The following is a 115,343-nucleotide window of genomic DNA, read 5'->3' on the forward strand; positions in this document are numbered from 1 at the left end:
CCCGCGGACAAGAACCTCGCGTTCTACGACCCGCCGCCCGCCGGCGGGTCGGTCTATCCGCTGGGCGTGAACCTCGCATTTGGCGGCACCGGGCTCTTCACCCAGTGCGTCAACGGACCGACCGGGTGCGGCGGCGGCGCCAACGCCGGCTCGACGACCACCTGCGCGGGGATCGGCCAGCTCCTCGGGACGGGGTTCGACATCACGAGGCCTCCAGCCCAGCCTCCGAGCGAGCCGGGCTGGTGCGGCACGAGCGAGCGCGCCGGCGGCGGGACCGGCTGGCTGGTCATGAACGGCAACGTCAGCCCGGGAGAGATCCTGGAGCTGCGCTTCGTCCTCTGGGACACCGGGGACCCGTGGAACGACTCCGTCGCCCTCCTCGACAACTTCCGGTGGTCGGCCTTTGCCGCGACGCCGGGCACACGCGACTGAGGCGCCGAGCGCGGTCTGACCGGGGGAGAGCGGGGGCGTTGTGGGACATCGCCTCGCGCGGCGGCGCCTCGGGGATGGCCCCGAGGCCGGCGGCGCCAGGGAGCGCGCGAACGCAGCGGACGGACGGCGACCCGATTACACTGCGCGTCGAGCCGGGGACCGCGGCACGCATCCCTCGGTCGCGCTCGAAGGAGCGCCTCTGTTCATCACCCAAGGAGACTGCATGAGGAGAACGATCACGCCGCTCGCGCTGTTGCTCGCGAGCCTGTCTTTCGCCACGCTCGGCTGCGACAGCAAGGGGAGCGACGCGACGACCCCGGGGGCGGTGGCCGAGGGCAAGCCGACCGAGAGCGCAGCCCCGGCGGCGACGGCCGCGCCGGCGGCGACGACCGCCGCGCCGGCCGCTGCCACCGTCGAGCCGACGGCCGCCGCGCCGGCGGAGACGGCCGTCGCGGCCGCCGAGCCGGCGGAGACGGCCGCCGCGGCGGCGCCGAAGGCGACGGCCGCCGCGGCCGCAGCTGCGGCCGCTGTGCCGGCGGCGACCGGCGCCGCCCAGGCGGGCGAGAAGAAGGTCGAATGCGGCGCGAAGGGCCAGAAGCTCTGTCCGATGCAGGCTTGGATGAAGAGCACGATGGCCTCGGCGACCTCGAGCGGCGACGGCGCGAAGATCGCTGCGGCGCTCCAGTACGTGGCCGGCAAGCCGCCGCCCGGCATGGGCAGCTGGGGGGCCATCTCGAAGGCCGGCGCCGCCAAGGCGAAGGCCGGCGACATCGACGGCGCGAAGGCGAGCTGCAAGCAGTGCCATGACCTCTACAAGGAGCAGTACAAGAAGACGATGCGCGATCGCCCCTGGTGAGCCGTCCGCCGCGCGCGCGGGCGGCGATCGCCGCCCGGCCGGCGGAGCGCGGGACAAACATCTTGGATGGGAGGGGGTGATGCGATAGAGCGCTGAGCTGATGGCGCGCGCTGTTCGCACAGGCCCCGGGGGTGCCCCAGCGCCGGCCACCTCGCCCACTCGCGCGCGGGGTGCCGGCGGCTCGAGCGGGGCCGCGAGCGCGCCTCGCGCGCGTGTCGGCCAGGCGGCCGACCCGTTCGCCAGCAGCGCGCTGCCGCCCTCGAAGCCGCGTGCGGGCGTGACGCCGCGGCTCACGGGGGACGCGGCGCTCGACGTCAGGCCGAGCACGGCGGCCCCGCCTCCGCCGAGCGTGCGCCCCCCGGCGGCCCCTGCACGGGCGGACGCGAGCTCTCCTGCGACCGCCTCGAAGAGGCCGCCTGCGCCGGACTCGAAGAAGCCGCCTGCGCCGGAGGACGACGACGAGGACGACGAGGACGACGCCAAGGGCGGCGCGCAGCGCGGCCGGCCGCGCGGCCCGTTCACGCAGCACCGGCGGCTCGACTCGCTGCGCAGCTTGCTGCAGAAGCACCCTGCCGGCCTGACGATCTACGAGCTGGCGCGCGAGCTCAACGTCACGCCGCGCTCGCTCCGGCGCTACCTCGTCGAGGTCAAGCGCGAGCTCGACCTCGTGTCGGTCGCCACGCGCCCCGGCGGCCCTCGCCTCTGGCGGCTGTCCCCGAGCGAGGCGCCCCGGCGCGTCGAGGTGCGGCGGACGCAGGCGTACGCCCTGCTCGCCGCCCGCCGGCTCTTCGAGCCGATGCGCGGCTCGACCCTCTTCGAGGAGATCGACCTCGCCGCGCAGCGCCTGCTCGGCGTCGCGCGCAGGCCGGGGCGCGGCCCGAACGCCGGCGTCGCCGACGCGCGGCTGGAGGAGCGCTTCCTCTATCTCCCGTTCGCCCCGAAGGACTACGCCGCGCGGACCGAGGAGCTCGACGACCTGTTCCAGTCCGTCGCCGACCTGCGCCCGCTCCGGTGTCGCTACCGCCGCTCGCGGGACGGGCGCGAGGAGCGGGTGCTCATCCACCCGTACGCGCTCGTCCTCTACAAGGACGCGATCTACTGCGTGGGCCTCCACGTCAGCCGCGGCGAGGTGCGCACGTTCCTGCTCGATCGCATGCGCGACACGGAGTGCGCCGTCACCGAGCGGTTCGAGCTGCCCCCTGATTTCTCCATCGACGACTACTTCCAGGGCCAGTTCGGCATCTGGCGTGGGGGCGAGCCCCGGCGCGTCGTGATCGACTTCGACGAGCGCGTGACCGAGTTCGTGCGGACGCGCAAGGTGCATCCCTCTCAGGAGATCACGCCGCTTCCCGGCGGCGGCGTGCGGCTCACGATGCACATCGGCGACATGACGGAGCTCGCGACGTGGGTGCTCGGCTTTGGCGAGACCGCCCGCGTGGTCGAGCCGCCCGACCTCGTGGACCGCGTGAAGCGTGAGCTGGCCGGCGCGCTCGCCCGCTACGCAGAGGCGCCGCCGGCCGAGGCCTAGGGCCCCGCGCGAGCCCGCCTGCCGGTGCTGTGGCTGGCAGGCGGCTCGATCCGGATCGTCGATCGATGGAGCCCGCGCGCGAGCGCTCGCTGCGCGCGGCTCCTCCTCCGCCCGTGCTCGTGCGCCGCCTCAGCGCGGCGGTGCGCGGAGCGCCTCGTCGATCATCTTCTGGTGCTCCGCCGGGTCCGCCCAGCGGCCGCGCCCCTCCGGCGGGAGCTGATCGATCGGATCGAAGTACGTGTACCGCTGCCCCGGCTTGACGCTCGGCGCCTCGAACACCGAGATCCCGGTCGTGCGGTCGTAGTGCTCGAACGAGTGCGCGTCGCGCTTGCCACCGCCGCCGGGGGCGTCGACGACGAACGTCGGCGTGTTGAACCCGGCGGTCGAGCCGCGCACGTGCTTCTCGATCATGAGCCCGGTCGCGAGCGTGGTCCGGAGGTCCTCCACGCCGCGGACGAGGTCGTGGATGTAGACGTAATAGGGGTGCACATGCAGGTGCCCCAGGCGCTTCACCAGCAGCTTCATCGTCTCGGGCGTGTCGTTCACCCCGCGCTGCAGCACCGACTGGTTCCTGACCGTGATCCCGCGCTCGAACAGCTTGTTCATCGCGTCGCGGGTGACGCCCGTGATCTCGTTCGGGTGGTTGAAGTGCGTGTGGATCACGACCTCCTTGTGCAGCTTCCGTCCGAGCTCCACCGTGCGCGTGACCGCGTCGATCCACTCGTCGTCGGTGAGGATCTTCTGCGGCATCACGGCCGGGCCCTTTGTGGCGAGGCGGATGCGCTGGATGTTCGGCATCCCGAGGAGCGTCTCGCCGATCGCGCCGAGCTGCTCCGGCCGCAGGTTGTACGCGTCGCCGCCGGAGACGACGATGTCCTCCAGCTCCGGGCGCGAGGCGATGTACGCGTATGCGCGCTTCCACCGCTCCTCGTCGACCTTGAAGTGGGTCTTCTCGACCTCGTCCGTGTCGATGCCCACCGCGTAGCTGCGCGTGCAGAAGCGGCAGTACACGGGGCAGGTGTCGAGCGGGAGGAACAGCGCCTTGTCGGCGTACCGGTGCGTCAGCCCGGGGACGGGCGCGTCCGCGCGCTCGTGCAGCGAGTCGAGCCCGAGCTTCGGGTGATCCGGCAGGAAGCGCGAGGCCAGCGGGATGAACTGCGTCCGTAGCGGATCGTTGTACGGATCGCTCCAGTCGATCAGCGAGAGCATGTACGGCGAGACGCGGACGCTCATCGGCGCGTGCGCGAAGCCCTCGGTGGCGTCCCGGATGAAGTCGTCCGACACCATCCCGCGCAGCGTGTCGAGCAGCTTGTCCGGGCGGGTGATCGACTTCTTCGCCTGCCACCGGTGGTCCATGAACTGCTCGTCGGTCACCTCGGCGTACGCCGGGATCCTCCGGAAGTCGGGCACCTCGAGCAGGTTCGTGTGCTGGAGCGACGCCGGATCCACCGGCGGCTTGAGGGGCGCGATGTCGGGGCTTCGCTTTGTGAGTTCGATGAGGCTCGAGGTGGTCGTCATGTCGTGGACCCTTGCCCGCGCGGAGCAGAGAGAGCGTCAGGAGATTGGCCGCGTGCGCCTGTGCTTCCCGGGGCCTGCCCGGGGAGAGGCAGCGGCAGCGGTTCCTGGGATCGTAGCATCGCGGTATGCCTGTCGGGGGCGGTGTGCGCTGCGCTGTCGAGCGGCGCCTCCGGCTGGCGGGCGGAAGGGCTGTGCGGCGGGCGAGCCGGTCAGGGCTCGATGGAAGCTACCGTTGTATCCCGGGTGGTTCGGTAGCGCGCATAGTAGGTCCGCACGCGCGTCACGTAGGCCTGGGTTTCGGCGTAGGGAGGGATGCCGCCGTACCGCATCACCGCCCCTTCGCCGGCGTTGTATCCGGCGATGGTGAGATCGAGATCTCCGTTGAAGAGGTTGGCCAGGATGCGCAGGTACCGCGTTCCTCCGAAGATGTTCTCTCGCGCGTCGAACGCGTCGCGCACCTGCATGCGGAGGCCGGTCTCGGGCATCAGCTGCATCAGCCCCTGGGCGCCGACGGGCGAGACGGCCCGCGGATCGTAGTCGCTCTCGCACTTGATGATGGCGCGGACGAGCTCCTCGGGGATCTGGTAGAGCGTCGCGGCCTGCCGGATCCACGGGTCGTAGCGGCTGAAGCGCTCGAGGGATTTGTCGCTCGGGGCGACCGGGGTCACGCCGGGGCGCGTCGAGGAGCGGCGCCCGTCGCCCTTGATGTACAGCTTGAACCGCGCGTCGCCGGCGGAGCGGTTCGAGAAGTGCACCGTGCCGTCCGCGTCGGTGTACGTGAAGATATCGGCGAGCGCGCTGCCCGGGTGCAGCGCGAGGGCGCCGAGCCCGAGCGCGGCGGCGAGGGCCCGCAGGGGCACGCGAACGGAGGAGCCGGAGGTCGACGACTGGACGGGCATCTCTCGGCTCAGCATAGGTTGGGATCGCCTGCTCGCGCAAACCGCACCGTGGCGGCGGAAAGGAACGTCGCGGTGCGGCGTCGTGACGAATGTCGCGGGGGCGCGGCGTCGTGACGAACGCCGCGGGTACGCGGCGTCGCAGTGAACGCCTCGGTCCGCGGCGTCATTCCGGGGACGCCCGCGCGAGGCCGTCCGCCGCGCCGCGGCGTCTGCGTGGAAGCTCGCTCTGGTGAGCACGTTCCGGGCGCTGTACTAAGGCGGACGCCATGGAGATCGGCTGGCGACACGTGCTCGCGGGGGTTGCGGCCCTCTTCATCCTGTTTCTCATGGTCAAGATGCGCCCTGCCCGGCGGCGCCGGGACGCGCTGAGCGCCGAGGTGCAGGCCGCGCGGGAGCGCGCGCGGCGCGCCACGACCCCGCGCGAGCGGGCCGAGGCGCTGTGCGACGCGGGCGTGCAGGCGATGCGCAGCGGCCGCCGCGTCACCGCCGCCGTGGGCTTCTTCGTGCGCGCGATGCGCGCCGACCCCGCATCCGCCCGGGTCATCGAGCTCGCGAGCGGCGCGCTGGCCAGGCGCCGGCCCCGGCTCCTGGAGAAGATCCTCTGGCGGCGGCTCGCGGTGCTCCGCTGGGACGGCGAGCACCGCGACGCGGCGCGCGCGGTCGCCGTCGCGCTGGAGGCGCTGTACCGGCGCGAGATCCGGGACCGGAGCCGCGCCGAGATCATGCGCAAGCTGACCCGGACGCTCGGCTGAGCCGCCGCGCGAGGGCCGGCGGCGTCACCTCGCCGGCGTCACGTCCCCCAGAACGATTTTGGCAGCGCGCCGCGGTTCGAGAGCGCGACGAGGTCCATGAGCAGCGCGACGGTGACGTGGACCAGGAAGCCCGAGTAGATGCTCTTCGTGCGCATCGCGAGCGAGCCGAGCGCGATCCCGGCGACCACGGCGCCGGCCGCCTCCAGGTACGGCTTGCCGAAATGGATCATGCAGTAGGGGACGATCATCGCGAAGATCGCGCCGGAGCCCAGGGTGTGCCGGAGGCCGGCGAGCCAGAAGCCGCGGAAGAAGATCTCCAGCGCGAAGAACTGGGCGAAGTACATCGCTTCCCAGGCGATGAGGTCGAACCAGGAGCGGGAGGACTGCTTGTAAAAGGGGTAGTAGCTCCCGAAGTCGGGCGCGCTCGCGACGAGGAACACCGCCGGGACCACGACGGCGAGGCAGAGCCCATAGATCCACGCGTGCTTCGCGAGCCCCCGGACGCGCAGCCCCATGTCGAGCAGGCTGTCCTTGGGGAAGCAGAGCTTCCACGCGCCCATGGGGATGGCCACGTACCCGAAGACGCGGGTGAACGACCACCACACGTAGCTGTAGAGCTCGTCGTAACGGTGGAGCGAGATCGGCACGAACACCCCGGCCGGCGAGAGCGTCTGGGCGAGCTCGAGCTCGCGCAGCCACGGCCGGATGTGCACGTCGTAGACCGCCCTGCCGCCGTAGTACTGCTGCAGCATGAGCACGACCGCCGTGATCGTGAACAGGACGGCGGGGCGGCGGTCGTAGCCCCCGGCGGCGAGGGTGCGCCGCTGGTGCTCGTGGGCCTCGACGTCGAGCTCCCGCCAGGTGCGTCGGAAGAAGAGCCAGAGGACGGGCGCGAGCGCGATGAACGCGACGACCGGGAAGAGCGCCTTGAGGAGGGTGCTCGCCAGGGCGGAAGAGGGCTCGGCGAGGCGGGAGCCCACGCCCGAGGGCGGCCGGAGGGGCCGGAGCCGGTCGACGAGCGCCACGAGCCAGCTCCCCAGGTTGAGCATCGGCGCGCCCTGTACCATGATCCGTGGCCCAGCACAGCGGTGACGCGCTGGCCCCGCCGCCGGCGCGCCCTCCGCCGCCCGCGGGGGCCATCCGCGGCGCGCCCTTGCGGTGACCCAGGCCGCTCTGCTAGATCGCGCCCCCTCTTCAATGCCGTGCGAGTCATCTCGCGCATGTCCGGTGCAGGCCTCGCCTGCCCGTGGGAGTTTCAGCAATGGCCAGCAAAAATCCGCTTGCAATCGTGAAGGAGCGCTTCGGCGACAAGGCAAAGCTCGTCGAGGCCGTGAAAGGGTTCGCGACCGAGGATCTCTGGCTCGGGCGCGTGAGCTCCGATCGGGGCGGCTCCAAGGGGCTGGACCACGTGTCGAACACAAAGCTCCTCCGCCTCCACGCGACGTTCAGCGCGGTGAAGGAGCAGTTCGGGACGCGGGCGAAGCTCATCGACGAGACGCTGACGGTCCTGAACCGGTCGAAGGACCAGGGCTACAGGAAGCGCCTCGAGACGTACCCCGTCCCGCGCCTCTACGACCTCTACAAGTCGGCCTCGAAGCGGGCGAAGGCAGCCTCGGCGACCCCGAAGGCCCAGGCCTGAGCTACCCGCTCGTCGAGCGCACCGTCCATGCCGGATCGCATCGGGCTGCCTGCCCTTGAAGGTCCGGCGTTCCTATCGTAATTGAGCCGCGTCGCCAGCGCGCGGCGTCCAGCCGTCCAGCGTCGGACCGACGATCTGACGTCCCCCTGATGAGCCTGAAGCCCCTCTTGGGCCCTCCCAGAAAGGTGGGTGTCGCCCGCCGCGAGCCCCGCCAAGGAGAACGACTGTGAGCAGCGCGCACGAGATCGAGACCGGCGACTGGACCACGGAAGACGCCAAGTCGCTCTACATGATCGACCGCTGGGGTCGCGGTTATTTCGATGTGAGCCCGGACGGCAACCTCACGGTCGCGCCGCTCCAGGAGCGCGGCAGCAAGATCGCGATCCGCGACGTCGTGGACGCCGCGCTCGAGCAGGGGCTCCGCACGCCGCTCCTGATCCGCTTTCAGGACCTGCTCCACCACCGGGTGCGGTCGCTCAACGAGGCCTTCAACAAGGCGATCGCCGAGAGCAAGTTCCGCGGGACGTACCGCGGCGTGTTCCCGATCAAGGTGAACCAGCTCCGGGAGGTCGTGGAGGAGATCCTCGACGCGGGGAGGGCCTATCACTACGGCGTCGAGGTCGGCTCGAAGCCCGAGGTCTTCGCCGGCCTGTCGGTCCATACCGACCCCGAGTCGCTGATCGTCTGCAACGGCTACAAGGACGAGAACTTCATCCGGACGGCGCTGATCGGGCGCAAGCTCGGCAAGAAGGTGATCCTCATCGCGGAGAAGCTCTCCGAGGTGCGGATGATCACCCGCGTCGCCAAGGAGATGAACGTCGAGCCCATCATCGGGCTCCGGGTGCGGCTGATCACCGAGGGTGCGGGCAAGTGGAAGACCTCCGGCGGGGAGAACGCGAAGTTCGGGCTCTCCACCGCCGAGATCCTCGCGGCGATCCGGATCATGGACGAGGCGGGGATGAGCGCCGCGTTCAAGCTCCTCCATTTCCACATCGGCTCGCAGGTGCCCGACATCCTGATCATCAAGCGCGCCGTGCGCGAGGCGACGCGCTACTACGCGAAGCTCCGCAAGATGGGGCAGCGCATCGAGTACATCGACGTCGGCGGCGGGCTCGCCATCGACTACGACGGCTCGCGCTCGACCTTCCACTCCTCGATGAACTACTCGGTCGAGGAGTACGCGCGCGACATCGTGCACAACATCGCGGACATCTGCGACGACGAGCGGGTGCCTCACCCGAACATCGTCTCGGAGTCCGGCCGCGCGATCGTCGCGCACCACTCGGTGCTGGTCGTCCAGGCGTTCGGCTCGATCGAGAAGACGCCGATGTCGCCGATCGACATCCAGACCGAGGAGCACAAGCTCATCCAGAACCTCCTCTACATCAAGGACAACATCTCCGGGCCGAACCTCGGCGAGTCGTGGCACGACCTGCTCCAGATCAAGGAGGAGGCGCAGAAGATGTTCGAGCTCGGCCTGCTCAACCTCGACGTGAAGGCCCGGGTCGAGATCCTCTTCTGGGAGATCGCCGAGAGCATGCAGAAGATCGCGTCGGAGCTCGATCCGGAGGAGGTGCCGGACGATCTCGGCGAGCTCCGCAAGCAGCTCGCCGATCAGTACATCTGCAACTTCTCGGTGTTCCAGTCGCTGCTCGATCACTGGGCGCTCGGCGCGCTCTTCCCGATCGTGCCGATCCACCGGCTGAACGAGCGCCCCGCGGTGGACAGCACGCTCGTCGACATCACCTGTGACTCCGACGGCAAGGTGAGCAAGTTCATCGATCTCAACGACGTGAAGGACACGCTCCCGCTGCACCCGATCTTGGGCGACGAGCCGTACTACGTCGGCATCTTCCTGACCGGCGCGTACCAGGACATCATGGGCGACATCCACAACCTCTTCGGCCGGGTCAACGAGGTGCACGTCTTCCTCGATGAGGACGAGGACAGCGGGTACTACATCGAGGAGACGATCGCCGGGAACAAGATCCATGAGGTCCTGGCGCTGACCCAGTACGACAACCGCGATCTCGTGGGGAAGGTGAAGGCCCAGGTGGACGGCGCGATCAAGCAGGACCTCCTCAAGCCGACGGAGGGCATGCGGCTCCTCGCCGACTACGAGCGGGGGCTCAAGGACCAGACGTACCTGAGCCTCTGAGCCCGTCCGTGCTCTCCGACACCACGGCGCCCGCGGGCCCCGCGTCGCTCCTCCGGCGCCGGCCCGGGTGGGTGCGTCAGGCGATGCTCGTCGCGCGGAAGGACCTCGCGATCGAGCTCGCCACGGGCGAGATCGTCACCACGAGCGGGTTCTTCGCGGTGCTCGTCGCGGTGATCGCGTCGCTCGCGTTCTACGCCGGGCAGGACGCGGTCGAGCGGGTGGCGCCCGGCGTCATCTGGGTGAGCGTGGCGTTCGCGTCGGTGCTCGCGCTGAGCCGCACGTGGCAGCGGGAGCGCGAGGACGGCGCGCTCGCGGGCCTGCTCGTCCTGCCGATCGCGAGGAGCGCCCTCTTCGCCGGCAAGGCGCTCGGGCTCTGCGTGTTCGTGATCGCGGTCGAGGCGATCATCATCCCGGTCGCGGCGCTGCTCTTCGCGGTGGATCTCGCGGAGACGGGCGCGGGGCTCGCGCTCCTCTGCCTCGCCGCGACGCCGGGCATCGCCGCGAGCGGCACCCTCTTCGGGGCCATGACCGTGCGCACGCGCGCCCGTGACCTCGTGCTCGCGAGCGTGCTCTTCCCGCTGCTCGCGCCCACCCTGCTCGCCGCGGTCGCGGGGACGCGGGAGCTCTTCGGCGGCGCGACGATCGGCGAGCTCACCGATTACGTGGCGCTCATGGGCGTGTTCGACGTCGTGTTCATCGCGGGCGGGCTCGGCCTCTTCGATCTGATCATCGAGGGCTGACCTGCGGCGCGGCCGCGCCGGGCTGCTCGCGGCGCGCCGCGGATCGGAGGCTCAGGCGGCCGCGCTGCGCGCCGCGAGCACGTCGTCGGCGAGGGTCTTTGCCGCCAGCTCGATGCCGTCGAGATCGAGCGCGGCGCCGGTGCACTCGCCGAGCGCCCACACGCCGTCGCCGGCCCGGCCGCGCGCGTCGACCCTCACGGCGTACCCCGCGCGCGGGTCGACCTCGACGCGCGCGCCCGCCTGCGCGGCGACCTCGAACGAGGGCGCGGCGGGCACGTCCACCGCGAGCGCGACCACCTTGAGGTCGCTCGTCGGGCTGTCGGGGGCGAAGGGCGCGTCGCGCACCGTCACGCTCTTCACCTGCGAGATCCCGTTCACCGCGGCGAGCGCGGCGAGCGGGATCCGCGCCGCGACGCGGCCGACGAGGGCGCTCGCGAGCTCGTCGGCCCAGAAGCCCTCGCCCGCGATGGCGACGGGGCCGGTCGGCTCGACGCCGCAGGCGAGCAGCCGGCAGAGCGCGCGCGCCGAGAAGACCCCCGGCAGATCGTTGTTCGGGAACGCCGCGACGCCGTCGTGCGCCCCGGTGGCGAAGACCATGGCGGGCGCCCTGATCACGGTCGCGCCCGCGTCGCCGGCGACCAGGAGCTCGCCGAGGTAAACGCCGGCGGCAACGTGCTGGCAGAGCACGCGGACCCCGTCGAGCGGGTGTCGCGCGAGGAGCTCCGCCGCCCGGCGCGGTGCCCCGGCGAGCGACCCGGCAGGGGCGAGCGCGTCGTCGATCAGCGCGACGCGGAGGCCGCGCGCCGAGAGCGCCGAGGCCGCCGCCACGCCGGCGGGCCCGCCGCCGATCACCGCCGCGTCCAGGTCGAGCCGCGCGGCGGGCTCCGGCGGGAGCGCCGCGCTCGGCAGCCGGCCGAGCCCCGCCAGCTTGCGCGCGATCGACTGCATGACCCCGGACAGCCCCGGGACGCCGGCCATCAGGTGGTGGTGATCGATCCCCTGCGGGAAGAACCAGTCGGTCACCCGGAGCAGGTCCGCCTGCCGCGAGCCCACCACGTTCTGCACCTCGATGCGCTCGCCGCCGGCGGCCGGCCGCAGGCAGGTCATCACGTTGGGCACCCCGTCGACCCGCGCGAGGCAGCCGTCGCAGCCTCCGCGCAGGCAGGTCGGCGCCCGGGGGCGGTGCAGCTTCGGGCTCCGCGCGAGCGTGACGCGCCCCGAGGCGAGCAGCGCCACGGCCAGGGGCTCTCCCCGTTCCGCCGGGACGTCCGCTCCGTCGAGGGTGATGGTGACCGGATGCTGGAGCGCGCGACCTCGCCGAAACATGGGCGGACGCTAGCAGACGCGCGCCGGGGGGGCGCGCGCCATGGCCACGGAACCGCGGGGGAGGAACCGCGGCGCGACCGCGGCGCAGGAACCGCGGCGCAGGAGGCGCAGGAGAAGAGAGCAGGGGCGGTGGAGCCACCGGCGCGAGCGCGCGGCGCGGAGAAGGTGCCCTCCGCTTCGCGCGCTGATCTATGCTGTGACCGATGCGCCTCGGCGTCCTCGGCCCTGCACAGGGTGATCTGCCCGCGCTCGCTCGCGGCGCGCAGCACCTGCTCGACGAAGGCCACGCCGAGCGGGTCATCTACGTCGCCGAGGACGACGCCCTCGACAGGGTCGTCGAGGGCTGGGCGCAGAGCCTGGTCGGCGCGAACCCCACCGAGGGCGCCCTGTTCGATCGGGCCGCGCGCTGCGCGACCGCGACGCCGGAGCAGCTCGACGCGTTCGTGGCGTCCGAGCGGGCCCGGCTGCGCCTCAAGGTGCTGATGAGCCTCCCGCCGGGCCAGCGCACGATCGAGATCCTGGACGGGCGCGTCGCGCTCTTCGTGTTCGACAAGGCGGCGCTCGACGAGGAGGACATCGTCGCAGCGTCGCTCCTCGTCTTCGGCAAGAGCTCCGAGCCGCTCATCAAGAAGGTCGGCCCGCGGACGTTCTTCTCTCCCGGGCCGATCGGCTCGGAGGGCGGCCGGGCGCTCCTCGACGACGGGCAGGGCGGGGTGCGGATCGAGGTGATGAACGCGAGCGGCGCGGTGACCGCGCGCGAGATCGTGGGCCCGTCGGCGGCCGGCCCCAAGCTGAGGGTTCAAGGTGGCTCGCACGGCTGAGGCGCACGCGGTCGCGACGCCCGGGGTGGCGCCCGAGGCGCGCCGCGTCGCGATCTTCGGGGGCAGCTTCAACCCGCCTCACGTGGCGCACGTGCTCGCGGCCACCTACGCGATCTCCGTCGCGCCGGTCGACGAGGTGCTCGTCGTCCCCGTCTACCGCCACCCCTTCTCCAAGGAGCTCGTGCCGTTCGAGCATCGTCTGGCCATGTGCCACCTCGCCCTCGGCTGGCTCCCGTGCGTGTCGGTCTCGGCCGTCGAGCGCGATCTCGACGGCGAGAGCCTCACGCTGCGCACGCTGGAGCACCTCGCCGCGGCGCACCCCGACTGGGCGATGCGCCTGCTCGTCGGCGCCGACGTGCTCCTCGATCTCCCGCGGTGGCACCGCTTCGACCGCATCGAGCAGCTCGCGCCGCCGATCGTCCTCGGCCGCTCCGGCTTCGCCGCGACCGGCGCGGAGCGCCTCGACGCGGCGGCGGCCGCTCCTCGCCCGCACCTGCGCCCCGACCCCCTGCGCCCCGCGGACGTGCTGCTCCCGCAGATCTCGAGCAGCGAGATCCGCCGGGCGTTCGCCGCGGGGGATCTGGAGGCCGTCCGCCAGCGCGTGCCGCGCGCCGTGCTCGACTATGCGCTCGCGCACGGCCTCTACGGGAGCGGCCCGTGAGCGAGATGGACAGCACGCGCCCGTCGCCGGTTCACCGGGACGACGGTCACTGCGACGACAGCGCCGTTCCGGAGGTGTTCATCTACGGCGGCGGCAAGGTGGGCCGCGGGCTCGCGCGCGCGATCCGCGACGCGGGGCTGCCGGTCACGCTCCGGCCCGCGCGGGACGGGCTGCCGGCGGAGCGCATCGAGGCGGACCTCGTGATCCTCGCCGTGCGCGATCGGGACATCGCGCCCTGCGCCGAGGCGCTGCGCGACCGGCGGCTCGTCGGCCACAGGGACGCCGCGGTGGTGCACTGCGCCGGCGCGCTCGGCCCGGAGGCGCTCGCGGCGGTGCGGGGCCGCCGCGTCGCCGTCGCGCAGATGCACCCGATGATCTCGTTCGCCTCGCCGGCGTTCGCGCCGCTCCTCGAGCGCGGCCACCTCCACATCGACGGCGATCCCGCCGCCGTGCGCGCCGCGCGCTCGCTCGGGGTGCGCCTCGGGATGACGCCGCGCACGGTCTCCGGCCTCGACCGCGTCGCCTACCACGCCGCCGCGGGCCTCGTCGCCAACGGCGCCGCGGCGCTCGCCGCCGCCGGGGTCGACCTGCTCGAGCGCGCCGGCGTCGAGCGGAAGACCGCCGCCGAGATGCTCGGCCCGCTGCTCCGCACGGTCGCCGACAACGTCGAGGTGCTCGGCGTGCCCGACGCCCTCACAGGGCCCGTGCGTCGCGGCGACGCGGCCGGCGTCGCGCGGCACCTCGAGACGCTCCGCCGGCTCGCGCCGCGCCTCGTGCCCTTCTACGTCGCCGCCGCGGCGACGCAGCTCCCGCTGGCCCGCGCCCTGGGCGAAGCACCTCCGGACGCGTTCGACGCAATTCAGCAGATCCTGGACGGAACTTAGCAGCTTTATTGAAAAGTTCTTTTGACACGGCACGCGCTTATCGATGCGCTGACGGCGGGATCCATTGATGCGACGTCCAGCGGAGAGGTACGCTTCTGTTGCCTTGGGATCTGTTGCCGCAGCCTGTGCTCTCTCTGCCACGACGAGCGATGCCGGGGGGTTCCGGGCGCTCGACGAGCGCGTTCGTGAAGCCGCGTCGCGTGGGGTGCTCCACGTCCATGGACAGCGGCCGATCCTGGACGCGGTTTGCTCCCACCTCGCGCGTCGTGCTCGAGGTGTGGGGCGCTCGCTGATCTCGGCCGCGCATGCCGCGGATCGGGATCCCTGGCGCGACCTTGCGCTGCGCTGCGGGGTCGCCTCGGCGGACCCGGCCGCGGTCGCGCAGGGCATCAGCGCCGCCGCGCAGGGCGCGCTCCTGCTCGTCTCCGAGGGGGAGCCGACGAGCTGGGGGAGCCTCGTGCTGGAGGAGGTCTCCCGCCTCATCGCGGAAGGGTCGAGCTCCGCGCTGGTCATCGTGTGCAGCGACGCCGCGAGGCGGATGTGGACGAGCGCGATCACGATCGACGGCATCGCGTCGCCCGACGAGCTGCACCGCTTCTGGGAGGCGTTCGCGGCGGACGCGGAGCGCCGGGTCGTCGCGAAGCTCGACCGGCTCGACGCGCTCGAGGGCTGGTGCTCGGCCGTGCTGGCCGCGCCGGCCGAGCCGCGCCCCCTGCAACAGCAGCCGAGCCGCGATGCCAAGCGGCTGCTCGATCGGCTCGCGCTGAGCCAGCGGCCCTGGCCGACCGGGCAGCTCGGCCTGCTCGCGGCGCGACGCGCGGAGCAGGGGTCCGGGGCCGTCGTGCACCCCCTCGCCGGCGAGGAGCTCGCGGCCCTCGGGCTGATCGAGGCCGACGATCGCGGGTGGGTGGCGGCGCGGCGCGCGGCCGTCGACCCGGCCAGCGTCGACCCCGAGGACGTGCTCGCGGTCGCCGAGGCGCTCGAGGAGCTGTCGTCCGATCCGTGGAGCCTCTTGCGCGCGAGCGAGCTCTTCGCCTCGCTGGGCCGGGACGACCGCGCCGAGGCGGCGGCGACGCTCGCGATCTCCTCGGTCGGCGAGCCGTCGGCGCGCGCCGATTTCTGGCGGCGCTGGGCCCGATCGATGCGCTCGCTGTCCGGCTCGCCTCCCGGCGAGCGGCTGCTCCGGGCCGCGGAGCTCGCGCTCCGGCTCGGCGACGTCGAGTTCGCGATCGACTTCTCCTCGGCGGCGATGCTCGAGGGGGAGTCGTTCGCCGCGCTGCTCGTGCACGGCCGCGCGACGAGCGCGCGCGGCGACCTGACGACGGCCGCGATGGTGCTCTCGCGCGCGGTGGCCGCCGCGGCCACGCCCGCGGAGCGGTCGCGCGGCGCCGTGGAGGTGGCGGAGCTCTGCTGCAAGACGGGCGATCTCGAGGCCGCCGAGGCGCACGCGGAGGAGGGGCTCGCCGGCGCGGGCGAGACGATGACGCGCCTCCAGGCGCGCAACATCCTCGGCAAGCTGCTCCTCACGAAGCAGGCCTGGTCCGAGGCGGAGCGGCACTTCGCGGCCGACGCGTGGGAGGCCGCGCGCGCCGGTGAGCACGTGAGCGAGCTGCGCGCCCGGCTGAACCGCGCCATCGCGCTGCTCTCCAGGGGCCGGCTCGACGAGGCGCGCGCGATGCTCGCGGCGGTGCTCGACGACGGCGAGCGGCGCGGCGAGCGCGTGGCGACCGGCTACGCGCTCACGAACCTCGCGGTCATCGCCAACCTGAAGCACGAGTACCCGGAGGCCTTGCGCCTCTTCGAGCGCGCGATCGGCATCTTCCGCAAGATCGGCGACAAGGTCGCGCTCGTGAACCTCATCGCGAACCTCGCGGAGATCCGGCTCCAGCTCGGGCTCATCGAGGAGGCCGAGCAGGCGCTCGCGTTCGCGCGAAAGGTCTCCGGCCCTGGCATCCCCGGCGTGTGGATCACGCACGTGGCCTACGTCGCGGCGCAGATCCACCTCGAGCGCGGCCGCACCCACGACGCCGGGGAAGAGCTCCGCGCCGCCTTCACGTACGGCGCTGGCCCGAAGCTCGGCGAGTGCTACGCCGTCGCGGCGCGCATCGCGCTCGACGACGGCGACCTCCTGCTCGCCGCGCAGATGATCAAGGCGGCGCGCGCCGAGGCGAAGTCCGACCGCCACCTCGCCGAGGTCGCGCTGCTCGAGGCGCTGCGCGCGCGCGCCGCCGGCGAGCCGTTCGGGCAGCTCGCCGCCGAGGCGCTCGCGCTCTCACGGAAGGACCACGGCTGCGAGCGCGCCCTGGAGGCGCACGTGCTGCTCCACCACGCCTCCGCGTCCGGGGGTCGACCGCCGCGCGCGCCGGACGACGCCGCGGCCACGGGATCGCACCTCGCGGCGGCGACCCTGCTCCGCGATCGCATCGCCGCGTCGCTCCCTCCCGAGATCGCGCGCAGGTACCTCGCGCGCCGGACCTTCGCGGAGCTCGCCCGGCTGGAGGTGTGCGCGCGCATCGCCGCCGAGGCGGAGCCGAGGGGCTGCGAGCTGTGCGGATCGAGCGCGTGCACCGGGTGCGCGCGGGTCGCCGCGCGCGCGCACCGGCCGTCGGCCGTGGTCCCCGCGATCAAGCGGCTGGTGGGGACGGCGCCCGCGCTGCTCAGCCTGCTGCACCAGGTCGAGAAGGTCGGCGCGAGCGACGCGACCGTGCTGATCCACGGCGAGAGCGGCACCGGCAAGGAGCTCATCGCCGAGGCGATTCACGAGGCGAGCGGGCGGGGCGGGCCGCTGATCAAGGTGAACTGCGCCGCCCTGGTCGAGACGCTGCTGCTCTCGGAGCTGTTCGGACACGAGAAGGGGGCGTTCACCGGGGCGGCGTCGCGCCGTCGCGGGCGCTTCGAGATCGCCGAGGGAGGAACGCTGTTCCTCGACGAGATCGGCGATATCTCGCCGCGCACGCAGGTCGCGCTGCTCCGCGTCCTGCAGGACAGGACCTTCGAGCGGGTCGGGGGTGTCACCCCGCTGCGCGCCAACGTCCGGATCCTCTGCGCCACCCACCGCGATCTGCGTGCGATGGTCGCCCGGGGCGAGTTCCGGGAAGATCTCTACTATCGCCTCCAGCAGGTCGTCCTGGAGGTCCCGGCGCTCCGGCAGCGGCCGCGCGACGTGCCGGTGATCGCCGCGGCGATCCTGGAGCGGATCGCCGCCGAGCGCGGCACCGCGCCGAAGCGCCTCTCCGGCAGGTCCGTCTCAGCCCTCTCGCAGCACGCCTGGCCGGGCAACGTGCGCGAGCTCGAGAACGCCTTGCGCGCCGCGGCGATCTTCGCGGACGGCGAGGTGATCGATCTCGAGGACTTCACGGCGAACGTCGAGGGGCTGCGGGTCCTCGAGGCCCTGGAGCCGGCGAGCGCTCCGGCGACATCGAGGCATGGCATGCAGCCTGCTACTCCTGCCGCCGAGCCGTCGAGCGGTCCCCGCTCCTCGGCGCCGGAGCGGGCGGAGCCTGAGTCTCACCCCCCGTCGATGCCCATGGATCGCACGCCGCTGGAGCTCGCGTACGCGCATGTCCGAGGAGGGGTCAGCCTGAGCGACATGAAGCGCGAGATCGAGCGCGAGTGTATCGCCCGGGCGCTCGACGAAAGTCGCGGGAATATCACGCGCGCCGCGGTGCTCTTGGGTATGAAGAGACCACGTCTTTCCCAGCTTGTGAAACAGTATGGCTTTGGCGGGACGTCGGAGGATTGAAGTGATGCGACGTTGCAGGAGGGGTTGGCTGTCCGGGGGCCTCGCGCTTGCGCTGTCCGCCCCCGTGCTGCTCGCGGGGTGTGCGCTCGCGCCCGGGGAGCGCGACGAGCAGGCGGGCGACGCGTGGAGCGAGCTCGATTCGATGACCTCCGACGAGGCGCTTGGATGGGGCGCTGACGGGGAGAACGTCGAGCGCGACGCCGACGCTCCCGTCGTCGATCCGGCGAATCGGCCGCAGCTCCGGCTGCGCGAGGCGGCGCATCCGTCCGCCGGCGAGGGGAACTCGCGGACGCCCACGTACGCGCGGTCGAAGGACTCGCACATGCCGGAGCCGCTCCCCTGGCACGCCCAGGGGAGCACGGACGGCCGCGACAAGACCTCGTCCGAGAGCGACGGGACGCGCTGAGCCGCGGGCCGAGGCCGCGCCTTCGTCGCCGCGCCGCCGCACCCGGCGCCGCGGCTCCCCGGCGCGTTTCGGGGTTGCCGCGCGGCGCGCTGCGGTAGCCTTCGCGCGTGGCGCCGCTCGGGATCGATCTCCGCACACGGACGACCCTGGTCTGCGGGGCCCTGGCCCTCGCCATCGCGGCCTCGACGCTGCTGCGAGGCCGCGTCCGGCGCGTCCACCTCTTCTTCGCCGCCTTCGCCGCCGACGTCGGGCTCTGGTACCTCTCCCAGTCGCTCTTCGGCTTCTTCCAGGCCTCCATCTGGGAGCGCTTCACGGCGATCCTCGCCGTGCTGCTCCCGCAGTTCGCGCTGCAGCTCTTCGAGGCGATGATCCCCCACGACGGGGACCGGCGCTCGCGCCTGCTCCGGTTCGCGGGGGTGCTCGTCATCCCGCTGTTCATCCTCGCGCTGATGAGCCGGGAGCCGGGCTCGTGGCTCGACTGGCTCACGCGCGGCTGCATCTTCCTCTACGTCTTCGCGCTGCTCACCGCGGGGCTGTACACGCTCGGCCAGCGCGGCAAGCAGAGCTCCTCGCGCGCGACGCAGCGGCGCGTGCGGTTCCTCGTGGTGATCGGCGCGCTCGCCGCGCTCGCCAGCGTCGCCGACTTCGCCTGGTTCCTCGGCGCGGAGCCGCCGCCCGTCGGCGCGGCGCTCTCGATCGTGTTCCTGTTCGTCCTCGCCCAGGCCCTGCGGCACGAGCGCCTGCTCGACGCCTACGAGATGCTCGCGCGCCTGCTCGTCGCCACGGCGGTCGCGTTCCTGATCGCGCTGATCTTCTATCTCCTGCTCACGTTCATCGGCGGCTTCAACACGATGTACCTGAACGCGGTGCTCGCCGCGATCGTGATCCTGGTGCTCTTCGATCCGCTGCGGGAGCGGGTCGAGGAGCAGCTCCAGCGCCTCTTCTTGCGCGAGCGCTTCGATCTGGATCGATCGCTCGCGGAGGCGCGGCGTCGTCTCGTGCACACGCTCGAGGTCGAGGAGATGGGCTCGATCGTGATGAGCGCGCTCGAGCAGTCGCGCCGGGTCACGGCGGCGGCGCTCTACCTGCGCGATCAGGACGGGACGGGCTTCGACCGCCTCACCTCGCTCGGGCCGCGGGTCCCCGAGCGGATCGAGGTGGCGACGGCGCGGGCGCTGCTCGATCGCCTCGATCGCGGGCCGCTCGCGATGGAGGAGCTCGAGCGCGAGGCGCGCGAGCGGCGGGCGCGCCGCAGCCGCAGCGACGCGGACGACGACGGCAACTTCGCGAGGCGGACGGAGGTGCGGCCCCAGGTCCCCGAGGACGCGGTGCTCGCGGCGGCCGAGGTGCTCGGCAGCCTCTGCTCGGGCGTGGTGCTGTGCGCGCGCGATGAGCAGGGCGAGCCGATCGGGCTCCTCGTCGTGGCGGACACCCGCGTGCGCGACGCGTTCTCGCCCGAGGAGCTGACCCTGCTCGAGACGCTCGCCGCGCAGATCGGCGTCGTCCTGGAGAACTCGCGCCTCTACGCGCAGATGAAGGAGCGAGACCGGCTCGCGCTCCTCGGCCAGATGGCGGCCGGGCTCGCGCACGAGATCAGGAACCCGCTCGGCGCGATCAAGGGGGCGGCGCAGCTGCTCGCCGATCCCGTGCCGGAGACGCAGATCGATCCGGCGTCGCGCGAGTTCATCGGGATCATCCTCGAGGAGGTCGATCGGCTCGACCGCGTCGTGGGCTCGGTGCTCGATCTCGCGCGGCCGGCGCAGGGCTCGGTCGTCCCGACCGACGTGAACGCGATCGTGCGCCGCACCCTGCAGGTGCTCTCGATCGAGCGCAGGAACGACCAGCTCGAGGTCGAGGTCACGCTGGACCCCGATCTCCCCCGGGTCGCCATCGATCCCGAGCAGCTGCGGCAGGTGCTGATGAACCTGTTCCGCAACGCCGTCCAGGCCATGAAGGGCCGGGGCAAGGTGGTCATCTCCACGCGCGTCCGCTTCGGCCGCGGCACGCGGCCCGGCTCCGGCTCGGACGAGCCGTTCGTCGAGCTCAACGTCACCGACAACGGCCCGGGCATCTCCCAGAAGGTGCTCGCGAACATCTTCCTGCCGTTCTTCACCACGAAGGACAAGGGGACGGGGCTCGGGCTGTCGATCAGCCAGCGCATCGCGCAGAGCGCCGGCGGCCGCATCGAGGTCCGCTCGTATGAAGGGAAGGGGAGCACCTTCGCCGTGATCCTCCCGGCCGCCGTCGACAAGCTGGGCGCGCCGGCGCCGGCGCTCTCGGCGGTCGAGCCGACGGCTCAGAATCGGCCCGGCTGAAGCCGGCGCCGCGGTGTCTCCGGCGGCGCCGAGGCGCGCGCCCGCTCGCGCTGCGCCGCCGCGTGCGCTCAGCCGTAGCGCGACGACATGAGCCCCGCGAGCGCGGGGCGCTCGCGCACGAGCGCGAGCGTGTGATCGGCGTGCCCGTGCGCGTAGCCGTTGCCGATGTAGAGGTCCACGTCCTTGCCGATCCCCTCGGCGCCGAGGGCGGCGGCGGTGAAGCTCGTGCTCATCGCGAAGAAGTACGTCTTGCCGCGGTCGCGCGTGGCGACGATCGCGCTGAGCTCCACCCCGGGGACGTTCACGCAGGAGAGCGTGAGATCGGCGCCCGCGCCGCCCGTGAGCGGCAGCACGGCGTCGCGCACCGCGAGGGGGTCGCGCGCGTCGACGACCGCGACGTGGTCGCAGAGCGCGAGCGCGCGCAGGTCGGCGGCGAACTCCGGAGACGCCTCGATCCCGATCACGCGCCCGCCGCGGCCGACGCGGCGCCGCGCCTCGGCCGCGCACAGGAGACCCGACTTCCCGCCCGCGCCGAGCACCGCCACGGTGTCGCCTGGGCCGGCGAGGCGCGCCACCTGGGGCGCCGCGCCCGCGACGTCGAGCAGCGCGAGGGCGAGCCGCTCGGGCATGTCGGTCGGCATCCGCGCGAGCGGCGCCGACGCGAAGAGGATCGCGGTGCCCTCGACGTCGATCTGCGCGGACGCGGGCCGCACGGCGACGATCCGGCGGAGCGAGAGCGGCGTCAGCGACAGCGACGCGAGCGTCGCGATGCGGTCGCCGACGGCGACGCCGCGGTGCGCTGCCAGCGAGCCGACCCGGCGCACGACGCCGAGCAGCATGCCGCCCGAGCCGGTGACCGGGTTGTGCTGCTTGCCACGGCGCGCCACGGTCTCGAGGACGAGCCGCGCTACGCCGTCCGGGCTGCCGGAGGCATCCTCCATCTGACGGAAGCTCGCTGCGTCGATGTTCAGCGTCTCCACATCGACGACGAGCTCGGTCTCGAAGCTCCGCGAGGCGTCGGCGTCCAGCCGCTCTGCCGGCTGCGGCAGGGCCCCCGGTGGATCGAGCACGCGGTGCGTGCCGAGCGGATCACCTGCAGCAAGGGGGCGTTGCGTCGCTTCGTAGCTCACGCCGAGGCCGTTCAACATGCCGGGCCTGAAAGCAAGGGTAATAAGCCGAGCGGCCGCTGTCCCTGCGGCCGAGGCCGCCCGGCGCCCCGCCGAGAAAGACCCGGAAGCCGGCCGCCCGGGCGACGTGAAGCGGCCTGTTTCCCGCAGATTTGGATGCATTTGCGCCCCTTCGGGCGCCGCGCGGGCGGGCCTCCGAGGGGGCTCAGGGGAGGGGGGAGGGCCGGGGGCAGCGCGCTGCGTTAGGACGAACGAGCCAACTCATTTGAAAGAACCGCCCGGATCTCTTGACCATCTTTGCCGGGTGAAACTAGACTTTGCCCCCTGCTGGCGCTCGCGTAGCGCCCGAAGGTTTCTACTCCCCCTGCGATGGATAACCACGCTCCCAAGGTGTCGGCAACGCGGCAACTGGCGTTGCGCTTCATCTCCGGGAAGTACCAAGGCGGCGAATTCCCCCTCGGGGAGCAGCAGGAGATCGTCGTGGGTCGCTCCAGCGACCTCGACATGGTCCTCGTCGAGGACATGGTCTCCCGGCGCCATGCCCGGATTGCCTGTACCGAACAGCAGATCGTGATCGAGGATCTCGGCTCGACGAACGGCACGTTCGTCAACGGCGAGAAGATCAAGAAGACGACCCTGAAGGAGGGCGATCGGGTGCTCATCGGCACCAGCATCCTCAAGGTCGTCTCCACCGATCCGAGCGCGCCCCCGGCGCGCCGCCGGATGGACGAGCCCTCGCTCAGGAGCGGTCAGACCCGGTCGATGTCCGGGTCGATCGACGAGATCCCGCTCCCCGATCTGCTCCAGCTCTTCGGCACATCGAAGAAGAGCGGAGTCCTCGTCGTCCGTTCCGACGACGACGTCGGCAAGATCTACCTGCGCAAGGGCATCGTGACCTTTGCGACGATCAACGATCTGACCGACGTCCCGCCGCTCAAGAGCGTCTACCGGATCCTGACGTGGGTCGGCGGGACGTTCGATCTGGAGCCGGCCGAGGAGCGGGTCATGACCGGCGAGATCAGCGCGACGGTGCAGGAGCTCCTCATGGAGGGGCTCCGGCAGATCGACGAGCTGAACAACATCCGCCACCAGCTCCCGGATCTGTCGGCGCGTCTGGTCATTCCCCAGCCGCTCAAGCCGCTGCTCCGCGATCTCTCGCCCGTCGATCTGGACGTCCTCCAGGTCGTCTACAACCACGGGCACCTCGCGATGGTCCTCAACAAGAGCCCCGCGACGGATCTGGAGACCGCGCAGTCCGTGCTGAAGTTGATCAACGGGGGCTACCTCCGCGTCGAGTGAGCCCGCGCGCCCTGGGGGGCGGCGGGCGATCACGCGGCTGCCGCCGAGGGGAACGGGGCGCGCCGAGGCAGGCGCAGGAGCTAGCGCGTGCTCGAAGCGCGCACGCCGCCGTCCAGGCGCCGCGCTTCGGTGGGCGCGGCGCGCTCGACGGCAGCGCGAGGCGTCAGGATCGCGGCGCGCCGCGCTTCGCTGCCGGGCCTTCGGCCGCGATCGCGAGGCGGAGCGACACGGCGCGGGCGTGCGCCTGCAGGCCCTCGGTCTGCGCCAGCTTCTCGATGGTCGGGCCCTGCGCCTGCAGCGCCGCGCTCGAGTAACGGATGAGGCTGGCGCGCGTCACGAAATCGTAGACCCCGAGCGGCGATCCGAAGCGGGCCGAGCCCCCGGTGGGGAGCACGTGGGAGGGCCCCGCGAGGTAGTCGCCCGCGGCGACCGGGGTGAGGCTGCCGAGCAGCGCCGCGCCGAGCGTGCCGATCTCGGAGAACAGCCCCTCGGCGTCGGTGACGTGGAAGGCGACGTGCTCGACCGCGAGCTGATCCGCGACCTCGGCGAGGCGAGCGCGCGAGCCGACGACGAGCGCAGCGGCGTGCGTCGAGAGCGACGCCTGCACGATGGTGCGCCGTGTGAGCTCGGGGAGCGCTGCGTCGAGCTCGCGCGCGACCGCCTCCGCCAGCTGGACCGAGGTCGTCGCGAGGAGGGCGTAGGACGCCTCGTCGTGCTCGGCCTGCGAGAGCAGATCGGCCGCGACGAGCCGCGGATCGGCGGTCTCGTCGGCGAGCGCCAGGATCTCGCTCGGCCCGGTGATGCCATCGATCGACACGTCGCCGAAGACGAGCCGCTTCGCGCAGGCGACATAGGCGTTACCGGGCCCCACGATCTTGTCGACCGACGCGAGCTCCGGGAGCCCGTAGGCCATGGCCGCGATCGCCTGCGCTCCTCCCGAGTCGAGCAGCGTCGTCACGCCGGAGAGGTGCGCCGCGGCGAGCGTGGCGTCGTCGGCCGCCGGGCTCGCGAGGACGATCTCACGCACGCCGGCGATGCGCGCGGGGATGGCCGACATCAGCACGCTCGAGGGGTAGCGGGCCTTGCCGCCCGGCGCGTAGACGCCGACCCGACGCAGGGGGCGTACGCGCATGCCCAGGAGGACGCCCTCGTCCTCGTAGCTGAAGCCGGCTTGCAGCGGGGGCCCGTTCGCCGCGGCGTCCGCGGGCCCGAGGTCGCCCGCGTCGCGCTGTCGCTCATGGTAACGCGCGATCCTCGCAGCCGCGGTCTCGAGCGCGGCGCGGACGTCCGGCGGCAGCCGCGCGAGCGCTTCGGCCCCGCCGAAGCCGCCTTCCGCCTCGGGCCCCGCATGGCGGACGAGCGCCTTCGACGTCCTCCGCTCGAACGTCTCGATGTAGCGGAGGACGGCGGACGTGCCCCCGCGCCGCACGTTGTCGATGATCTCGGTCACCGCAGGCGTGACGTTCGCGAGATCGCCCGTGCCGCGGGTGCGCAGGGCAGACAGGGTGGAATCGAACTCAGGCGAACCTTCGATGTAGATGGGCAGCATGGCTTGATGTGGACCGGCGCAGCGGAATCTCCGCGCGGACGGCGACACCCCGTACCACACCACCCCGGCCGCCGGTACGTCGGCCGCGCCCCCCGGGCGCCGCGCGCACGGCCGCGCGTCGCTCCGTGAGTTTCCCGGCCCGAGCGGATCGGGTAGGGTCGCCCCATGCGGTCCGGCTCGTTCGGCCTCGCCCCCACCGCGCTCTCGATCGTGCTGCTCGCGCTCGCGCCGGCGGTCCTCATCGGGTGCCCGGAGAACTCCTGCTTCCTCAAGATCTGCCAGGGCAGCAGCTGCCGCTGCTCGATCTCGTCGTGCAGCGACGGAGCTGCCTTCGACACAAACCAGAACCGCTGCCGTTGCCTGAAGGGCTACCTCGCGATCGCGGGCCAGTGCCTCACGCCCCAGGCGGCGAACGCCTACTGCGGCGTGGGTCGCCACTACGAGGCCGGCGGGTGCGCCCCCGACCGCTGTCGGCCAGGCGACGAGATCGACCAGAGCACAGGCTTCTGCGTGTCGCGCGAGCAGGTGGCGACAAACGCCGGGGTCCCCATCGGCGCCGGGCAGAAGCTCGGCTGCCCGCCCGGCCAGGAGCTCATCGTCGACGGCCCGACCGCCGCGTGCGTCCCGCTCTCGCAGACCTGCGCGCGCGACGAGGTCTGGACCGGTCAGGCTTGCGCCAAGGTGGGGCGATGCCCGACGGGCGCGATCTGGGACCCCGCGCTCGCTCAGTGCGTCCAGTACGCGCAGGGCTCGGGCGACAGCGGGCTCACGGTCAACGTCGGGCAGTGGGCGTCGGCGAACTACGGCCCGAACGGCGGCATGGGCACGAGCGGCTTCTGCGGAGCCTTCGCGAAGAAGCCGCACAGCTTCGGGATCGTCGAGGGCGCGTCGGCCTACGTCCGCATCACGGTGATGATGTCCTTCCCGGAGAGCGAGATCGCCCGCGGCGTCGCGCAGGCCGTGACGGTGTTCGACGCGAGCGGGAACCCGGTTCCGCCGCGCGGCGCCGCGGAGGTCGATGCAGCGGCGCGCAACATCTTCGGCACGCTCGTCCTCGGGGGCGGGCGAGCGAGCGCGCCGACGTCGTCGACCACCGTCCGGTGCGCGGTCATCCACGCCGGAAAGCCGCAACCCGTGCCCGCCGTCGGCGGCCTCTGAGCCCCGTTCGGCGAAGGGGATGCCGGGAGAGGGCGCGCCCGGGGGGTCACGTCCTCGATAGCGTGCTCACGACGCGCGTGGCTGGGAGCGCGCTGAGGCCGACGCAGCTCACGACCCTGCCGCGCTCGATCACGAAGTTGCTCGTGGTTGGCTCGATCTTCGCGAACTCGACGCTCAGGCGCGTCCCGTCGAAGCTCGCGCGCAGGGGACGGCCCTCCACGTCGCTGCGGACGTCCTGGCAGGTGCCGCGCGAGCGGGCCGGATCGAACTGGCGTGACTCGGGCGCGATGAAGCGGAGCCGGTCCTCCACGGCGAACACCCCGCTCTCGCCGGGGATCTCGCGCAGCGAGAAGCGGGCCTCGCCCTCCGTATAGTCCTGCGGGGTGAACTGCTCCGGGCGGCGGACCCGGAACTCGAGCGCCTCGCCGGCCAGCACGGCCTCGAGCTCGCGCCCGTTGCCGACCCACAGGCCCGTCAGGCCGGCGAGCGGCGACGGCTGCGGCTGCTCCGCGCTCGCCTCCGCGGCGGCGCTGCTCGCGCTGGCTGCCGGGCGCGATTGCTGCGAGGCACCCCTCCGGCGGCCGTCGCGCGGCCTGTCGAGCACGCCCAGCGCGAGCAGCGCTGCCGCCCCGCCGAACATCACGAGCGCCCCGGCGCCGATCGCGAGCCGCGAGCCCCGCGCCCGCTGCGACCCGGCCGGCCTGCTCGCCAGCGCCGCGCCCGACGGCGATCGCGCCACGTCGCGGACCTCGTCGACTGTCGTGGCGGCGGGCGGCGGCGGGCGGCTCGACACGCCGAGCGGCGCCGAGGTCACGGGCGACGCAGGGCGGGCGGTCGCGTCGAGCGCCGCGAGCATCTCCTCGCAGCTGACGAAGCGATCCGCCCTGTCCTTGGCGCACGCCTTCTGCAGGAACACGTCGAGCTCCGGAGGGACGTCGTGACGCACGGCGCTGACGCTGGGGAGCGGCACCTCCGCGTGCAGCCGCATGATCTCGATGTCGCTCTCGGCGTCGAACGGCACCCGCCCGACCAGCATCTCGTAGAGCACGACGCCGAGCGCGTAGATGTCCACCCGCTTGTCGAGATCGCGGCGCCCGAGGACCTGCTCCGGCGACATGTAATAGAGCGATCCGATGATCCCCTTGGTCATCCCGCGCCCCGCGAGCGCGTCCGCCTCGGCCTTGGCGATGCCGAAGTCGGTGACCTTCGCGACGCCGTCCTTGCCGCGGAGGAGCACATTCGCCGGCTTGAGGTCGCGGTGGATCACCCCCTCGCGGTGCGCGGCCGCGATGCCGGAGGCGATCTGCCGGAAGATCGAGAGCGCCTCGGGCAGCGGCATCGGCCGGCGCTCGTCGGCATACCTGGCGAGCGCCTGCTCGAGGCTCTCCCCGTCGATGTACTGCATGACGAGCCAGAGGTCGTCCCGCTCCGCGACCACGGCCTTCAGGTGGACGACGTTCGGATGATCGATCTGCGCCAGCGCGCGACCCTCGGCGAGCGTCCGCGCGCGCACGTCGGGCCGGTGCCCGAGCTCTTGCCGCACCGCCTTCAGGACGACGTGCAGCCCGGTGTGGACGTCCCGGGCGAGATAGACGACCCCCATGCCGCCCTCGCCGAGCACCCGCTCGACCACGTACTTCTGATCGACGAGCGTCCCCGCCGGCAGGTGACCCCCCGGTAGGCGCCGCGGGAGCGAGCCCGCCAGCGGCGCTGGGACGACGTGCGGCGCCGCCGCGGGCCCGCTCGCACCGCCGGCCCCGAAGGCCGGTAGGCTGACCCGGCGCGCCGGGTCCTCGGGCAGCAGCGCCTCCAGCAGCGGCTGCCCAGGGACGGTCGCCCGCGCGCCGGGCGCAGGGAGCGCCGAGGGGGCCGCGCCGGGGTGCTTCGCGGCGATCGGCGCGCCGCACGCCACACAGAACCGGGCAGTGTCCGGGTTCTCCGCGCTGCAAACCGGGCACCTGGCCATGGCACGGTCAGCTCGATCCACGGCGCCCGCGAGCAGCGCGCCGTGGACGCCACGTCATGTCCAGTGACCCGCGCGGAGGGCCGCGGAGTCGATCGTCTTGATCTTCGGCGCGAGCGTCTCGCGGAAGATGGCCTCGTCGTCGTCGTCGAGGCCGCTCTCTCCGAAGCCGGAGGCGACCTCCATCGAGGTCGCGAGGATGCGAAGGAATTGCTGGAAGCTCGACGCGCAGAGCTCCGGCTTGAGCGCGTCGATCCCGGTCATGCAGGTGAACACGGGGCAGTCTCCCTCGGCGTCGAGCTTCGAGATGTCGAGGAAGTAAGGGTCTCCCAGGAGGGCGCTGCGCGCGATGAGGATCCAGCTCTTGCGCCAGCCCGCGAGGGAGCTGTCGCCGCCGCTCGCTTGCTGCTCGGCCGTGAGCTTCTCCGAGGGGATGAGGCGTACGCGCTCGACCGGAGTCACCGTCTCGACATCGAGCGGGTCGGCCTCCTGCAGGAAAGCGCGGTACCTGGCAGGCACGCGCAGCGTCCTGCGCAGCTCTTCCACCACCGCCGGAGCCGCCTTTCCGAACCTCGCTGGGATACCTCTTCGGACAAAGGCATCCTTGAGCGCCGTAACCGACTCGGCAAGGTCGCTATCCACCGAACATCCCTTCCTTTGCAAGTCCACCGGACAGCCCGCTGGGCGGGCGCCCTCATCGCTTCGAAAACCGCTTCGCTCCCGGGGAGAGCACCGGTGCGCACCCGGAGGAATAACCCGCGCCGGGTCAGGTAGTGTAACAGAAAAACGATGGTCGACGTTGCGTACGCTGAGAGTCGATTCCGGCCCCCGGAAATTGCGCACCGATACGGTCCTGGCGTGCACCTTCTCGATGATCCGCTCGCGTGGACTCTGCTGGCTCGCGCTTGCTCCCCGGAAACGGTTCAGCCCGATGTCGGGCGTCTCGTCGGCTTTCTCTACCAGAACCTGGCGCGCGCCGTCCTCGCCACCGAGCTGGAGCGCACCCGCGTCGACGTCCCGACCCGGATGATCTCGTCCCATCCGGAGGCCATCTATCGCGGCGCCGCGCTGTCCCGCGCGACAAAGGTCGTCACCGTGGGCATCGCGCGCGCCGGGACGATGCCCTCCCAGGTCGTCTACGAGCTCCTGAACGAGGTCCTCGACCCCGCGCTGGTGCGGCAGGATCACCTGTTCATGAGCCGGCAGACGAACGAGCAGGGCGAGGTCGTCGGCGCGACCTGGCACGACGCCAAGATCGGGCGCGACGTCGAGGGGCGCCACGTGCTCTTCCCCGATCCGATGGGCGCCACCGGCTCGTCGATGGTCAGCGCCCTGACGTATTACAAGACCGCGCTCGAGGGGCGGCCGGCCAAGTGCGTGGCCATGCACCTCATCGTGACGCCCGAGTACATCCGCCGCGTCACCGAGGCCCACCCGGACGCCATCATCTACGCGCTCCGGCTCGATCGCGGCCTCTCGCCGGCGCGCGTGCTCAAGACCGAGCCAGGCACGCACTGGGACGAGGAGCGCGGCCTGAACGCCATCCAGTACATCGTCCCGGGCGCCGGCGGCGTCGGCGAGATCCTCAACAACGCCTGGCTGTGAGCGAGCGGCCATCGCCGCCCCCGGCGCGCGCCGTCAGCGACCGCGCTTCGAGCGGCGGTTGTGACCGGCGGCGAGCGCGCGGTAGTCGATGGCGGCGTGCGGCCGGCTCATGGCGGGGCGCAGATCGCTGCAGAGCCGCGTGAGCTCCGCGACCATCGCGCCGAGGTCGCTCGCGCCGGCGGCCCTGCGCTGCGCGAGCTCGCCGTAGGCGGCCTCGAGGGACGCGATGCCCTTGCCCGAGACGTGCCCGCGGCGGGACAGGTCGACGTAGCTCCGCGCGAGCGCGACGCTGTCGAAGTTGTGAGCGACGACAAGAGCCTGCGCGACGCGGAGCACGGCGTGCGCGGCGATCCGGTCGTCCTCGTGGAGCACGAAGGCCGCCTGCAGGTAGTTGTAGAAGGGGACGACCCGGTCGCCGAAGATCCGGAAATCCGAGGGGGATGACTGCCGATCGAGGTGGATCAGGATGCGCTCGACGACGGGGCCCTTCTCGACGTAGCTCGCGAACCGGGTCGCATCGAGGATTGTGTCGTCGTAGGCGTGCCCGAGCCGCATCACCTCGCCGAGCTCCAGCGGGGTGACCCTCCCCTCGCAGACGTCGGCGTACAGCGAGTAGACGAACGCGTCGGCCTCGGCGTCGTCGCCGAGGAGCACCTCGCGGATGAGCGCGCCGTCCGGGGCGCGCTGGCTCGGGAGCTGGCAGCGGCGCTGGAGCAGCGCGGGCAGCTTGTAGCCGAGCTGCCCGCGCAGCGCGCGGAAGCGCAGCCGGAGGATGTTCTGCAGGTTGGGCTTCAGCGTGAGCGACGCCCAGCGCGCGCCGTCGAGCCGCAGCTTCTGCTCGATGCGGGAGCGGAGCTGCTCCGGGCTGCCCGAGAGGATGTGGGTCTCGACGCCCGCGCGGCCGAGCTCGCGCAGGAGCGACCCGGCGCCCGGCACGGTGCGCTTCTGATCGGGCCGCTCGATCGCGGTCCGCACGAGGTCGCGCAGCGTCTCGAAGTCCGTCCTGAGGTAAGTCTTGTCGAGGTCCCACCGCGCGATGAACGGCGCGCGCTCCGCGGGCGCCGCGGCGTTCGCCGGAGATCGGGACCCTTGCGCTCGCTCCTCGCTGTTCACCGGTTCTCGCTCAGCGCGTCATCCACTCGCGCCGCATCTTGTCGAGCGACTGCACCACGTCGCTGTCGGCGCTCTGCCGGGCGAGGTCCATCGCCTCCCGGAGATACATCGACGCCTCGCTCGTGCGCTCGCGCTGGTGCGCCACGTGCGCGAGCGCGCCCAGGACGAGCGCGCGGTCGGGGCCGCCGGGGCCGGCGAGATCGAGCGCCTCGCGCAGCACGCCGTCGGCGTCGGTGAGATCGTCGGCGCGCGCGAGCGCCTCGCCCAGCTTCCGGCTGAAGATGAGGACGGCGCGCACCGGATCGTCGAGCTCGCCCCGGAAGATCTCCCGCCGCGCCAGATCGAGGCCGCGGCGCAGCGCGAGCACGCTGCCGGCGGTGTCCCCGCGCGCGGCCGCGCGATCCGCCGCCTGCTCGAGCAGCATCAGCGCGACGAACGCGTTCTGCGAGTGGTAGGCGTGGATCGCCTGCACCTCGATCGGCAGCGCGAGCGGGTCGCCCGCGCCGTCGAAGGTCGCCTTGGCGTGCAGATCGCGCCGGACGCCGGCCGGGATCGTCGCGAGCGTCACGTCGCGGAGCAGCGGGTGAGCGGTGCGGATGCCGCTCGCCTGCTCCTCGATCATGCCCGCCGCGACGAGCTTGCCGAGCAGATCGTCGAAGGCGCGGATGTCCGGGAGCAGGCGCTGCAGCGTGGCCCGATCCGCCGCGTCCCCGATGACCGTGAGCGCCTGCAGCGTGCGGCGCGCGTCCTGCGGCAGCCGCTCGATCCGCGCGGCGACGAGATCGGCCATCCGCGCGGGCGGATCGCTGCCCCCCTCGAGGGTGTAGCGGACCAGCTGGTCGATGTAGAGCGGCGGCACCGTCGCGGCCTCGCCGCCGAGGCCGGCCGGGGTCGCCGCGCTCGGCGGCAGGCCCAGCGCGGCCTGATCGGCCGCGCCGTCCGCGGGCTCGCGCCGCGGCGACGGCCGCGCCCCGCCCGCGCTCTGCGGCGTCTTGCGGGCGGCGCGGTGATCGAGGCTCATGCTGCTCCGGAGGAGCGAGAGCGCGATGTCCTTCGGCAGGCCGCCGAGCGCGCGCACGGCCCCGCCCCACTCCGGCTCGAAGCCGGGCGTGTGGCTGGCGACGATGAGCAGCGCCGCGAGCGGCGGCTCCGCGATCACATCGGCGAAGGCGTTCCGGCTCGCGCCGTCGACGGCGTGCAGATCGTCGACCGCGAGCAGGACCCGGTGCGGGAAGGCGGACTGCTGCGCGCGTGAGAGCGCCCAGCGCAGCGCCTCCGCGGCGATGAAGCGGCGATCGTCGGGCGACAGGCCGCCCACGGCCGGCTTGTTCCAGGCGTTCCTGCGCACGTCGGTCGCGCGGTCACCCTTGCCGAAGATCTCGAGCAGCCCGCGCCGCGCCTCCGGCGTCGCGCCGTTCCAGTTCGACGCGTTGCCGCCGTCGGGCGGGAGCTCGGCGAGGCCGGCGATCGCCCAGCGGAGCGCGTAGTAGCCGACCTCGGCGCCCCACGGGTCCGGGCCGGTCTGGATGACGACGTCGCCCCGGCTCGCGGCGACGTCGAGGAACTCGCGGAGCAGCCGGGTCTTGCCGACGCCGTGATCGCCGACGATGCGCGCGGCGACGACCGAGCCCTCGACGTCGGCGAGGCAGGCGTCGAGCCACGCGAGATCGTCCTCGCGCGCGGCGAACGGCAGCGGGAGCGGGGGGGCCGAAGGCGCGCGATCGCGCCGCGCGGTCGGGGGCGCCGCGCCCGCCGCGGCGCGCGGCGCCGGAGCCGGCGAGTGCGGCTGCGCGATCCTGGCGCCGCACTCGCCGCAGAACTTCTGTCCGCGCGGCACGATGGCGCGGCAGGCGGCGCAGATGACGGTCGCCTCGGCGAACGAGAAGCGGCCGGAGGGCGTGTCGAACGTCCCGACCGCCGCGCGCAGCGCGGCCGAGAACTCGTCCGCGGTCTGGTAGCGCCGCGCGGCGTCCTTCTCGAGCGCCCGCAGGGTGAGCTCGACGAGCGGCTCCGGGATCTCGCGCTCCGGCGCGATCAGGGCGGGGTCGGGCGGGGGCAAAGAGAGGTGCATCAGCACGACCTGCGTCGGCGACTCCGCCTCGAAGGGGAGCCGGCCCGTGAGCAGCTGGAACAGGATGACGCCGCACGCGTAGAGGTCGCTCCGCGCGTCGATCGGGTCGCCGCGGCCCTGCTCCGGGGCCATGTAGTCCGGGGTCCCGCAGACGATGCCGGGGCTCGTGATGTTCGTCGGCGTGACCTCTGCCTTCATCTTCGCGAGGCCGAAGTCGACGACCTTCACGAAGTCGCCGCCCGAGCGCATCTTCTCGAGCACGATGTTCTCGGGCTTGAGATCGCGATGGATGATGCCGAGGTGGTGCGCCTCGGCCAGCGCCGCGAGCACCTGGCAGAGGATGTCGATGATGCGGCGGAAGGGGAGCGGGCCGTCCTCGTAGACCACGCGGGCGAGGTCGCGCCCGCGCAGGAACTCCATGACGAGGTAGAGCTGCCCGCCGTTCTTGCCGAAGTCGATGACCCCGACCGAGTTCGGGTGGTTGAGGCGGCTCGCAGCGCGCGCCTCGGTGATGAACCGGACCGACGCGCTCTCGTCCCCGAGCAGGTGGGGGTGGATGATCTTGACGGCCACCGTGCGCCCCAGGGCCTTCTGCTCGGCCCTGTACACGCGGCCCATGCCGCCCACCCCGACGAGCTCCAGGATCACGTAGTTGCCTGGGAGCGTCGTCCCGATGAGCGGATCGTCGGACGTCCGGTTGAACTCCGAGATGGGGAAGCCGCAGACCGGGCAGAATTTGTGCGCCTGCTCGCACGGATTCGCGCATTGCGGGCAGACCACTGTGGACACGCGCGGGACCTTACCACGTTCGGGATAGCGATTGGAGTCGAGGTCTCCCCCGGCCCCTGCGGGCTCGCCGGGAGGGGGGCGGAGGGGCTCGTCCAGTCGTCTGTTAGGTCCTGGATCCCACTTGGGGTAACCTCGGGCGCGATGGTTACGCCTCGCCTACGTCTCGGTCAGCTCCTGGTCGACGCGCGGATGATCACCCAGGACGCCCTAGAGAGGACCCTGGAGCAGCAGCGCACGGACGGCCGGCGGTTGGGGACGCTCCTCGTCGAGCAAGGTCTCATCAACGAAACCCAGCTGACGCAGATCCTGTCCCACCAGCTCGCTGTCCCCTGGGTCTCCCTGCTGCACATCGAGTTCTCGAGGCAGCTGCTCAACCTCGTGCCGCACGACGTGGCCGAGCGTTACTGCCTCGTCCCGATCTACGTGCGCCACGTCCGCAACCAGGGCGAGACGCTCTACGTCGCGATGGACGATCCGACCAACGAGGACGGCATGAAGGAGTGCATGGCGTTCTCCGGCCTGCCCGTGCGCGCGATGATCGCTCCGCCGAGCGACATCCGGAACGCGATCCGGGTCTATTACGGGGCGCGCGCCCGCTCGGTGCCGCCGCCAGCGGCCGCGCCGCCGGCCCAGGCGAACGAGCCTCCGTCGCGGGCGCGCCCGGTCGACCCGCCGCCTTCCTCCGAGCTCTCCGGAGCGCCGGAGAGCGCCAGGCACTCGGAGGAGGTCTCGTCGACGCCGGAGCCCTTGCTGCTGACGCGGCCCGCGCTCCGCTCCGAGGCGCGGCCGGTCGATGACGCGGTGCCGGCGATCGAGACCTCCGACATCGACGCCGCCGAGATGGGCGTCATGGAGGACGAGCTGGCGTGGGAGCCGGCTCGCCCCGCGACGCGGCCCGAGGAGCGGGAGCTCCCTGGGCAGCCGGAGGAGCAGGAGATCCGCGGGCGGCCGGAGGAGCGGCTGATCCGCGGGCGGCCGGAGGAGCGGCTGATCCGCGGCCGTCCCGACGAGCGCTCGCGGCCGACGCTGAAGGTCGCGCCGTCGCCCGAGCTGCTCGCGGCGGCGCAGGCGGCGCAATCCGCGCAGGCGGCACAATCCGCGCAGGCGGCGCAGCCGGCGCAGGCCGTGCAGTCGGAGCGCCGGAAGACGCTGCGCCCCAGCTCCGCGCCGGGGCCGCTGACGCCGCCCGCCAGCGAGTCCGCGCGGAGCACGGACGCGGCGCCGACGTCGAGCTCGCCGGCCGCGGCGCTCCTGGGCGCCGTGCTCGGGCGCGCCAGCGCCGCGGCGCGCACCGTCCCGGAGAGCGCCCCGGACCACGGCGAGGAACCCCCGAGCGAGCGCGAGGTGCGCAACATCCCCGCGCCGCAAGGCCGAGGCCGCCGGCGGATGGTCTCGCTCACCCTCCTCGACGGGACGACGATCACGCTCCCCGCGCGCGGGACCAAGCCCCAGCAGCAGCAGCAGCAGCAGCCGCCGCGGCAAGCAGCCCCGGCCCCGCGGGCCGCCGCCCAGTCCGAGCCACCGCCCCCGCTCACCACGGACGATCCGGGCCTCACCGCGCGCGACCTCGTCTCCGCGCTCCGCGCCGTCTCGCACGGCGCCGACGCGAGCGAGATCCTCGGCAACAACGTGCGCTGGGAGGCGATGTTCGCCGCGCTCCTGTCGCTGTTGCTCAAGAAGCACCTCATCGCCGACTGGGAGTTCGTGGACGAGCTGAAGAAGATCTGACGCGAAAGGATGTGCGCCGGGCGCCTCTGCGAGCGCTCGGTGCGTGCGTCCTCGGCGTGCGGAGCGATCTTCTTCGCGACGGGCGAGGCGCCTGATCCTCAGCGCGCCTCGCGCGCCGCGCCGGCGCGGATCAGCGCGTCGATCTCGTCGTCCGAGAAGCCCGCGTCGCGCAGGACGGCGCGCGTGTGCTCTCCGGCGCGGGGCGCCGGCGCGAACGCGACGCCTGCCGGCGTGACGGGCGTCCTGAGCTGAGGGATCGGGCCGCGCGGCGAGGCGATCTCGAACAGGAGATCGCGCGACGCGAGGTGGGGATCGGCCGGAGCGCTCCGCGGATCGAGCACCGGCTCGAGGCAGCAGTCGCGCTCGGCGGCGAACGCCTCCCACTCGGCGCGCGTCCTTCCCCCGAAGACCGCGGCGACCTTGCGCTTGAGCCCGGCCTGGTGCGGGCCGGGGACGAGCGCGCTCAGGTCGGGCTCGATCCCGGCGCCGTCGCAGAACGCGACCCAGAACTTCGGCTCCAGCGCGGCGAGGGCCATCGCGTGCCCGTCCTTCGAAAGGTAGGTGTTGTACGGCGCGAGCCCGCCGGTGAGCGGCTCGTCGCCCGCTCCGCGCGCCCCCGCCGCTGCCCCTTCCCCGTCGCGCGCGGGGTCGCCGCCCGCGAGCGCCGCGGCGAGCGTGGGAAGCGCGAAGCCGAGCGCGCCGTCGGTCATGGCGATGTCCAGCACCGCGCCTCGCCCGGTCCGCTCGCGCTCGCGCAGCGCCGCGAGGATCGCGATCGCGCACCACATCCCGCCGCTCACGTCGGCGACCTGGAAGCCAGGCACCTGCGGTGGGCCCTCGGCGGGCCCCTGCGCGCCGAGGACTCCCGCGCGGGCGAGGTAGTTCAGATCGTGCCCCGCGCGCGTGGCGAGGCTGCCCGTCTGACCGTAGCCGGTCAGCGCGCAGACGATGAGCCGCGGGTTGTCCGCGCAGAGCGCCGCGTGGCCGATCCCGAGCCGATCGAGCACCCCCGGGCGGAACTGCTCGAGGAGCACATCGTACGTCGCGACGAGCCGGCGGAAGGCGTCGCGCCCCTCGGGCTTCTTCAGATCGAGCAGGGCGCTGCGCTTGCCGCGGTTCACGAGCTGGAACGCCGCGGATTCACCGGCGATCTGCGGGGGGAGCTGCCGGAGGAGGTCGCCGCCGGCGACGTCCTCGATCTTGTCCACCGTCGCGCCGAGATCCGCGAGCACGAGGGTCGCGAAGGGGCCCGGCAAGAGCCTCGAGAGATCGAGGATGCGCGTATCGGTGAGCGGGCGCATGGCGGCCTCCCTGTCGTTCTCGTGGTGCGCGGGAGAGGGGTCGAGGAGGAGCACCGAAGGACGCCGGTCGCGTCCGAGCCCACGGCGTGAGGCGGGCACCTCGAGGTCGGGGAGGTGAATGCAGGGGCTGCGACTCACCAGCAGCCCGTCGCCGGCGCCGGGCGCGACGCCGGAAGGGGACGGCGGGGCCCCGCCGACGCCGGGATCAGCCCGCGTTGAGCTGGAACAGCTTCGGGAGCTTCATCGCGAGCATCTGGTTGCCCGCGACCTTCAGCTTGCCCGCGAAGAAGAGCGGCATCGAGTTGGCCTGCGGGTTCTCGTGCAGCTTCTGGAAATCCTCGGTGCTGAGCGAGATCGTGACGTCCGCGCTGCCCGGGCTGCCCGAAGCGATCTTGGGCCCGGTGTCGGACAGGTCGATCAGCCACTCGCCGCCACCCTCGCCCGTCACGTTGATCTGGTACTTCCCGCCGATCTGCTTGGCCGCGTCGGAATTCTTCGCCAGGGCAGCAGGTAGCTCCTCGTTGAACAGTCTCTGGATATCGACGGCCATGGATCGCCTCCGGATCTCGTAGGGGACGTGGTGACTCAACCTCTGGGTACCAGCGCGGTTTACCCGTGCCCGCGCGCGGGCGTCAAGCGAAGCCCGACGCTGGAGCGCGCGCGCATCGTACCGCCAGGGACGTCTATCGCTACCGCCTTGTCGCGCCGTCAGGACGGGCCTGGTAAGCGTTTTCATGCACGCGCGCGCGGCGCTTGCGCGGCGGGTCGGGGCGCCTTGTCCAGCGCGGATCGGATCGGGACCATCAGCAGGCGATCGATGGCGACGCGCTCATCGGAGGGCGGCGGGCTCTCCGGGATGCCCTGCATCAGCCGGAGGTCGCGGAGCGCGCTGCGATCGAGCGGGCCGAGCGACTTCCCCAGCCCGTCGAGCGCGGGCGTCATCGCAGGGAGCAGGCAGACGAGGAAGATCTCGCTCGTGCCCTGACGCACCCACGTCCCCTGGTACACGGCGACCGCCTGCCCGAGCGCCTCCTGGAAGACGAACGCGCGCCACTCGAGCGGCGCGGTCAGATCGAAGACGCGCCCGCCGGCGCGGAGCTCCCCGCTGTCGAGGATGAGCGTCGCGCCGCGCGCGTCGGTCAGCAGAAAGCGATCGAGGCACCCCGGCGAGCGCAGCGTGAGCTCCTCGAGGAGCGCGGCGAGCACCGGCGGGCCGAGCGAGATCGGCTCGCCGTCCGGGCCGATCGCCTCGAGCCCGACCTCGTCGGAGCCCACGACGGACGCGCGGTCGAGCAGCGCGGCGAAGGTGCGGCGCGCGGGGCCATCGAAGCTGGCCCCGACGCAGGACATCCCGGCGCTGGAGCTGAGCAGGGCGACGATGCGATCGCGGCGCGGCGTCGCGAGGAGCGTCACGCCGAACCGCTCGCGGGTCGTGAGCAGCATGTGCTCCCCGACGCCGCCCTTGCCCCGGAGCTGCAGCTGATCGCCGTCGAGGCTCAGCCCGCGTCGGCTCGCCTGCGCGGCCGGCAGGAGGGGCCGCCGCCCCCGCGCGAGCAGCGCCACCGCCGCCGCGACGAGGGCGACCGGCAAGAGCGCGCGGAGCATCACGCTGCGCGCGGTCGCGACCACCACGAGCGCGGCCACGAGGAGCGGGATCGACCAGAGCCGTCGAGCGCCCGTCCCCCGCGTCGGCGCCGGGTCGGGAGCGGTCGCGTCGAACCATCGCGTCTCCGGGGAAGGCATCACGACGTCGTCGCTCGCCGGCTCGCCCGGGCGCTGCACGGCCGGCCAGCCTGTCGCAGGCGGAGGCTCGTGCGCGCGTGCCTCGATCGGTGGGAGCGTGGCGACGGACCCAAGAGGGTCCTTCTGGCCCTTCGCCTCGCGTCCCATCGCACCTCCACCCCAGCCGAAAGTTCGGCGTAGAATAGCATTGAGCGGGGCCGGAGCGAGAGGAGACTTTGGGGCGACGCGCTGCGTAGGCAGCGCGCTGACCGGGAACGTCCGGGCGCGCCGGGCTTTGGATGTCGTCGCGCCACGCTCAGCGGCGCGTCGCGATGTGTCGCGCCACGCTCAGCGGCGCGTCGCGATGTGTCGCGCCGCGCTCAGCGGCGCGTCGCGATGTGTCGCGCCGCGCTCTGCGGCGCGTCGCGATGTGTCGCGCCGCGCTCAGCGGCGCGACAATGCGCCAGACCGCGCGCCGTGGCCGACGGCGGGCGGCGGCGAGCGACGCGTCATTCCGCGGGAGTCGCGGTGGGGACGCAGCGCTCCGCCGAGGCTCGGCGATGGAGCCCGCGTCGCGGCGACCGGCCTGGAACTCAGGGCACAAAAGGAGATTCCCGTGAAAGGGGAGGCTCGTCCTGATGCCCGCGACGGCGTGCCCGGCGACGGCGCGCCGTATGCGCGCGATGACATCGCGCGCGTACGGACGCCGGTCGTCCACTCGGTGATGGGGTGGGCCACCTGGAGCCTCGTGTTCATCCTCGAGGCCTGGCGCGGGATCGGGCCAGCGAGAGTCTTTCCCCAGGCCGAGCAAAAGGGTAGGTCTGCCCTGTGCAGCGCCGCGATATCACGCCCGAGCTCTCGTTTGCGGCCCTTCCCGCAGCCGAGCCGCGCGAGCTCACGAGCCCGCCGACCTCGCGCCGCCCGAGGGGCGCCGAGCCGGAGGTGGTCTCGGTCGCGGAGCTGGATCGCCGGCTGAAGCGGATCCTCGAGGGGTCGACGGCGGACGTTCGCGTCGAGGGCGAGATCTCGGGCCTGCGCGTCGTGGGCAGCGGTCACGCCTACTTCACGCTCAAGGACGAGAACGAAGAGGCGGCGATCGACTGCGTGATGTACCGGACCGCCGCGCCGCGCGCGCGCAAGCTGCTCGCCGACGGCGCCCGCGTCGTGCTCACGGGCCGCGCCACGGTCTACGTGCCGCGCGGCCGGCTCCAGTTCTGCGCGGACGACGCGCGCCTCGCCGGCCGCGGCGCGCTGCTCGAGGCGCTCTTCCGCCTCAAGGAGAAGCTCGCCGACGAGGGGCTCTTCGCGCCGGAGCGCAAGCGCAAGCTGCCGGTCGATCCTCAGATCATCGGCGTCGTCACGAGCGGCGACGGCGCGGCGATCCACGACATCGTGACCGTCGCGTTCCGCCGCGGCGCCGCCCGGCTGATCCTCGCGCGCACGCCGGTGCAGGGCGCCGGCGCGGGGCAGCGGATCGTGCGCGCGATCGCGCTGCTCGAGGAATTTCCGGGCATCGAGGTGATCATCGTGGGGCGCGGGGGCGGCTCCGCCGACGACCTCAGCGCGTTCAACGAGGAGATCGTCGTCCGGAAGGTCGCGGCCGCGCGCGTGCCGATCGTGAGCGCGGTCGGGCACGAGATCGACGTCGCGCTGACCGACCTCGCCGCCGACGCGCGCGCCGCCACCCCCTCGCAGGCGGCGGAGATGCTCGTCGCGGACGCGGCCGCGCGCCGCGCGGCGCTGGAGCACCTCGAGGCCCGCATGCGCCGCGCGATGGCCCACCGGCTCCGGGCCGCGCGGGCCGACCTCGACCGGCAGCGCGCCCGGCTCGGCTCGCCCGCGCAGATCCTGGCGGAGCCGCAGCAGCGGATCGACGACGCCATGGCGAGGCTCCGGCGCCGGATGGAGCGCATCGTCGTCGAGGACCGCGCCGGGCTCCAGCGCCTCGAGCGGCGGCTCGCCGCGCGCCACCCGCGCGCGGTGCTCGCCGGCGCCCGCGGGGCGCTCAGGCCGCTGTCGGTGCGCCTCGCCGCGGCCACCCGCCGCCACGTCGCCCTCCTGCGGGAGGGCTTCGCGAGCGACGTCGCCCGGCTCGAGGCGATGTCGCCGCTCCGCGTGCTCGCGCGGGGCTACGCCATCGCGACGGACGCGTCGGGGCGCGCGGTCCGCGATCACCGCGAGGTCGCCCCGGGCGATCCGATCGCGGTGCGCGTGCACCACGGCGCGCTGCTCGCGCGGGTCGTGGCCACGGCAGGGCCGGACGAGCCGCTCGTCGAGCGCAGCGCGCCCGCGGCGCCCGCGCCAGCCGCCGCCGCGGCCGCGGCGCCCGCCCCGCCGGCGCGCCAGAGCGGCGGACCGCGCGCTCCGGCGACCGGCCGCGCGACGAGGCGCGGCAGGGCGCAGCCCGGCGCGCCCGCGTGCGAGCAGCTCGGGCTCGGCTTCGCGGCCGACGAGCGCGCCCCGACCTTCGGTCGCGCGGGCGCCTCCGGCCAGGTCTCGGCGGGGCAGGGCGGAGCAGAGGCCGGCCCGGAGGAAAGGCATCATGTCGAACCCTGAGCGGCGAATGTTCGGTCTGGTCGGGCACCCGGTGGGCCACTCTGTCTCGCCGGCCATGCACTCGGCCGCGTTTCGGGCCCACCACCTGCCCCACATCTACAGCGCGTTCGACGTGCCCACCGGCGCGGAGCTCGCGCGCTTCGTCAGCGACATCCGGAGCGGCCTCATCGCGGGCGCGAACGTCACCATCCCGCACAAGCGCGCGATCATGTCGATGGTCGACGACGTGGACTCGAGCGCGGCCGACGTCGGCGTCGCCAACGTCCTCTGCGCGACCGAACCGCGGCGCGTGGCGGCGCACAACACCGACGTGATCGCGCTCCGCGACGAGCTCTCGCTGCTCCTGCGATCCGACCCGCCTCAGGGGGATGATCCGGAAGGGCGGCACGGCGCCATCGCGAGCCCGCGGCAGCGCGCGCTGATCATCGGGGCGGGCGGCGCGGCGTTCGCGGCGATCGCCGCCTGCAAGCTGCTCGGCTACCACCTCATCAGCGTGACCACCCGGTCGTGGACCAGCACCGAGGCGATGCTGGAGTCGCCTGCGGGGCAACGCGCGTCCGAGCTCGGCGCGCTCACGGCCCCCTGGCCGATCTCGACCGAGCGGCCGATCAGCAGCAAGTCCTCTGTGGCGCTGCGGCTCAACTGGAGCGAGTTCGCCGTCGCCGCCGACCTGATCATCCAGGCCACGAGCGCCGGGATGCTCGGCGGGCCGCCGGGCGAGGAGGTCACCAGCATCATCCCGTGGGACTCGCTCTCGCCGAGCGTGTGCCTCTACGACGTCGTCTACAACCCGCCGGTGACGCCGTTCCTCCGCACGGCGCGCGAGCGCGGGCTCCGCGCGTCCGATGGGCTCGGGATGCTGGTCGGCCAGGCGGCGCAGTCCTTCACGCTCTGGACCGGCCTCCCGGCGCCGGTCGAGGTGATGCGCGCCGCCGCCGAGGACTCGCTCAGGAAGGCCACCGGCGGTCGATGAGCTCTGACGGATCCCGGAGGCACGCTCCGCCTCACGACGCGCTCTCGTCCACGCCCGCGACGTCGCGCGCCCAGGGCGCCGCGCTGGAGCACGCCTCGCCCTGGCCTCACGTCGAGGTGCGCGGCCAGCTCTCGATCGCGCGAAAGGAGTGGCTGCACACGAACGGCGCGGGGGCCTACGCGAGCTCGACGATCGCCTGCATGCACACCCGTCGCTACCACGGGCTGCTCGTCGCGGCGCTCGACCCGCCGCGGCGCCGGCACGTGATGCTCTCGCACGTCGACGCCAGCGTCCGCCCGATCCGGCAGCAGGGCGCGCCGGCCGAGCGCCGGGCGTCGTGGCCGCGGTGGGACCTCGCCAAGCACCAGTTCCCGGGCATCGACCCCGAGATCAGCTCATTCTACCTCGAGCGCTTCGATCAAGATCCTCTCCCGCGCTGGGCGTACGCCCTGCCGGGCGGCGAGCTCGAGGTGACGCTCGGCCTCGTGCGCGGCGAGAACGCGGCCGTCCTGCGCTATGCCTGGAGCGGGGCGGAGCCGGTGATGCTGACGCTGCGCCCGCTCCTCGCCGCCCGCCATATGCACCAGCTGCTCCGCGAGAACGGCGGCATCTCCCAGAAGGTCGAGCTCCGCGCCGGCGCGCCGCGCGGCGAGCCCGGCTCGGGGCGAGACCGCCCGTCGCTCGGCGAGGTCCGGGTGCAGCCGAACCGCGCGCTGCCGCGGATCTGCTTCCGGTACCAGGGCACGTTCGTCGGCTCGCAGGACTGGTGGCGCCGCTTCGAGTACCTCGGCGAGCAGGAGCGAGGCCTCGACTTCCTCGAGGATCTCTGGACGCCGGGCCACTTCGAGACGGTGATCGGCGCCGAGCCCGTCCACCTGCTCGTGGCGGTGGGCGCGCTGCCCGAGGACGAGCCGGAGGACCTGCTCGCGGCGGCGAGCGCGGCGATCCGCGCCGAGGACCCCGGGCCCCGGCGGCCGCTCCTGGAGCGGCGGCTCACCATCGCGGCAGAGACGTTCCGCGCCGACGCGGCGCCGCGGCCCGGCGTCGTCGCGGGCTACCCCTGGTTCGAGGTGTGGGGCCGCGACGCGCTCATCGCCCTGCCCGGCCTCTACCTCGTGCCGCGCAAGACCGAGGGGGCGATCCGCGTCCTCCGCGCGCTGATCGACGCCATGCAGGACGGCCTCGTGCCGAACCGGCTCCCCGACGCCGGCGAGCCCGCGGAGTTCCACACCGCGGACGCGACGCTCTGGCTGTTCGAGGCGGCCCGCCTGCTCGCCGACGCGATCGGCGACACGCACCCGTTCGTCTCGGGCGAGCTGCTCGGCGCGCTGCGCGACGCCTTCGAGGCCGCCCTGCGCGGGACCCGCAACGCGATCCACATCACGGCCGACGGCCTCTTCGCCGCGGGCCGCGGCGGCGAGGGCGCGATGGACGGGCTCACGTGGATGGATGCGCGCGTCGCGGGCCGCGCGGTCACGCCGCGCGCGGGCTGCCCGGTCGAGCTCACGGCGCTGTGGGCGAAGGGCTCGGAGACGCTCGCGCGCCTCGCGCGGGCCGCCGGCGACGAGCGCCTCGCGGAGCGGGCGGAGGCGGCCGCGCGCGCGGCGCGCCGGGGCTTCGCCGGCCGCTTCTGGTGCGAGGCGACAAGCTACCCCTACGACGTCATCTCGGAGCACGCGGACGGCGAGGGCGCGTTCCGCGACGCCTCGATCCGCCCCAACGCGGTGATCGCCGTGGCGGTGGATCCCGCCTGCTTCACGCCGGAGCAGGCCGTGTTGCTGCTCGAGCGGGCCCGTCTGGAGCTCTTGACCCCCGCCGGCGTGCGCTCGCTCTCGCCGGCCGACCCGGCCTACGCGCCCCGGTACCAGGGGGTCCCGGAGGCGCGCGACAACGCCTACCACCAGGGCACGGTCTGGCCATTTTTGCTCGGATTCTACGCGCGCGCGGCCCGGCACTCCTCCGCGCTCGGCGAGCACGTCATCCCGCTGCTCCAAAGGCTGGTCATCTCCGCGGCCGCCAACGAGATCGCGATCGGCCAGGTGCCCGAGGTCGCGTCCGGGGAGCCGCCGCACCTCCCCGGCGGCTGCTTCGCTCAGGCCTTCAGCGTGGCGGAGCTCCTGCGCGCGCTCGCCTGGGATCTGCCCGGTCAGGACCCGGGCGCGCCGCGCTGAACGCCTGGCCCGCGCCGCGCGCCCTCAGCCCTCGCGCTCGAGCGTCGACGCCTCGCGGATCGCCTTGCCGCCCTGCGCGGTGAAGCGCAGCAGCTTGCCCGGATCCTCGGCCTCCATCGCGAAGGCCTCGATCTCCTCGAACAGCGCCTCGATCTTTCGCGGACCGCACGTCGGCAGGAAGCCACGGAGCACGCGCGGGTCGTAGAAGCGGAAGTACTGCTGCTTGCCCGTGCCGCTCTCGACCAGGAGGAACCGGCGGAGGTGCTTCCGCACGTCGCCGAACGCGCGGTGGCTCGTCAGGAAGACGCCCCAGCTGTCGCCCCAGCCGCTGTCGACAAGCGCGTCGAGCAGGGTGGACCCGTGCGGGAGGCGCACGAGCGTGGGGCCGACGTCCGCGAGGATCTCGCCCTGGAAGCCGGTATAGAGCGAGGCGGTCTGCTCGCCCGCGTTGCCGAGGAGCAGCCGGATGCGCGGGTCCCGGGCGGCGTCGACCACCGCGAAGAGCGGCGAGCGCTCCTGCCGGAGCCGCGCCCGCGCCGACGCGGTGAACGGCGCGCCCGTCGCGACGAGCTCGGTCCTCCGCGCCCGGCGCGAGGGCGGGGCGGGCCGGGTCGGCGCGCAGCGGCGGTTCGGCTCGCGGCGCACCACCTCGAACAGGGTCGCCCCCGCGCGGATCTCGTCGCCGTGCCGGAGCGACACCTCGCGCGCGCGCTCGCGGTTGACCTGCGTCCCGTTGCGGCTCCCCAGGTCGCGGAGCAGGTAGCTGCCGTCGATCTGCTCGACCGAGAAATGCAGGGCGGAGAGCTCACCGTCGCTCGTGATCGAGAGATCCGATTCGGGCGCGCGGCCGACGAGCAGCGGACGGTTGCCGGGGATGTGCGCGCTCTGTCCGGCCATGGGGCCCGAGACGACCTGGAGAACGAATCCTGCTTCCTGGTCTTCGCTCATGGTCGTCTCCATCGCACAAGGCGCCGATCCGGCCGGCGAGTAAGCCTAGAACACCGATCGGCGGGAAATCCACACGAAGCCGGGAACCACGTGGGAGACGATCGGGAGACTATCAATCTTTTCCTGCCTTCCAGGTGACCGGCCCCGACGCGCAGACCGCGCGGATCCCACGTCAACCTGCGTGTTGCCGCCCGAGACAGCGATGGCAGGTGATGTGGTTTCGAACGGTCCGGTCACATCGCCCGGCCAGGTCGGTCGAGCGCGGCGCTCGCGTCAGCCATGGCGGCTGCGCAGCGGATCGAGGCGGAGCCAGCGCGCCACGAACGCCCGGTCCTCGGGGGCGAGCACGCCGGTGACCCGCGCGGCCACGAGGTAGAGCCCCGCGTAGAGCGGGGCCCCGAGCGCGAGGCAGAGCGCGGGGCGCGTGTCGACCGCGCCCGTGAGCAGGAGCGCGGTGAGCGGCGCAGCGGCGGCGATCGCGGTGGCCGCGACGCGCCCGTAGTGGCCCCACGGGAAGACGCCGCGCAGGCCGACGCCGGAGAAGCGCGCGATGTAAGCCACCGTCGAGCTGATCACGAGCACCTGGGTCAAGACGGCCGAGAGCGGCGCGCCGACCATGCCGATCGTGGGCAGGAGGACCAGGTTCGCCACGGCGTTGAACACCATCGACAGCACCTGGATCCGCAGGATCATCGACGTCTTCCCGAACGCCATCAGCATGATCGCGTACGCCGTCACGCGCAGCGGCAGGAGCGCGGAGTAGATGCGAAACGGGACGGCGGCGCCGGCGTAGGCGTCGCCGTAGACGGTGCGCATGAGCGGCTCGGCGAAGAGGAGGAGGAACGCCGCGACCGGGAGCATGATCAGCGTCGTCTTGCGGATGCCCGAGTGCCACAGGTCGATCGCCGCCCTCGCGCCCTCCCCCGGCGTCCGCCCGCTCTCGACGCGGGCGACGAGGTCGGGGAGCATCGTCGAGGCGACGGAGTAGGCGAGGATACTGACGAGCGGGAGCTCCTGCGCGCCGACGGCGAACTCGGCGTACAGCCCCGCGCTGAAGAAGATGCCGATGACGACCTTGTCGAGCTTCTGGTTGAAGAGGCCGGCGAAGCGCGTCACCGAGAGCGGGAGCGCGTAGGCGAGCTGCGCCTTGACGCCGCCCGGGAACGGAGCCGCGGCGACGTCCTGGAACAGCCGCGCGTAGAGCCGGTACGAGAGCCAGAGCCGGAGGGCCTGGGTCGCGCACTGGGCGGCCACGATCCAGGTGATCGAGCACCCGAGCGCGGCGGGGCCGATCGCCCCCGCGGCGTTCGACAGCGTGACGACCAGCGCGACGCCCGCGGACTTGCGGTGGTTGTTCGTCGCGATGAAGAGCGGGCCGAAGACGCTCGCCGGGTACGCGATCATGCTCATGAGGCCGATGAGCAGGAGGAGCTGCATGACGCCCTCGCGGCCGTCGAGGAAGACGCTGGGGACGAGGGCGAAGGCCGAGAAGGCGAGCGCGGAGAGAGCCCCGAGGCCGAGCAGGAGGAGCATGCTCTGCCGCACCAGCCCGCGGAGCTCGGCGCGGGTCAGCTTGGGCGCAAAATAGAGGAACGACTCCGGAAGATAGAGCTGCGCGAGATCGCGCCCCGTCATGAACAGCATCGTCGCGAACGCGAGCACGCCGTACTCGGCCTTGCCGAGCAGGCGCACCACGACGACGCCCTGCACGAGGACGATGAGGGTGTTCACGAACTGCCCTCCGACGATCATCCCGATCCGATCGGCGAGCGACGTCCCCTGCGCCTCGGCGGGCGCCGGCGCCTCCCGGGCGGCCTGCGGCGAGCGCGAGGGCGCGCCTGGCGCGACCTGGGTTGGCTGCTCGTCCCGCATGGCGGCTCGGTAGCACATCCTTGCCTGCGCGGCGGCCGCCGTGGCATGCGAGTCGCGATGCCTGATCATCTTTCGCAGGACCTGGAGGACAGCGGCTTCCAGCAGGATCTCGAGGCGATCAACCGGTACTACACCGAGCGCTTTTTGCCGGCGAACCCGTGGGCGAGCCTGCTCAATGCGTACCCGTACCTCGTCGCGCGCCAGCGGCAGCGCCGCATGCGCGAGGCGCTCGTCGCGTGCGGTGTGCGCACGCACGAGGCGCTGCGCGAGATGTCGGTGCTCGACGTGGGCTGCGGGTCGGGCTCCAATCTGGCGTGGCTGGTCGAGCTCGGCGCGAACTCCTCGCGCCTCACCGGCATCGATCTCGTCGCGCAGCGCACCGACATCGCGCGCTCGCGCTTCGCCGGCATCCGCTTCATGGCGGGCGATTTCCTGAAGGCCGATGTCGGCGGGCCGTTCGACATGGTGATGATGCTCGCCGTGCTGTCGTCGGTCACCAACGCTGAGCTCAAGCGGCGCCTCGTGGACAAGGCGCTCGCCCAGCTCAAGCCGGGCGGCGTCTTCTTCCTCTACGACGTGATCTCGCGGCGCCACGTCCCCGGCACCGCCGAGTACCAGCGCCTCACGTTCGCGGAGATCGAGGGGTACGTCGCCCCGCGCAAGGTGCGCTACTTCCGCAAGGATCTCCTGAGCCGCGGCGTCGCGGAGCGGCTCCTGCCGCGCGTGGGCGTGACCGTGACCGAGCTCGTTCAGGCGACCCGGCTGTTCAACATCGACGGGACCTTCGCCTACATGCGCGGTTGATCCCTGGCTCGATGGATGAGGCAAAATGCCCCGCCAGAACGCCCCACCGGGGTGGCGAGCGAGCGGATCCTGAGCCGGTTCGTGCTCGTGCGCGCGGCGCTCGTAGCGGTTCTGCGTGGCGGGCGCCACGGCGGGGCGGGCGCCACGTCGAGGCGGGCGCCACGGCGGGGCGGTGAGCCGGGGCGGGGCGCTTCGACAGAGGCGCCACCGCGGTGGGACCGTGTGTTATCACGCGCGCGGTCCCGATATGCCGCAGCGCCGCTTCCTCCTGATCAGCTACTTCTACCCGCCGCACGGCGGCGCGGGCGTGCAGCGCGCCCTGCATCTCAGCCGGATCGCGCCCTCCCTCGGCTGGGAGCCGGTGGTGCTCGCGTCCGGCCAGCGCGGCAGGACCGCGGTCGACCGCTCCCTCCTCTCCAAGGTCCCGCGTGGGGTCCGCGTCGAGCGCACGCGCGCCGCGGTCGGCTTCGGGACGCTCTTCGGCGCCCTGCCGGTCGACGCGTACCTCGGCTGGCTCCCCTTCGCCCTGCGGCGGCTCTCCACGATCCTCCGCGAGGAGCGGTTCGATCTCGTGTTCAGCACGTCGGCGCCCTTCACGGCCCACCTCCTCGGGGACCACGCGCGGCGCGCGCTCGGCGTCCCTTGGGTGGCCGATTTCAGGGACCCGTGGACCGACAACAATTTCCTGCCGCTCTACCGCGGCGAGGGCCCGATCGCCCGGATGCGCCAGCGCGTGGATCGGCGCATCGAGGAGCGCATCTTCGCGGGCGCCGACGCGGTGCTGGTCACGGCGGACCCGTTCCGCTCGCTGCTCGTCGAGCGGCGCGGCCTCCCTGAGCGCAAGGTGCGCCTCGTGCGGAATGGCTTCGACGCGGAGGACTTCGCCGAGCCCTATGCGCCCCGGCCGGACGGGGGCGGTCGCTTCCGGCTCCTGTTCGCGGGCAACATGTACGGTGACTACAACCTCGCGTCGGTGTTCCGCGCGGCGGAGCGGCTCCTGTCGCGGCGCGCCTTGCCGGGCTTCGAACTCTCCATCGTGAGCCCCGCGGGTGCGTGGGCAGAGCGGGAGGCCACGAAGTACCCGCACCTCCGGCCGCACCTCCGGGTCGAGAAGCCGGTGCCGCACGACCAGATCGTGGCCCGCTACCGGGACGCCGACGCGCTCGTGCTGTGCGCGCTGGATCCGCTCTCGACGCCCGGCAAGCTCTACGAGTACATCGCCGCCGGCCCGCCGGTGCTCGCCTTCGTGGTGCCCGGGACCGACGCGGCGCTCGTGCTGTCGCGGACGGGGGCAGGGGAGGCGGTCCCCACGGACGACGTCGAGCTAGGGGCGCTGGCGCTCGAGCGCGTCTACGATCGCTTCCGCCGGGGGGAGCTGCCCGCCCGGCGCGAGGGCGAGATCGCGAAGCTCACACGGCAGGCGCAGGTCGCCGAGATCGTCGCGCTGTTCGAGCGCCTCGCCAGCGATCGGGGCGGGGCGCGGGCGCGCTGAGCGCAGCACGCGGGCGCGCTGAGCGCTACGCGTGCTGGCCCGAGGCCGCCGCGGCGGTGGCGATGGCGGCGCGGTAAAGCGCCTCGAACTGATCGACGCACCGCTGCCAGTCCGCATGCTCCACCGCCCACGCGCGCCCGCGCTCCGCGAGGCGCGGCCGGAGCTCGGGCTCGTCGAGCAGCCGGTCGAGCGCCGCGACGAGCGCCGCGTGCTCGGAGGCTGGGACAAGGAGCGCGCGATCGCGACTGAGCACGCCCTCGTAGGCCGGCAGGGCGCTCGCGACGATCGGCACGCCGAGCGCCGCGAGCTCGCAGAACGTGGACGGCACGCCGTCGACCTCCAGCAGCGAGACCGCAGCGTCGGCCATCACGTAGAGGCCAGGGAGCTCGCTGTACAGGCACGGCTCCGCGAACCTCACGCTGGCCTCGACGTCGAGCTCGCGCACAATCGACGTCAGCTCCCGCACGTACGGGAGCTCCTCGCGTCGGCCGTGCAGCTTGATCACGAGGACGCCCTCCCTTGCCCACCGGCTCGCGGCGAAGGCGCGGAGGATGCGATCGACGTGATAGTGCGGCTTCGTCTGCCGCGGGCTCAGGAGGACGCGCTTGCCGGGCTCGATCCCGAGCTCGCGCCGGAAGCGCGCCGCCCCGTCGAGCGACCGTTGCCGCTCGAACGTCGCGAGGTCCACGCCCCAGAGCACGATCTCGCAAGGGACGCCGCGGGCGCGCTCGCCCATGCGCGCCCGCGCCCTCACCAGCAGCGGCACGCTGTCGGCGCTGACGGCCGAGGCGTGGGACAGCACGTGGTCGACCCTGCGGACCGTCCGCCGCGACTTGTGGATCACCTCGGGGTTGATGTCGGAGCCCCACGCCGTGGCGACGATCGGCGGGCCCCCGCGCATCCTCGACCAGAGGTCGTGCCACGGGCGCAGGAAGTTCAGGTGCACCACGTCGACGCCGAGCTCGCGCACGCGCCGTCGCGCCCAGAGGCACCGGAGCGCCTGGGGGATCAGGGAGGAGACGAGCCTCAGCTCCTCGCAGCGCTGCCCGTACTCGCGCCGTATCACGTCCGCGATCCCGGGCGCGTCGCAGAGGATGACCCGGTGGCCCCGGGCGGCGAGCGCGGCGCCGAGGCGGGCCTGCTGCGGGGCCCTCGGATCACCGTGGAGGAGCACGGTCAGACGCACGGGGCGCGTGTACAGGACGACCCCGCCCGCGTAAAGCGTCGCGCCGGTGTCACGCCACAACGCGCTGGGTGTCAGGCGCGGATCACGGCGTGCTCGCCGGCGCCCGCTGCGCGTCTTGCGCAGGCACCGCGCGCCGGTGTCCCGGAGTGGGGCGAAATTCCCCACCGGGGTGAAAAGGTTCCCTCGATTCCAGGAGGCGAGCTGACCGGAATGCTGAACAGCCCGGTGACGCCCTGGCATGGGACGTGCCGAGAACGCCGCAGCCACGTGCAAACCGCGTGGTACGAAGCTGCCATAGCCCGTGAGCGCGGCGCGCACAGCGCAGCTGCACACCGCAGGAGATGACTCCATGTCCCAACCCGTCCTCCCACCATCGGCCGCGATCGCCTGGCACAACCTGTCTGCCAGCGATGCGCTCTCCAAGAGCGAGAGCGCCGAGGCGGGCCTCGCAGACGGCGAGGCCGCCCGGCGGCTCGAGGCGGTCGGGCCGAACGTGATCCAGCGCGCCAAGGGCGACGGCGCGCTCAAGCTGCTCTTCCGTCAGATCAACGACCCGCTCATCTACGTGCTGCTCGCGTCGGCGGCCCTGGCGATGGCCATGGGCGAGGCGATCGACGGCGCGGTCGTGCTGGCGGTCGTGGTGCTCAACACCGCGATCGGCTTCGTGCAGGAGTTCCGCGCGGGCAAGGCGATCGAGGCGCTCGTCGACATGGTGCCCCAGACGGCCACGGTCGTGCGCGGCGGCCAGCGGAGCGCGATCCCGGCGGCGAACGTGGTCCCCGGCGATGTGGTGGTGATCGAGGCCGGCGACAAGGTCCCCGCCGACGCGCGGCTGCTCTCGGTGAAGAACCTCCGCGTGGACGAGTCGGCGCTCACCGGCGAGTCGGTGCCCTCCGACAAGCACGTCGCGGTGGTCCCCGAGGACGCCGGCGTCGGCGACCGCAAGAACCTCACCTTCGGCGGCACGCTCGTGACGAGCGGCACGGCCACGGCGGTGGTCATCGCCACCGGCGCCGCGACCGAGCTCGGCCGCATCTCGTCGATGCTCCACGAGGCGACCGAGATCGAGACGCCGCTCACGCGCTCGATGGCCAAGGTGGGCCGCGTGCTGACGATCGCCATCGTGGCGGTCGCGCTCATCATCGTCGGGGTCGCGCTGCTCCGGGGCTACCCGCCGGTCGACGCGATGCTCGCGGGCATCTCGCTCGCGGTCGCGGCGATCCCGGAGGGGCTGCCCGCGATCATCACCATCTCGCTCGCCATCGGCGTGCAGCGGATGGCGCGGCGCCGGGCGGTGATCCGGAAGCTGCCCGCGGTCGAGACGCTGGGCAGCACGGGCGTCATCTGCTCCGACAAGACCGGGACGCTGACCCGGAACGAGATGACGGTCCGCGCCCTGTGGACGCCTCCGACCGGAGCCGCCGGGGGCGAGGCCGAGGAGACGCTCGAGGTGACCGGCGTCGGTTACGCGCCCGTCGGCGAGCTCCACCGCGGCGGCGCGCCGGCCGGCGAGGTGCCCGAGGCGGTGCGCGCGCTGCTCCGGGCGGGGATGCTCTGCAACGACGCGCGCATGAAGCGCGAGGGCGACGCCGGGGGCATCGAGGGCGACCCGACCGAGGGGGCGCTCGTCGTCGCGGCGCAGAAGCTCGGCGTCGACGCCGACGGGACGCGGCGGGAGTACCCCCGCATCGACGCCGTCCCGTTCTCTTCCGAGCTGCAGCTCATGGCGACGCTCAACGAGGCGCCCGGCGGAGGCCGGGTGATCTTCATGAAGGGGGCGCCCGAGGCGGTGCTCGGCCGCGTCGCGATCGGCGAGGCGGAGCGCTCGCACGTCATGGCGCAGGTCGAGCGGATGGCGGCGCAGGGCATGCGGGTGCTCGCCGTCGCGTCGCGGCCCGCGGACGGCGGCGCGGCGTCGCTCGACGAGGCGCACCTCGCGGAGGGGTTCGCGCTCCTCGGCCTCGAGGGGATGATCGACCCGCCGCGGCCGGAGGCGATCGACGCGATCAAGGCGTGCCACGAGGCCGGGATCACCGTGAAGATGATCACGGGCGATCACGTGGCGACCGCGAGGGCGATCGGCGAGCAGCTCGGGATCGTGGGCGAAGGCGGGCGGGCGATCAACGGCACCGAGCTCGCGCGGTTCTCGGACGACGAGCTGCGCGCGGCGGTGGCGTCGACGAACGTGTTCGCGCGCGTGGCGCCGGAGCACAAGCTCCGCCTGGTGAAGGCGCTGCAGGCCCAGGGGAAGGTCGTCGCCATGACGGGCGACGGCGTGAACGACGCGCCGGCGCTGAAGCAGGCGAACATCGGCGTGGCGATGGGGATCACGGGGACGGCGGTCTCGAAGGAGTCCGCCGACGTCGTGCTGACGGACGACAACTTCGCGAGCATCCAGGCGGCGGTCGAGGAGGGGCGCCGCGTCTACGACAACCTGGTCAAGGCGCTCGCGTTCGTGCTGCCGACGAACCTGGGCGAGGCGCTGATCCTGCTCGTGGCGGTGATGACCTTCCCGGTCATCGGCGGCGCGCCGCTCATGCCGATCACGGCCGTCCAGATCCTGTGGGTCAACCTGGTGGCCACGGTGGCGCTCTCCCTGCCGCTCGCGTTCGAGGCGATGGAGAAGGACGTCATGAGCCGTCCGCCGCGGGATCCCAGCGAGCCGATCCTGAGCCGGTTCGTCCTCGTGCGCACGGCGATCGTCGCGGTGCTCATGACGGTGGGCGCGATCGGGCTCTTCTTCTACGAGTACTTCACGGAGGTGCGCGACGGCGTCGTCTCGGAGGTCGCTTACCGCGAGGCCCAGACCGCGGCCGTCACGACGGTCGTGCTGTTCCAGATCTTCTACGTGATCAACTGCCGGTCGCTGCGCGACTCGCTCCTGAAGATCGGGCTCTTCTCGAACCCGTGGATCTACGTCGGGATCGGCGCGCTCCTCGCGCTGCAGCTCTGCTTCGTCTACGCGCCGTTCATGCACACGCTGTTCGGCTCGGCGCCGCTCCCGCTCGACACGTGGGTCAGGTCGACGCTGGTGGCGATGACGATCCTGCCGGTGATGAGCGCCGAGCGGTGGTGGCGCCTCCGCCGGGCGCGGCGCGCGGCGGAGCGCGAGCGCGAGCGCCGGACCCCGACGTCCGACGTGCGCGGCGTGGCGGCCGCGGTGGCGAACCGCGGCGCCTAGCGGCGGGCGGGAGCGGCGGGAGCGCCGGCTGCACGAGGTGCGGCCGGCGCCGCTGCGCCGCGCGCGCTGCGCGGCGAAGATCCTCGCGCCATCGAGGCTGCGCGCGGGGAGGACCTGGGCGCCGCCCGCTCAGTCGACGGGGAACGCGGTCCAGCCCTCGAAGTCCGGACAGGTCTCGCCGCAGGCGCCGACGAAGCTCGCGGTGGCATCGAAGAACGGGTCGCCCTCCGGGGGCCGCGCGGCGCCCTGCAGCCCCGGCGATCCCGGCTCGAGCGACAGGTCGAGATCGAGCCACCAGCGCGACCGGATGCCGAGGGCGGACGAGCGCTCCTGCCGGTTCCACCGCGCGGGATCCACGGACATGATCCACGCCTCCTCATCGTAATCGCCGGCGCCGGGATCTGGGTTCAGGTTGTCGAAATTGGCCTCGTTGGCGAGGATGGAATGGGTCATGTCGAGCGCGCGCGGCGCGATGTTCGCGGCGGTCGCCCGATCGCGGACCTGGACGCCCGCCTTCTCGAAATCGGCCACGAGCACGTTGTGCAGCTGTCCGCGCGTCCCTCCGCCGAGCTCGATGCCGGCGCCGTCGGAGCCGGCGTCGAGGTTGCCGAGGAGGGTGACGTTGTACAGCGTGGGGCTCGACACGAGCTCCGGGTCGTCGCCCGGATCGTCCCCCTCGATCCCGCTCCCGTGAAAGTCGAAGCTCGTCCTGAGCCCGGCGAGGAACTGTCCTTTGCCGCGCCAGCCGTGTTCCCAGTCAAAGCTGTCGTCGTCGCCGCCGACCACGAGGATGTGCTTCATCTCCACGGTGCCGCCGACCACGTACACACCGTCGTCCGTGACGTGAATCACCTCGATGTGATGGATCGACGTGCGGCGTCCGACCCCGATGAGCTCGAGCCCGGCCATGTCCTCGCCCTCGCGGACGTCCTCGCCGGCGAACTCGATCCGCAGGAAGCTCAGCTGGCCGCTGTCGTCGTCGTCGTCCTCTCCTCCGCAGAGCAGACCGAGGGAGCGGGGCGACGAGCCGACCATCTTCGTGCCCTCCGGCGCGTTGATGCGGGCCTTGCCGCAGAGCACGAGGCCGCCCCAGTCGCCGGGGCGCCGCGGCGAGCGCGCGCTCGTGAGCACGATCGGCGCCTCGCGGGTGCCGTTCGCCAGGATCCGCGCGCCGGGCTTGATGGCGAGGAGGCTGCCCTCGTCGGCCAGGACGGTCGTTCCCGGCTCGATGGTGAGGGTCGCGCCGGCCTCCACCACGACGGGCGCGCGCAGCCGGGGAGGGCGGCTGGACGTCCAGGTGGTGTCCGACGTGATGCGGCCCGCGACGTCGAGCACGCCCTGGCCGCCGCTGCCGCCCTGGCCGCCGCTGCCGCCCTGGCCGCCGCTGCCGCCCTGGCCGCCGCTGCCGTCCTGGCCGCCGCTGCCGTCCTGGCCGCCGCTGCCGCCCTGGCCCCCGCTGCCGCTGGAGGGCCTTGGTTCTCCGGGCCTGATGCCGAAGACCACGTCGCATCCCGCTGCGCCGAGGAGCGCCGCGGCCATCACGAGCAGGCGCGCAGGGCCGGCCGTGCGCATCAGAATCGTCCTCCGAGCGAGAGGCCGAGCGGCCCCAGGCCGACCTGGATCGCCGGGCGCGTGCCGGCGCCCGCGTCGGGCGACGGGGCGGTGAACCAGAGGACCCCGCCCGCCGCCAGCCCGGCCGCGCCCACGAGGAAGACGACGGTGCCGGCGCGCGCCAGATCCATGGCGTCGTCGCGGATCTTGATCCCGTCGTCGTCGCAGAGGTCGCCGTCGCAGTGCGCTCCCGCGTCCTGGAAGCGCGCCCGTGCCCCGAACCCCAGGCCGACCGACGCCCCGATGCCGACCACGCCGGCGCCGGCCGCGACGAGCGCGACGAGCCGCTGCGCGGGCATGCCGGCCGCGTCCGGAGGCGCGGGGCGCGCAGGCGGCGCTGTCTGCGCGGCCGGGGCATCCCGGGGAGCGGCCGCGGGCGGCGCGCCCTGCGGCGGCGGGGCCGCGTCGAGGGGCGGCACGGTGAGGGTCACGGTGCCGCCGGCCGGGTCGATCGCCGCCGTCGTCGACCACGGGAGCCTGCCCGGCGCGCTCGCCTCGACCGTGTAGGCGCCCGGATCGACCGGCATCGGCGTCCCCCAGAGCACCTGGGCGAGCTCCTGGCCGTTGCGCCGCACGGACAACCCCGGTGCGGCGCTGTCCGCGGGGACCTCGACGAGCAGCCGTGTCAGCCGCGCCTCGAGCGCGGCGGCGCCCTCGCGGGCCTTCTGCTCGCGGTCGGCCTGACCGTGGCGGCGGGCCGCGTCGGCCGCCTCGCGGTAGGTGGCCCATGCGCTCGCGGTCTTGCCCAGCCGCTCGTAGCAGGCGGCGAGGTACAGGAGCGTGCCCACGCCGGCGTCGAGCCGCTGGCTCTCCGCGAGCCGCGGGCACGCCTGCTCGTAGTTGCCCTGCCTCATCAGCGCGATCGCCTGCTCGAAGAGGACCTCCGCCGCCGCGGCATCGCCGCCCGCCTGCGCGTGCGTCGGCCGAGGGATGGCCGCGAGCGCCCCCGCGATCGCGGCGGCGCCCAGCCTCGCCGCGCGGCGCCGGCTCATTTGCGCCCACCGTAGTTGGGGACGCCGTCGCCCGCCGGCGCGCCGGTTGCCGAAGGGGAAGCGGAGGCGGAGGCGGAGGCGGAGGCGGAGGCGGAAGCGGCGGGTCGCGGCGCCGCGGCGCGCGCATCGCGAGGGGAGGCTCCAGCGCGGGTGGGGGCGCTGCGGGGCGGCGATGCGGTCGCAGCGACCGGTGCAGCCGTGAGGTCGGCCGGCTCGGGGGCGGTCGAACCCGCGAGCGCGGCGGCCGACGATCCCGTTGCAGGGGCGTGCGGCGGCGGGAGCGGGTCGAGCGCGGGCTGCGCCCGGACCGCCTCGGGCGCAGCCGGCGGCGGGAGCGGCTCAGGCGAAGCCTGCGCCGGAGGCGGCGGCGGCGCGGCGACGGCCGTGTCCTCGGTCTCGGCGGCCGGCTCCTGGCGCGTCCAGAGCAGCGCCGCCACGCCCAGCCCCGCGATCACCGAGGCGGCACCGGCCCACTGGGGCCAGCGCGGATGCGCTCGCCCTTCCGGCGGCCGCCGGCTGTCCGACCACGGCGCGGCCGTCTGCGTCATGGTCGGCGCGGACGCGATCGTGGAACCGGGGTCGGCCGCCGGATCGCTGGCGCCGCGCAACGCGACGGACGGCCCCGGGTCCGCCGTTCGCGCGCCCGCTGCGGTGAAGAGCCGCTGGGTGGAGTCGGCGGGCGGGGTGCCCGCGGCGCAGACGAGCGGGGTGGCCGGCAGGGTGGAGGCCGCCGGCAAGGTGGGAGCGGCCGGCTGGGTCGCCGAGGCCACGAGCGGCGTGCCCGCGGCGGCGCCAAGGCCGACCGCCGGCGCCTGCCCGTGCGGCAGGGCCGGGCGCGCCCCGCGCTCGCTCGCGGCGAGCGTCGCCTCGGCGCGCTCGACGAGCGGCCGGCACCGCGCCGGAGCGAACGGCGCGAGCGCGGCCGCGAGCTGCGCGACGTCCTGCCATCGATCCCTGGGGCTTCGCTCCAGGCACCTCATCACCGCTCGACTCAGCGCCTCGGGCACCTCCGCGCGCAGGGACGACAGCGACGCGGGGCGCTCCTGCATCACGCAGAGGATCAGCTCCCCGAACGTCTCGGCCTCGAACGGCAGCTTGCCGGAGAGCGCCTGGTACAGCGCGACGCCGAGCGACCAGAGATCGCTGCGCGTGTCCACGGCGCGGGACGAGCGCATCTGCTCGGGCGACATGTAGAGCGGCGAGCCCACCAGGGCGTCCTGGCTCGTCAGGCTGTCTGCGCTCATCGCTTCCGCCGGCCCGATGTGCTTGGCGATGCCGAAGTCGAGCACCTTGACGAGGGGGCTGCCGTCGGCGCGCCGCACGACGAAGAGATTCCCCGGCTTGATGTCCCGGTGCACGATCCCGCGCGCGTGCGCCTCGGCCAGCGCCTCGCAGATCTGCACGCCGATCTCGCACGCCTCCTCGACCGGCAGGCGCCCCTCCGAGCGGAGCCGGTCCGAGAGATCGGCGCCCTCCAGGAGATCCATCACGAGATAGGGCAGGCCCCCGTCGAGCGTGTCGACGTCGAGCACGCGGGCCACGTGCTCGCTCCGCAGGCTGCTCGCCGCGCGCGCCTCTCGCAGGAAGCGCTCCACGCTCGCGGCGCGCTTCGCCGCGTCGGGGAGCACGACCTTGATCGCGACACGCTGGTTGAGGACGAGGTGATGCGCCTCGAGCACGGCGCCCATGCCGCCCGCGCCGATCACCCGGACAACACGGTACTTTCCCTTGAGGATGTCGCCTGTCTGAAGCGGAAGATCATCTGGCATGCTCATGGCGCTGCCTGGTCGGCGACGGGCTCGGCACGGGCAGGCTATCGGCGCGGTGGCGAGGGCGCAAGGCACGCGAGACGCGCGAGACGCGCAAGACACGCAAGACGCGCGAGACGCGCGAGACGCGCGAGACGCGCGAAGACACCCCGGCGCGCCCCCGGCGCCCTCAAAACGCTGGTGCCGCGCCGCATACCGCGGCATGCTCCTCGGTCGAGATGATCTACCTCGTCGCCGCGACGCGCCCGAATTTCATGAAGCTCGCACCCATCTGCCGCGCCCTCAAGGCGCGCGGCTTACCGATGCGGCTGCTCCACACAGGCCAGCACTTCGACACGACGATGAGCGACGTGTTCTTCCGGGACCTCGGCCTGCCGACGCCGGATCACACGCTCAAGGCGGGCGGCGGCTCCCACGCCCAGCAGACGGCCGCGGTCCTCGTCGGCGCCGAGGCCGACCTGATGGAGCACCGTCCCAAGGTGGTTGTCGTGGTCGGCGACGTCACGAGCACCCTGGCCGCCGCGCTCGCGGCGTCGAAGCTCGGCATCCCCGTCGTCCACGTGGAGTCCGGCCTTCGCTCGCGCGACTGGACCATGCCCGAGGAGATCAACCGCGTCCTCACCGACCAGCTCTCCGATCTCCTGCTCACGCCCTCTCACGATGCCCGCCCCAACCTGCTCGCCGAGGGCATCGCCCCGGAGCGGATCCGGTTCGTCGGCAACGTGATGATCGACTCGGTCCACTACGCCCTCAAGCGGCAGACCGACGCGCTCTCGCGCTTCGGCCTCGAGCCCAAGAGGTACGCGATCGCGACGCTCCACCGCCCCGCCAACGTCGACAGCGCCGAGCGGCTCGCCGAGACGCTCGACGCGCTCGCCGCGATCGCGCGGCGCCTGCCGACCGTGTTCCCCGTCCACCCGCGCACGGTCGCGCGCGCCGAGTCGTTCGGGCTGTCGTCGCGCCTCCGGGAGACCCAGGGGCTCCGGATCATGGAGCCGCTCGGGTACGACGATTTCGTGACCGTGATGGGCAATGCCCTGCTCGTCGCCACCGACTCCGGCGGCATCCAGGAAGAGACGACCGCGCTCGGGATCCCGTGCCTCACGATGCGTCAGGGCACCGAGCGGCCGATCACCGTGACGCAGGGCACAAACACCGTCGTCGGGCTCGACGCTGCCCTCATCGCGCGCGAGGTCGACGCCATCCTCGACGGCCGCGGCAAGCGAGGCACCGTGCCCGAAGGGTGGGACGGCAAGACCGGCGAGCGCATCGCCGACGCGCTGGAGGCCTTCCTCGCGGGGGACCCGCCCCCCAAGACCGCCGGCCCGCGCGCCTGAGCCGACCTCCCGTCTGAGCCACGTCCCCATCCGCCGCGCTCGCGGCCGCTCCGAACAGCTCGCCCGCTTCCGGACGCAGGGCGCGCCACGCGCGCTCATCGCTGAGCCGCGGTGCCGCTCACGTGGCCAACGTGGCCAACGTCGGGTGCGCGGCGCCTGCGAGACCGCGCACCCCACAACACCCGACCCAACAGCGCTTGCTGCGGCCTATCGCCCAGGATTCCGGCTGTTCAGCGAACCATCGTCCGGTTATAGGTGTATCGTGGCAAGGGACCTCCGCGCTGGAGTCGATAGGGCACCTCGGGGGCGGGGTCGACGAGGTTTCTCCCTCGTCGAGGTGATGCTCGCGGGCGGGCTCGTGGCGCTCCTGGCCGCGCTGGCGACGCAGGGGGTGTCCAAGTATCTGGTGCTCGCCAAGTCGGCCGAGGCCAAGCAGACGATCGGCGGCATCGCCAGGGCCGTCGTCGCCTCGGCGGATCGCCTCCAGGCGCGCTCGGATGGCGCGGCGGCCCAGCCGCTGTGCAGCGATGCTGTCACGGTGCCCAACGCGTTCTATCGTGTCCAGGGGATCAAGTATCAGCCCGATCCCAGCCCGGGCGTGGATTACAACACAGGGAGCCCGACGGTGGGCTGGAAGTGCCTTGGGTTCGAGATCAGTCAACCTCAGTCGTACCAGTATCGATATCGACTCGGCGGCTCTCCCATGCCTGTGTCGGCCTCTCCGTGGCCGGCGGACGTGCCGCCGGAGCGCCGGTGGGCCGCCTACGCGCGAGGCGATCTCGACGCCGACGGCATCCATGCGTGGTTCGCGCTGGACGGCTACATGAAGGACGGGCAGGTGGTGTTCGCGAGCGCGATCGGCACCATCGACCCGGACGAGTAGGCGGCGCTGCTGTGGATACCGCGGCGCTGCACAGGCTGTTCGGCTCCCTCTCGGCGCGCCGCGGAGGTGAGGACGCCGCGATCGAGCTCCCGGGCGCGGACCTCGCGGCGGCGCACCTGCTCGGCGCCGATCTCCAGGGCGCGAACCTCGCGGGCTCGCGCCTCGACGGGGCCAAGCTCGCCGGCGCGAACCTCGCGGGGGCGCGGCTCGACGCCGCGTCGCTCGTCAACGCCGACCTCACCGGCGCCGACCTGCGCTGGGCCGATCTCTCGGGGGCGCTGGTCGGCGGGGCGCTGCTCACGGCCGCGGATCTGCGCGGGGCCAAGCTCCCGCGCTCGTTCTCGTCGGCGAGCTCGCTTGCGGGCGCGCGCGTCGATTCCGCGGCGTGCGTGCGCTCCGGCCTCGACGAGGAGGCCGTCCTGGCGCTCGCGAGCGCGGGCGCGTCGTTCGACGACATCGCGTCGTTCGCCTCGCCGCTCCGCGAGGCGCTCGCGAGCGCGGACGCCGGCCCCGCGAGCGCGGAGCGGGGCCGCTCCACCGCGCCGGGGAAAGCGCCGGACTCGCGGCGGCTGGAGGCGGCGCCGTCATCGCAACGGATGTCCGCGGCGCCGTCGTCGCAACGGATGTCCGCGGCGCCGTCGTCGCAACGGATGTCCGCGGCGCCGTCGTCGCAACGGATGTCCGCGGCGCCGTCGTCGCAACGGATGTCCGCGGCGCCGTCGTCGCAACGGATGTCCGCGGCGCCGTCGTCGCAACGGATGTCCGCGGCGCCGTCGTCGCAACGGTTGTCCGCGCCTCCCGATTCGCAGCGGCTGGCCGCGGCGCCTGACGCCGCTCGCCCCGGCGCGGCCGCCGGGACCGCGCGCCGCGCCGGCGAGACGGCCGAGCCGTCGCCGGTCCGCCGCGCCGCCGTGGCCGCGGGCCCACGCCCGGCGCCGGACGCGCCCCTGCTCATGCGCTCGCTCGAGCTCCGCCTCGCGCTCGCCGGCGGTGCGCTGCTCCTCGTCCTGGCGACCGCCGTCGCCCTGGCGAAGGTCCCGTCGCCCGGGCTCCTCTGGGCGGCGCACGCCGGCGGCGCGCTGGGCGCGGCGCTCCTGACCTTCGCGCTCCCGCCCTTCGGCACCGAGCGCGGCGCCGCGCGCTCCCTCGGCGCCCGCCTCGTGCTGGCCGTGCTCGCCGCGACGCTCGTCCACGGCCTGGAGCCGTCGCGCCTCGCCGTCTTCCGGCTGCGCGCCACGCTCTCCTCGGCAGACGCCGCGCACCGGTCTGCCGCCGTGCGCCTGCTCGCGCGGAGCGGCCACCGCAGCTTCGACGGGCGGGACCTGTCAGGGCTCGACCTCTCCCGCGCCGATCTCACCCAGGCGAGCTTCCGGAACGCGCGCCTCGTCGGGGCGGACCTCTCGGGCGCTGCCCTGATGGAGTCGACCTTCGAGGGCGCCGATCTGAGCGCCGCGAACCTCCGGGGCGCCGACCTCTCCGGGACGGACGCCGAGCAAGCGCGCGGCTGGGAGCTCGCCGAGTGCGATCCGGCGACGGAGCTGCCCGGGGAGGGCACGTGCCTGCTCGGCCATCCGGCCCGCGCGCCCGAGCCGGCGGCGGACGCCACCGCCCGCTCCACGCACGAGGGCGCGCCGCCGGCAGGGGCGCTGTAGCGAGCGGCGCGTCGGCGACCACGGCGCGGAAAGGGCGCGTACACCGGAAACGGTCTGCGGGAGGCAGCCGGCAGCCCTCGCGGAACCGGAGACGGTCTGCGGGAGGCAGCCGGCAGCCCTCGCGGAACCGGAGACGGTCTGCGGGAGGCAGCCGGCAGCCCTCGCGGAACCGGAGACGGTCTGCGAGAGGCAGCCGGCAGCCCTTGTGGAACCGGAGACGGTCTGCGGGAGGCAGCCGGCAGCCCTTGTGGAACCGGAAACGGTCTGCGGGAGGCAGCCGGCAGCCCTGGTGGAACCGGAAACGGTCTGCGGGAGGCAGCCGGCAGCCCTTGTGGAACCGGAAACGGTCTGCGGGAGGCAGCTGGCAGCCCTCGCGGAACCGGAAACGGCGACGTCGGCGCTGCGTCGACGTCGCCGAGCAGGATCCCTGTCGGCGCGCTGGCCCTTCCGCGCCGCCGGCCGTCAGCCCGGACGTCGCGCTGCCGCGCGGGCGGCGCGGGCCGCCGCCGCGTCGTCGACCGCGAGCGCGTCCTCGGCCACGGCGGCGAGCTCGGCGAACGAGGCCCCGGCGAGCGCGTCCTCCACCGCGTCGAACGCGGAGGCGCACATGCTGAGCCGGGTGATCCCGAGGCCGACAAGGAGCGGTGCGGCGCCGGGATCGCCGGCGGCCTCGCCGCACACCGAGACGGGACGCCCCGAGGCGTGCCCCGCCTCCACCACCGCGCGCACGAGCCGCAGCACCGCCGGGTGCGCCGGATCCGCGAGCGCATGCAGCCGCGGATGACCGCGCTCGGCCGCCAGCGTGTGCTGCGTCAGATCGTTGGTCCCGATGCTGAAGAAATCGGCCTGCCGCGCGAGGCGCTCGGCCATCAGCGCCGCCGACGGAACCTCGACCATGATGCCCGTGGCCACGGGCCAGAGGTGCGGCCTGCCCGCGGCCGAGAGCGCCTCGTGCGTGCGCCCCAGCGCGGCGCGCACCGCGGCCACCTCCGCGGCGGTCGAGACCATCGGGACCAGGACGCGGACGTCGTGGCCGCGCCCGGCGACGAGGATCGCGCGGAGCTGCGCCTCGAGCAGCGCCGGCCGCGCGAGGGAGAGGCGGACGCCGCGGACGCCCAGGCTGGGGTTCGTCTCGGCGTCGAGCCCGAGGTAAGGCAGCGCCTTGTCGCCGCCCGCGTCGAGCGTGCGGACCACGATCGGCGCGCCGGCGAACACCGCGAAGATCTCCGCGAGCAGGTCCGCCTGCTCGTCCTCGTCGGGCTCATCCACGCGCCCCAGGAACGGCATCTCGGTGCGCAGCAGCCCGATGCCGAGGGCCCCGGCCTCGCGCGCGGCGCGCGCGTCCGAGGGCCCGGCCACGTTCGCCCACAGCTCGACCTCCCGACCGCAGGCGAGGCGCACGCGGCCATCGCGGGCGCCCGGAGGCCGCCGCGACGCGCGGAGGGCCGCCTGCCGCCGCTCGATCTCGACCGTTGTCTCGGGATCGGGGTCGAGCCACACCTCGCCGGTCGTGCCGTCCAGGCCGGCGCGCGCGCCGCCGGCCTCGGGCACCAGCGCCGCCGCCCCCGCGACCGCGGGGATGCCGGCGCCGCGCAGCAGGATGGCGGCGTGCGACGTGGGGCCGCCGCGCCGGTCGATGACCCCGAGCACGCGCGCCGCGTCGAGCCGCGCGGCCTCCGACGGCGTGAGGTCGTCGGCCACGACGACGGCCGGCGGCCCGTCGGGCACCGTGGCCGCGGCGCCGCCGAGCAGGGCGCGCACCACCGCGTCGCCCACGTCGTGCACGTCCGCCTCGCGCGCCCGCAGGTAGGGGTCGTCGAGCTGCCGGTAGATCGCGGCCGCGGCCTCGATGGCCAGGCGGAAGGCCCAGGCGGCGTTGCGGCGCTCCCGCTCGATGCGCGAGAGGGCCGCGCCCACGAGGGCCGGGTCGCAGAGCAGCGCCTGGTGCGCATCGAGGATGTCGCTGCCGCGGAGCGCGCTGCCGAGGTCCTGCGCGGCGATCTCGAGCGCCCGCCGCAGCCGCTCGGCCTCGGCCGCGGTGTCGTCGATCGTGGTCTCGGGGACCTCCGGGGTCGATCGCACGAGCCGCACGAGGGGCCCGAGCGCGACGCCCGGCGCGACGGGGATGGCGAGGCCGGAGCCCGCGGACGCCGCCGCCGCGCCCGCCGGCGCCTCGCGCCGCACGAGCGCCGCGAGCGCCTCGACCGCCTCGGCCGCCTGCCGCCCGGTCGCGCGTATGCGCAGCACGTCGCCGCGGCGCACCCCGAGCGAGGCGAGCGCGATCAGGCTCGAGGTCGCCACCGGGCCGCGGCCGGCGGTCACGTTCTCCAGGGTGATCGCCGCGTCGAGCGTCGCCGCGCGCGCGATGAGCTGCGCGGCCGGGCGGGCGTGCAGGCCGCTCGGATCGGCGATCGCGAGGTCGGCCGTCACGGCCGGAGCGACGGCGGCGGTCGCGGCCGCAGCTGCCGCCGTCGCGGCCGCGGCGCCCTCGGCCTCGCCGAGCTGCGCGGCCTTCGGCTCGAGCGCCTGCCGCGCGTCGGCGGCGACCTGTTCGAGCGTGCCGCCCGCCGCCGCCCGCACGGCGGCGGCGACCGCGCCTTCCACGATCGGCCCGCCGGTGAGGCGCGTGCGCGCGCCGAGCTCCGGGTCGACGAGCTCGAGCGCCGTCTCGGCGCTCAGGATCGCGCTGCCGAGGTCCATCAGCACGACGGCGCCGGCCGGCCCGCAGACGCGCTCGATCGCCGCGGCGATGGCGGTCGCGTCGGTGCCGAGCTCGGCGCCGCCGTCGCCCGCGCCCGCCGCGCACGCGATGGAGACCGACTCGCCGGTCATCTGGCGCGCCAGCGTCTCGGTGGCCTCGGCGAGCGCGCGGCTGTGCGAGACCAGGACGAGCCCGACGCGGCCCGCCGCCCCGCTCATGCGCCTGCCGTCGCGGCCAGGCTCCGCAGCAAGAGCCAGCACGACGTGGCGCCGGGGTCCTGGTGCCCAGCGCTCCGCTCGCCGAGGTAGCTCGCCCGGCCCTTGCGGGCGACGAGCGGCACGGTCGCCTCGGCTCCGGCCCGCGCCGCCTCGGCGGCGCGGCCGAGCGCGTCCCCGAGCGGCCCGCCCGCCGCGCCCGGCGCGCTCAGCGCGGCCTTGAGCGCGTCGACCGCAGGGACGAGCGCGTCGACCATCGTCTTGTCGCCGGGCGACGCCTTGCCCCGGCGCTTCACGCCGTCGAGGCCCGCCTCGAGGCAGCCCGCCAGGGCCGCGAGGTCGAGCGCCGCGGCGCCGGCCGCCCTCTGGCCCGCGTCGCGGAACAGCGTGCCGTAGAGCGGCCCGCTCGCCCCGCCGACGGTCGACAGCAAGGTCATCCCGACCTCCCTGAGGAGCGCGCCGACGTCGCCGCGATCGAGGCCGCCGAGCCGGGCGCGCACCGCCGCGAAGCCGCGCGCCATGTTGATCCCGTGGTCGCTGTCGCCGATCGCCGCGTCGAGCTCGGTCAGGAACATCTTCTCGCGCTCCAGGACCTCGGCCGCGCGCTCGATCCACGCCGCGATGTGCTCGCCGCTCAGGGTCTGCATGGCTCAGGCCCCCCAGCGGAGCGCCGGCGTGTGCACCGGCGCGTCCCACCAGCGGATCATCTCCTCGTCGAGCCGGAGGACGGTCGCCGACACGCCGGCCATCTCCAGCGACGTGATGTACGACCCGACGAGGCTGCGCGCGACCGTGAGGCCGCGCTCGCGCGCGATCGCGTGGGCCTTGCGGTAAACGACGTAGAGCTCGATGAGCGGCGTCCCGCCCATGCCGTTGATGAACAGGAGCACGTCGTCGCCCGGCTTGAACGGCAGGTCGTCGAGGATCGGCTGCATCAGGATCTCGGCCACGCGGTCCGCCGGCTCCAGCGGGGCCCGCCGCCGGCCGGGCTCGCCGTGGATGCCGATGCCGACCTCCATCTCACGCGGGCCGAGCTCGAACGAGGGCTTGCCGGCGTGCGGCACCGTGCACGCGGAGAGCGCGACCCCCATGCTGCGGCCGTTCGCGTTCACCCGCCGGCACAGCGCCGCCACCTCGCCGAGCGGGCGGCCCGCCTCGGCGGCGCCGCCGCAGATCTTCTCGGCGAGGACGGTGGTCCCGACGCCGCGCCGTCCGGCCGTGTAGAGGCTGTCCTCGACCGCCACGTCGTCGTTCACGATCACGCCCTCGACCGGGAGCCCGGCCTCGCGCGCGAGCTCGGCGGCCATCTCGAAATTCATGACGTCGCCGGTGTAGTTCTTGATGATGTGGAGCACGCCGGCGCCGGCGTCGACGGCCCGCGTCGCCTCGAAGATCGGGTCGGGCGTCGGGCTCGTGAACACGGGGCCCGGGCAGGCGGCGTCGAGCATGCCGCGCCCGACGAACCCGGCGTGCAGCGGCTCGTGACCGCTGCCCCCGCCCGAGAGGAGGGCGACCTTGCCCTTGCCCTTCGCCTCCGCGCGCGTGACGAAGAGCGGCGCGGCGTTCACCCGGAGGAGCTCGGGGTGGGCCAGCGCCATGCCCTCGAGCGCCTCGCCGACCAGATCGTCCGGCGCATTGATGAGCTTCTTCATCCTGCCTCCGCTCCGTCTACATCCGGTTCCCGTCCGCTTCGTCTTCCGGGCGCAGGATATCCCCAGGCCCTCGCCCGCCGCGAGAGGAGATCTTTCCGCGGCGCTGTCCTACGCTGCGGGCGCCATGGACCGACTCGCCCCCACGCTCCGCCCACCTGGCCGGCCGGCGGGCTTCCAGCGCTGGAGAGATCTGCTCTTCCTCCACTGGGAGACGCCGGTCGACGCGCTCCGGGCCGTCGTGCCGCCGGCGCTCGAGCTCGACACGTTCGAGGGCAGGGCCTACGTCGGCGTCGTCGCCTTCACCATGCGCGACGTCACCCCCTGGTGGTCGCCGAGCGTGCCGGGGATCTCGAACTTCCACGAGCTCAACGTGCGCACCTACGTGCACCGGGAGGGGCGCGACCCGGGCGTGTGGTTCTTCAGCCTGGACGCGGCCAGGGCCCTCGCGGTCCTCGTGGCCCGCGCCGGCTGGCACCTGCCCTATCACCGCGCCTCGATGGCGCTCGAATCGAGGGACGGCGAGGTCCATTACCGCAGCGAGCGGCGCTGGCCCGGCCCGGTGCCCGCGCGCTTCGAGGCGCGCTATCGCGTCGGCGCGGCGATCGACGGGGGCGCGGCGGCGCCGGGGACGCTCGAGCACTTCCTTGTCGAGCGTTACCTGCTGTTCGCCGCGGGCCGGGGCGCGCTCAAGATCGGGCAGGTGCATCACGCGCCCTATCCGCTCCGCCGGGCCGAGGTGAGCCACGTCGAGGAGAGCGTCGTGGCCGCGGCCGGCTTGCCCGCCCCCCAGGGGGCCCCGCACGTGCTCTACAGCCCGGGCGTGGACGTCGACGTGTATGCGCTGAAGCCCGTCGCGCCGCCGGCGTGACGCGGTCGCCGCGCGCGGCGGCGCGGCGCGCGGCCCGCGCGCTCGCGCGTCAGCGGCTCTCCAGCCAGTGGATGACCTGGGACTCGAGGCCCGGCGCGGCCCCGAACCCGAGGCTCAGCGTCTGCGGGAAGCCCACGTGCCCGCCGAACCGGAGCCACTGGACGTCGAGCAGCGGCGAGCGCGGGGAGGCCTCGATCGCCGGTCGCACCGTGTCGAGCGGCACCATCGGGTCGGCCTCCGTCGCGACGATCAGCGACGGAACGGCGAGGTCGCGGAGGCGCGGGGCGACGCTCTCGATCGCATAATACGCCTCCGGGCTCCGGTAACCGAACCGCGGCGCCATGATGCGCCGATCCCATTCGCGGATCGTGCGGATCGCGAGCGCCTCCCCGACGGGCAGGGGCACGGCGCGGCGGGACGCGACGGCGCCGTACATCTCCTTCAGCGCCGACAGCACATGCCAGCGGTACATCCAGCGCTCGGGCCGGTCGATCGCCGCGACGGCCTGCTCGAGATCGAGCGGCGGACAGATGGCGGCCACGGCGCGCACGCGCGCGTCGAGCGCGCCGGACGCGGCATACCGGAGCGCGATGTGCCCGCCGAGCGAGTAGCCGAGGATGAGCACGCGCTCGTACCGATCGAGCTCGGGCGACGCGACGGCGGCGTGCAGATCCGAGAACAGGCCGGCGTGGTAGAGATCGGCCCCGTCGCCCCCTGCGCCGCGCAGGTTGATGCGCAGGCACGCGAGGCCGGCGCGCTCGGCCTGCGCAGCGGCCTCGACCACGTAATGGCTCTCCAGCGTGCCGCCGAGGCCGTGCACGACGACGAGGATCGATGTCGCGCCTTCCCGGTGGCGGACCCTGCCGAGCAGCCGGACGGGCCCGGCAGGCGATTCGTCGACGTGCACCGAGACGGGGGAAGACGGGGGGAGCGGCGGGGCCCGGAGCCGATGCTTGAGCCACGGGGCGATCGTCCAGAAATGGCCGTGGAGGAGGATGCGCCGCATCGACGCGCTCCTACCACGGCCACCGGGCTCGTTCTATTTCGCGCCGCCGCTCACGGGCAGGTGAAGGGCTCGCCGCTGCAGTCGTTCGGGCACTCGGAGCAGAAGATGCAGGCGGAGTACGCGTCGAACAGCGCGGCGCTGGCCCGGTCTGCGGCGATGCAGGCCTCCTTGCAGGCGTCCGTGTCGCACGTGCGATAGCAGTCCACGAATTCGAGGCATTCCCTCGTGTCAAAGCAGGCCGAGACCTCGTCCGCGCAGTTGCCCTCGACCGCGCACCGGACGCACCCCGAGCTCCCATCCCCGCACTCGCCCGAGCCGTCGCACACCGGCGGCGGGACGGCCCGCTGGACGTTGAGCGTGAACGCGCCCGAGTCGGCGGCGTCCGACCCGTCCACCACGATCACGACCGTCTGGCCCGCGGTGAGCGTCACGGTGACCTCGGACTGCTCGACCACCCTGTCGTCGTTGCACGCGAGCTGCGTCCCCCGGCACGTGGCGTCGCGCACGTGGAGCACCGTGTCGAACGCGGACCCGTACGTATCGAAGGAGTAGTCGCCGGAGACGGGCGCCGTGAACGCGTACCCCGCGTCGGGGGCGCTCGCGTCGCGGCACCACGTGGACGCGGTCGGCCGCACGCTGTTGGGCCGGCCGACCGTGCTGCCGGTGATCGTCTGCGGCACCGAGGGGGCGAGCGTACCCGCCGGGCAGCTCGGCGCGCTCGCCCGCGTCACGTGCAGCTCGAACGTGCCCGCCTGGCCGTCCGCGCCGTCGACCACGATGTAGACGGTCTGGCCCATGGCCAGGTCGGCCGTGACGATCGCGTTCGGGTCGGCGTTGCAGGCGAGCTCGGAGCAGCCCGTGGCGTCGAGCAGGGCGAGGACGACCTGGTACCCGGAGTTGCTGCTGTCGAAGGAGTAGACGCCCGCGGTCGCCGCGGTGAACGAGTAGATGCGCTCGCTCGAGCTCGCGGACACGCACGAGGGGGCGTACGAGTTCGGCAGGCCGGCCGTCGTGGCGTTCACGAACTGCGGCACGGCGTCGCCGAGGTCATGGCCCGGGCCCACCGTGCACGCGCACATCCCGGTCTGGCAGACCTGCGTGGCGTTGCACGCGGTCCCGCAGGTGCCGCAGTTCTCGGTGTCGGTCTGGACGTCGACGCAGGCGTCGCCGCAGGTCGTGAGCCCGGAGCCGCAGCCGCCCTGGCACACGCCGGCCACGCACGTCTGGTCGTCGTTGCACTCGGTCCCGCAGGTGCCGCAGTGCGACTCGCTCCTGTCGACGTCGACGCAGGCCCCGTCGCAGTCGGTGAGCCCGTCGGAGCACCCGCCGGCCTGGCAGGCGCCGGCCTCGCAGGACTCCCCCTCCTCGCACGCGGCGCCGCACGCGCCGCAGTTCTCCGGGTCGGACGCGGTGTTGACGCACTCGCCGTCGCAGTCGGTGCGCCCCCCGGAGCATCCGTCCGCCTCGCAGGCGCCGTCCTGGCAGGTCTGCCCCTCCGCGCAGGCCTCGCTACAGCTGCCGCAGTGCGCCTCGTCGGTCGCGAGGTCGACGCAGGCGTCGCCGCACGTCGTCTGGCCGGCCTCGCACGCCGCGACGCACGCGCCCGCGCTGCAGGTCTGATCGCTCGCGCACACCGTGCCGCACGCGCCGCAGTGGTTCGAGCTTGTGCTCGTGTTGACGCAGATGCCGTCGCACGCCGTATCGGGAGCGACGCACTCGGCCGTGGAGGGGCCGCCGTCCGAGCACGACGCCACGGAGGCGAGCGCCGCCGCGACGAGCCAGAGCAGGGTGTACGTCGGCGCGAGCCTGAAGCGCGATTTGACCTTTTTCATGAGCCTTCCCTCGGCAGAGATGCCGGCGACGGGGGGTCGAACGAGGAGCTACCGGGGAGGATACGCTGATGGCCTTCCAGGCTGTCAATGCTTGCAGCCCGATCCCACGCGCGGATCTCGACGGCGCGCGCCGCGCCGGTCTCGCTCGCCTCAGGCCTGCGTCGCGCCGTCGCGCCGTCAGGTCCATTGCGTGCGCGGCGCTGCCGGCGACGCGGCGCCACCCAGGCGCGAGGCCGGCAGGAATTGCAGCAGCGTGAGCGCCTCGGCGATGTCGCCCTGGCTGATGAGACCCAGGTATCTTTCACCGTCGTACACCGCGACCACAGGGGCGCTCTTCTCGGACATGAGGAGCATGACCTCGTCGAGCGAGCGGTCCGCGCTCACGCGGGCGACGTCGCGCCGCATGACCCCGGCGACGTACGCGTTGCCCGCGCCCTCGGCGAGCGGCGCGTCTGCGCGGCGCCTCGCCGCAGCGGGGCATTTCGCACCAGGCATTCGAGGCGAGGTGTTTGCGCGGGAACAGGGGGCGGGAGAGCGCGCCCCAGCAAGGCGGGCCGCGCTCGCTCAGCCCGCGCCGCGGAGCTCCTCGTCTTCGCGCTCGGCCGGCTCCGGGGGCGGGATGCGGACCCGCACCGTGCGGATCTGCCGGGGGCTGGCGTCGACGATGTGGAGCTCTACCCCGTCCGGGGTCCTGAGGACGTCGCCGGGCGCGGGGATGCGCCGGGCGAGCCCCATGCAGAGGCCCGCGACCGTGGACCAGCGCACGTCGTCCGGCAGCTCGATCTCGAGCTGCCGGTTGAGCTCGTGGACCGGCATGTCGCCGGGCACGAGCGCCGACCCGTCCGGCCCGCGCCGGATCGTCTCGGCGGGGGGCGGGTGCGCCTCGTTCTCGGCGAAGATCTCGCCGACGAGCTCCTCGACGAGGTCCTCCATCGTGACGATGCCGCTCATGCCGCCTTGCTCGTCCACGACGACGGCGAGCTGGAGCCGGCGCCGCTTCATCTCGGCGAGGAGGTCGACAGCGGGCATCGACGCGACAACGAAATAGGCCGGGCGCAGGATGCTCTCGAGCGAGAACTCCCCGTTGCCCCAGAGGAGCGCGAGCAGCTCCGGCATCGTGACGTAGCCGATCACGTTGTCGTTCGACCCCTCGTAGACCGGCATCCGCGTGTGGCCGTGCTCCAGCACGACGCGCTGGACCTCCTCGGCGGTCGTCTCGCGCGGGAGCGCCACGACCCGGAAGCGGGGGAGCATCACCTGGAGCGCGGTGAGCCCGGCGAAATCGAGGGCGCGGGAGGCGATCTCGCCGGCGCGCTTGTCGACCGAGCCCGCCTCGGCGGCGTCGTCGACGATCTGCTGGATCTCCTCGGGCGAGATGCGCGCCTCGACGAAGTTCGTTCGATCGCCGAAGAGCCTCAGCACCAGGTTCGAGCTCGCCGTGAGCAGCCACACGAGCGGGCGGGCGAGCGACGACAGCCCGCGGAGCGGCGCGCCGACGAGCAGCGCGTACCGCTCGGCGCTGCGGAGCGCGAGCGACTTCGGGACGAGCTCGCCGAGGACGAGCGAGAGGAAGGAGACGAGCGCGACCACCGCGGCGAGCGCGAGCTCGTCGGCCGCGTCCCCGATCCACGGCACGGCGCGGAGCACCGGCGCGAGGTCCTTCGCCAGGGTCGACCCGCCGAAGGCGCTCGCGGTCGCGCCGACGATGGTGATGCCGATCTGCACGGTGGCGAGGAAGCGCTCCGGGTTGCCCCGCAGGCGCTTCACCGCGCGCGCACGGGCGCTCCCCGACTGCACGAGCTGGTCGAGCCGCGTCTTGCGGATCGTGACCACCGCGATCTCGGCCCCCGAAAAGAAGCCGTTCACGAGCACGAGGGCCAGGATGATGAGGATTTCGGAGAGAATATCGGCCCCCTCCGAGGGGCTCCGGGGACATAGCGCGTCGCCCGCCGGCGCGGCAGCGGCGCCGAGCGCGCAGCGGACGCGGCCCGGCGGACAGCCGGGGCTGCGCCGCGCCGCGATCCGAAAATTGCACTCAGGGTGAAAATTTCTGAGAGGAGCAGGCGTGCGCGCCGGCCTGTGCGCGGCGCGGCGGGGTCACGCCGCCTTGCTGGCCCGCCGGTCCCGCACCCCCTGTGCGAGGAGCTCGAGGACCGGCACCGTGTCGTTCCAGCCGAGGCAGGCGTCGGTGATGCTCTGGCCGTAGGTGGGGGGCTTGCCCGGCGCGAGGTCCTGCCGGCCGCCGACGAGGTGGCTCTCGATCATGACGCCGAGGAGGTCGCGCGAGCCGGCGCGCAGCTGGTCGGCGAGGCTCTCGGCCACGCTCCGCTGGCGGGCCGGGTCCTTCTGGCTGTTGCCGTGGCTGCAGTCGACCATCAGCCGGTGCGGCAGGCCCGCCTTGGTCAGGCGTTCGGCCGCCTCGCGGACGTGCTCGGGCGCGTAGTTGGGGCCGCGCTGCGAGCCGCGCAGGATCACGTGGCACGCCGGGTTGCCGCGCGTCGCCACGATCGCCGAGATGCCCTGCTTTGTGACGGACAGGAAATGGTGCGCCTCGCGCGCGGCCCGCACGGCGTCGACCGCGATCTGGACGTCGCCCTCCGTGCTGTTCTTGAAGCCCACGGGGCAGGAGAGGCCGGAGGCGAGCTCGCGGTGGACCTGGCTCTCCGTCGTGCGCGCGCCGATCGCGCCCCAGGAGATGAAATCGGCGATGAACTGCGGCGAGATCGTGTCAAGGAACTCGGTCGCGCTCGCGAGGCCGAGCTCGGCGATGTCGCGGAGCAGCCCTCGGGCGACGCGGAGCCCCTTGTTGATCGAGAAGCTCCCGTCGAGGTCGGGGTCGTTGATCAGCCCCTTCCAGCCGACCGTTGTGCGCGGCTTCTCGAAGTACACGCGCATGATCACGACAAGGTCGTCGCTCAGCCGGTCGCGCGCCTCGTGGAGCCGCGCCGCGTACTCCAGGGCGGCCTTGGGGTCATGGATGGAGCAAGGGCCCACCACCACGATGATCCGGTCGTCCTCGCCCGAGATCACGCGCTCGGCGGCCCTGCGCGTGAACGCCACCGTCTCGGAAGCGGCGGGGCTGACGGGGATCTCTTCAATCAGGATCGCGGGGGGGATCAGGGGCCTGAGCCCTGCAATACGAAGGTCGTCGGTCGAGTAGTACATCGTTGAGGTTCCAGCATAGCGCGACGCGACATGCCCCGACTACCCACACGTGGGACGGAAGCGCTTTCTCTTTGCCGGATCGGCTCCGGTCGTTCCGAGCGGTTCGGGTCGGTGCCGGCCGGTGCTGACCGGGACTGACCGGGACTGGCCGGCGCCGCACAATTCCGACCGGCTTGAAGATTTGTCTCGCGGGTGCTCGAGCGCTGCAGGGGCGTCCGGGGCGCGTGGTTGCGGGCCGGCGCGGGCGCTCGCGGGGGCGCGCCTCCGGCGGCGCCGGCGGTCTTCGCGGCTCATGCGCTCGCGGGCGTGTGCGTCTGCTCGGCGTCCGACCGCCGGGGGAGCGGGGCGCTGCGGCAGGGAGCCGACGGCGGCTTCGTGGTCGCGGCGGGCGCGCGGGCGGCTCGCTCGGCCGTCCCCCGTCGCGCGGCCTTCGCCGGCCGCGGGGCGGGCTCCCCGGCGTCGTCCCCCGCCGGCCGCGGCGGCCGCTTTCGCTTGTGCTCGGCGCGGGGCTCCTCGATCAACGCGCGCAGCGAGGCGATCGCGCGCGTGCGCCACTTGTACGCGGTCGACAGCGGGATCCCGTGCTGCTCGGCGACCGTCGCCATCGGCACGCCCTCGATGTCGTGCTCGATGAGGATCCGCTGCTCTTCCGTCTGTAGCGACCCGAGCCGCGACAGGATGAGCGAGCGCGTCTGCTCCGCGTCGATCTGCTCCTCGGCGTTCGGGCGCTCGTCGGCGACGCGCCGCGGGGCCCGGCCGGAGGAGAGCTCCTCGCGCCGGTGGTGTGCCCGGTCGCGGTAGTGGGCGGCCACGTGGACCGTGATCCTGTTGAGCCACCTCTCCGGCCGCGCGCGGAGCGGATCGTAGGTGGGGAAGCTCTGGTATCCGGCGAGGAAGACATCCTGGAGGATGTCGCGCCGATCGCGGCGTGGGACCCCGAGCCGCCTCAGCCAATTCCATACGGAGTCGTAGGTCTTCCCCCGAAAGAGACGGACAAAGGCGCGCTGTCTATCCAGCGGCATCGACGGAGCGAGCGTGCGGTTCAATTGTCCCATGCTCGCTTAATTAGGAGGACCCACTCCCCCATCTCAAAAAAAGCCATCCTCCTCTCAAAAATGATCTCCTGTGCGCACCCCGAAGCGCCATGGACGGGAGAGCACCGCTCGGCAGCTCGGGAAGCGCCGGGCGGCATGTGGCGTGGCGGACAGGAGGAAGCGAATCGGCATGGCGCCGAGGACGGCGGGACGAGCCGGAGATTTCTTTTCTTTGCGGCTTGGCGGCTTTGCGGCTCGATTCATTCTCGTCGGATCATCGCGCTAGGGCGCCGGCGACGCCAAGACGGCTGTCGCTCTGGCGCGGAGCGCGCGCAGCGCCGCGTTCCTCTCGGCGGCGAGGCGGCCCGCAGGGAAACGCCGCCGGTGCTCGATGAGGCGGCGGTTCGCCTCGGCGTAACGGCGCTCCGAGAACGCCGTGATCGCGCCGTCGATGAGGGCGCGCTCCGCGGCGATCTCCTCGTCGCTCGACGCAACGGCCCGCCGCGCGGCGGGCACGGCAGCGCCGCCGGCCGGACGGAGCGCGGGCTTCCTGCCGGCGAGCGCCGCGCTGCTCGCTGGCGAGAGCCCGACGACAGCGCCCGGGGCGCCCGCGCCTCCGCGATCCCGTGAAGCGTCCGCCGCGGCAGCTGCGCCGGGCGGAGGCGGCGCGGCGCTGGCGGACGGCGGCGGCGCCGGGCTGGCGGGCGGCGCGGAGGCCTGCGGCGCGAGCGGCGTGACAACGACGGACTGCGCCTGCAGCGCCGCGACGGCGGCCAGGGCGGGGGCGGTCGCGGCGCGCTCGCCGGCGGAGGCCGGGGACGAGGCGGCGCGCAGCGCGCCGAGCGCGATCGCGACGACCGCGGCCAGCGGGACCGCGACGGCCGCGGCGGCGTGGAGCGCGCCGGCCGCGCCGGTGCGCGAGGCCGAGCCGCCGGCGAGCCGCCGCGGCGAGAGCGCGCGGCGCGCAGCGCGGTAGATCCGCGCGAGCAGCGAGCGCGCGATCTCGCGACCCGCGCGCGCCTCCTGGACGAGCGCGCCGGCGCTGAAGGGGATGAGCGCGAGCCCGCGGCCGCGATGACGCGCCTGCCAGCGACGCCTCGCCGCCTCGAGGTCGACCCAGGCGAGCCGGTGCCGGCTCCACGCGGTGCTCAGGGGGATCGAGAGCTGCTGGGCGATCTCGGCCATGTCGATCTCCTCGATCTCGTGGGCGACGAACACGCAGCGGCGCTCCATCGGCAGCTCCTCGAGCAGCTGTTCGAGCACGCAGCGCCGGTCCCTCGCGATGACGCGCTGCTCGGAGTCGGGGGTGGCGTCGGGCAGCTGCGCGAGATCGTCGAACGGGCGGAGACGCTCGCGACGGCGGTGGGCCCGCCGGAAATGATTCGACGCCTGGTGGGTCGCGATCCCCATGAGCCACGACCGCACGCTGCCCCGGCTCGCGTCGAACCGCGGCAGCGCGCGGTAGGCGCCGGCGAGCACCTCCTGGGCGACATCCTCGATGTCCTGCGCGCGCACCCCGAGGCGGGCGAGGTAGCGGGCGATGAACGAGAAATGTTCCTCGGCGATGTTCACCATGATGGCGTGGGAAGGCTCGACGGACGTGCTCTTGCGTGACGGTGACCCCATCTCTTTCCCCCTCGATTCCCCCTCGAGCGCGGCGACGTCGCCGCCGCGAAGCTGGTCAATGCGGCGCCTCCGTGCCCCGAGCAAGGGGAGCGCGCCGGGCGGGCGCCTCGCGCCGCGGGCTCAGATGGACGTCCACCCGGAGACCGACGAGCCCGCCGGACGCCGGCGGGGCCCAGAAAACAGTGGACGGGTCCTCGATGCGGAACTCCGTGAGACGGAGCACGAGATCGCCATAGAGCTGCACGCTGATCCGATCGGAGAACGGCATCTCGATGCCGGCGCGCGGCCCCGTGGTGAGCCAGAGCGACGGCGTGTTGACGAGCTCGATGTTGGTGCTCGAGCTCGTCACGACCCCGATCGACACGAAGGCGCAGGCGAAGAGGCGACGGAGCTGGGAGCACGGGATCGCGTTCGCCGCCGCGATCCAGGTCGAGGCGAACCTTCCCTTGTCGATCTGGACCCTGCTGGGCCATTGAACGTGGCCTTCGAGGCCGAGCGAGAAGGACGGATAACGGAGCGCGACGTGGAGCGCCGTCCCGACGGTCGTCTCCGGCAGGCTCCCGAACACCGCGGCGCCGGCGAGGCCGACGCTGATCCTGGGCCACGCGGGCTGCGCGGGCGCGCTGGCCGCCGCCTCGGCCGGAAGCGCGGGCTCGGGGAGCGGCGCGGGCGCGGGCGGCACGTTCAGGCTCGGATCGAGCGCGACCCGGAGCGAGAGCGCCATGTTCATGACAAGCTCCCTGCAGTCGTCGTTGTAGGCGACCAGGTGCCGCGACCACGTGATGGAGCCCTCGGCGTCGTGGAGATCCATGGCGGCGTGCACCTCCCTGCCCGGCCCGCGAAAGACAAGCGTCTTGGCCTGCAAAGCCGCCTCGGGATCCACCGGGTCGTAGCCGAGCTGCCTGGCCATCTCTTCGCGCAAGAGCCCCTCGTCCGGACAGCGCTCGGCCCCCGGCGCGCGCCGGTACTCGAGCTGCACCGCGGCGCGGGGCGGCGCGGCGCCGGCGCGCCAGGGCGCGAGCAGGGCCGCGGCCGCGACGAGCCACGCGGGCCCCCGGCCCCTCGGTCGCCCCGGCGTCGCCGCACCGGCCCCGGTGTTTCTTGGTAAAGCTGCTGACATGGTGCTCATCGCGGGTGGTGACCGCTCGTTCAGTCCAGTGTCGACGACGAATCGGCCGCGCCCCATCGAGGAGCGACCAGGGGGCCTCCGCTAGAAGGCGTCCACGGGGAGCACGAGCCCCAACCCGATCACCCCGGAGAGCGGTGGGACCCGCCATACCTCTCTGCCGTTCACCCAGAGCGACGGGCGGCTGTGGTTCGTGTGCAGCTCGGCGAACCCGCGCAACGACAGCTGCTCGGAGAAGCGCCAGTCCCCGGCGGCCCGCAGCCCGATCGAGCTGACCCACGGCTTTCGTGCCTGAATGACGACGCCGGGGTCGCTCGTGATCTGCAGCTCGCCGGCATCGAAGACGGCGCACACCGACAGGACCCCGCGATGGCCGCAGATGTCGAGCGCCGGCATCGCCAGGCTCGCGTGGACCAGGACGCCCTCCTCGAAGGTATCCGTCAGGGCGGTGAGCATGCGCGCCTCGACGGCGATCGACAGGCTGGGCCAGCGGAACGTCGTGGCGAACGAGGCCCCCCCGGCGAGCGCGGGCAGGAGGCCCACCGCGAGCAGCGGCGACGCGGAGATCTCGCCTCGCAACATGTCGTCTCCCTCCTGCGTCTCCCGTCGCGATTCAGACCGAGGCGTATCCGCATGCACCGGGGTCGTTGCCATGAAGACAGCGACCATTGCGGCGCAACCGGCGCGTAGCATCGGCGTCCCGGCTAGGGCGGGATCTGTGCCGCATCGTGCGGAGGGAACACCTCGACCCGAAGCACCCCGCTGCCTCCCATCCGGCCACACCACCCCGACATGTGCCCCCCCTCCTCAAACGTCTCAGGCGCCCGTGGGACAGTGCACCTCTGCCGCGTGGCGGAGGCGGGCTCGACGTCGCCGCTCCCACGTCGTGATCCTGTAGATACTGACTTTGGAGCGCACGTAAAGGCTTTTGTGCGCGCGTCCGAACGCTCGGTGACGCATTGCGTTTTGGTTTGTTCATTTCTCTCTATCGAGAGATTTTTTGTCAGGCAGATTGAACCCCGCACTGAGGATCTTCACGCCGTGCCATCGGGTCTGGTTGTGCCCGACCCTGGTTCAGGGGGAGCCTGGATCGCGCCCGGGGCGGCGTCGACGGCGTCCTTGGCGACAGCGTGCAGTCGTCACTCGTTCTTGCCCGGACGTGTCTGACAGCAGAACGTGCTCGGACCGGTGAGGATGATCTGGCCGGACACCTCCCCGCCTCGCGGCTCGCAGCGGCCGGGGTTGTTGACGTGCCAGACCGCCTTCATGCTCTTGGGCTGGACCCCGGGGACCGGCTTGAGGCAGCCCGGGTCCTTGCTCGACGCCACGCCGGCGGTGAGCATCTCGCTGCACGCCTCGTCCCGGAAGGAAAGGAGCATCAGAGAGCACGTGCCGCCCTCGGGGGGGCCGCACGTGCACGGCGTGCAGCGGCGCTCGTCTCTCAGGCCGTCGTACAGGACGACATTCTCCGGATAGTCCGGCGGGCAGGTCACCTCGCCCTCGCCGAGGTGCATGATGCACTGCGCGAAGCCCCGCTCCTCGTCGGCCGGAACGCACGTCTTCGGAGAGATGCAGGTATCTTCCGGGAGGGTGCCCGCGCAGGCTTTTCCGGAGCGATACCACTGCGAGAAGAGGCGCGGCACCGGCGGAGGCTCGATGCTGGGCTTGCACGGCCTCACCTGGGGCGAGCCCAGCAGGAGCGACTTGCGATCGCTCGCCAGAGCCTCGCTGGGGACCACGCAGGTGCCGCTCAGGATGTCCCGGGCGTCATGCAACCCGAGCGCCGATCCATCGCACCTCAGCGAGGCGGCCGTCCTGAGGCCGTCGGGCAGGGCACACGCCGGCTCGCTGCACCGACATGGGTCGCACGCGAAGGGGATATCAGGGCTCTTGTATCCCAAGTACACCGTGCTCGGGGCGCTGGCAGGGCACTGTGGCTCATCCACCGTCCTGCCCACCCAGAGCAACGCAGGGCCGTCGAAGCCCTCTGGCGCCGGGGTGACACACAGGCCGGCGCACGTGCCGCATTTCGCTATGCACGCGTCGGGGTCGAGCGCCGTTCTGCATTGTTCTGCGCACGTCTGGTGAGTCGTGCCGCCGAGCATCTCGCAGCCTACGAGGCACGCGGTGAACAGCAGCGCAAGCGCGAGATCGGTCCTCGTCATGAGACCTCCTTTGGGGCAGAGCTCGCAGCCCTCGGCTTGGAGCGCCGAACAAAACCGGACCGAGCCAGGCAGCCGAGAGCGGGTGCAGCGCTAGGCGCGACGAGGAGCCCTACTGAAATAGGGCGACGAGGAGCAGCGACGCGATGCGCCCGCTCTCGGCTGTCTGGCGACGGGAGGTTTTGAGAGGCGCTCTTACTACAGATCCGGAGATTCCAGACGAAATCGGGGCGGGTAATGCGAGGAATGACGTTGCGGGACGCATTACGGTTCCGGCTGGTGAATTCCAAGTGTTCGTGAAGATGGGTAGTTTTTTTGTCAGCTGCGCGGGGTGGCTGGGCGCAACGACGCATTTTGTGAAATGAAGGTTCATCGCATCACGTAAGCCCTCAGCGGCCGCGCGCGACCTCGCACAACCACGCGCAACCACGTCGCTGGTGGCCGGCGCGCGGTGCGCCGCGCCTTCCGGCTCCCAGGCGGAGAGCCGCGCACCTCCTCGTTGCCTTGCGTCCGAGCGCTGCCGGGCGGTCGCTGAAAGCGCTCGCGGAGCGCGCGCTTGCTGCGGTAGGCTCTGCATCCTGATGAGTGGGGATCCACCGGATACCGAGCCCGCGCTGCATCAGGCGGCGCCCCGTCCTCAGGTAGAAATCGGCGCGCGGGGGGCGGCGTGCGGCGCGCCGGTCCCGTCCGCGACCGTCCTGCTCTCGTCCGGTCGGCGCTACGAGATGGAGGCGGCCGTGGCGGGCGATCGGCTGATCGTCCGCGGCAGGGACGGCGAGATCGTCCTGCAGATGGAGATCACCGACGCCGGCCCGGTGCTGTCGTTCGCGGCGCCCGACGGCGAGCGCCCCGGCCCGCGGCGGGGCGCCCGGGGGGGCGAGTCGTCCGTGCCCCCGAGGCGCGCGGCCTCGCCGCCGCTGTCCGCGATCGTCCCCCTGTCGAGCGGGAAGGGCTACCCCTCGGAGGGCGAGGCCGCCGAGCCCGTCGCGGTGCCGCGGGCCATGCCGCTGCCCTCGATCAAGCCCCCGAACGAGACAGAGCTGATGGAGCTCGACGGCGGCAACGCGCGGTCGGGGCTCACCCTCCGGCGGTCGCCCGGCGAGCCCGGCGCGGCCAGCACGGCGCCGGCCGCGCCCGCGCCGTCGGGCCTCACGGCCCGCGAGCCGGCGTCGGAGCAGGACGTGCCCGGCAAGCGGAGCGCGCTGCCCTCGCTCAGCCTGCAGCAGTACGCGGCCCTCTGCGCCGAGTCGTCGGTCGGGGTGGCGTCGTCGTTCGATCGGGCGCTCCTGCGCCACGGCATCGCGGACCGGGACCTGTGGAATGCCGTCGATCGCAGCTGGCAGGACCGGCTCGAGCGCGAGCCGATCCTCACCCTGCGCTGGATGGAGCTCACGACGCGCTACCGCGAGCACCTGACGCGCCGGTAGAGCCCGTCGTGTCAGTAGAGCCCGTCGTGTCAAGCGACGCGTCGTGCGAATTCCTGCTACAGCAGCGCCCCGCCCTCGCCGGGCAAGCTCCTGGAATCTGGAAGACGAGGCGACGGAAAAAGACCCCCGAGCCTCTTCCCGTCTTCTCCGTCTTCCTGTGTACATTCTCAAGAAGTGGCGCCGGTCCCGGGCGAGCGCGCGTGCGCGCGTTCCGCCAGGGCAGGTCGTCGGCGTCTGGAGTCGCTGTGCAGGGTCTTCTCGAAGCCATCAGAAAAGCCTGTCTTCCGGGCCTCTGGTCCCAGGGCGTGAAGCTCGCCCGCGAGGGCGCTGCCTTCGGGCGCGAGGATCGCGGCGATTCCGTCGTGGTCCGCGTCAAGGCCGCCGGCCAGCCCGTCGCGCCCACGGTCACCCTCTACCCCGCGGACGCCGAGTGGACGTGCGACTGCGGCGGGAAGGTCGACCCCTGCGCCCACGCCGCCGCGGCGGTCATCGCGCTCTCGCAACCGGCCGCGCAGGGCCAGCCGGCGGCGCAAGGCCAGCCAGCCGCGCCCGGCCAGCCGGCCGCGCCCGGCCAGCCGGCCGCGCAGGGCGGCGCCGCGGCCGTGCCCCCTCCGGCGGCGCGGCTGCGGTACCGGCTCCGGCGCAAGGGCCTCGTGCTCGCCCTCGAGCGGATGATCGTCCACGCGAACGGCGCCGAGGAGCCGCTCCGGATCTCGCTCGCCAGCCTCGCCGGGCGCGCCGTCAGGGCGCCGGCGGGGGCCGAGCGGCCGGGGCCGAGGCTGCCCGAGCTCTATCCGACGCACGAGGACCTCGCGGCCGATCGGCTCGTGGGCACCAAGCAGCACGGCTACTTCCCCTCGGATCGCCAGCCCGAGCTCTTCGCCGCGCTGGCCGGCGTCGCCGACGTGGAGCTCGACGGTGCGCCCGTCCGCGTCTCCAGCGAGGCGATCGGCCCCCGCGCGACGGTGCGCGATCACGACGACGGCGTGGCGCTCGTCGTGGAGCGGGACCCGCGCATCGACGAGGTGATCGCGTCGGGCGTCGTCCGGTGCGGAGGCACGCTGCACCTGCTCCGGGAGATGGACCTCACCGGCCCGAAGCTCGATCGGCTGCCGCTCCGGCGCGTCTTCTCGCGGGGCGACCTCGGCAAGCTCGTGACCGAGGTCCTGCCGGAGCTGACCAAGCGCGTCCCGATCACCGTCCAGAGCCAGCGCCTGCCGCGCGCGGGCGGCGCCTCCCGCCCGCGGATCCTCCTCGAGCTCAGCCAGAAGGATCACACGCTGTCGGTCGTGCCCAGCCTCGTGTACGGCGACCCGCCCGAGGCGCGCATCGAGCACGGCCGGCTCGTGCACCTGTCCGGCCCCGTGCCCGTCCGCGACGAGGCCGCGGAGCGCGTGCTGCTCATCCGGCTGCGCGACGAGCTGCACCTCATCCCGGGCCGCCGGGTCGACTTCGACGGCGCCGAGGCGATCCGCTTCGCCTCGCGCCTCGAGGCGTGGGACGCCCGCGCCTTCGCCGAGGCGCGCGGCGAGCTCTTCGGGAAGGCCGAGCTCGTGCCGCGCTTCGTCGTCGACGACCGCGCCTTCGACGTCGAGTTCGAGCTCTCGGCGGGGCGCGAGGACGGCGCGGGCGAGGAGGGCGACGCCGCCGGCGCGCCGCCGAAGCGCGCGGACGCCGCGGCCGTGATCCGGGCGTGGCAGGACGGCCTGCCGCTCGTGCCGCTCCTCGGCGGCGGGTGGGCGCCGCTGCCCGCGGCGTGGCTCGAGAAGTACGGCGCGCGCGTCGCCGACCTGCTCGCGGCGCGGCGCGACGACAAGGAGGTGCCGCCGGCGGCGCTCCCGGCGCTGGCCGCCCTGTGCGACGAGATCGAGTACCCGCGCCCGTCCGGCTTCGACAAGCTGATGCCGCTGCTCGACGGCTTCGCGTCGCTCCCGGAGGCGCCGCTGCCGGCCGACCTGACCGCGACGCTGCGCCCGTACCAGCGCCGCGGCGTCGACTGGCTGTCGTTCCTGCGCGACGCCGGCCTCGGGGCGGTGCTCGCCGACGACATGGGGCTCGGCAAGACGCTGCAGACGCTCTGCGCGGTGCGCGGTCGGACGCTCGTCGTGTGCCCGCGCAGCGTCGTGCACAACTGGGCCGACGAGATCCGGCGGTTCCGCCCCGGCCTCCGGTTCGCGATCTACCACGGCGCGCGGCGCGCGCTCGATCCCGCGGCCGACGTCACGCTGACGACGTACGCCGTGCTCCGCAACGACGTCGAGCTGCTCGCGGCGCAGGCGTGGGACATCGTGGTGCTGGACGAGGCGCAGGCGATCAAGAACCCCGACAGCCAGGCGGCGCGGGCGGCGTTCGCGCTCCGCGCCGAGCTGCGCGTGGCGCTGAGCGGCACGCCGGTCGAGAACCGGCTCGAGGAGCTCTGGAGCCTGCTCCACTTCACGAACCGCGGGCTGCTCGGCGGTCGCGGCGCCTTCCAGGAGCGCTACGGCCGGCCGATCGCCGAGGGCGCGGCCGGCGCGGCGGCAGAGCTGCGGCAGAAGATCCGCCCCTTCGTGCTGCGGCGGATGAAGCGCGAGGTGGCGCCCGAGCTGCCGCCGCGCTCGGAGATGGTGCTCTACTGCGAGCTCGAGGAGGCCGAGCGCGAGCTCTACGAGGCGGTGCGCGCGGCGACGCGCAAGGACGTGGTGGAGCGGCTCGCGCAGGGGGCGAGCGTCATGGCGGCGCTGGAGGCGCTGCTCCGCCTGCGCCAGGCGGCCTGCCACCCGGCGCTGATCCCGGGGTCGAGCGCCGGCCCCGCCGACGCGGCCGCGGCGTCGGCGTTGCGGAGCGCGCCTTCCTCCAAGGTGATGCGGCTGCTCGCGGCGCTGGAGGAGTGCGTGGCGGGCGGCCACAAGGCGCTCGTCTTCTCGCAGTGGACCTCGCTGCTCGACCTCGTCGAGCCGCACCTCACCGAGGCGGGGATCCCGTGGAACCGCCTCGACGGCTCGACGCGCGACCGCGCCGGGGTGGTCAACGCCTTCCAGTCGCCGGGCGGCCCGCCGGTGATGCTCATCTCGCTCAAGGCGGGCGGCACCGGCCTGAACCTGACCGCGGCGGATCACGTCTTCCTGCTCGATCCCTGGTGGAACCCGGCGGTCGAGGATCAGGCGGCCGATCGGGCCCACCGCATCGGGCAGCACCGCCCGGTGCTGGTCCACCGGCTCGTCGCGAAGGACACGGTGGAGGAGGGGATCCTCGCGCTGCAGGAGCGGAAGCGCGCGATCGCGGGCGCCGCGCTGGGCGAGGCGGACAGGGCGGTCTCGCTGACGCGGGAGGACCTGCTCGCGCTGCTGGGGTAGCGCGAGCGGGGGGCGCCTCGCCGGGGCTCGTCACGCGCCCGTCACGTCGCCGGCTTGCGAGGGTTGAGCCTCCATGGGATGAGCGGCCATGATGCGAACGGTCATCCTTCCCCTCGCCGCGCTGCTCACGTCGCTCGCTGCGTGCACCGTCAACAGCCCGCGAGAGCCGGCGCCCGAGCCGCATCCACCGGCCTCGCCCGCGGTGCCCTCCGAACCGCCGACGACGCAGGCGCCGACCGCGCAAGGACCGACGACGCAGGCGCCGACGACGCAGGCGCCGACCGCGCAAGGACCGACGACGCAGGCGCCGACCACGACAGCGCCGACCGCGGCCCCGGGGCCCGGCGGCGACGACCCGCTGCTCGGCACGTGGAGGTCCGCGGTGTGCGGCCCCCGCAAATACGAGCGCGTGCTCGCCTTCGCGAAGGGCGGCAGCTTCACCGCAGAGGATCGCGTCTCGCCCTGTCCACCGAAGGTGGCGTGCGTCTGGTCGGGCATCATCCAGCGCAAGGGAGCGTTCAAGCGCGCCGGCGACACCCTCTCCCTCTCGGTCGCCGAGGCGTCGCGGGGGCCGGGCGCCCAGGAGCTCCCGACCACGCTCACCGTCGACGCCGCGACGGGCGCTCCCGTCGAGGCCGGCGAGGGCGGCAAGCCCTGCCCCTACCAGCGCTGACCCTCCGCGCGCCCGGGCTCTCGCCGGTGCGGCCCCCCGTGGCCGCTCGGCCGCCGGTTCGCGCCTGCGCGCCCGCATGCTATGCACCGCCGCTTCGATGAGCTCCGAGAGCGAAGCCGCCGGCGCAGGCGGGCCGTTCACCGCCGCCGATCTCGACGCCTGCCTGCGGGTGCTCGAGTCCCTCGTCGACGACCGCGCGCAGCTCGCCTCGATCAGCGCGGAGGACCGCCGCCGGCTCCTCCTCGCCGCCGGCCGCGTCTCGCGCCCCGAGCGCGCCGAGCAGCGCGAGCTCGCCAGGGCGTTCCGCAAGAGCGAGCGGCGCGCTCAGAGGTCCGCGGACACCGCGCTCCTCGACGCGGTCGGCATCCGCGCCGCCCGCCGTGAGCCCGTGTTCCGCACGCCGGACGCCCCGTCGCTGGCGATGCCCCCCGCGCCCGCCGCCCCCGCGCCGGCGCCGCCTCTCGCGCAGGCGTCGCCCCCCGCGGAAGAGCCCGCGCCGCCGGGTGAGCGCGGCGCGCCGGAGCTCGCGAAGCCGCGCAAGTGCTATGTCTGCAAGGTCGAGTTCCGCAAGCTGCACTTCTTCTACGATGCGATGTGCGGCCCCTGCGGCGACTTCAACTACCGCAAGCGCAGCCAGACGGCCCCGCTCGACGGCCGCGTCGCGCTGGTCACCGGCGCCCGCGTCAAGATCGGCTATCAGGCTGCGATCCTGCTGCTCCGCGCCGGCGCGCGGGTGATCGTCACGACCCGCTTCCCGCACGACGCCGCCCGCCGCTTCGCGTCCGAGCGCGACTTCGACGGCTGGGCCTCGCGGCTCTCGATCTACGGCCTCGATCTCCGCCACACGCCGAGCGTCGAGCGCTTCACGCGGCACCTCCTCCACACGCTCGACCGGCTCGATTTCATCATCAACAACGCCTGTCAGACCGTCCGGCGCCCGCCGGGCTTCTACGGTCACCTCATCGAGGGCGAGACCGCGCCCGTCCACGCCCTCCCGGAGGTCGCGCAGCCGCCGCTCCGGGCTTACGACGCGCTCCGCGAGCGCGGCGAGCTCCCCCTCGTCGCCGGCGGCGACCCCGCCGCCGGCCTCCGCGAGCCGGCGCTGCTCTCCCAGATCCCCGGCCCCGGCGACGAGCCCCTCGACGGCGTGCTCTTCCCGAGAGGCCGATACGACGCGGATCTCCAGCAGGTCGATCTCCGCACGATGAACAGCTGGCGGCTGACCCTCGCCGAGGTCCCGACCGTCGAGCTGCTCGAGGTCCAGCTCGTCAACGCGGTCGCCCCCTTCGTGCTGAATTCCCGGCTGAAGCCGCTCATGCTGCGACACCCGACGTTCGACAGGCACATCGTCAACGTCTCGGCGATGGAGGGGCAGTTCTACCGTCGTTACAAGACGGACAGGCACCCTCACACCAACATGGCGAAGGCCGCGCTCAACATGATGACGCGCACCTCCGCGCCCGACTACGCGAAGGACGGCATCTTCATGAACAGCGTCGATACCGGGTGGGTCACCGACGAGGACCCCGCGGCGCTCGCCGCCCGCAAGCTGGAGGAGCACGGCTTCCACCCGCCGCTCGACATCGTCGACGGCGCCGCCCGCATCTGCGACCCCATCTTCTCCGGGCTCCTGAGCGGCCAGCACCTCTACGGCCAGTTCCTCAAAGACTACATGCCGACCGACTGGTAAGCGCCGCCACCGCCCGCGTCGAGGCGCCCAGCCCCCGCCCGCGCCGAGGCGCCGCCCAGCCCCCGCCCGCGCCGAGGCGCCGCCGCGCTCACGCTGGCCCGCCGGCTGGCGCAGCAGGTGGGGGCCGACGTCACCATCCTCCACGTGGTCAAGCCGAAGCGCAGGTCCGACGACGCGCTGGTCGCGAGCGCGGTCGCCCGGGAGATCCTGCGGCGCGAGCGCGAGTCGCCCACCGCGCTGGGCAACGGGGTCGCGGTGCCGCACGCGATCATCCCCGGCGCGTGCTCCGCGGCCGTGCTCGCGACGCTGGCCGAGCCGCTCGCGGTGCGCACGCCGGGCGGCGCCCCGCTCCGGCTGCTCGTCGTCCTCGTCTGCGGCGAGGGCGGCCGCGCGCACCTGGAGCTGCTCGCCCAGGTCGCCAGGCTCGCCGGCCACGACGCCGCCGGCGTGCTGTGCGCCGCGCGCGACGCCGAGCAGCTCATCGATCAGCTCGCGCAGCTCGAGGCTGGCTGCGGGTGACGGAGGCGGTCCCCTCGGCGGCGCGCCCGCCGGCCGCCGTCACTTCACGCGGACGAGGCGCTGCACGACCGACGAGCCGCCGCGCGCGTCGCGCAGGACCGCGGTGAGCGTGGCGACGCCCGGCTCCGCCGGCGGGATCCACGTCACGGCGTGGTCGCCGAGGTCCCCCTTGGCCGCGTCGCTCACGAGCTTGATGCCCCGGTCGAGGTCGCCCAGATCGGTGAAGTAGTCGACCCAGACGATCTCCCTGAGCGTCTGCTGCTTCGCGTCGGGATCGGTCTCGGCCACGTTGTCGGGGATGATCGCGTCGAGCTCGTAGGCGCGGCACGCGGTGAACGGATCCTCCGCGCTGCACCCCGCCTCGCGCCGCTCCTCTCGGCCGATGAGGCAGCGATCGACGTTGGGGATCTCGGCGAAGTCCTCCGGCATGGGCTCGCCATCGAGGGTGAGCCCCAGGAGCTTCGGGTTCGCGTTCGCGCGGTTGTCCTTCTCCTCCTCGGCCTCCTCGAAGGCGTAGACCTGCGTGTAGCCGGGCACGAAGCTGTCCGGGCCGAGCCGGCGCCCGTCGGCGTCGAAGCAGGCGACGGGGAAGGTCCCGGCGCGCCCGGTGCCCTGGTCCTCCACGACACCGAGCGTCCCGGTGCAGGCGACGAAGAAGACATAGGCGCTCCCGGACGGCGGGCCCCCCGTGGCGGGCGCTTCGCGGCCTTCGAGGATGTCGTCCGAGATCGTGATCGTGTACGTGTCGCCGATGCCGGGGGGTACGCCGTTGAGCGCGGGCAGCGGGAGCGTCGGGTCGCCCAGCTCCTGCCATGCCTGGAGCTTCGCCGCGAGCTCTGCGAACTGCGGATAGCAGCCGTAATAGTCGTCGCCGATCGGGTTCTCGCACCCGCCGAACCAGTAGACCGAGACCGGCCGCGACCCTTCCTCGGGGCCGCCGAGCCCGTCCTGGTAATGGATCCGGAAGGTGACCTGAGCTCCGGGGTAGGCGTACGAGGAGCTCTCCGGTTTTTCTCCGACCGGGACGACGTCGGCGACCACGGCGAAGACGCGGAGCCCGTTCACGACGCTCGGCGGGTCGAAGCCCGCGACGCACCCGGACGAGATCGCCGGCGCGGCGAGCGCGCCCAGCGCGAGCGTCCCGAGCACCGCGCGACGCCACCCGCGCCTGCGACCCGCGCCCGCGCGCTTCACCGCGCCGCCCGCGCCGCTCATCGCTCGCGTCGCTCGCATCTCAGAACTCTCCTCGCAGCCCGAAGCTCGGCAAGACGGGCAGCCCTGTGACGTACTGACGGGCGGTATAATTGTAGTTGTACTGAATCGCTTCGCTGTTCGCGTTGTTGTAGACGTTCTGCACGTCGAGGTAGGCCGAGAGCTGCCAGCTCTTGAACTTCCACGACTTGTCGAGGCGCAGATCCAGCTGGTGGAACGGCGGGAGCCGCTCGCTGCTCGGGCCGGAGAACGGGATCGGCGTATAGGTCCCGGTGGGCGCGTAGAAGAGCGCGTTGGTGCGGTACGGGTCGCAGCTCTGCGCGTTGACGTTGCACACGTTGGGGGTGACCAGGTTGCCGGAGACCAGGCGGAACCGCGCGCCGAACTCCCAGCCGTCGCCCAGGCGGTAGCTGCCGAGCACCGTCAGGATGTGGGTCTGATCGAACGAGACGGGCCGCTCCGCCTCGCCGACCCCGGGCACCCGCGTGCTGCGCGACAGCGTGTAGGCGGCCCAGCCGAAGAAGCGATCGTCGGGCTTGTACTTGAGCAGGAACTCGCCCCCGATGACCCTGCCAGACCCGACGTTCTGGTAGTCGAGCTGGATCGACCCGGGTCGATTCACGCCGACGATGAGCTCGTCGAGCTGCTTGTAGAACCCCTCGGCCGACGCCTCGATGTTCCGGGTGATGTCCTGCTCGACGCCGGCCGCGTAGTGCAGCGCGCGGGTCGACTTCAGGCCCGGGTTGCCGAGCGGCGGGATGACCTCCTGGAACTGCGGCGGCTGATGGAACACCCCGACGCCGCCCTTCACCGTCGTCCGCGGGAACCCCTGGACCACGTCGAAGCGCCCGTTCACGCGCGGGCTCACGGTGGCCCGCTCGTTCAGGTCCTGGTAGTCGAAGCGCAGCCCCGGGACGAGCTTCGCCCGGGGGCTCGGGGCGAGCTCGAGCTCGGCGTAGGCCGCGGGGTAGAAGAAGCCGCCGGCGCGCGAGACCTCCTGGAGAGCGCGCGTCGAGAACGGCTGGTTCGGCGGCTCGCCGGGGCGGTTCGGCCCGGGGGCGCGGAGGTTCACCGCGTAGAGGCCGGCGAAGACGTCGAGCCCCGCGTTGAAGACCGCGCCCCTGGACAGCCGCCGCACGTACTCGAGGCGGCCGGAGAGCGTCTTGAGATCGAGCTGGAAGTAGATCGGCCCGATCCCGAAATCGGCGTCGTCGCGCGCGATCGCGAGCACGGCGTCGAGCCGGTCCCGGTCGGTGAGCTCGTGATCGTAGCGGAGCTGCAGGCGCTGAAACGCGGTGTGCAGCCCGACGTTGCCCGAGAGGGCCGGCTCGTTGGGCGCCGGGTCGCTGAGGAGCACCTCGAGGGCGTCGTCCGAGCCGAAGAACGTGAGGCGGAGGCGCGACGAGGGCGTCGGCTCGGTCTCGAGGAGGACCTGGTAGTCGTAGTAGACGGGCGCCTGCGTCACCCCCGCGCCCGCGGCCTCGAGCACCGGGCCGAACGACTCGCCGATGTAGCTCCGCCGGCCCGCCACCATGAAGCGCGTGTTCGCGAGGAAGGGCACGGGCCCCTCGAGCAGGACGCGCGCGTCGATGAGGTCCATCTGCGCGAGGCCGTGGAGCTTGCCGTCCTCGTTGGGCGAGCGCAGGGCGACGTCGACGATGCCGCCCTGCACGCGGCCGTACTTGGCGCTGAAGTTGCCGGGGTAGAAGTCGATCTTCTCCAGCATCTCGGTCGGCACGACCGAGGAGAGGCCGCCGAAGTGATAGATGAGCGGCACCTGCGTGCCGTCGACGAAGGTCTGCGTGTCCTGCGGGCCGGAGCCGCGCACGATCAGCAGGCCGGCGAGGGTGGGCGGGCGCGCCACGCCGGGCAGGTTCTGGAGCGAGCGCAGCGCGTCGCCGTTCGTGCCGGGGATGCGGTTGATCTCGCGCTGCTCGAGCGTGCGCTTCGTGACCTCGCGCGGCGGCCTGTCGCCGCGGACCGTGACCTCGAGGCCCTCGCCGCGGGGCAGGAGCCGGTACTTCACCTCGATCTGCTCGCCCGCGGCGATCTCCTCCTCGACGGAGAGCGGCTCGAAGCCGGGAGCGGCGACGGTGACCTTGTAGCGCCCCGGCGGCAGATCGACGAAGACGAAGGCGCCGCCCTCGTCGGTCGTGAGCTCCGGCGCCGCGGCGTCGCCGGCGACGCGCGCGACCGAGACGGTGGCGCCGGCGAGCGGGACGTCGCCGCCGCTGGCGAGCACGGTGCCGCGGAGGTTCTCGGCGGGCCTCGCCGGCTCGCCGGCGGCGGGCGGCGGCGCGGCCGTCTTCAGGGTGAACGAGTAGCGGTACAGGATGCGCGCCGCGGCGGGGGTGCCGTCGGCGCGGCGCGCCGGCTCGAACTCGAGCTTCTGGGCCGCGGCCACCGCCGACTCGTCGAACCCGTGCCCCGCGCTCTCGACGACGACCGCCTGCTTCACGCGCCCGTTGCGATCGATGTCGAGCTGCAGGGTCACCGACCCTTCGAGCCCCTGCCGCTCGGCCTCCGGCGGGTACGCCGGGGGCGTGTAGTTGAGCGCCCGCGGCGGCGTCGCTCGGCCCGCCGGCGCGGCCGCGGGGGCAGGGGGCGTGACGATCGCGCCGCCTTCGCCCCGGGGCACGCTCGTCGGGCCCGCGGGCGCCTGTGGCTCCCCCTGACCCTGCTGGCCTTGCTCCTGCTGCTGCGCGCGCGCCGCGGCGGGCGAGAGCGCGGCGAGCACGAGCGAGAGGAGCGCCGCGGCGCCCGGCCCGCGGTGGCCTCGCGGGGGCGGGAGGGGGCCGACGTCGGTGAGGGCGGAGGCGGGCTCCTGCGTCATCACGAGGTCACACCGGGTCGCGCCGCTTGAGCACCACGCAGAGCGTGACGAGGAGGAGGAGGGTCATCCCGGAGAGCACCGCATAGGGCATCCAGGTCTGATCGTACGTGGTGAAGCCCCACGCGCCCGCGTAGTTGTCGGCGGCCATCTGCGCGATGGCGCACTTGAACTTGCCGCCCTCGATGAAGTCCGCGGCGCTCGTGTCGGTGCGGTGCAGATCGATGACCCAGGCCGGGGCCTCCGCGGTCGCGAGGCGCTCGGGAGCGATCGCGCCCTCGAAGCCCCAGCGCGCCGGGATGATGTACATGAGCGGCCGGAGGTGCGGCACGGTCGTCATCGGCACCATGAGCCCGCCGAGGACGACCTGGGGGATGAGCGCGATCGGCGTGAGCGCCATGGCCGCCTCGGACGAGGCGACCACCGTGGAGAGGAGGAGCCCCATCGCGACGGCGCTGAGCGAGGTGGCGGTCAGCGCGGCGAGCTGCATGGCGAACGCCTCCATCCCGCCGTGGAAGCCGAGGGTGAAGAACACGATCGCGAGCAGGACGGTGCACTGGACGAGGCAGAACCCGGCGAGCAGCAGGTACTTCGAGAGCACGTAGTTGACGAGCCCCAGGTTGACCATGCGCTCGCGGAGGTAGATGGCCCGCTCGCTGACGATCTCGCGCGCCGCGTTCGAGGTCCCGAACCAGACCGCGGCGACGACGAGGAAGAAGATCGCCGCGGTGTGGTCGGTCGTGACCTCCATGCCCTTGATGACGTCGGTGCTCTGATCCGCGCCGCCCGCGCGGCGGCCGAGCTCCTGGAGGGCGCCGAGGCACCACGCCGGGATCGCCTTCTCCTGCCCGCCGAAGACGATCGCGAGGAGGATGCCGATGATCGGGGCCTGGAGGAGCATGATCAGCGTGCCGCCGATGTCGCGCTTCTTCACCTTGAAGTAGCGCGACAGGAGCAGGCCGAGCTGCCCCTTGGTCGTGGCGCGGCCGGCCGGGATGCCGCGCTGCCCCTGCCCGGTGCCGATCTCCCGCCGGCCGGAGTACATCCGCCGGTACGTCGGGTTGGCGTCGCTGAAGAACTCCTTGCGCCACTCGATGGCCGCGAGCCGCCTGGCCTCGCCGCGCGACACGTTCGGGTCCCGCGCGCGGAGCTGGTCGAAGATGGGCCGCTCGCGGAAGGCGAGCATCTCGAACATGTCGCGCGGGTTGTCGACGTCGTTGGGCTGGCCGTGCCGCTCCTTCCAGCTGCCGAAGAAGCGGTACGCGTCGGGCTGGGTCGGCCCGAAGAACATCGGGATGCCGCCGTAGCCGAGGATGAGCGTGTGGCTGAACTTCTCGAACTCGTCCTTCGCCGGCTGGTGGATCGTCATGATGATCGTCTTGCCGGTGGCCTTCGTGAGGTCGTGCAGCAAGGTGATCAGCGCGGTCGTGTCGTCGGCGGCGAGGCCCGAGGTCGGCTCGTCGAGGAAGAGGATGACCGGGTCGGTGACGAGCTCGAGCGCGATGTTGACGCGCTTGCGCTGCCCGCCCGAGAGGATCTTGTTCTCGGGCTTGCCGATCTGGAGGTTCTTGACGCCCTCCAGCCCGAGATCCTTGATGGTCTGCTCGACGCGCGCGTCGATCTCGGCCTCGGTGTAGTCGGGCGGGAGGCGGAACTTCGCGCTGTAGCGGACCGCCTCGAAGACGGTGAGCTCCGGGTGGACGAGGTCGTCCTGCGGCACGTAGCCGATGGAGCCGCGGAGCGTGTCGTAGATGTTGTAGAGGTCCTCGCCGTTGATGCGGACGACGCCGCTCGTCGGCGGCAGGTAGCCGTTCAGGGTGAGCAGGAGCGTCGTCTTGCCGGCGCCCGACGGCCCCATGAGCGCGATCATGTCGCCCGGCAGCGCCTTGAACGACACGTTGTCGAGGAGCGTCTTCTGCTCCTGGGGGTTGTCCCTGTCGGGGACCTGGAGGGCGAGGCTCCACGCCTCGATCTCGTAGAGCGGGCGCCCAGCCCAGCGATCGGCGGAGTACTCTTCCTGGACGACCTCGACCGCGCCTGCGCCCCCCATCTCGATCTGGAGGGGCATGGGCCCGATGTAGATCTTCTCGCCGCTCTGGACGGCGATCTTCTGGCCGGGCGCGATGCGGTTGCCGCGGACGTAGGTCCCGTTGGCGCTGCCGCAATCCTCGACGTAGAGCTGCCCGTTGATCGAGTGCAGGAGGGCGTGGTGGCTCGACACCTGCGGGTGGGCGAGCACGATGTCGTTGTCGGGCGTGCGGCCGATCCTCTTGACGTTCGACCCGGCGCCGGAGAAGTCGAGCTGGCCGAGGACCGTCTTGTTCTTCCGCCCGGGCGCGCCGGCGGCGGGCAAGGACGACGCCGCCTGCGCGGGCTGCTGCGCGTAGCCGCCGGCGGGCTGCGGCGGCGGCGCGTAGCTCCCGGGGATGGGCTGCTGCGACGGCGTGTAGCCGCCGGCGGGCTGCGGCGGCAGGGCGCTCGTGCCGGCGATGGCGCCCTGCGCGGCGGGCAGCGCCGACTGCCGGGCCGCCTGGGCGAGCTGGACGAGCAGGCTGACCTGGACCGGGACGGGCCCGAAGGCGATGGCGCCCTGCGGATCGATCGGCGTCGGCGCGCCGGGGGCGATGCGCTGCGCGCCGACGTAGGTGCCGCTCGTCGAGTTGTGGTCGATGACCATCATGCGATCGAGCGTGACGGTGGCGTGCTGGCTCGAGACGCTCGGGTGCTGGAGCACCAGGGAGGCGCGCGTGGGGTCTCGTCCGATCACGACCTGTCCGGGCGCGGGCGCGAGCGACCCGGGCGACGCCATCATCAGCGTGATGGCCGGGTGGTTGAGCGGCACCGGCGTCTGCGCGACGACGAACTGGGTGCGGAAGTCGAACGGGAGCTGCTCTCCCGGCGCGAGGGGCCGCCCGTTCGCCGATGCAGGCCCTTGGCCGCAGGCGAAGAGCAGCTTTCCACCACCCTGGTTGATGATGCGCGCGTGCTCGGGCAGGACGCCGGGAGCGACGAGCACCACATCGCAGGTGGGGGCACTGCCGATCGTGATGCTTTGCTTGCCTAGCCCCGGGATCATGCGGGCCGCGTTTCACCACAGGCGGTTGGGGAGAGCAAGGAAAGAGGCGCGTCGTGCCCGCGGCGACGGCGCCGCGCTGCTCGTGATCGTGTGCGGGAGGGAGCGCGTGACGCGCGACGCGCGCGGCGGGACGATCTCGTCTGCCGGGCGAGGAGAGCTTCAGAGCGGAGCGTCGTGACGGCCGGTAGCCGGGCGGCTCAGCGCATCACAGGTCGAGGAGCATGAAGCCGGCGCGGACCTCCTCGAGGGAGGGCATACGGGTCGACTGGGGCTCGTCTTCCATCTCCGTGGGCGTGCCATCCATGTCGTGTCCGTACTCGAGCTCTTGATCTCCAGGCATGGAGGAACCTCCGGAGAGCTAGGCTAATCCGGAATCTGGTCCATCTTCAATTGCATTCCGCGGCCGAGATCGTCGCGCGGCGGTCATCCGTTCGTGTTGGTGCGTGGGGACGTCGTCGCGCTGTCGCGCTCAGCCAGCGGCGAGCTTCCAGAGCAGGAGGGCGACCAGCACGACGATCACGACCGAGAGCGAGGCGATGAGGGCGATGTAGACGCCGCGCGAGGCGCGCACGGTGCTCGGGACGCCCGATGCCGTGGACGAGGACACGGGCCCGGAGAAGCTCGGCGCTGGAAGGGCGCGCGGCCCGGCCGCGGCATATCCAGGTGCGTGCGGCGGGGCAGGGGCGAGGTGCGGAGCGGCGGCGGCAGAGGGACCGCCCGGCGCCGCTGCGTGGTGCCCCGAGAAGGCGACCGAAGCGGGAGGAGCGTCCTGGTCGATCGGGTGGGGCGATGGGCCGAAGGCGGCGCCCGGGTGAGGCGGGGCGCCCGGGTGAGGCGGGGCGCCCGGGTGAGGCGGGGCGCCCGGGTGAGGCGGGGCGCCGAAGGAGCCCGGGTGAGGTTGCGGGCCGAAGGCGGCGCCGGGATGAGGCGGGGCGCCCGGGTGAGGCGGGGCGCCGAAGACCCCCGGCGGAGGCTGTGCGCCGTAGCCGGCGCCGGGACGAGGCGGGGCGCCCGGGTGAGGCGGGGCGCCGAAGGCTCCCGGCGGAGGCTGCGCGCCGTAGGCGGCGCCAGGCGGGCCCAGAGCGGCGCCCGGGTGAAGCGGGGCGCCGAAGCCTCCCGGGGGAGGCTGCGGACCGAAGGCGGCGCCCGGGTGAGGCGGGGCGCCGAAGCCTCCCGGGGGAGGCGGCGCGCCATGGGCCATCGGAGGTGGTGCGGATGCCGCGGGAGCGCTCAGCGGAAGGGGGGACAGCACGGCGCGCGCATCGGGCGCGAACGTGTGAGGCACCGGCGCAGGACTTCCCGGCACGGTCGTGGGCAGCGGGTGGACGGAATCCATCGCTGTCGGACTCACGGCAGGCGCGCTGTCGGCGGCGGTCGGGCGCACCGCCGGCGCGCCGTGCGCGATCGTTGGCGCCACGGCGGGCGTGTGGTCGGCGGCGGTCGGGCGCACCGCCGGCGCGCTATCGACGGTGGTCGGGCGCAGCGACGACGCGCCGTGGGCGGGTGCTGGCGCCACGATCGGCGGGTTGTCGGTGGCCGTCGGGGTCAAAGCGGGTACGACGTCGGTGGTCGTCGGGGTCACGGCGAGCACGCCGTTGATGGCCGTCGCGGCCGCGGCGGGCACGCCGTCGGCGGCCGTCGAGGCCAGGGCGGGCACGCCGTCGGCGGCCGTCGAGGCCAGGGCGGGCACGCCGTCGGCGGCTGCCGGGTCCGCGGTGATCGCGCTGCTGGTGGACCCCGGACGCCGCGCCGGCGCGCCGGTGGTGCCCGTCGGGATCACGGTCGTCGCGTCGCTGGCGGACGCCGTATGCCGCGCGGGCGCGCCGGTGGTGCCCGTCGGGATCACGGTCGTCGCGTCGCCGGGGGACGCCGGGCCTGCAGCAGGCGCGCTTCCAGCGGTCGCCACGCCCGGCGCCGGGGCGCCGTGGCCGTGGGCGAGCAGCGCATCCGCGGCGCTCTGCGGGACGCTCGCCGCCCCCTCGGGGCGGGTCATCGCGACGGTCTCCTGCGGGCCCGAAGCGCGCGCCTGGTCGACGCCGTCGCCGTCGCCGCCTGCCCCTGGCGGCCCGTGCGCGATCGTCAGCGAGCGGCTGCCCGTCTCGATCACCCGGACCATCTGGACGGTGATGTTGTCGTGACCGCCGCGGTGGTTCGCGAGCTGCACGAGCATCCTGCATGCGTGATCGACCGAGCCCGACGCGAGCGCCTGCCGCGTGCACCCGAGGATGTCCCCGCTGAGCACGAGATCGGTGAGGCCGTCGCTCGCCTGGATCAGCACGTCGCCCGGATACAGCTCCATCGGCTCGGGTCGAACCTCGACCTCCGCCTCCGGTTTCATCCCGAGAGCGCGCGTGATCTTGTTCGCGTCGGGGTGGCCGATCGCCTGCGCCTCCGTGATCATGCCCGCGTCGATCATCCCCTGCACCATCGAGTGGTCGCGCGTGAGGGGGTAGATCTGCTGGCTCCGGATCACGTACGCGCGGCTGTCGCCGACGTGCGCGACGTCGACGCCGCGATCGTGGAGGACCATCGCCACGACGGTCGAGCCCGGGCGGACGCGGTTCTCCGCCGGCCCGCCCAGCTGATAGACGCGGCGCGCCGCCTCCTCGATCGCGGCCTTGAGCGCCGCCCTCGGATCGACGGCGGCCGGCGTCTGCTCGATCACCTCGAAGATGGTCTGGATGGCGGCGCGGCTCGCCTCGCTGCCCCCGTAGTGCCCGCCCATGCCGTCGCACAGGACGCAGAGGTGACCGAACCTGGTCTCGGCGTAGCCGCACGCGTCCTCGTTGACCTGCTTGTTCGGGTCACGACCCGCATCGCTGGCCTGGGCGAACTCGATCTTGAGGCGCGGAGAGGACTCGGTCGGGGGCATCATGGGGGGGGCGTCGCTTGGGGCGTGAGGCCGGGGCCCCGGACACGCTACTCCAAACGGACGTTGAACTCGACGGGGCCGAACCGCAACGAGGCGCCGGGCGGCACGGGCGTCCAGACGCCGGCGGCGACGCGCTGACCGTGCACATAGGTCCCGTTGTTGGAGCCCTCGTCCCGCACGAACAGCTGACCGGCCTCGAGCTTCACGCTCGCGTGGGTGCCGGACACACGCGGCTCCGCGAGCGCGATCAGGCACGAGGCGCCGTCGCGCCCGGCCCGCACCTCGGCGCCGGGGTGCACGGTGAAGATGCCCGCCGCGCCCGAGAGCGTCGCCCGGCTGACGCCGCCCGGGGGAGGCGCCATCATCGGCCCGCCGCCATAGCCGAAGTCGCCCGGCGGAGGCGGCGCGGGTGCGTAGGGCGGAGGCGCCCCGCCGCCCGCCACGATGGGCCTCGGGGGCGCCGCCGCCGCCGCGCCGCGTCGCCGGCCGCCGCCGCCGCCGCGGAAGATGGAGACGAGCAGCAGCACGATGACGACGCCGCCGAAGGTCACGCCGGCGATGAGCAGGTACGGCAGCGGCGCTTCCTTCGCCTTCAGCGTGAGGATCTTGTCGGCCGTGACCGCGCTCGTGCGCCGCGCCTGGTTGTCGTAGACGATGAGGCGCGCCGTCATCTGGTCGCCCTTGCCCACGAGGAACTTGTCCGTGTCCGGCAGCTCGAACTCGACGACGCTGTCGCCGGCCGAGATCGCCTTGCCGCGCATCCCGCTCTCGATCAGCGTCCGCTGGGCCTTCTTCGCGTCCTCGAGGTTCCCGCCCTGCAGCGACTGCGGCGCGGCCTGGTTCTTCGGGACCATGTAGATCTCGGCCCGCTGCGCGTTGCCGCCCCAGCAGAAGTTACCGAAGATCTTGACCGTGCTGCCGGGATGGATCGGCGACTTCTTCGCGGCGCGATCGGTCGCGTCGCGGTCGATGTCGAGCGGCCACGCGGTGGGATCGATGCCGACGGGGACGTTCTGGAACGTGGCGTCGCCCGCGATCGGCGGATCCGTGTTGATGAAGGCGAGCTTGAACGTCTGCGTGATGCTCGGCGCGACGCAGGAGACCCGCCACTTCACGATGTGCATCTTGTTGAAGCGGGTGCGGATCGCGTTGACGATGTTGGCCGCGCGCCGCTGCTGGCCGTCGCGCACCACGCTGAAGAAGCCGCCGATCTCGGTGTTCGCCATCCCCTCCATGAACTCGCGGGCGTTCGCGGTGAACTCCTCGACGAGCCGGCTCGGGAACCAGATCGAGATGACGGGCACCGGCGTCTTCGGCAGGACGTCGTTGTTCTCGGGGAACCGCCCCTTCGTGAGGTAGTCCCGGAGCAGGTTCGACGCCGCGGCGGTCGAGCTCGGATCCGCGCCGGCGGAGCCGTTCGAGAGGACGACCATCGCCTGGTGCATCGGCACCGGGACCCCCTGGCCGGCGTTGCCGAGCTCCTTGAACGCGTCGGTCGCGGCGTTCTTGATGATCGTGAAGAGCGGGCGCGTGCGCCCCTGCGTCGGGTAGGTGCGCGTGACGCCGCCGATGGCCTGCGCCGCCGTCTGCTTGTTGCTCACCCACTTCGAGTCCTCGACGACGCCGCGATCGTTGAAGAACATCACGTCGACGATGTCGTTCGGCTGCATCGCGTTCACGAACGCGCTCGCGACCGCCTTCGCCTCGTCGAAGCGGGTGCCCATGCTCGACGCGGCGTCGATCAGGATGAGCCACGCCGTGCCGACGCCCGGCTGCCCGGCGCTGTCGCCCCACCGGACCTTCGACTCGAACTTCGCCGGCAGGTCCGTGCCGTCGACCGTGACGGAGAAGATCGCGTTCTTGTCCGGGAAGTCGAACGACGAGTAGAGCGCCGACGGCTGCTCGATCGCGTCGGCGACGCAGTCGAGGTTCGCGTCGCCCGTGAGCGCGGCGCAGGTGCGGGTGATGTCGCTGAGGCGCTTGCTCTGCACGACCTCGAGCACGGTCGTGAGCACGGGCGACCCGTCCGCGGTGCTCGCGCGCGGGTCGATGCGGAGCACGTGCGCTTCGGGCGCGGCCTCGGCGCCGCGCGGTCCGCCGAGGAGCGCGAGGACAGCGGCCGCGAGCGCGAGCAGCGGAGCGCAGCGGAGGGGTTTGCCCCCGCGCCTGCCGCGACGGGCGGAGGCGCTCATGGAGTGGATGGGGCGAGTCGCGTCATGAGAGGGAGTCATGCGTGGGGATCTCCAGCGAGCGCGAGGGAGCAGAGGAGCGCTCCCCGCGCGAGCGGGGCGGCCGCCGCGCACTGGCGGCGGCTATCCGGTTGGTTTTCACGCAGCCTGACCGGGGCGCCAGGTGCCGGTGGAACGTCGCGAGGGAAGGGGGCCAGGCTCGGCAACGCCTCTCCTCGTGCGATGGGCCCGTCAGGCCCGCGTGGCCACGTTGAACAGGATGACGCTGAACCCGCCGAAGCGGATCTTGTCGCCATCGCGTAGCTCTCGTCGGCCCTGGAAGCCGACCGCCTCCTCGTTGTGGAACGTCCCGTTGGTGGAGCCGAGATCGGCGAGGACGAGCCGGCCGTTGTCGATCTCGATCGTCGCGTGGTGCGTGGAGGTCGTTCCGTGGGCTATCTCGATGTCGACCTTCTGTCCTGTCTCGGCGCGGCCGACGACGTTCTTGCCTTGCCAGAGCGGCCAGAACCGACCGAGCGGGTCGTCCTGGAAGCTCACGAGGAAGCCGGCGAGGGCGCGTCGGTCCTGCCCGATGGCCCTCGGCGACGCCGGCGTGGACGGGTGCACAGCCGGAGGGGCGGACATGTACTGAGGCGGCGGCGCCGGCTGGGGCATGTGCTGCTGGGGTGGAGGAGGCTCGCCGTAGCCCCCCATGCCGCCCCCCTGCTGCACGGGCGGGGGCGCGGACGGCCCCGGGTAGCCCCCCATGCCGCCCCCCTGCTGCACGGGCGGCGGCGCGGACGGCCCTGGGTAGCCCCCCATGCCGCCCCCCTGCTGCACGGGCGGCGGCGCGGACGGCCCTGGCTGGTTTGGCGCGTGCGTCGTCTGGTTGAAGGCGTCGCCGCTCATCTGGATACCGTCGAGGGCGATCGGGTGGCCTCCCTCCATGCAGAACGAGCCGCCCGCCGGGATCGCGTGTCCCTGTACGCAGCGCGCGCCCTGCGGCTGCGGAGGAGGACCGAAGCCGGGCCGCGGGGAGCCGGGATAGCCGCCCTGCTGCTCCGGGAAGCCCGGGGCCGAGCCATAGCCGCCGCCCTGCCCGCCGTAGATCGGCGGCTCGGGCGGGAACGGAGGTGGCTTCAGCGGCAGCGGAGGAGGTGGCGGGGGAGCGCCGTAGCCACCGGGCTGCGACCCGAAGGGCGGCGGGGGGCCGAAGCTCGACGAGCCGCCCTCGGGCGCCGGCGGGAATCCGGGGGGCGAACCTGGAGGAGCCCCGAAGGGAACCGGCGGAGGCGGACCGAAACCACCGCCCGGTGAGCCGAAGTTGGGAGGCTCAGGGGGCGAGCCGAAGCCCGGTGCAGGAAACGGCGGAGGAGGAGGCGGCGGCGGCGGAGGCGGCGCCCCGAACGCTCCGGGCCCGGAGGGAGCGAGCGGCGAGGCGCACACAGCGCAGAATTTATCGGCGGGGGTCGCGGGCGCACCGCAACGCGGACAGAGCATGGTGATCCTTCTCGGGTTTCGCGGCGCCGCGGCGCCGCCGCCGCGAGCATACCGTGGGCGCTCGGCCGAGGATCAAGAAGAAGTATGCGGGAATCCTTGCTGGCGGCCGACAATGCGGCACGCACACGCCTGCATGCAGCGCCGTTCGGCGCGCGCCGGCTGCAGCGCTGCGCCATGGACGCGCCTGCTCGCGCGCTGCGGGCCAGGGGGCGGCTGCCACCTGGCCATCGGCTCTGCGGGAGCGCGCTGCGTCTGTCCGCGCGGCCGGGACGCCGGCCTGCGAGGCTCAATCCTTCGCGTCGCGGACGCGGGCGGCCTTGCCGGCGAGGTTGCGCAGGTAGAACAGCCGCGAGCGGCGGACCACGCCGCGCGAGACGATCTCGACCTTGTCGATGCGGGGGCTGTGGAGGAGGAAGATGCGCTCGACACCGATCGTGAAGCTCACCTTGCGCACGGTGAACGTGCTCCGGACCCCGGCGCGGTGGCGCTTCAGCACCACACCCTGGAACACCTGGATGCGCTCCTTCTCGCCCTCGACGATCCGGTAGTGGACGCGCACCGTATCGCCGACGCGGAAATCCGGGATCCCCTCGCGGAACAGGGGCGCTTCGATCTTCGCGAGGATGTTCGAGGTCTGCATGGTCGGTCAATCCTTCAAAGGGTCGGGGATCCGTCTTCGCGGTCCCGTGCTCAGGGGGCAGGGCCGCCGCCGTTTGTGGACTGCATCCGGCGGAGCGGGGGCCGCGAGCGGCCCGGTGCTTCACGCCATGACGCAGATGCTTGCCCGGTCGCGGTTCCGGAAGCATGGGCGCGAGCTCGGCCCGCGCACCTCCCCGGGGGGTACCGGAGAGGTGCGGCATTATGCATGCGGGCGATCCGGTGTCAACGCCGGCAACGGCGCAACTGCGCGCTCTCGCGCGGCTCTGCGCGCGAGCTCTCTGCTTCAGCGGCGGACGGGGATGATTTGCACGCGGCGGGCCTCTCCCTCACCGTCGCTCTTCGTGACGACGCCGGGGAATTTCGCCAGGGCCAGGTGGACGACGCGGCGATCCTGCGGGTTCATCGGCTCGAACGTGATGATCTTGCCCTCCTCGACCGCCTGCTTGCCCAGGCGGCGCGCCATGGACGAGAGCGTGTCCTCGCGTCGTTGCCGGTAGCCCTCGGCGTCGATGATCACGTGGCGCCGTTTCTTGCCCGGCCGGTTGATCACGCGGTTGGCGAGGAACTGCAGCGCCGCGAGCGTCTGCCCCTTCTTGCCGATCACGCGACCCGCATCCTTCCCCTCGACCTCGAGGCGGATCTCCTCGGGCGGATCCTCCTCCTCGTTCTCGAGGAGATCGACGGTGCAGTCCATGCCCATCGACGCGAGCACATCGATGACGAAGTCGAGCGCGATGTCGGCGCGTCCGTCCTCCTCGAACTCGGCCACGTCGCCAGCGCCCTGCGCCTCTGCATCGACATCCGCCGCGTCGATTCCCCTTTCGGCAGCTTCACTATCCACGGACACGTGCTTTTCCCTTTCCGAGAGCAGGCGCCGACTTGTCGTCGCCCGGAGTCTTCTTCGTCGCGGATTGGGGCTCCGCGCTCGCGATCTCTCGCACCTCGATACCGGCGGCCCGTTCGTCCCTCGCCTTCAGGTACCGCTCGACGAGCAACTGCTGGCCGATGCCGAGCCAGGTGTTGGTCAGCATGTAAACGCCGAGGCCGGCCGGGAGGAAGAGCATCATGGCGGTGAAGATGCCGGGCATCAGGTACAGCATCATCTTCTGCTGCGCAGGGTCGCCCTGCGGGGGCATGAGCTTCTGCTGGATGAAGCTCGAGGCGCCGAGGACGATGGGGATGATGAAGTACTTGCCCGGGGCCGACAGGTCCGGGATCACGGGGCCGAACGGGGTGTGGTAGAGCTCCACCGCGGTCTGGAGCGCGGTGTAGAGGGCGAACCATACCGGCATCTGGAGCAGCATCGGGAAGCAGCCGATGACCGGGTTGGCGACCTTGTTCTTGCGCCAGAGCTCCTGCATCGCGAGGCCGCGCTGGGTGGCGTCGTCCTTGTACCTCGCGTTGATCTCATCCATCTCCGGCTTGAGCTTGCGCATCGCCGCGGCGCTCTTGATCTGCTGGATGCTCAGCGGGAAGAGCAGGAGCCGGACGGTGATGGTGAGCAGGACGATGGCCCAGCCCCAGCTGCCCACCGCGCCGTAGAGGACATAGAGATACGAGACGAGGAGCTTCGCGATCGGCGAGAACCAGCCGAGGTTGATGACCTCGCTCGCTCCGTGGTCCACGGCGGCGAGCAGGTCGCGCTCCTTCGGGCCGGTGAAGGAGAGGACCTTGTAGGTCACCGCGCCGCCGGGCGCGAGCTCGTGCTCGGGGTAAGCGAGCCGCGCGCGGTAGACGTGCCCGAAGGTCGGGTCATTGCCCTTCTGCTGGAACTTCGACGTGTCCCAGATCTCCTCGATCTGCGTCTCGGCCACGGGCTTCCCGGGCCCTTCCAGCGGGATCGCGATCTTGCTGAAGTAGCTGCTCGCGACCGCGGCAAACCGCGCGTTGCCCGGCGTGCGCCGCCAGCGCTCGGCGGTGAACTCCTTGTCCTCGAAGTCCTTGGGCTCGAAGGCGTCGGGGTGCTGCCGCTCGGTCGTCTGATCGGTCGAGGCGACCGTCTCGGTGATCCACTCCGAGAGCAGGCCGAGGTGGCCCTCGGTTTCCTTCTGGGTTCGCCACGAGGTCTGCTCGACCGCGAACCGGTGCTTGCGCGGCTCCTGGCCGGCGTTCTCGACCGTCAGTTGCAGCGAAAGCTCGTAAGGGCGCCCGGAGGCGGCGACGACCTTGGTCAGCCTCGTCGTGTCGTCGGTGTAGGTGAAGGTGCAGCTCTTGCCGTCCTGCGCCGAGAGCTTCCAGTCGAGGTCGTGGAACGGCACCTGCTGCGCGTTGCCGCCCGGCAGGCGCAGGTCCGTCCTCAGGGGCATCCGCGACTCGAGCGAGGTCGTGACCAGGTCCATCGGCCTGTGCTCGCCGTTCCCCGTCGTGTACTTCGGGTCGGTCATCCAGAGGTGCCGGACCGACGCGCCCCGCGTGGAGAGCTCCGCCTTGAACCGATCTCCGTCGATGACGCACGCCTCCGCGGGGGCGCGCTCCGCGGGGGCGGTGCTGTCGTTCACGTCGAGCGGCTGGAACTGTTCCGCGCTCTCACCGAAGAGGAGCGGCTTGCCGAACTGGATGAACAGGATGATGGCGAGGCCGAGGAACAGCCATTTGGCGATATTGCTGCGTTCCATGAAGTCCTTCGTCGATCCCAGGATCTCGAGCCGCGCCCTTCGCTGCTGGCGCCACGTGACGCCTCACGAGGCTGCCCAGCGTCGCTTCGGACGGGCTTTGCTCCGCGGCTTGTCGGGCGCCGTGCCGCCGGGGCCTTGTCGATGGTCGAGCGGGATTAGTCCATGAGAGTGACCCGGCCGCTGAAGCCCGCTCGCCGAGGGGGCGAGGCGTGCGAGGCGAGCTCCGTGCCAGTAGCCGAACAGCGTGCCGTATCCCGCGGGTCAACGTCCCGTTGCGTCGGCGTCCGAGCCGCCGCGTCACGGGGAAGACGAGGTGGTGGCGGAGGGTCGAACCCGCCCGGATGAAACGGGTGACACCTACACAGTCGCTTGAGCGAAAGCAAGCTCCCCCGAAGCGCTCCGTGACCCAGGATGCAGGCGGCGGCGTAGCGCGAGCAGGAAGGCTCGAACCGGCAGACCGGGCCCATCAACGCCACGATGACCCTGGAGAGCGTCATCTGGTAGGCGCGGATCAGCGCGAGGAGGAGCTTCGCCAGCATGCGGTGACCCGTGAGTGAGCGGGGAGCTTGGGGCTCAGCGCACCACGGCGCAAGGTAAGCCTCGTCATCGGGCGGGCGGATCTTCTGCGCCGCGCTCGTCCGCAGCCGCGGGCGCGCCGGTGAGGGATGGCGCGGCGGCGAGCGCGTCCCGTGCCCTGCGCCGGAGCACCGGGACCACGCTGCGCAGCTCCGCGAGCACGTCCTCGAGGCCGAGCGAGCCGGCGCCGGTGCGCAGGATCACCACGATGTCGACGCGCTCCGGGAAGAGCTCCGGGAACCTCCGGAATGCCTCCCTGAGCAGGCGCTTCGCACGGTTGCGGGCCACGGCGTCGCCGACCTTGCGCGAGGCGACGAGGCCCAGCCGAAGCGCACCCGGTACGGGAGCGGGGGCGGGCGCCTCGCCCTTCTCCGCGCCGCGAGCGGGCGCGTCGGTGGGGGCCGCAACGAGGATCAGCAGGTGCCGGGTGTTGACGCGATGACCGCCGTTCTGGATGCGAACGAAATCGGCCCGCTTGCGGATGCGGCGCCCGCGGGGGAACGACGAGGGGGGGGACGCCGACGAGCGCGGGCGCGCTGGCGCCGTCACGCTCGAGTTACTTCTTGTAGATGGTGGTCGAGAGCCGGGCGCGGCCCTTGCGGCGGCGGTTGTTGATGATCTTGCGACCGCCGGCGGTCGCCATACGCGCACGGAAGCCGTGGGTCCGGGCGCGGCGGGTGTTATGGGGCTGGTAGGTGCGCTTCATGGCTGGTGGTCCCTTGGCGTTCTGGACCGCGAACGGCGGCGACCTGGCCGCACGTCAAGCGGGCGCGCAAGAAAGCACGACGTTCGGCCCAGGTCAACACCAGACGACGCGGCGCCGCCTTGGTTCGCCGTTCTCTCTCACCTTTCTAGGTACCTGGGTTAGCGTGTAGCCTCCGATCGACCGCGGGGGCCGTTCTAGACGGGCCACAGGAGGGAATTTGACGCGCACCGGAGGACATGTGGGGGAGAAGCGGCACGTGGCTGCGCGGGGCGTCACGCGACGCGCGCTGGGCGTTGCTGCGGCGGGAGCAATGTTCCTGAGCGCGCTCCCTGCCAGCGCACAGACGAGGACGTTCTACCTGGACCGGCTCTACATGGCCGGCGCTCCCGAGGATTCGATCGCGCTCTGGAGGCCGCAGGTGGCGCCGGAGACGCGCTTTTTCGGGCAGTTCGGGCTCGGCTTCGGGCTCAACCCCTTCCGGATCGAGAACATGCTGAACGACGAGCGGTCCGCGCAGCTCTTCAGCAGGAAGCACGGCGCGCCGGTGTCGTCGCAGCTCATCGGGTACCTCAACGGAGGCGTCGAGTTCCTCGACCGCTTCAGCGTCCAAGTGGGGCTGCCGTTCATCGGCTTGCAGACGAGCAACCAGACGAACGACGCGATCATCGCCGGCGCGCAGGACGCGGCGAGCCCGTCGAGCGCCGCGATCATGGACCTGCGGCTCGACGCGCGGGCGGTCCTGTACCGCTCCGACGATCGCTTCTTCAAGCTGGGCGTCAACGCGGCCGCGTGGGTGCCGACGGGCCACAGGTTCTCGTTCGCCGGCGACAAGAGCACGAGCACGCTGATCGGGCTCTCGGGCGAGATCGACCTCAGATCCATGTTCTTCGTTCTCAACACCGGAGTGCAGTTCCGGCCGTACGCCTCGCTCAACGACTTCAACGTGTCGCACGAGTGGCGGTGGGGTATCGGCGGCTTCGTGCCGCTGCGGAACGGGACCTTGCGGCTCGGCGCGCAGATCTTCGGGTCGACCGGCCTCGGTCGGGGCACGACGTTCACCGGGGACAACACCCCGCTCGAGTGGATGGCCGAGGGGCGGCTCGCCCTCGACCAGCGGAAGAAGGCGTGGCTCGGTGTCGGCGGTGGCACGCGCCTCACCGGGGGCTACGCGCCGGATTTCCGGCTGACCGGGGTCCTCGGCTACGCGTTCGGCATCTCGGATGTCGAGCCCATGTCGCCGGGCGCACGCTTCAAGGCGCTCCCGCCGCGCGCCGCGGACACCGACAAGGACGGCTACCCGGACGACATCGATCTCTGCCCGACCGATCCCGAGGACAACAAGCCGCCGAACTCCAGCGACGGCTGCCCGGCGCTGCCCGACCGCGACGGCGACGGCATCCCCGACGTCAGCGACAAGTGCCCGGATGAGCCCGAGGATTTCGACAAGATCAACGACGCCGACGGCTGCCCGGAGGACGACGCCGACGAGGACAAGATCCCGGACGCGAAGGACGCGTGCCCCAAGGAGCCGGGCGAGCCGAGCACCGATCCGGCCAAGAACGGCTGCCCGCAGTTCATCCGCCGCATCACGGGATCGAGCGAGATCCAGATCCTGAAGCAGGTGCAGTTCGCGACGGGCAGCGCGAGGATCCTGCCGAACAGCTACGGCATCCTCGACGAGGTCGTCCGGCTGCTCAAGGTGAACCCCGAGATCGGGCTCGTCGCGATCGAGGGCCACACGGACAACCGCGGGCCTGACCAGCTCAACGAGCGGCTCTCCAACGATCGCGCCCACTCGGTGAGGACCTACCTCATCGAGCGCGGCGGCATCGACCCTGCCCGGCTCACGGCGGCGGGCTTCGGGCCGCGGCGGCCGATCGAGAGCAACAACACCGAGGCCGGGCGCCAGAAGAACCGGCGCGTCGAGTTCCACATCCGGGAGAGCAACACGGGCGGCAACAAGGCCTCCGGCAACACCACCGGCGGCGGCAGTGGCGGTACGGTCACGCCCTAGATGCCAGCGCCGGGCGGCGCGCGCGGGAGCTCTGCTGTGTGCAGTCCTCGCCGCCGCGTGCCGCCCGGACGAGGGCACGCCCTATCGCTGCAGCTGCATCTTCGTCACGGACTTCGACGCCGACGCGAAGCTGGACGTGGAGGTCTGCTCGCCGACCGAGGCCCGCGCCGAGGGCGTCGGACGCGGGTGCGCGCAAACCCACGCGCCCGGCCCGGTGTCCGGCTGCTCCTGCACGAGCGCCCCGGCGCGCGGACCGTGCGAGCTCGGCGCGTGCCGCGCTACCCCAGCAGCGCCCTGAGCTCGTCCGGCGTCGTCACCGGGGCCGAGCACGTTCGCCCGCGGCAGACGTAGGCCACGGCCGCGCCGGAGCGCGCCGGCTTGCCCTCGGCGACGACCTGCGCCGCCGCGGCCGTCTCCGGGCGCGCCGGATCCACGAGGACGATCGCCCGGTTCGGCAGGTAGGTCCCGAACGCCTCGCGCGCGAGTCCTCCAGCCGCTGTCGAGCCCGCCTCACCGACCACGACCACCGTCACGCTGCCGCGCGCGAGGCGGTCGAGCACGCACACGGTCTGGCCGAGCCCGAACGGGTTCTCGAGGGCGGCCGGCGCGAGGGCCTCGAGCTGCCGCTCTGCCGGCGGTAGGTAGCGCTCGTCGGCGATCTCGGCGAGGCGCAGGCAGAGGAGCGCCGCCATTGAGACGGCCGACGGCGCCGCCTGATCGTAGATGTCCTGCGTGCGCGCGATCAGCGCGTCGCCGTCGTCGGGGGTGAAGAAGAACCCGCGCGCCGCGTCGTCCCAGTGGTGCGCGATCATCGCGTCGGCGATCGCGCGCGCGACGCTGACGTAGCGCGGATCGGAGGTGGCTTCGTACAGGTCGAGGGCCGCGTTCCCGAGGTACGCCTGGTCGTCCAGGAACCCCGGCCGCACGTCGCCCGCGCCGCCGCCCTCCGCCTTCGCGCCCGCGGGCGCGCCGTCCTTGAGGTAACGGCCGACGCGGCCGCCGCGGATGAGCTTCTGCTCGAGCACCGCGAAGGCGCGCGCCGCGGCGTCGACCCAGGCGGGCTCATCCAGGGCGCGGCCCGCGTCGGCGAGCGCCCCGAGGAGCAGCCCGTTCCAGCTCGCGAGCACCTTGTCGTCGCGCGCCGGCCGGGGCCTCGCCTCGCGCGCGGCGAGCATCTTGACCCGGGCGCGCGCGAGCGCCTCGCGGCAGCGCTCGAGGTGCGCCGCGGCGTCTCCTCCGGCGCCCCCGTCGAGGACCGCCGCGGCCTGCTCCAGCGTGCGGTGCTGCGAGAGCACCGTCGCGCCGGTGTGCTCGAAGTTGCCCTCCTCCGTGATGCCGAAGACGAGGCGGGCCACGTCGTAAGCGAGCTGATCCTCGCCGAGCGCCGCGCGCAGCTGGTCGAGCGTCCACACGAAGAACTTGCCCTCGCTCCCCTCGGAGTCGGCGTCCTGCGACGCGTAGAACCCGCCCTCCGGGTCGCGCATCTCGGCGAACAGGTAGCCCACGATCTCGCGCGCCGTCTCGGCGTAGATCGGCCTCTTGAACGCGCGGAAGCCGTCGACGTACAGGCGCAGGAGGAGCGCGTTGTCGTAGAGCATCTTCTCGAAGTGGGGCACGAGCCAGCGCTCGTCCGTGGAGTAGCGGTGGAAGCCGCCGCGCAGGTGGTCCCAGATGCCGCCGTCGCGCATCCTGTCCAGCGTGAGCTCGACGCTCTCCGCCGCGGCGCGATCGCCCTCCAGCACGCCGCGGCGTAGCAGCACGTCGAGCGACATCGTGTTCGGGAACTTCGGCCGCGATCCGATGCCGCCGTGGCGGCTGTCGAAGCGCGCGAGCAGCTGCCGCGACGCGCGCCGGAGCAGGTCCGACGAGGCGGGCTCGACGGCGCTCGCCGCCCCGGCGGCGGCGGTCGCCGGCGCGCGCTGCACGCGCTCGATCGCCTGGGTGATCTCGTTCGCCTGGAGCTCGACCTCGTCGCGCCGGCTCCTGTAGGCGTCGGCGACCGCGTCGAGGACCTTCGGGAAGCCGGGCATGCCGTGCTGGTCCTTCGGCGGGAAGTAGGTGCCCGCGAAGAAGGGCCGCTGGTCGGGCGTGAGGAACACCGTCAGCGGCCAGCCGCCGCTCCGGCCCATGAGCTGCACGACGAGCTGGTAGATGTGATCGAGGTCGGGGCGCTCCTCCCGATCGACCTTGATGTTCACGAAGAGCTCGTTCATGCGCCGGGCGATCGCCTCGTCCTCGAACGACTCGCGCTCCATCACGTGGCACCAGTGGCAGGCGGCGTAACCGATGGACAGGAGGATCGGCCTGTCCTCGCGCCGCGCGAGATCGAGCGCCTCGCCCCCCCACGGGTACCACGCGACCGGGTTGTGCGCGTGCTGCAGGAGGTACGGCGACGACTCGCTCGCGAGCCGGTTCGTGGGGGATGCCATGGAGCCCCACCTAGCGCCGGGCGAGGGGGACCGCCAGCCGGGCCGCAGCGGGCTTGGGCGTCTGGGCCAGGCCCGCTCTGGGCTACGCCCGCTCCAGCACGAGGGCGCAGTTGTGCCCGCCGAAGCCCGCAGAGCACTTCAGCGCGTGACGCAGGTCGACCGAGCGCTGCTCGCGCACGACGTCCAGGGAGCAATCCGGATCGAGCTCATCCACGTTGATCGACGGGTGCAGCAGCTGGTCGCGCAGCGAGCACACGACGGCGATCGTCTCCACGGCGCCGGCGCCGCCGAGCAGGTGCCCGATCATCGACTTTGTCGCCGAGATCGGGATGCGCGCGAGGCGCTCGCCGAAGACCCGCCGCAGCGCGAGCACCTCGGCGGCGTCGCCCTGCGGCGTCGAGGTCGCGTGCGGGTTGATGTACCCGATCGCCTCCGGCGCGACGCCCGCCCTGGCGAGGGCGCGCTCCAGCGAGAGCGCGAGCCCGAGCCCGGTCGAGTGCGGCCGCGTGAGGTGCTGCGCGTCCGTGGTCATCCCGAAGCCGGCCACGAGGGCGAGCGGCTTCGCGCCGCGCGCCCGCGCGTGCTGCTCCTCCTCGAGCACGAGCGCGCCCGCGCCCTCGCCCATCACGAAGCCGTGGCGCCGCCGGTCGAACGGGCGGCTCGCGCGCGTCGGGTCGCCGTCGAGGGCCCTGGCGAGCGCCTTCGCGTTGCCGAACCCCGCGACGGTGTTGAGCCGCGTCGCGGCCTCGGCGCCCCCCGCGACCATCACGTCGGCCTCCCCCGCCTCGATCATGAGGGCCGAGGTCGCGATCGAGTGCGTGCCCGTCGCGCACGCGCTCGCGAGGTTGTACGACGGCCCCATGAGCCCGTAGCGCATGGCGATGAGCGCCGCCGCGCCGTTCGGCATGACGCCCGGGATGAAGTAAGGCGACACGGCCCTCGGGCCGCGCGCCGCGCTCCGGGCGATCTGCTCCTCGAAGATATCGACGGAGCCCATCCCGGTCGACATCAGGCACCCGATCCGGGTCCGGTCGAGGCCGCCGCCGCCCGGCGCCTGGGCGCCCTCTGCCGCCTCGTGGTCCGCGGCGGGCGCGCGCTCGATCGGCGCGATGCCCGCCTCGCGCAGCGCCTCCACCGCGGCCGCGAGGCTCAGGTGGGTCACCCGGCCGTAGATGTCCGCCTCCTTGGGCGACAGGTACTTTCCGACGTCGAACTCCTTCACGCTGGCGGCGATGTCGCTGCGGAGCTTGTCGACGGGGAAATCGCGGATGAAGTCCACGCCGGACCGACCGGCGAGGAGGTTTTGCCAGGTGGTCTCGACGTCGTTGCCCAGCGGGCAAACGGCGCCGATCCCGGTCACGACGACCCGCCTTCGCATCGGACTGCTCGTGCTCGCTTCAGGGAGGGGGAGAGGGTTCAGGGCGGGCCGGGGGACGGTTCAGGCGGACAGCGCCTGCGGACCGGCGTCGTTCAGGTTGGGAGCGGCCGCGAGGCTCTCGAGCGACGTGTCGCGGCGGCGCTCTGCGCCGTGGCGCAGGTCGAGCGCGGCGCGCTGGGCGGCGAGCATCTCGTGCCGACCCACCCCGAGGTACTTGAGGATCGGCATGTAGACCTTCTGGATGAACACGTTCCGATCGACGCCGGCCTCGCGCATCTTCAGGATGCGCGAGTCGTAATCGGGGACGATCCCGACGCCCGGCATCTCGAAGTTCGCGAACACGTGCGCCATGTCGGCGAGCGTCCCCTGCCGGTCCTCCTCGAGCAGCACCTTGATGACGCTCTGGTAGAAGCGGCAGTGGGCGATCTCGTCGCGGGCGATGTAGTCGTAGACGGCTCGCAGGCACTCGTCGTTCTCGCCCGCCGCCCGCTCCCGGTGCTTCACGTAGATGACGAACGTCGCCATCTCCTGCACGCAGCCGTAGAAGGTCATCTGCCGCGGCGTGTGGAACGGGAGATCCCACTTCTTCGCGAAGAGCTGGTGCTGCAGATCGGCGAGCTGCTCCTCGGTGCGCTTGCCCGACCGCAGGAGGTACTGCATCAGCGTGAGCGAGTGCTTCGACTCCTCGTAGGCCCAGTTCGCCTGGAACCACGCCTGGCCGAAGTAGCTGCGCACGAGGTTGATGCCGTTCGACACGTAGTCGGGCAGGTACATCTCGACCGAGCAGAAGGTCTCCGCGCAGAGCGCGAGCTCCTCGCTGGCGTCCTTGTTCACGCGATCCCAGGGGATGTCCTCGAAGAGGTTCCAGCGGCGCTCGCGCTCCGCCTTCTCGAAGAAGGTCATGTACTCCTGGAAGATCTGCTCCTCGAGCCGGCTCATGCGCCCGCCTCCAGCCGCTCTCCGACCTTCTTGCAGAGGTCGCCCACGGTGATGAGCTCGACCAGATCTTCGTCCGGGATCATGATCCCGAGCTCGGTCTCCATCTCTCCGACGATCTGCATCATCGAGAGCGAGTCGATGCCGAGCTCCGTGATCACCGACGCCGCGGTGACGCTGGGGAACTCGCGCCTGTCCACGCGAGCGGCAACCGTCTTGAACATCTCGAGCAGATTGGTCTTGTCCGTCATGGTTCAGTCGATCCTGCGAAGCTCGTATTGAGCGAGGGAGCTGTAGTGCTTGTCGAACGCGTTCACGCACGTCGACAGGTAACGATCGTAGTCGTCGAAGACCTTGTCCCCCCACGTCGACCGGATGGTCTTCTCGTTCAGCCGGAGCCGGCGGAGCCACTCCGCGGTGGTGCGCTGGTAGTGCTCGCGCCGCGTGTTCACCTGCATCACCTCCCAGTAGGGGTTCGCCGCCTGGATGATGTCCTCGAGCCGCGGGTTCAGGCCGCCGGGGAAGATCTCCCGGGTGACGAAGTAGATGTCCTCGAGGTCCTTCCTCGTGCCGGCCGGGAGCCCGCCCCACGGCGTCATCCGCGGCGTCCGGTTGCGGAGGATGGTCTGGAGGCCGAACCAGGCGCCCTGGTTCGTGAGCTCCCAGGCCTTCTTGAAGTACGCCCGGTAGATGTCGATCGCCTTGCCCTGGCGCGCCTCCTCCGGCGAGCACAGGTGGTCGATCATGCAGATCGAGATGAGGCTGTCGAACCGCTCGGACGTCGTGAAGGTCCGGAAATCCCCGCCGACCACCTCGACGCCGGGGAGCTTGCGGGCGTTCACCTCGGCGGCCTGCGCGGTGGACAGGGTGACGCCGACCGCGCGCTTCACGCCGCGCGCCGTGGCCACGTACTCGAGCGCCGCGCCCCACCCGCAGCCGATGTCGAGGACCTTCTTCTCGGGCCCCGCCTTGGCGAAGTCCGACAGGATCCGGAGCTTGTTCAGCTGCGCGGCCTCGAGCGACTGCTCGGGGGACTCGTAGACGGCGCTCGTGTAGTTCATGCGCTCGTCGAGCCACAGCCTGAAGAACTCGTTCGAGACGTCGTAGCTGACCTCGACCTCGGCCTTACTGGATCCCATCGATGACTCCTTCGACACGTGCCGGGGCGCCGCCCGCGCGGCCCCCTTCGTTTCGCGCCGCCGCTCCGCTCGTGCGGACCACGTCGGCATGGGGGGAGGGCGTGATGCCCTCGTCAACGTCCGAGGCGACCTCGAGCTCGCCGGCCTCGAATCGCCGCTTCATCTCGCGGCGCCGCACCTTGCCGCTCGACGTCTTCGCCAGCGTCCCCCGCTTGATGAGCGCGATCTCGGACAGCTGGACGCCGATCTGGGCGCGCACGGCCTGGGTGATCGCCTGCGCGACGCCGCCCGCGCCGCGCTTGGCCTCGGCGACGACGACGGCCCGCTCGGCGCCCGACGCGGTGAGGCACGAGAACGCCACGCAGTGGCCGTCGCGCACCCCCTCCACGGAGGACGCGACGCGCTCGATGTCCTGGGGGAAGTAGTTCTTGCCGCCGAGGATGATGAGATCCTTGGAGCGGCCGCAGAGGTACACCTCGCCGGCGACCGTATAGCCGAGATCGCCGGTCCGCAGCCAGCCCCCTCCGAACGCCGCCTCGGTCGCCTCCGGCTCGTTGAAATAGCCGGCGGCGACGCTCGGGCCGCGCACCCAGATCTCGCCCACCTCGCGCTCGCCGAGCGGCGCGCCGTCGGGCCCCACGATGGCGAGCTCGTGGCAGGGGAGGGGACGGCCGCAGGAGACGAGCTCCAGCGACGCGCCGCCGTTCGCGGGCCGCGCCTTCCCCGCCTGCATCGCCTTCGCGTCCACGCGGTCGGTGGTGAGCGGGGCCGTGAGGTCGCTGAAGGTGATCGCCAGCGTGGCCTCGGCCATGCCGTACGAGGGCAGGATGCTCTCCGGGCGGAGCCCCTGCTTGCGGAAGCGATCGAGGAACGCGCCGAGCACGTCGGCCTGGATCGGCTCGGCCCCGCACCCGAGCGCGCGCAGACACGAGAGATCCCACTGGCCCGCCTGCGCCTCGGTGACGGCCCGCGTCGCGAGGGCGAAGGCGAAGTTCGGGGCGAAGGTGATCGTGCCGCGGAACCTGTGGATCGCGTCGAGCCAGAGCGAGGGGCGGCGGATGAACGCCGTCGTCGGCAGGAACATCACCGGCACGAGCGCGTAGAGCGGCGCGATGACGAAGCCGATGAGCCCCATGTCGTGGTAGAGGGGCAGCCAGCTGACGCCGCGATCTTCCGGGGTGGAGCGCAGCCCGTCGAACATGATCGCGTGGCTGTTCACCGTCAGGTTGCGGTGGGTCACCATCACGCCCTTGGGCCGCGAGGTGCTCCCCGACGTGAACTGCAGGAACGCGAGGTCGTCGAGGGACACCCGCCAGGGCTCCGCCGCGTCCGACGCGTCGAACCCCTCGGGCTCGCGCAGGTCGCGCTCCAGGACGACGCGCAGCCCCGGCAGGGCGGCTCGGCCCTCGCTGCTCGAGGCGAGGTAGGCGTCGATCATCTCCTTGAGCTGCTCGTTCGTGACGAGCACGCTGGCGCCGGACGCCTCGAGGATGTGCTGCACCGTCTCGCTGTACGCCTCGAGCTTGGCCAGCGACTGCGGCGGATACATCGGGACCGCGACGATGCCGGCCGTGAGCGCTCCCACGAAGGTCAGGACGAACTCGTCGGCCTCGGTCAGGATCAGCGCCACGCGGTCGCCCTTGGCGAGCCCGAGCTTGCGAAGCGCGTGGGCCCGGCGCCGCGCCTCGAGCCAGAGCTCGGCGTAGCTGATCGCCCGCTCCTCTCCCGAGCTGCGAACGAACCGGATCGCTCGATCGGCGTGCACCGAATTTTGCTGGAGGACTTCGACGAACGTTCGCATGGCTCTCTGGTGGCTCAGGCCGAACGGACGTAGGTGTCCGTCCGACAAGGACGCCCCTGGCTTGAGTGAGCGCAGCCATAAGCGAAATTCGGGCCAGGGCAAACCGAAAACAATGAAATCCAAGGTTTGAGCCTGATTCCGCCGCTCGGGCGCATGAGTCAGCCTGACGCTGGCGTCCTGGGTGACGAAAATCCGTGCGCAGAGTGCGTCGAATATTCGTCACATCGCCCCCCGTGTGCGAATCGGAATTCGCGTGGCGCTGGCGGTAGGCCATGTCGGTGCACAAAAAGCGAAGAGGCGCCGGTCTCCCGGCGCCTCTCTGTCTCACGCGCGATGTCGCCGGCTACTCGCCGTCTTCCATGCCGGGCATGCCCGGCATGCCGGGCATGCCCATGTGGCCAGCCGCCTCGTCCTCGTGGGGATTGCCCCCCTGCTTGTCGTCCTTCTTCTCGGACTTCTCGAACCGCTTCGCGTCCGCGAGGGCCCAGTCGGCCGACCACGACGAGAGCACGTAGATCGTGCCGTCGCCGCCTTCTTTCACGGCGTAGCGGCTCGACGCCTTCGCGGTCTTACCCACCTTGATGGTGAAGTCGCCCGCGTTGTCCTTGAGCTTGATCGTGATGGTGCCGCCGTTCGTGGTCGGGGCGTCGAGCCCGGTGTCGGCCTCGGACTTGCCGTCGCCGAAGTCCTCGGCGCCGAGGCCCTTGAAGGCGCGGAGCAGGTCCTTCACCTTGTCCGCGTCGAACTTCGCCCACTTCGCGGAGGCCGCGCCGAGCTTGCCGCTCTTGTCGCGCGGCGCGAACGTGCCGGCCCACTTGTCGTCGTTCTTCGAGAAGCTGAACAGGCCGTTCTTGTTCTCCACCGAGACCTG

85 protein-coding genes (2 of these 85 running past the window's edge) are annotated in these 115,343 nt (G+C 72.8%); 33 read left to right on the forward strand and 52 right to left on the reverse strand.

What is annotated here, in order from left to right:
• From WMF28_RS11505 to WMF28_RS11515, 3 genes are all read left to right on the forward strand, one after another.
• Positions 1 to 432, forward strand: the 3' portion of a protein-coding gene (locus WMF28_RS11505) for a MopE-related protein (protein WP_437602229.1). It extends 1,632 nt beyond the left edge of the window; 432 of the gene's 2,064 nt are visible here — the last part of the coding sequence; the start codon falls outside the window, past its left edge; its stop codon occupies positions 430 to 432.
• Positions 433 to 655: 223 nt separating this feature from the next.
• On the forward strand, positions 656 to 1,288 hold the full coding sequence (locus tag WMF28_RS11510) for a hypothetical protein (RefSeq protein ID WP_437602230.1): 633 nt from the start codon (positions 656 to 658) through the stop codon (positions 1,286 to 1,288).
• Positions 1,289 to 1,565: 277 nt separating this feature from the next.
• On the forward strand, positions 1,566 to 2,816 hold the full coding sequence (locus tag WMF28_RS11515; RefSeq protein ID WP_437602231.1) for a helix-turn-helix transcriptional regulator: 1,251 nt from the start codon (positions 1,566 to 1,568) through the stop codon (positions 2,814 to 2,816).
• 129 nt (positions 2,817 to 2,945) lie between these two features.
• Here WMF28_RS11515 and WMF28_RS11520 read toward each other — a convergent pair whose 3' ends face one another.
• Positions 2,946 to 4,334 carry a KamA family radical SAM protein gene (locus WMF28_RS11520; protein WP_437602232.1) on the reverse strand — a complete coding sequence of 463 codons (1,389 nt, stop codon included), beginning with the start codon at positions 4,332 to 4,334 and terminating at the stop codon, positions 2,946 to 2,948.
• 209 nt (positions 4,335 to 4,543) lie between these two features.
• The gene (locus WMF28_RS11525) at positions 4,544 to 5,248 is read right to left on the reverse strand and encodes a transglycosylase SLT domain-containing protein (RefSeq protein ID WP_437602233.1); all 705 of its coding nucleotides are present in this window, start codon (positions 5,246 to 5,248) and stop codon (positions 4,544 to 4,546) included.
• Positions 5,249 to 5,499: 251 nt separating this feature from the next.
• Between WMF28_RS11525 and WMF28_RS11530 the strand changes: the two genes are divergently transcribed.
• Complete coding sequence (locus WMF28_RS11530) at positions 5,500 to 5,985, forward strand: hypothetical protein (protein ID WP_437602234.1); 486 nt, start codon at positions 5,500 to 5,502, stop codon at positions 5,983 to 5,985.
• A gap of 38 nt (positions 5,986 to 6,023) precedes the next feature.
• Here the strand turns inward: WMF28_RS11530 and WMF28_RS11535 are convergent, their stop codons facing one another.
• A complete protein-coding gene (locus WMF28_RS11535; RefSeq protein ID WP_437602235.1) occupies positions 6,024 to 7,052 on the reverse strand; it encodes a CPBP family glutamic-type intramembrane protease in 1,029 nt (342 codons plus the stop codon).
• A 194-nt stretch (positions 7,053 to 7,246) separates the two neighbouring features.
• Between WMF28_RS11535 and WMF28_RS11540 the strand changes: the two genes are divergently transcribed.
• From WMF28_RS11540 to WMF28_RS11550, 3 genes are all read left to right on the forward strand, one after another.
• A complete protein-coding gene (locus WMF28_RS11540; protein WP_437602237.1) occupies positions 7,247 to 7,624 on the forward strand; it encodes a hypothetical protein in 378 nt (125 codons plus the stop codon).
• A gap of 226 nt (positions 7,625 to 7,850) precedes the next feature.
• Entirely contained in the window at positions 7,851 to 9,782 is a 1,932-nt protein-coding gene (gene speA / locus WMF28_RS11545) for a biosynthetic arginine decarboxylase (protein ID WP_437602238.1), read from the forward strand.
• Positions 9,783 to 9,790: 8 nt separating this feature from the next.
• Positions 9,791 to 10,522: a heme exporter protein CcmB gene (locus WMF28_RS11550; protein ID WP_437602239.1), complete on the forward strand. Its 732-nt coding sequence runs from the start codon at positions 9,791 to 9,793 to the stop codon at positions 10,520 to 10,522.
• Between the two features lie 51 nt (positions 10,523 to 10,573).
• Here WMF28_RS11550 and WMF28_RS11555 read toward each other — a convergent pair whose 3' ends face one another.
• The gene (locus WMF28_RS11555; protein ID WP_437602240.1) at positions 10,574 to 11,848 is read right to left on the reverse strand and encodes a 2Fe-2S iron-sulfur cluster-binding protein; all 1,275 of its coding nucleotides are present in this window, start codon (positions 11,846 to 11,848) and stop codon (positions 10,574 to 10,576) included.
• A 203-nt stretch (positions 11,849 to 12,051) separates the two neighbouring features.
• On the opposite strand from WMF28_RS11555, the gene WMF28_RS11560 reads away from it, so the two are divergent.
• The 6 genes from WMF28_RS11560 to WMF28_RS11585 all read left to right on the forward strand — a co-directional run bounded on the left by WMF28_RS11560 (position 12,052) and on the right by WMF28_RS11585 (position 20,677).
• On the forward strand, positions 12,052 to 12,669 hold the full coding sequence (locus WMF28_RS11560) for a hypothetical protein (RefSeq protein ID WP_437489990.1): 618 nt from the start codon (positions 12,052 to 12,054) through the stop codon (positions 12,667 to 12,669).
• A complete protein-coding gene (gene nadD, locus WMF28_RS11565) occupies positions 12,653 to 13,330 on the forward strand; it encodes a nicotinate (nicotinamide) nucleotide adenylyltransferase (protein ID WP_437602241.1) in 678 nt (225 codons plus the stop codon). Before WMF28_RS11560 ends, nadD begins: the two co-directional genes overlap by 17 nt.
• 5 nt (positions 13,331 to 13,335) lie before the next feature.
• Positions 13,336 to 14,214 carry a DUF2520 domain-containing protein gene (locus tag WMF28_RS11570; RefSeq protein WP_437604245.1) on the forward strand — a complete coding sequence of 293 codons (879 nt, stop codon included), beginning with the start codon at positions 13,336 to 13,338 and terminating at the stop codon, positions 14,212 to 14,214.
• A gap of 277 nt (positions 14,215 to 14,491) precedes the next feature.
• A complete protein-coding gene (locus tag WMF28_RS11575; protein WP_437602242.1) occupies positions 14,492 to 17,956 on the forward strand; it encodes a sigma 54-interacting transcriptional regulator in 3,465 nt (1,154 codons plus the stop codon).
• Positions 17,957 to 17,960: 4 nt separating this feature from the next.
• The gene (locus tag WMF28_RS11580; RefSeq protein WP_437602243.1) at positions 17,961 to 18,362 is read left to right on the forward strand and encodes a hypothetical protein; all 402 of its coding nucleotides are present in this window, start codon (positions 17,961 to 17,963) and stop codon (positions 18,360 to 18,362) included.
• A 107-nt stretch (positions 18,363 to 18,469) separates the two neighbouring features.
• Positions 18,470 to 20,677 (forward strand): ATP-binding protein, encoded by a 2,208-nt coding sequence (locus WMF28_RS11585; protein ID WP_437602244.1) that lies wholly within the window; start codon positions 18,470 to 18,472, stop codon positions 20,675 to 20,677.
• 68 nt (positions 20,678 to 20,745) lie between these two features.
• Here WMF28_RS11585 and WMF28_RS11590 read toward each other — a convergent pair whose 3' ends face one another.
• Positions 20,746 to 21,825: an L-erythro-3,5-diaminohexanoate dehydrogenase gene (locus WMF28_RS11590; protein WP_437602246.1), complete on the reverse strand. Its 1,080-nt coding sequence runs from the start codon at positions 21,823 to 21,825 to the stop codon at positions 20,746 to 20,748.
• 348 nt (positions 21,826 to 22,173) lie between these two features.
• On the opposite strand from WMF28_RS11590, the gene WMF28_RS11595 reads away from it, so the two are divergent.
• A complete protein-coding gene (locus WMF28_RS11595; protein ID WP_437602247.1) occupies positions 22,174 to 23,103 on the forward strand; it encodes a DUF4388 domain-containing protein in 930 nt (309 codons plus the stop codon).
• A gap of 163 nt (positions 23,104 to 23,266) precedes the next feature.
• On the opposite strand, the gene hisD is transcribed toward WMF28_RS11595, so the two are convergent.
• Positions 23,267 to 24,652 (reverse strand): histidinol dehydrogenase, encoded by a 1,386-nt coding sequence (gene hisD / locus WMF28_RS11600; RefSeq protein ID WP_437602248.1) that lies wholly within the window; start codon positions 24,650 to 24,652, stop codon positions 23,267 to 23,269.
• A 165-nt stretch (positions 24,653 to 24,817) separates the two neighbouring features.
• Here hisD and WMF28_RS11605 point away from each other — a divergent pair, with 165 nt between their 5' ends.
• Entirely contained in the window at positions 24,818 to 25,810 is a 993-nt protein-coding gene (locus WMF28_RS11605; protein ID WP_437602249.1) for a hypothetical protein, read from the forward strand.
• Positions 25,811 to 25,856: 46 nt separating this feature from the next.
• Here the strand turns inward: WMF28_RS11605 and WMF28_RS11610 are convergent, their stop codons facing one another.
• Positions 25,857 to 27,776 carry a serine/threonine-protein kinase gene (locus WMF28_RS11610; RefSeq protein ID WP_437602250.1) on the reverse strand — a complete coding sequence of 640 codons (1,920 nt, stop codon included), beginning with the start codon at positions 27,774 to 27,776 and terminating at the stop codon, positions 25,857 to 25,859.
• A 54-nt stretch (positions 27,777 to 27,830) separates the two neighbouring features.
• Positions 27,831 to 28,322, reverse strand: coding sequence for an SMI1/KNR4 family protein (locus WMF28_RS11615; RefSeq protein ID WP_437490000.1), 492 nt, complete (start codon positions 28,320 to 28,322; stop codon positions 27,831 to 27,833).
• A 240-nt stretch (positions 28,323 to 28,562) separates the two neighbouring features.
• On the opposite strand from WMF28_RS11615, the gene WMF28_RS11620 reads away from it, so the two are divergent.
• Entirely contained in the window at positions 28,563 to 29,378 is an 816-nt protein-coding gene (locus WMF28_RS11620; protein WP_437579778.1) for a uracil phosphoribosyltransferase, read from the forward strand.
• Between the two features lie 33 nt (positions 29,379 to 29,411).
• Here WMF28_RS11620 and WMF28_RS11625 read toward each other — a convergent pair whose 3' ends face one another.
• Both WMF28_RS11625 and WMF28_RS11630 read right to left on the reverse strand, forming a co-directional pair.
• Complete coding sequence (locus WMF28_RS11625) at positions 29,412 to 30,491, reverse strand: hypothetical protein (RefSeq protein WP_437602251.1); 1,080 nt, start codon at positions 30,489 to 30,491, stop codon at positions 29,412 to 29,414.
• Between the two features lie 10 nt (positions 30,492 to 30,501).
• On the reverse strand, positions 30,502 to 33,351 hold the full coding sequence (locus WMF28_RS11630; protein ID WP_437602252.1) for a protein kinase domain-containing protein: 2,850 nt from the start codon (positions 33,349 to 33,351) through the stop codon (positions 30,502 to 30,504).
• Between the two features lie 141 nt (positions 33,352 to 33,492).
• Between WMF28_RS11630 and WMF28_RS11635 the strand changes: the two genes are divergently transcribed.
• Positions 33,493 to 35,079: a hypothetical protein gene (locus WMF28_RS11635; protein WP_437602253.1), complete on the forward strand. Its 1,587-nt coding sequence runs from the start codon at positions 33,493 to 33,495 to the stop codon at positions 35,077 to 35,079.
• A 98-nt stretch (positions 35,080 to 35,177) separates the two neighbouring features.
• Here the strand turns inward: WMF28_RS11635 and WMF28_RS11640 are convergent, their stop codons facing one another.
• From WMF28_RS11640 to WMF28_RS11650, 3 genes are all read right to left on the reverse strand, one after another.
• The gene (locus WMF28_RS11640; protein ID WP_437602254.1) at positions 35,178 to 36,380 is read right to left on the reverse strand and encodes a CaiB/BaiF CoA transferase family protein; all 1,203 of its coding nucleotides are present in this window, start codon (positions 36,378 to 36,380) and stop codon (positions 35,178 to 35,180) included.
• 205 nt (positions 36,381 to 36,585) lie between these two features.
• Entirely contained in the window at positions 36,586 to 36,969 is a 384-nt protein-coding gene (locus WMF28_RS11645; RefSeq protein ID WP_437602255.1) for an SCP2 sterol-binding domain-containing protein, read from the reverse strand.
• 143 nt (positions 36,970 to 37,112) lie between these two features.
• Positions 37,113 to 38,270: an IMP dehydrogenase gene (locus WMF28_RS11650; RefSeq protein WP_437602256.1), complete on the reverse strand. Its 1,158-nt coding sequence runs from the start codon at positions 38,268 to 38,270 to the stop codon at positions 37,113 to 37,115.
• A 660-nt stretch (positions 38,271 to 38,930) separates the two neighbouring features.
• Between WMF28_RS11650 and xseA the strand changes: the two genes are divergently transcribed.
• Genes xseA through WMF28_RS11665 form a run of 3 tightly spaced genes read left to right on the forward strand, consistent with a single transcriptional unit; the run spans position 38,931 to position 43,802 of the window.
• The gene (gene xseA / locus WMF28_RS11655) at positions 38,931 to 40,658 is read left to right on the forward strand and encodes an exodeoxyribonuclease VII large subunit (protein ID WP_437602257.1); all 1,728 of its coding nucleotides are present in this window, start codon (positions 38,931 to 38,933) and stop codon (positions 40,656 to 40,658) included.
• Positions 40,645 to 41,631, forward strand: coding sequence for a shikimate dehydrogenase family protein (locus WMF28_RS11660; RefSeq protein ID WP_437602258.1), 987 nt, complete (start codon positions 40,645 to 40,647; stop codon positions 41,629 to 41,631). Before xseA ends, WMF28_RS11660 begins: the two co-directional genes overlap by 14 nt.
• Positions 41,628 to 43,802 (forward strand): amylo-alpha-1,6-glucosidase, encoded by a 2,175-nt coding sequence (locus WMF28_RS11665; RefSeq protein ID WP_437602259.1) that lies wholly within the window; start codon positions 41,628 to 41,630, stop codon positions 43,800 to 43,802. Before WMF28_RS11660 ends, WMF28_RS11665 begins: the two co-directional genes overlap by 4 nt.
• A gap of 24 nt (positions 43,803 to 43,826) precedes the next feature.
• Here WMF28_RS11665 and WMF28_RS11670 read toward each other — a convergent pair whose 3' ends face one another.
• Both WMF28_RS11670 and WMF28_RS11675 read right to left on the reverse strand, forming a co-directional pair.
• Positions 43,827 to 44,750, reverse strand: a complete 924-nt coding sequence (locus WMF28_RS11670; RefSeq protein ID WP_437602260.1) for a DUF4123 domain-containing protein — start codon at positions 44,748 to 44,750, stop codon at positions 43,827 to 43,829.
• 273 nt (positions 44,751 to 45,023) lie between these two features.
• A complete protein-coding gene (locus tag WMF28_RS11675; protein WP_437602261.1) occupies positions 45,024 to 46,622 on the reverse strand; it encodes an oligosaccharide flippase family protein in 1,599 nt (532 codons plus the stop codon).
• A gap of 57 nt (positions 46,623 to 46,679) precedes the next feature.
• Here WMF28_RS11675 and WMF28_RS11680 point away from each other — a divergent pair, with 57 nt between their 5' ends.
• Both WMF28_RS11680 and WMF28_RS11685 read left to right on the forward strand, forming a co-directional pair.
• Positions 46,680 to 47,426, forward strand: coding sequence for a class I SAM-dependent methyltransferase (locus tag WMF28_RS11680; RefSeq protein ID WP_437602262.1), 747 nt, complete (start codon positions 46,680 to 46,682; stop codon positions 47,424 to 47,426).
• 247 nt (positions 47,427 to 47,673) lie between these two features.
• Positions 47,674 to 48,918, forward strand: coding sequence for a glycosyltransferase family 4 protein (locus WMF28_RS11685; protein WP_437602263.1), 1,245 nt, complete (start codon positions 47,674 to 47,676; stop codon positions 48,916 to 48,918).
• A 25-nt stretch (positions 48,919 to 48,943) separates the two neighbouring features.
• On the opposite strand, the gene WMF28_RS11690 is transcribed toward WMF28_RS11685, so the two are convergent.
• Positions 48,944 to 50,104, reverse strand: a complete 1,161-nt coding sequence (locus WMF28_RS11690; protein WP_437602264.1) for a glycosyltransferase family 4 protein — start codon at positions 50,102 to 50,104, stop codon at positions 48,944 to 48,946.
• Positions 50,105 to 50,453: 349 nt separating this feature from the next.
• Between WMF28_RS11690 and WMF28_RS11695 the strand changes: the two genes are divergently transcribed.
• On the forward strand, positions 50,454 to 53,285 hold the full coding sequence (locus tag WMF28_RS11695) for a cation-translocating P-type ATPase (protein WP_437602265.1): 2,832 nt from the start codon (positions 50,454 to 50,456) through the stop codon (positions 53,283 to 53,285).
• 129 nt (positions 53,286 to 53,414) lie between these two features.
• Here WMF28_RS11695 and WMF28_RS11700 read toward each other — a convergent pair whose 3' ends face one another.
• From WMF28_RS11700 to WMF28_RS11710, 3 genes are read right to left on the reverse strand one after another with little or no spacing between them, the layout of a single operon-like run.
• Entirely contained in the window at positions 53,415 to 54,857 is a 1,443-nt protein-coding gene (locus WMF28_RS11700; RefSeq protein WP_437602266.1) for a hypothetical protein, read from the reverse strand.
• Entirely contained in the window at positions 54,857 to 55,888 is a 1,032-nt protein-coding gene (locus tag WMF28_RS11705) for a hypothetical protein (RefSeq protein ID WP_437602267.1), read from the reverse strand. Before WMF28_RS11705 ends, WMF28_RS11700 begins: the two co-directional genes overlap by 1 nt.
• The gene (locus WMF28_RS11710; protein ID WP_437602268.1) at positions 55,885 to 57,663 is read right to left on the reverse strand and encodes a protein kinase domain-containing protein; all 1,779 of its coding nucleotides are present in this window, start codon (positions 57,661 to 57,663) and stop codon (positions 55,885 to 55,887) included. Before WMF28_RS11710 ends, WMF28_RS11705 begins: the two co-directional genes overlap by 4 nt.
• A 212-nt stretch (positions 57,664 to 57,875) precedes the next feature.
• Between WMF28_RS11710 and wecB the strand changes: the two genes are divergently transcribed.
• From wecB to WMF28_RS11725, 3 genes are all read left to right on the forward strand, one after another.
• Complete coding sequence (gene wecB / locus WMF28_RS11715; RefSeq protein WP_437602269.1) at positions 57,876 to 58,994, forward strand: non-hydrolyzing UDP-N-acetylglucosamine 2-epimerase; 1,119 nt, start codon at positions 57,876 to 57,878, stop codon at positions 58,992 to 58,994.
• 340 nt (positions 58,995 to 59,334) lie between these two features.
• The gene (locus WMF28_RS11720) at positions 59,335 to 59,877 is read left to right on the forward strand and encodes a Type II secretory pathway pseudopilin (RefSeq protein ID WP_437604246.1); all 543 of its coding nucleotides are present in this window, start codon (positions 59,335 to 59,337) and stop codon (positions 59,875 to 59,877) included.
• Between the two features lie 11 nt (positions 59,878 to 59,888).
• Positions 59,889 to 61,529, forward strand: a complete 1,641-nt coding sequence (locus WMF28_RS11725; protein WP_437602270.1) for a pentapeptide repeat-containing protein — start codon at positions 59,889 to 59,891, stop codon at positions 61,527 to 61,529.
• Positions 61,530 to 61,991: 462 nt separating this feature from the next.
• Here WMF28_RS11725 and ptsP read toward each other — a convergent pair whose 3' ends face one another.
• Genes ptsP through dhaK form a run of 3 tightly spaced genes read right to left on the reverse strand, consistent with a single transcriptional unit; the run spans position 61,992 to position 66,097 of the window.
• Entirely contained in the window at positions 61,992 to 64,448 is a 2,457-nt protein-coding gene (gene ptsP / locus WMF28_RS11730) for a phosphoenolpyruvate--protein phosphotransferase (RefSeq protein WP_437602271.1), read from the reverse strand.
• Positions 64,445 to 65,092, reverse strand: a complete 648-nt coding sequence (dhaL, locus tag WMF28_RS11735; protein WP_437602272.1) for a dihydroxyacetone kinase subunit DhaL — start codon at positions 65,090 to 65,092, stop codon at positions 64,445 to 64,447. The genes ptsP and dhaL overlap by 4 nt, the downstream gene beginning before the upstream one ends.
• Positions 65,093 to 65,095: 3 nt before the next feature.
• Entirely contained in the window at positions 65,096 to 66,097 is a 1,002-nt protein-coding gene (gene dhaK / locus WMF28_RS11740) for a dihydroxyacetone kinase subunit DhaK (protein WP_437602273.1), read from the reverse strand.
• 124 nt (positions 66,098 to 66,221) lie between these two features.
• Between dhaK and WMF28_RS11745 the strand changes: the two genes are divergently transcribed.
• Positions 66,222 to 66,965, forward strand: coding sequence for a YqjF family protein (locus tag WMF28_RS11745; RefSeq protein WP_437602274.1), 744 nt, complete (start codon positions 66,222 to 66,224; stop codon positions 66,963 to 66,965).
• 49 nt (positions 66,966 to 67,014) lie between these two features.
• On the opposite strand, the gene WMF28_RS11750 is transcribed toward WMF28_RS11745, so the two are convergent.
• The 10 genes from WMF28_RS11750 to WMF28_RS11795 form a co-directional block, all read right to left on the reverse strand.
• The gene (locus WMF28_RS11750) at positions 67,015 to 67,971 is read right to left on the reverse strand and encodes an alpha/beta fold hydrolase (RefSeq protein ID WP_437602275.1); all 957 of its coding nucleotides are present in this window, start codon (positions 67,969 to 67,971) and stop codon (positions 67,015 to 67,017) included.
• A gap of 50 nt (positions 67,972 to 68,021) precedes the next feature.
• Entirely contained in the window at positions 68,022 to 69,803 is a 1,782-nt protein-coding gene (locus WMF28_RS11755; RefSeq protein ID WP_437602276.1) for an MXAN_6577-like cysteine-rich protein, read from the reverse strand.
• A gap of 177 nt (positions 69,804 to 69,980) precedes the next feature.
• Positions 69,981 to 70,298: a CBS domain-containing protein gene (locus WMF28_RS11760; protein WP_437602277.1), complete on the reverse strand. Its 318-nt coding sequence runs from the start codon at positions 70,296 to 70,298 to the stop codon at positions 69,981 to 69,983.
• 69 nt (positions 70,299 to 70,367) lie between these two features.
• The gene (locus WMF28_RS11765) at positions 70,368 to 71,675 is read right to left on the reverse strand and encodes a hemolysin family protein (protein ID WP_437602278.1); all 1,308 of its coding nucleotides are present in this window, start codon (positions 71,673 to 71,675) and stop codon (positions 70,368 to 70,370) included.
• Between the two features lie 225 nt (positions 71,676 to 71,900).
• Positions 71,901 to 72,968 (reverse strand): 3-deoxy-7-phosphoheptulonate synthase, encoded by a 1,068-nt coding sequence (locus WMF28_RS11770; protein ID WP_437602279.1) that lies wholly within the window; start codon positions 72,966 to 72,968, stop codon positions 71,901 to 71,903.
• Between the two features lie 290 nt (positions 72,969 to 73,258).
• Positions 73,259 to 74,023, reverse strand: coding sequence for an RNA polymerase sigma factor (locus tag WMF28_RS11775; protein WP_437602280.1), 765 nt, complete (start codon positions 74,021 to 74,023; stop codon positions 73,259 to 73,261).
• A 261-nt stretch (positions 74,024 to 74,284) separates the two neighbouring features.
• Positions 74,285 to 75,628, reverse strand: a complete 1,344-nt coding sequence (locus tag WMF28_RS11780; RefSeq protein ID WP_437602282.1) for an RNA polymerase sigma factor — start codon at positions 75,626 to 75,628, stop codon at positions 74,285 to 74,287.
• 55 nt (positions 75,629 to 75,683) lie between these two features.
• Positions 75,684 to 76,748, reverse strand: coding sequence for a hypothetical protein (locus WMF28_RS11785; RefSeq protein ID WP_437602283.1), 1,065 nt, complete (start codon positions 76,746 to 76,748; stop codon positions 75,684 to 75,686).
• Between the two features lie 90 nt (positions 76,749 to 76,838).
• Positions 76,839 to 77,336 carry a hypothetical protein gene (locus WMF28_RS11790; RefSeq protein WP_437602284.1) on the reverse strand — a complete coding sequence of 166 codons (498 nt, stop codon included), beginning with the start codon at positions 77,334 to 77,336 and terminating at the stop codon, positions 76,839 to 76,841.
• 557 nt (positions 77,337 to 77,893) lie between these two features.
• The gene (locus tag WMF28_RS11795) at positions 77,894 to 78,919 is read right to left on the reverse strand and encodes a hypothetical protein (protein ID WP_437602285.1); all 1,026 of its coding nucleotides are present in this window, start codon (positions 78,917 to 78,919) and stop codon (positions 77,894 to 77,896) included.
• Positions 78,920 to 79,497: 578 nt separating this feature from the next.
• On the opposite strand from WMF28_RS11795, the gene WMF28_RS11800 reads away from it, so the two are divergent.
• From WMF28_RS11800 to WMF28_RS11820, 5 genes are all read left to right on the forward strand, one after another.
• Entirely contained in the window at positions 79,498 to 80,343 is an 846-nt protein-coding gene (locus tag WMF28_RS11800) for a hypothetical protein (protein WP_437602286.1), read from the forward strand.
• 245 nt (positions 80,344 to 80,588) lie between these two features.
• A complete protein-coding gene (locus tag WMF28_RS11805; protein WP_437602287.1) occupies positions 80,589 to 83,678 on the forward strand; it encodes a DEAD/DEAH box helicase in 3,090 nt (1,029 codons plus the stop codon).
• An 88-nt stretch (positions 83,679 to 83,766) separates the two neighbouring features.
• Entirely contained in the window at positions 83,767 to 84,351 is a 585-nt protein-coding gene (locus WMF28_RS11810) for a hypothetical protein (RefSeq protein ID WP_437602288.1), read from the forward strand.
• 97 nt (positions 84,352 to 84,448) lie between these two features.
• Positions 84,449 to 86,041: an SDR family NAD(P)-dependent oxidoreductase gene (locus WMF28_RS11815; RefSeq protein WP_437602289.1), complete on the forward strand. Its 1,593-nt coding sequence runs from the start codon at positions 84,449 to 84,451 to the stop codon at positions 86,039 to 86,041.
• A gap of 117 nt (positions 86,042 to 86,158) precedes the next feature.
• Complete coding sequence (locus tag WMF28_RS11820) at positions 86,159 to 86,560, forward strand: PTS sugar transporter subunit IIA (RefSeq protein ID WP_437602290.1); 402 nt, start codon at positions 86,159 to 86,161, stop codon at positions 86,558 to 86,560.
• 39 nt (positions 86,561 to 86,599) lie between these two features.
• On the opposite strand, the gene WMF28_RS11825 is transcribed toward WMF28_RS11820, so the two are convergent.
• The 13 genes from WMF28_RS11825 to rpmH all read right to left on the reverse strand — a co-directional run bounded on the left by WMF28_RS11825 (position 86,600) and on the right by rpmH (position 104,775).
• Positions 86,600 to 87,793, reverse strand: coding sequence for a hypothetical protein (locus WMF28_RS11825; protein ID WP_437602291.1), 1,194 nt, complete (start codon positions 87,791 to 87,793; stop codon positions 86,600 to 86,602).
• Position 87,794: 1 nt separating this feature from the next.
• Positions 87,795 to 90,605, reverse strand: coding sequence for a TonB-dependent receptor domain-containing protein (locus WMF28_RS11830; RefSeq protein WP_437604247.1), 2,811 nt, complete (start codon positions 90,603 to 90,605; stop codon positions 87,795 to 87,797).
• 7 nt (positions 90,606 to 90,612) lie between these two features.
• Positions 90,613 to 93,678 carry an FHA domain-containing protein gene (locus tag WMF28_RS11835; RefSeq protein WP_437602292.1) on the reverse strand — a complete coding sequence of 1,022 codons (3,066 nt, stop codon included), beginning with the start codon at positions 93,676 to 93,678 and terminating at the stop codon, positions 90,613 to 90,615.
• A gap of 205 nt (positions 93,679 to 93,883) precedes the next feature.
• Positions 93,884 to 94,018, reverse strand: a complete 135-nt coding sequence (locus WMF28_RS11840; RefSeq protein WP_437602293.1) for a hypothetical protein — start codon at positions 94,016 to 94,018, stop codon at positions 93,884 to 93,886.
• Between the two features lie 129 nt (positions 94,019 to 94,147).
• Entirely contained in the window at positions 94,148 to 96,553 is a 2,406-nt protein-coding gene (locus WMF28_RS11845; protein ID WP_437602295.1) for a protein phosphatase 2C domain-containing protein, read from the reverse strand.
• A gap of 44 nt (positions 96,554 to 96,597) precedes the next feature.
• The gene (locus WMF28_RS11850; protein ID WP_437602297.1) at positions 96,598 to 98,742 is read right to left on the reverse strand and encodes an FHA domain-containing protein; all 2,145 of its coding nucleotides are present in this window, start codon (positions 98,740 to 98,742) and stop codon (positions 96,598 to 96,600) included.
• Positions 98,743 to 98,970: 228 nt separating this feature from the next.
• Positions 98,971 to 100,218 carry an FHA domain-containing protein gene (locus tag WMF28_RS11855; protein ID WP_437602298.1) on the reverse strand — a complete coding sequence of 416 codons (1,248 nt, stop codon included), beginning with the start codon at positions 100,216 to 100,218 and terminating at the stop codon, positions 98,971 to 98,973.
• Between the two features lie 286 nt (positions 100,219 to 100,504).
• The gene (rplS, locus tag WMF28_RS11860) at positions 100,505 to 100,858 is read right to left on the reverse strand and encodes a 50S ribosomal protein L19 (RefSeq protein WP_437602299.1); all 354 of its coding nucleotides are present in this window, start codon (positions 100,856 to 100,858) and stop codon (positions 100,505 to 100,507) included.
• A 303-nt stretch (positions 100,859 to 101,161) separates the two neighbouring features.
• Positions 101,162 to 101,719: a protein jag gene (locus WMF28_RS11865; RefSeq protein ID WP_437602300.1), complete on the reverse strand. Its 558-nt coding sequence runs from the start codon at positions 101,717 to 101,719 to the stop codon at positions 101,162 to 101,164.
• Positions 101,712 to 103,493, reverse strand: a complete 1,782-nt coding sequence (gene yidC, locus WMF28_RS11870) for a membrane protein insertase YidC (protein WP_437602301.1) — start codon at positions 103,491 to 103,493, stop codon at positions 101,712 to 101,714. The genes WMF28_RS11865 and yidC overlap by 8 nt, the downstream gene beginning before the upstream one ends.
• Positions 103,494 to 103,648: 155 nt before the next feature.
• Complete coding sequence (gene yidD, locus WMF28_RS11875; RefSeq protein WP_437602302.1) at positions 103,649 to 104,032, reverse strand: membrane protein insertion efficiency factor YidD; 384 nt, start codon at positions 104,030 to 104,032, stop codon at positions 103,649 to 103,651.
• 64 nt (positions 104,033 to 104,096) lie between these two features.
• Positions 104,097 to 104,618 carry a ribonuclease P protein component gene (gene rnpA, locus WMF28_RS11880; protein ID WP_437602303.1) on the reverse strand — a complete coding sequence of 174 codons (522 nt, stop codon included), beginning with the start codon at positions 104,616 to 104,618 and terminating at the stop codon, positions 104,097 to 104,099.
• A 7-nt stretch (positions 104,619 to 104,625) separates the two neighbouring features.
• Positions 104,626 to 104,775: a 50S ribosomal protein L34 gene (rpmH, locus tag WMF28_RS11885; RefSeq protein ID WP_437490053.1), complete on the reverse strand. Its 150-nt coding sequence runs from the start codon at positions 104,773 to 104,775 to the stop codon at positions 104,626 to 104,628.
• 310 nt (positions 104,776 to 105,085) lie between these two features.
• Between rpmH and WMF28_RS11890 the strand changes: the two genes are divergently transcribed.
• Positions 105,086 to 106,789: an OmpA family protein gene (locus WMF28_RS11890; RefSeq protein WP_437602304.1), complete on the forward strand. Its 1,704-nt coding sequence runs from the start codon at positions 105,086 to 105,088 to the stop codon at positions 106,787 to 106,789.
• 278 nt (positions 106,790 to 107,067) lie between these two features.
• Here WMF28_RS11890 and WMF28_RS11895 read toward each other — a convergent pair whose 3' ends face one another.
• The 7 genes from WMF28_RS11895 to WMF28_RS11925 all read right to left on the reverse strand — a co-directional run.
• Entirely contained in the window at positions 107,068 to 109,218 is a 2,151-nt protein-coding gene (locus WMF28_RS11895; protein WP_437602305.1) for a thioredoxin domain-containing protein, read from the reverse strand.
• Between the two features lie 82 nt (positions 109,219 to 109,300).
• The gene (locus WMF28_RS11900) at positions 109,301 to 110,596 is read right to left on the reverse strand and encodes a beta-ketoacyl-[acyl-carrier-protein] synthase family protein (protein ID WP_437602306.1); all 1,296 of its coding nucleotides are present in this window, start codon (positions 110,594 to 110,596) and stop codon (positions 109,301 to 109,303) included.
• A 60-nt stretch (positions 110,597 to 110,656) separates the two neighbouring features.
• Positions 110,657 to 111,535, reverse strand: a complete 879-nt coding sequence (locus WMF28_RS11905; RefSeq protein ID WP_437602307.1) for an acyl-ACP desaturase — start codon at positions 111,533 to 111,535, stop codon at positions 110,657 to 110,659.
• A complete protein-coding gene (locus WMF28_RS11910) occupies positions 111,532 to 111,783 on the reverse strand; it encodes an acyl carrier protein (RefSeq protein ID WP_437602308.1) in 252 nt (83 codons plus the stop codon). Before WMF28_RS11910 ends, WMF28_RS11905 begins: the two co-directional genes overlap by 4 nt.
• Before the next feature lie 3 nt (positions 111,784 to 111,786).
• On the reverse strand, positions 111,787 to 112,671 hold the full coding sequence (locus WMF28_RS11915; RefSeq protein ID WP_437602309.1) for a class I SAM-dependent methyltransferase: 885 nt from the start codon (positions 112,669 to 112,671) through the stop codon (positions 111,787 to 111,789).
• Positions 112,658 to 114,472, reverse strand: coding sequence for a fatty acyl-AMP ligase (locus WMF28_RS11920; protein WP_437602310.1), 1,815 nt, complete (start codon positions 114,470 to 114,472; stop codon positions 112,658 to 112,660). The genes WMF28_RS11915 and WMF28_RS11920 overlap by 14 nt, the downstream gene beginning before the upstream one ends.
• A gap of 343 nt (positions 114,473 to 114,815) precedes the next feature.
• Positions 114,816 to 115,343: the 3' portion of a DUF4340 domain-containing protein gene (locus WMF28_RS11925; protein ID WP_437602311.1), read on the reverse strand. Its footprint extends 582 nt past the window's final position; the window shows 528 of its 1,110 coding nt (coding positions 583–1,110); its start codon lies beyond the right edge, outside the window; it ends in the stop codon at positions 114,816 to 114,818.

This window comes from Sorangium sp. So ce590 (assembly GCF_051521365.1).
Classification (GTDB): Bacteria; Myxococcota_A; Polyangia; order Polyangiales; family Polyangiaceae; genus Sorangium.

Excerpts from the sequence above, each read along its gene's own strand:
- WMF28_RS11510 (WP_437602230.1), top strand. The coding sequence starts at position 656 with ATGAGGAGAACGATCACGCCGCTCGCGCTGTTGCTCGCGAGCCTGTCT.
- WMF28_RS11520 (WP_437602232.1), bottom strand. The coding sequence starts at position 4,334 with ATGACGACCACCTCGAGCCTCATCGAACTCACAAAGCGAAGCCCCGAC.
- WMF28_RS11525 (WP_437602233.1), bottom strand. The coding sequence starts at position 5,248 with ATGCTGAGCCGAGAGATGCCCGTCCAGTCGTCGACCTCCGGCTCCTCC.
- WMF28_RS11530 (WP_437602234.1), top strand. The coding sequence starts at position 5,500 with ATGGAGATCGGCTGGCGACACGTGCTCGCGGGGGTTGCGGCCCTCTTC.
- WMF28_RS11535 (WP_437602235.1), bottom strand. The coding sequence starts at position 7,052 with ATGGTACAGGGCGCGCCGATGCTCAACCTGGGGAGCTGGCTCGTGGCG.
- WMF28_RS11540 (WP_437602237.1), top strand. The coding sequence starts at position 7,247 with ATGGCCAGCAAAAATCCGCTTGCAATCGTGAAGGAGCGCTTCGGCGAC.
- WMF28_RS11555 (WP_437602240.1), bottom strand. The coding sequence starts at position 11,848 with ATGTTTCGGCGAGGTCGCGCGCTCCAGCATCCGGTCACCATCACCCTC.
- WMF28_RS11560 (WP_437489990.1), top strand. The coding sequence starts at position 12,052 with ATGCGCCTCGGCGTCCTCGGCCCTGCACAGGGTGATCTGCCCGCGCTC.
- WMF28_RS11570 (WP_437604245.1), top strand. The coding sequence starts at position 13,336 with ATGGACAGCACGCGCCCGTCGCCGGTTCACCGGGACGACGGTCACTGC.
- WMF28_RS11580 (WP_437602243.1), top strand. The coding sequence starts at position 17,961 with ATGCGACGTTGCAGGAGGGGTTGGCTGTCCGGGGGCCTCGCGCTTGCG.
- WMF28_RS11590 (WP_437602246.1), bottom strand. The coding sequence starts at position 21,825 with ATGTTGAACGGCCTCGGCGTGAGCTACGAAGCGACGCAACGCCCCCTT.
- WMF28_RS11595 (WP_437602247.1), top strand. The coding sequence starts at position 22,174 with ATGGATAACCACGCTCCCAAGGTGTCGGCAACGCGGCAACTGGCGTTG.
- hisD (WP_437602248.1), bottom strand. The coding sequence starts at position 24,652 with ATGCTGCCCATCTACATCGAAGGTTCGCCTGAGTTCGATTCCACCCTG.
- WMF28_RS11605 (WP_437602249.1), top strand. The coding sequence starts at position 24,818 with ATGCGGTCCGGCTCGTTCGGCCTCGCCCCCACCGCGCTCTCGATCGTG.
- WMF28_RS11610 (WP_437602250.1), bottom strand. The coding sequence starts at position 27,776 with ATGGCCAGGTGCCCGGTTTGCAGCGCGGAGAACCCGGACACTGCCCGG.
- WMF28_RS11620 (WP_437579778.1), top strand. The coding sequence starts at position 28,563 with ATGGTCGACGTTGCGTACGCTGAGAGTCGATTCCGGCCCCCGGAAATT.
- WMF28_RS11635 (WP_437602253.1), top strand. The coding sequence starts at position 33,493 with ATGGTTACGCCTCGCCTACGTCTCGGTCAGCTCCTGGTCGACGCGCGG.
- WMF28_RS11640 (WP_437602254.1), bottom strand. The coding sequence starts at position 36,380 with ATGCGCCCGCTCACCGATACGCGCATCCTCGATCTCTCGAGGCTCTTG.
- WMF28_RS11650 (WP_437602256.1), bottom strand. The coding sequence starts at position 38,270 with ATGGGACGCGAGGCGAAGGGCCAGAAGGACCCTCTTGGGTCCGTCGCC.
- WMF28_RS11660 (WP_437602258.1), top strand. The coding sequence starts at position 40,645 with ATGTCGAACCCTGAGCGGCGAATGTTCGGTCTGGTCGGGCACCCGGTG.
- WMF28_RS11665 (WP_437602259.1), top strand. The coding sequence starts at position 41,628 with ATGAGCTCTGACGGATCCCGGAGGCACGCTCCGCCTCACGACGCGCTC.
- WMF28_RS11670 (WP_437602260.1), bottom strand. The coding sequence starts at position 44,750 with ATGAGCGAAGACCAGGAAGCAGGATTCGTTCTCCAGGTCGTCTCGGGC.
- WMF28_RS11675 (WP_437602261.1), bottom strand. The coding sequence starts at position 46,622 with ATGCGGGACGAGCAGCCAACCCAGGTCGCGCCAGGCGCGCCCTCGCGC.
- WMF28_RS11680 (WP_437602262.1), top strand. The coding sequence starts at position 46,680 with ATGCCTGATCATCTTTCGCAGGACCTGGAGGACAGCGGCTTCCAGCAG.
- WMF28_RS11685 (WP_437602263.1), top strand. The coding sequence starts at position 47,674 with ATGCCGCAGCGCCGCTTCCTCCTGATCAGCTACTTCTACCCGCCGCAC.
- WMF28_RS11695 (WP_437602265.1), top strand. The coding sequence starts at position 50,454 with ATGTCCCAACCCGTCCTCCCACCATCGGCCGCGATCGCCTGGCACAAC.
- WMF28_RS11700 (WP_437602266.1), bottom strand. The coding sequence starts at position 54,857 with ATGCGCACGGCCGGCCCTGCGCGCCTGCTCGTGATGGCCGCGGCGCTC.
- WMF28_RS11705 (WP_437602267.1), bottom strand. The coding sequence starts at position 55,888 with ATGAGCCGGCGCCGCGCGGCGAGGCTGGGCGCCGCCGCGATCGCGGGG.
- WMF28_RS11710 (WP_437602268.1), bottom strand. The coding sequence starts at position 57,663 with ATGAGCATGCCAGATGATCTTCCGCTTCAGACAGGCGACATCCTCAAG.
- wecB (WP_437602269.1), top strand. The coding sequence starts at position 57,876 with ATGATCTACCTCGTCGCCGCGACGCGCCCGAATTTCATGAAGCTCGCA.
- WMF28_RS11720 (WP_437604246.1), top strand. The coding sequence starts at position 59,335 with ATGCTCGCGGGCGGGCTCGTGGCGCTCCTGGCCGCGCTGGCGACGCAG.
- ptsP (WP_437602271.1), bottom strand. The coding sequence starts at position 64,448 with ATGAGCGGGGCGGCGGGCCGCGTCGGGCTCGTCCTGGTCTCGCACAGC.
- dhaL (WP_437602272.1), bottom strand. The coding sequence starts at position 65,092 with ATGCAGACCCTGAGCGGCGAGCACATCGCGGCGTGGATCGAGCGCGCG.
- dhaK (WP_437602273.1), bottom strand. The coding sequence starts at position 66,097 with ATGAAGAAGCTCATCAATGCGCCGGACGATCTGGTCGGCGAGGCGCTC.
- WMF28_RS11745 (WP_437602274.1), top strand. The coding sequence starts at position 66,222 with ATGGACCGACTCGCCCCCACGCTCCGCCCACCTGGCCGGCCGGCGGGC.
- WMF28_RS11750 (WP_437602275.1), bottom strand. The coding sequence starts at position 67,971 with ATGCGGCGCATCCTCCTCCACGGCCATTTCTGGACGATCGCCCCGTGG.
- WMF28_RS11755 (WP_437602276.1), bottom strand. The coding sequence starts at position 69,803 with ATGAAAAAGGTCAAATCGCGCTTCAGGCTCGCGCCGACGTACACCCTG.
- WMF28_RS11760 (WP_437602277.1), bottom strand. The coding sequence starts at position 70,298 with ATGCCTGGTGCGAAATGCCCCGCTGCGGCGAGGCGCCGCGCAGACGCG.
- WMF28_RS11770 (WP_437602279.1), bottom strand. The coding sequence starts at position 72,968 with ATGTACTACTCGACCGACGACCTTCGTATTGCAGGGCTCAGGCCCCTG.
- WMF28_RS11775 (WP_437602280.1), bottom strand. The coding sequence starts at position 74,023 with ATGGGACAATTGAACCGCACGCTCGCTCCGTCGATGCCGCTGGATAGA.
- WMF28_RS11780 (WP_437602282.1), bottom strand. The coding sequence starts at position 75,628 with ATGGGGTCACCGTCACGCAAGAGCACGTCCGTCGAGCCTTCCCACGCC.
- WMF28_RS11785 (WP_437602283.1), bottom strand. The coding sequence starts at position 76,748 with ATGTCAGCAGCTTTACCAAGAAACACCGGGGCCGGTGCGGCGACGCCG.
- WMF28_RS11790 (WP_437602284.1), bottom strand. The coding sequence starts at position 77,336 with ATGTTGCGAGGCGAGATCTCCGCGTCGCCGCTGCTCGCGGTGGGCCTC.
- WMF28_RS11795 (WP_437602285.1), bottom strand. The coding sequence starts at position 78,919 with ATGACGAGGACCGATCTCGCGCTTGCGCTGCTGTTCACCGCGTGCCTC.
- WMF28_RS11800 (WP_437602286.1), top strand. The coding sequence starts at position 79,498 with ATGAGTGGGGATCCACCGGATACCGAGCCCGCGCTGCATCAGGCGGCG.
- WMF28_RS11810 (WP_437602288.1), top strand. The coding sequence starts at position 83,767 with ATGATGCGAACGGTCATCCTTCCCCTCGCCGCGCTGCTCACGTCGCTC.
- WMF28_RS11815 (WP_437602289.1), top strand. The coding sequence starts at position 84,449 with ATGAGCTCCGAGAGCGAAGCCGCCGGCGCAGGCGGGCCGTTCACCGCC.
- WMF28_RS11825 (WP_437602291.1), bottom strand. The coding sequence starts at position 87,793 with ATGCGAGCGACGCGAGCGATGAGCGGCGCGGGCGGCGCGGTGAAGCGC.
- WMF28_RS11830 (WP_437604247.1), bottom strand. The coding sequence starts at position 90,605 with ATGACGCAGGAGCCCGCCTCCGCCCTCACCGACGTCGGCCCCCTCCCG.
- WMF28_RS11835 (WP_437602292.1), bottom strand. The coding sequence starts at position 93,678 with ATGATCCCGGGGCTAGGCAAGCAAAGCATCACGATCGGCAGTGCCCCC.
- WMF28_RS11840 (WP_437602293.1), bottom strand. The coding sequence starts at position 94,018 with ATGCCTGGAGATCAAGAGCTCGAGTACGGACACGACATGGATGGCACG.
- WMF28_RS11845 (WP_437602295.1), bottom strand. The coding sequence starts at position 96,553 with ATGATGCCCCCGACCGAGTCCTCTCCGCGCCTCAAGATCGAGTTCGCC.
- WMF28_RS11850 (WP_437602297.1), bottom strand. The coding sequence starts at position 98,742 with ATGAGCGCCTCCGCCCGTCGCGGCAGGCGCGGGGGCAAACCCCTCCGC.
- WMF28_RS11855 (WP_437602298.1), bottom strand. The coding sequence starts at position 100,218 with ATGCTCTGTCCGCGTTGCGGTGCGCCCGCGACCCCCGCCGATAAATTC.
- rplS (WP_437602299.1), bottom strand. The coding sequence starts at position 100,858 with ATGCAGACCTCGAACATCCTCGCGAAGATCGAAGCGCCCCTGTTCCGC.
- yidC (WP_437602301.1), bottom strand. The coding sequence starts at position 103,493 with ATGGAACGCAGCAATATCGCCAAATGGCTGTTCCTCGGCCTCGCCATC.
- yidD (WP_437602302.1), bottom strand. The coding sequence starts at position 104,032 with ATGCTGGCGAAGCTCCTCCTCGCGCTGATCCGCGCCTACCAGATGACG.
- rpmH (WP_437490053.1), bottom strand. The coding sequence starts at position 104,775 with ATGAAGCGCACCTACCAGCCCCATAACACCCGCCGCGCCCGGACCCAC.
- WMF28_RS11890 (WP_437602304.1), top strand. The coding sequence starts at position 105,086 with ATGTTCCTGAGCGCGCTCCCTGCCAGCGCACAGACGAGGACGTTCTAC.
- WMF28_RS11895 (WP_437602305.1), bottom strand. The coding sequence starts at position 109,218 with ATGGCATCCCCCACGAACCGGCTCGCGAGCGAGTCGTCGCCGTACCTC.
- WMF28_RS11900 (WP_437602306.1), bottom strand. The coding sequence starts at position 110,596 with ATGCGAAGGCGGGTCGTCGTGACCGGGATCGGCGCCGTTTGCCCGCTG.
- WMF28_RS11905 (WP_437602307.1), bottom strand. The coding sequence starts at position 111,535 with ATGAGCCGGCTCGAGGAGCAGATCTTCCAGGAGTACATGACCTTCTTC.
- WMF28_RS11910 (WP_437602308.1), bottom strand. The coding sequence starts at position 111,783 with ATGACGGACAAGACCAATCTGCTCGAGATGTTCAAGACGGTTGCCGCT.
- WMF28_RS11915 (WP_437602309.1), bottom strand. The coding sequence starts at position 112,671 with ATGGGATCCAGTAAGGCCGAGGTCGAGGTCAGCTACGACGTCTCGAAC.
- WMF28_RS11920 (WP_437602310.1), bottom strand. The coding sequence starts at position 114,472 with ATGCGAACGTTCGTCGAAGTCCTCCAGCAAAATTCGGTGCACGCCGAT.